Genomic DNA, 108,697 nt, shown 5'->3' on the forward strand with positions numbered 1-108,697 from the left:
CGGGGTTTGGCTTGGCGATGAAAGAGGCCGTGAGGAACGATCTCGCAACCCATCCACGCCGTCCGCGCGGAAGCGTTTGACCCACTTGGCGACTGTCTTCGCGGTGGTGTTGAACTGGCGCGCGGCGACCGCCTGGCTCAGCCTTCGCTCAACAACACTTCGCACCATCGCCTCTCGACCTTTCGGCGTCAGAGGCGCATTCTTGTGAACGTCCATTCGGTTCTCCGCGAATCGCTGGTGTTTGGCGACTTCAGAGTTCCCGGTCAGGGCCGAATGGACAACCTCCTGAAAGTTCACAGCTAGAGCATGATCCGGAAAAGCGCGAAGCGGTTTTCCGAAAAGATCGTACTCAACAAAGAGCTAAAGCGCGATGACGATTCAACCAAACCTCATCGCGCTTTAGGAGCGGATTTGCTGGTTCAGCTCAACGAAAATGGCCTCACCAACCGAGGCGGCCCGTCAAAGCTGCGCCGCCCGTTTGAAATCTTACGGACGGCGCCGCCTTCTAGCCCGAGAGGGTACTAACAAAATCCCGGTACTGATCCGTATTGCCGGGACGAAAAAAGGTTCAAGATCGCACGCGAGAATGTCCATCAACGTCCCGCCGGATCGGGGTGCCTTAGCCTTACCCACGGCACGGGCACCTGTTCAACCACGGAGATTCGGCGTTGACGCCGCCGATCGCGGCGACCTTCTCGTATGCTTCTTGGGTGCTGGCGACGGCAGGGTTGCTGCGAGTGCCGCATCCGCAACTTCCTTGGCCTCACGCAACTTGCGGAGCCGCTCCATATTTTTGCGAACCTCGATCGCCCGCCGTTCGATATCAGCGATTGCCCGCACGCCCTCTTCGGCGGCGATGCGCTGACGATCGGCGCGCGCGACCGCTGCAGGCGACGGTACTGCCGATTTCCTGACGTTCATCGTTCACCTCTTCCCAACGAGCAAAACCCGCTCAATCCGGAGATCGAGCGGGCGCCATGCCGTTCCAGTACGTCCGTGAAACGGCGCTGCGAGATCAGGCCAGCGAGAGGTTCTCTGCGCTAACTTTTCCCCGCATCTTGTCAGTCTTGAGCTCGTAATTGACCTTTTGGCCTTCGGCGAGACCCGAAAGACCGGCGCGTTCGACCGCACTGATGTGAACGAACACATCGCTGCTGCCGTCGTTCGGTTGGATGAATCCAAAGCCCTTTTGGCCGTTGAACCACTTCACGGTACCTGTCGTCATTTTTTCTTCTCCAAAGCGCACAAGCGCGAGCCGCGCAACAATCGCGCGAGCGTTTTTTCAACTTCGTCGATGTCTTTGGAAAAGGAGCCCGCGGGCACGTTCAACAAGGCACAGCGGCTAATCGAATGAAGTCAATATACACGATTTTTACGCCTTTGCAAGCAAGGCGGCCAATTTGTTCTCAGCGCGCCGATTTCGGTGCCGGCCGAAGAGCAATTCGCGACGATCCGCCGGCGCACACCAAGGCCTTATCGATTGACTCGGCTGCGCTGGGATGATCACCTCGCCCGAACTGAACCGCGCATCGCCATGACGAGCTAACCTGCTCGTTCGAGACCGGCGAAGACGTCCGCGGTTGCGCTCATTCTCCCATTCGCAACAAGTTTCCTGCGCAATCGGCTGCGTGCAGGATCGTTCCAGTCGCAGCCTATCGAGGAGTTTCAATGCAGGTCGTTGTTCGAGACAACAATGTCGACCAGGCGCTTCGCGTTCTGAAGAAGAAGATGCAGCGTGAAGGCGTCTTCCGGGAGATGAAGCAGCGACGCGCCTATGAGAAGCCCTCGGAGAGAAAGGCGCGCGAGAAGTCCGAAGCCATTCGCCGGGCCCGCAAGCTCGCCCGAAAGCAGGCAATCAGAGAAGGTTTGCTGCCTGCGCCTCCGAAGAAGAAGCTTCCGGAGCGCAAGCCGCCGCTACCGCAGATTTCCGGGCCGGCGGGCTAACCAGGGAACTCCGATCCAAGCGGCAGCAACACTGTCCCTATCGGCCCGGATTTAGCGGGCCTCTTTCGTCAGGAACGGTCAGTTGGTGCTGATGTTGAGAAAGAGTGTCCATCAGGAAGGCGCCGCAGTGACGCGCTATTATTTCGATATCAGGGACAACACCGGACTCTATCCCGACGAGGAGGGGCTGGAGTTTGGAACTCAGCGCGAAGCCGAGGTGGAGGCAGCCGAGGCGTTGGCAGGTCTTGCCCGCGATCTCGCGACCACGGACGAACCGCAAAACATATCCGTCGAGGTACGAACCGATACCCGGAGCGTGTTTCAAGCCGCACTCATTTTCACCGACAGCAAGTAGCGTAGTGACACGAAGCCTCACATGCCGGACCGTCGTGCAGCGTTGCATGCTCGCCAGAGCACGATCCGGAAAAGTGCGAAGCGGTTTTCGCGTAAGTAGCCCGCATGAGCGAAGCGATATGCGGGTTCACGAACTCCCGCATATCGCTTCGCTCATGCGGGCTACGCTTGCTGGAAGTCCCCGTCGTGACTAGAAATTCCCGCCGCGACCTTCGCCTTTCGGCTTCAGCGTCGTGGTAGGACTTCAGTTTTCAGTCTTCCTTCGCGAACGTGCAAGGTCGTTATAGCGTCGCCTCGCCGATCGAGGAGCGCCCAACTGGGATCGCCTTCGGCTGTCATGAATGAAGAGACGAAGTGATCTTTCTCGCGCACCAAAGATTGCTTCCGCGCGCGTCGCCTCGTCGGTACTACGGGAAGGCGGCGTCGCCGAAGACTTCACCGGCGATGTCCTCGGCGCGCCAGCATCGCACTGCGTGCCCGTCGGGCCGCGTGTCCAGCGGCGGCACGGGCGCGCGTTGGCACACCGCTTCGGCGAAGCGGCAGCGCGGAGCGAACGCGCATCCATCCGGCGGATTGAGCGGGTTCGGGAGTTCGCCCTTTGCCGTCGCCAGCGGCGCGCGGCGCAGCGGATCGGGAATCGCCGCGATCAGGGTTTGCGTATACGGGTGCGCCGGCCGTTCGAAGATGTCGCGCCAGCCCCCGGTCTCGACGATGCGGCCGAGATACATCACGGCGACCCGGTCGCTCATATGCTCGACGACGCCGAGGTCGTGGCTGATCATGATGTAGGAGAGGCCGAGTGTCTCCTTCAGTTCCAGCAGCAGATTGATGATCTGGGCGCGGATCGAGACATCGAGCGCCGAGACCGGCTCGTCGCAGATGACGATCTTCGGATTGAGAATCAGCGCGCGGGCGATGCCGATGCGCTGGCGCTGGCCGCCGGAGAATTCGTGCGGGTACCGGTCGGCCTGCTCGGGCCGCAGGCCGACATGCCTGAGCATCGCCGCGACACGGTCGTCGATCTCGCTCTTGGCGGTCACGCCGTGCAGGCGCAGCGGATCCTCGAGCGTGCGGCGAACGGTCTGGCGCGGATTGAGCGAGGCGTAGGGATCCTGAAACACCATCTGGACGATGCGGGCCAGTGCCTTGCGATCGCCCGATTGCCGGCCCGTCACGACCTTGCCGTCCAGCACGATGCGGCCGCGCGTCGGCGTCAACAGCCCGAGCAGCGACAGTGCCACCGTCGACTTGCCGCAACCGGATTCGCCGACCAGACCGAGGCATTCGCCGCGCTTCAATTCGAGATCGACGCCCTCGACCGCGCGTAGCAGCCGCTGCCCACCGCCGAAGAAGCCGCCGCCGATCGGAAAATGTACCGCGAGATCCTCGACGCGGAGGATGACATCGTCACCGGGGCTCGCCGCAGGGTCATGCATGGTGGTGGCACCTGACGAGGCCGCCTCCGCCGAGCCATGCCGTTTCGGGCGCCGTGGTCCGGCAGATCTCGGTCGCCTGTGCGCAGCGCGGATTGAACCGGCAACCGCTCGGGAAATCCGCGATCGCCGGCACCACGCCCGCGATCTCCCTGAGCCTGGTACGGCCGAGTGCGGCGCGCGTGCCAAGCCGCGGCAGCGAGTCGACCAGGCCTTGCGTATAGGGATGCGCGCAGGCGCGGAAGATCTCGTCGGAGCCGCGTACCTCGACGATGCGGCCGGCATACATCACGGCGACGCGGCGGCAGACATTGGCGACCAGGCCGAGATCGTGGCTGATCATCAGGATGGCCGTGCCGCGCTCGGCGCACAGGTTGCGCATCAGCTCGACGATCTCCGCCTGCACCGTGACGTCGAGTGCGGTGGTCGGCTCATCGGCGATCAGAAGATCCGGCCCGCACGCCAGCGCGATGGCGATCATCACGCGCTGGCGCATGCCGCCGGACAACTGGTGCGGATAATCCTTCGCCCGCCGCTCCGGCGCGGGGACGCGGACGCTGGCCAGCGCCTCGACGGCGAGCTGGTTGGCCTCGCGCCAGCTCTTGCCCTTGTGCAGCACGAACATCTCCGCGATCTGCCGGCCGACCGGCGAGACCGGATTGAGCGCCGTCATCGGCTCCTGGAAGATCATCGCGATGCGGTTGCCGCGGAGGTCGCGCTGCTCGGCCGCGGCCAGCCGCTGAATCTCGCGGCCCTCAAACCGGATGGCACCGGCGGCGACCGACAGCGGATGGCGCAACAGGCCGATCAGCGCGAGCGCCGTGATGCTCTTGCCGCAGCCGGATTCGCCGACCAGGCCGAACGTCTCGCCACGCTCGATGCGGAACGACACGCCTTCGACTGCCGCGACGCGGCGGGATCCTGCGTCGAGGTCGATGCGCAAATCCTCGACTTCGATCAGCGGAGGGCCCGTCATATGCGCCGGCTCCGCGATTGCGGATCGAGAATGTCGCGCAAGCCGTCGCCAAGCAGATTGAGGCCGAGCACCGTCAGGAAGATCGCAAGGCCGGGGAAGATCGACAGCCACGGCGCCGTCGTGATCTGGTCGCGCGCCTCCGACAGCATGCTGCCCCAGCTCGGAAACGGCGGACGGATGCCGAGGCCGAGGAACGACAGCGAGGCTTCGGCCAGCACCGCGCTGCCCATGCCGAGCGTGCCGATGACGATGATGGGGCCGAGCATGTTGGGCAGCAGCTGCGTGATCATGATGCGCAGATCGCCGTAGCCGAGCACTCTTGCGGCCTGCACATAGCCCTGGCTCTTGAGCGACAGCGTCGAGGCCCGCGCGATCCGGCAGGTGAACGACCAGTTGGTCAGCCCGAGCGCGATCAGGAGGCTGGTCAGGCCGGGCCCGAGCACCGCCATGATGGCGAGCGCGAAGATCAGCGAGGGGATCGCGAGCATGAGATTGGTCAGCCCATTGACGACGTCGTCCCACCAGCCGCCAAAATAGCCCGCACTCAGGCCGAGTGTCACGCCGATGATGCTGTTGACGAGCTGCGAGACGATGCCGACGGTCAGCGAGATGCGCGCGCCGTAGACCACCCGCGAGTAGATGTCGCGGCCCTGCGCGTCGGTGCCGAACCACCAGATCCAGCTCGGCGGCTCCTCCGCATTCATCAGATTGGCGTCCATCACCGGATCGGTGTGCGCCAGCCAGGGCGCCAGCACGCCGACGATGATCGCGAGCGCGAACAATACGGCGCCGATGATGAGGCTGGTTCCGAGCTTCATCGCGGCCGCTCCGCCGCGGCACGTGGTACGGTCGATGGTACGCAGACACAAGGAAGGCGATCACCGCTCATGTGTACCTGATCCTCGGATCGATCACGCCGTAGAGCACGTCGATCAGCGTGTTGATCGCCAGAAAGAACAGCACCACCACCAGGATGGAACCCTGAACCGCGGGAATGTCGCGCTGCAGCACACTGTCGACCAGGAGCGAGCCGATGCCCGGCCAGGAAAACAATTTCTCGACGACGACAGCCTGTCCCATCAACGCGCCGAATTGCAGGCCGATCGTCGTGAGAATAAGGACGAGCGCATTGCGCATCACGTGCCACTGCACCACCTTGGTCTCGCTCATGCCCTTCGAGCGCGCGGTCCGGACAAAATCCGCAGTCATGATCTCGAGAACCGCGGCCCGCGTCGTCCGTGCCAGCAGCGCCATTGGCGAGACCCCGAGTGTTGCCGCGGGCAAGATCAGATATTTCAGCCCGCCATCGCCATAACCGAAGCTCGGCATCCAGCCGAGTTTCAGCGCAAACACGTACATTAAGAGCAGCCCGAGCCAGAATTTGGCGATCGACAGCCCCGAGACCGCGATGACCATCGAGACAGTATCGACGATACTGCCAGGCCGGAGCGCCGCGAAGAAGCCGAGCGGGACGCCGATCGCGATTGCAAAGACGATCGCCGCGAAGATCAATTGCAGTGTCGGCCATGTCCGCTTGGCGATCATGGTCGCAACCGGCTCGCGGGTGCGGAACGAGGTCCCGAAATCGCCTTGCGCGAGGCTGGCAATGTATTTGCCGAAGCGAATGTAGACGGGATCGTCGAGGCCGAGCTGCTTCTTCATCCGTTCCACGACCTGCGGGTCGGTCGGGCCCCGGCCGTCGTCGGCGGTCGATGCGATGCTGCCCGGAACGACGCTGAACAGCACGAAGATCACCAGCACGACGGCCAGCACGATCGGAACGGTTTGCAGGATTCGACGGATCAGGAAGGAGAGCATTGGAACTGTTCCTCCCTCCCTCTATCGCCCGTTGCGATGCAGGGCGATCGCATATGAAGATTTTGGTCGTGCCGGGCATCGACGTTCGGCTCCCTCTCCCGCTTCCAGGGGAGGGCTGGGGTGGGGGTCTCTCCACGAGTCCTACCGTGGAAATACTTCCCACCCGGATCGCATCTTCGATGCGATCCGGCCTCCCCCGCAAGCGGGAGAGGCCAACCGAGCCAGCGCATAAGCCTCCGCCCTTCATATGCGATAGCCCCTGCGTTGCGACCGAGGGAGGGCAAGAGCGCGTCACTTCGCGGGCGAGGTCTCGTCGACCCAGAGGTCTTCGACGTTTTGATGGGTCAGCTCGGTCGCATTGAGCTGAATCCCCTTGAGCCAGGGCTGCACCGCCATCACGGCCTTGTTGTAGTTGAAGAACCAGACCGGCGCTTCTTCCTGCAGCAGCGCATTGGCCTTTTGCAGCAGCTCGATGCGTTTTTCGGGAGCGTCGGTTTGCCCGGCTTCGTCGAGCATCCTGTCGAAGTCGGCGTTCTTGAAGCTCATGTAGTTGCAGGCCGATTGCGGCGTCGCCGAATGGAAGCATTTGAGGGCAGCCTGCGGATCGGGGCCGGTCGCCTGGGAATAGATGTAGGCCTGGAATTCGCCCTTGCGGATGACCTCTGCGAGCACCGCGGTCTCGACCTGCTTGACCTTCACCTTGATGCCCACTCTGTCCAGCATCGGGATGATGGCCTCGACGATCGGCAGGCCCCAGCTTTCATTCTGGCTGGTGGTCCACTCGAACTCGAAGCCGCCAGGGTAGCCGGCGTCCGCCAGCAGTTGCTTCGCCTTGGCGGGATCAAAAACATAGGGCTTCATGGTCTTGTCGTAAGCCGGCGAGGTCAGCGGCAGCCAGCTTGTGGCGCGATAGGCCTTGCCCTTGACCAGCTTGCTGATGATCAGATCGGCGTCGATCGCATGGTTGATCGCCTGCCGGACCCGCTTGTCGGCGAACGGCTTAAACGCGGGGTTCATCCCCATATAGCGCGTGAAGACTTCGGCGACCTCGACGATGGTGCCCTTCAGCGCGGGGTCGGCCTGGTAGGCCAGATACTGCGCCGGTCCGAGCACCGAGGTGTCGATCTCCTTGTTGCGGAAGGCGACATCGCGCGCAGCGGCTTCGCTCATCAGCGAGATGACGAGCTTGTCGGCGTAGGGCTTGCCGGGCTTGTAGAATTTTTCCCATCGCTCCAGAACGACACGCGATCCCGGCACGTGCTCGACGAATTTGAACGGCCCGAGGCCTATCGGCTTCTGGATGAAGCCCTCCTTGGCGGCCTCGTCGGCGGGATAGATCGAGGTGATCGCGTTGAAGAAGTAGAAGCCCGGATCGACTTTCTCGGTCAGCTTCATCTCGAGCGTGAAGTCGTCGATTTTCCTCAGGCCGGAGATTTCCTTGGCCTGGCCCTTTTCGACGGCGGCGGCGCCCTCGACCACGCGGACGAAGCGCGCGCCGGGATACGCCTTGGTGCCGTCGATGATGCGATTGTAGGACCAGATGATGTCGTCGGCCGTCATCCTGCGGCCGTTGTGGAAATAGACGTCGTCGCGCAGCTTGAAGGTATGAATGAGACCGCCGCCGGAGACGATGTCCTCCTTGGCAAGCTCAAGGACCGGTTTGCCTTCGGCCGAGTTCCAGATGTAGAGCGACCGGTGCAGCGCCTTGGCGTAGATCTCGTCCTGGGCGCGCGGGGACGTATGAATGTCCATGCTGGTGAAGCTCGAGCCGTAGGGCGCCGTCATCCTGATGGTGCCGCCCTTGCGCGGGGTCTGGGCTTCCGCAGCGGCCGACAGTGCCAGCCCCAAACCAACCACCATCGCAATTGTCTTGAACATCATGCGTCTCCAACGGGGAGGTGTGATCAGCGAGTTGACCACTCGAAGCGTGTCGAGCGCAAGGCTGCACATATCGTGCCGGCGACGATCGCAACCAAACAGACGTGGAGGCGTCGTCGAGGGACGGCTATCGGAAGCAGCAGGTGGCGCGCGATCGGACTGACGAAGGTGGCTGGTCGATAAGGGCGTCACAGCGGCCGGAGTACGAAAAGCATACATCCGGAAGTTGCAGGGGGACAGCGTCCGGCGGACCTTGAACGGCTCCCGCTCCTCATCGGCAATGTCGTTCCGCCGATTAAGCATTTGCGACTGAATAGGTTTTCGTACTGTTCGCCGCCGAAGGCGTCGGCTTGGAGCGAGAGGTGGCGCGGTTTCGGAATAATGGAATAACACGGTCGAGTTGCCCGACGCGTCAAGGTTGCCGTTTCGAACGCCGGCAGCCGCCGGCTCCTTTGCATGGGGTTGTTTTCGCCATTTTGGTTGGGCGCCCCGCCGCGGCGGTCCTGACCTGCGCGCGGAGGATGTCGAGCGGCGATCTAGCGCTGCGCCGGCGTCGCCGGCAGCGGCGCGACCGGCTGCGAGATCACCTCGCCGACGGCGGTGTCGAGCTGCAGCACGCTGGCGGCCGCGGGCACTGCGGCATCGGCCATCGCGGCATGCCCTTCTGCGCTCGGATGCACGGCGCCGCCATAGACCGCCGACAGGATGCCCCAGGTCGCATCGTGGATATCGCTCGGTTGCATCGAGGACGGCAGCCCCTGCGGATAGGTCATCGCCGCGAAATAGCTGTCATTGGCATCGCGGATCCAGCGGGCGCGCGGCAGATAGGCGCGATATTCGCCGGCGCTGCGGCCGCATTTGAGCGGCTGGCTGGCCGCCGCGACGATATCGGATTCGAAGCTGTCGCCATTGGCGGCGAAGCAGTCGCGGTCGAACTGCGGATCGGTCGATGCCCGTGCGCAGAAGCCGTGGCTCGCGAACGCCTCCTGATGCGCATCGACGAACGTCATGCGGTCGGTCTGCGGATTGCGGCAGATGATGCCGGACTGGCACTGCGCGATGCCCTTGAGCTGCGGCAGGAACTCGTTCTGCACGAAGCTCGAGACGGCGGCGAGCCGCTTGGGATCGGCATTGAACGAGGGATGGATCTCGAAGCCGGCGCGGCCGCCGGGGCAGGGCGTACCGCCATTGCTCAGCGCCGGGTTGGCGTAGGCGGTATAGATCACGTGGGAGAGGTCGCCGCCGACCAGCGGCTTCAGCGCCTCGCGCAGCTTGGCAAACCCTGACGGCAGATCGCGGGTCAGCGCCGACCGCGCATCCTCGACGCTGGCCATCGAGCCGCCCTGGCTGAACAGCGTGCGCTCGGTCGGCGTATCGACGATCACGTTGGCGACGAGGCCGGAGAAATAGATGTCGTTGGCGCCGATCGACAGCAGCACGAGGTCGAGCGTGCGGTCCGGCTGACGGCGCTTGGCGGCCGCGAGCGCGGTGCGCAGCTCGGCCAACTGGCCGTTGACGGTCCCCGAGCAACTGCTGGCGCTCTTGGTCGGCAGGCACTCGCGCGCCTGCTGCGAGCCGAGCAGGCCGTCGGCGATGGTGGCGCCGGTGCAGGCCAGCGGCAGGTAGGTGACCGCGATGTGCGGGTACTGCACGGCGAGCGCCAGCGCGGTGCGGGTCTGGTAGCTGTACAGCGACCGGTGGCAGGCCGAGTTGAGCCACAGCGCGCTGTGGCGCTGCCAGTTCGCCAGAGTGTCCGGCGCTTCGCAGGCCCGTCCGCCCTTATAGCCGGCGCGGCTCGGCCGGTAATATTGCCCGCCGTCGAGATAGGCGCGGAAGCAGAACCCCTCGTCCGAGAGCCCGATCGCACGGTCGGGATTGCCCTCGCCGGAGGCGATGCTGTCGCCGAGGCCGGCGATGAAGAAATCGCGCACCGCGATCTCGGTCGACACGCGCTGGTTGGCTTCGGCGCCGCTCGCGACGTCGACGGTCGCGACCGTAGTGCGGCCATAACGGACCCGCAGGTTGACCGGTTCGGCGCAATCGAAGGTCGAGGTCTGCGGCCCGTCGCCGTCGTCGAACGACCAGGCGCAGGTCGCGCCGACCGGGACCGGGCCGGTGAGGCGGACCACGATCGGGTGGTCGGTCGGCGTCAGATAGCTTTCCTTGACGTTGTCGCGGGTGCAGGGCTCGTTGACGCGGCCCTGCAGGTCGATGCAGAGCCGGTTGACCATGTTGCGGGCCCAGCCGCGGCCGTCGCTCTGCAGCTCCAGCGCCTGCTCCGAGGCCAAGATGCTGCGGCCAAGGCCGCTTTCGACATGCAGGCGGAAGTCGCGTTCCTCGCGGAACAGGCGGAAGCGGTTGCGGACTTCCCAGGAGATTTGCAGCGGCTGGGCGTCCTGCGCCGCTGCGGCGGAGGCGAAAGCCGCCGCCAGCGCGCTGCCAAGCAGCACGGCTGCAACCGTCAAACGAAACGAGGATCGAGCCAAAAACCCAAGCATGGCGCGTTTGACGTCACGGGTGAGGCGAAAATAAGTACTCCGGGCGCCGAGGGCCGGGATCTGATCGATAACGTCGCTGTTACCGCTTCAGCTGCCTGACCCGCTGCGGCCGGCTTTCGATCGGTTGCCGCACGGTCGCCGAAGCCGTGCAGGCCTGGCTCAATCGCTTTCGTTCCTGCCAGGGCTGCACCACGTTCAGCCACAGCTCGCGCATACCCATGATCGAGATCGAAATCCCGAACGGGATCAGGAAATACAGGATGCGGAACACCACCAGGGTCGCCAGCAACTGTTCCTTGCTGAATTCGGGCAGCGCCACCAGCATTGCGGCGTCGAATACGCCGATCGAGCCGGGGGCATGGCTGGCGAAGCCGAGCAGGGTGGCCAGGATGAACACCACCGCCAGCGAGACGAAGTCGATATGCGGCTCGGTCGGCATCAACAGGTACATCGCGAGCGCGCAGAAGCCGAGATCGACCACGCCGATCAGGATCTGCAGCAGCGTCAGCCGGGCCGAAGGCAGGATGACCTTCCAGCCGTTCTGGCCGAGCTCGCGGCGCTTCTCGCCGGTCAGGAGCCAGACGAAATAGGCGCCGATGCCGGCGAGGCAGCCGATCGCGATCAGCCGGTTCATCGCCGGCGGCAGCAGGTCCATCGCCGACGCCGCGGCAGGATGCCAAGCCATGCCGATCCCGAGCACGAACAGATTGCCGAGCCAGAAGGTCAGCCCGGACAGGAAGCAGATCTTGGCGACGTCGATCGCGGAGAGGCCGTAGTCGGAATAGATCCGGAAGCGGATCGCGCCGCCGGTGAAGACGGTGGCGCCGATATTGTGGCCGATAGTGTAGCTGGTGAAGCTCGACAGCGCCGCGATACGGTAGGGGACGTGGATCTTGCCGATCGTGCGCAGCGCGAAGAAGTCATAGAAGGTCAGCGTGCAGAACGCTCCGACCACGCACAGCGCGGCGAGCGCGATCCGGTGCGGCGCGATGTCGGTCAGCGCGGTCAGAATGACTCCGGCGTCGACGCCCTTCAGCGTATGCACGAGCGACGTGATCGCCAGCACGATGATGAGCAGACTCGCGGCGATCCCGAGCCGTTTCCAGCCGATCTTTTCCTTGAAGCCACGCCCGAGCGTGGTCAGCAGCCGATGCATTCATCCTCCCGGCGGGACGGCAATTTCAATGGGACCCGGTCACGGACGACGACGGGCGACGGGCAAACGCACCGTGCGCGATGACCCATAAGGCAAAACCGGTGCCTTGTGCAGCCCTTGACAAGCCAAGCTGGGGTCCTCGTCGGTCGTCACTGTCATACGTCCTACATATGTTTCCGCCTCGCGGATTGTGAGTCGCCGCGCTTGCGTTCGCTGCGCGCGAAGTGCCGAACGTTCCACCGTTCCCGGCGGGTTTCGGCAGGTTTTCCGCGATTTCGCCACTTTATCCGCGCTGCAGCGCGCCGTCGGCCACCATGCGAATGGACGATATGCGCTCAGGTAAGGGCACCGGGCCCGCCGGCAGCGTTTACCAAGGTCTCAAGTCGATGCGCGATCATCCGCGATATGGGGGCGAAGTGCCGGCCGGGAAGGGGCGAAGCCGCATTTGACCGATCCGTAGGTCTATTGAGGCAAAACGCCGCGCGAGGCGTGTGCTGCCCGCGTGCCCCGACCGGCGCGGGATATGACACTTCGGTCTGAAGCGAAGTATCGCGCCGAACGAACGCCTATGTCTTGCATTGGTCAGCGAAGATCTGAGGTTCGCCGATGCAGCAGACATCCCAAAGCGTCCGGCCGAGGCCGGATCGATCCGCAGCGCTTGATCCGGCCTCGGCCGGACTTGCGACGACGTTGACGCTTGCCGCAATGAGTCTCGGCTATGGCGTGGTGCAGCTCGATGTCACCATCGTCAACACCGCACTCAATGCGATCGGTGCTGCGCTCGGCGGCGGCGTGGCCGAACTGCAATGGGTGGTCAGCGCCTACACCATCGCGTTTGCCGCCTTCATCCTGACCGCAGGTGCGCTTGGCGATCGCATCGGCGCCAAGCGCATCTTCATGGCCGGGTTCGCGCTGTTCACGGCCGCCTCGGCGGCGTGCGCGCTCGCGCCCGATGCCGTGACCTTGATCGCTGCGCGCTGCGTGCAGGGGCTCGCGGCGGCGATCCTGGTGCCGAACTCGCTCGCGCTGCTCCGTCATGCGTATGCCGACGACAAGGCGCGCGGCCGCGCGGTCGGCATCTGGGCCGCTGGCGCGAGCCTCGCGCTGACCGCCGGCCCGTTTGTCGGCGGCGCGCTGATCACATTGGTCGGCTGGCGCGCGATCTTTCTGGTCAATCTGCCGATTGGCATCGCCGGATTGTGGCTGGCCTGGCGCTATGCCGGCGAGACCACGCGTCATCAAAGCCACGAGCTCGATCTGCCGGGCCAGTTCGCCGCGATTGCCGCGCTCGGCACGCTGGCCGGCGCGCTGATCGAGGGCGGCGCGCTCGGCTGGAGCCATCCATTGGTGATTGCAGGTTTCGTCCTTGCGGCCGGCTTCGCCGCGCTGTTCGTCTGGCGCGAGGCGCGGGCGCCGCAGCCGATGTTGCCATTGTCGCTGTTCGGCGAGCGGTTGTTCGCGCTGAGCTCGCTGGTCGGCCTGCTGGTCAATGTCGCGTTCTACGGCCTGATCTTCGTGCTCAGCCTCTACTTCCAGCAGGTCAACGGCCTCTCGGCCTTCCAGACCGGTCTTGCCTTCGTGCCGATGCTGGGCGTGGTCCTGCCGGCCAATCTGATCGCGCCGCGCCTTGCGGAGCGGGTCGGCGCGCCGGCCACGATCGCGCTCGGTGCTGCGATCACGGCGGCCGGCTGCCTAGCGACGCTCGGCATCGATCGCGACACCAGCTATCCGGCGATCTGCCTGCAACTGATCGCGATGAGCGGCGGGCTCGGCCTGCTGGTCCCGCCGCTGACATCGACGCTGCTCGGCAGCGTCGAGCCGCAGCGCGCCGGGATCGCGGCCGGCGTGCTGAACGCGACGCGGCAGACCGGTAGCGTGCTCGGCGTCGCGCTGTTCGGCTCACTGGTCGGCCGGTCCGCGGCCTTCATCACCGGCCTGCACGCGGCGCTGGTGATTTCGGCCGGCGTGTTGCTTGCGGCAGGCGCGTTGATCTGGATCGGCGCGTCATCACAAGTTCGACAATGAACGATGGCGGCGGTTGTGGAATGGCAGGCCTGCATCTAACGTTGCGTAGGTCGGCGGTGACCGCCGACGGGGGCCAATCCCGATGCCTGCGCCGATTGACCGTCGCCGCTTCATCAGCCGCGCTGCGACGTTCGGCGTGACGCTGCCGTTTGCCAGCTTGCTCGCCGATCGGCTGGCTGCGGCCGCCGAGATGCTTCGATGATTTTGCGGGCTCGTCGCTGAAGGTCGAGACCGGCGGCGAACTGATCCCCGGGCTGCGCGGCTAGCTGTCGGGCCGCGAAACCCTTGGAGGATTGCCGTTTTCTTCGGCAATTTCGCCCTTCGTTCAAGGCTTCTTCACCATGCGCGGAACTGGATCCAGTCCCGTTACCGTTCATACACGAATGGCGTCGCTTTTATAGGTCCATAACGGGGGCCTATATGTATCGCGTTCTCACCTGTCTCACCCTGGAACACGACTGGCGATTGGTCGTCCTTGGTGGCGTGATCTGCCTGCTTGCTAGCGCGGTCGCGATCAGCCTGTTTCACCGCGCCCGCGCGGCGCATGGCCGCGCCCGGGACATCTGGATCGGTCTCGATGCGGCGGTCGGCGGCTGCGGGATCTGGGCCACCCACTTCGTCGCCATGCTTGCCTACGAGCCCGGCGTCGAGGCCGGATACAACATTCCGATCACGCTGCTGTCGCTGGTGCTCGCAGTTTCGATCCTGGCCATCGGACTGGCCGTCGCATCGCTCGACGAGCGCTGGTGGACGGTCGCGTCCGGCGGCGCGATCGTCGGCCTCGGTGTCGCCGCCATGCATTACACCGGCATGATGGGGCTGGAGCTGCCCGCGCGCATCGTCTGGTCGCCGGGCATCGTCGCGGCCTCGGTCGCATTCGGAAGTCTGTTCGGCGCGCTTGCGCTCCTCGTCGCCACGCATGGCGAGCGCTGGGGCTATACCGCGGCGGCAACCGGTCTGCTGACGGTTGCGATCGTCTCGCATCATTTCACCGCCATGGGCGCCGTCACGCTGGTGCCGGATCCGACCATTGTCTTTGACGGGCTTTCGGTCTCGCCGCGCGTCCTGTCGTTCATGACGGCGGTTGCGGCCTTCGCGATCCTCGGGCTGTCGCTGATCGCCTCCATCCTCGATCGTCGCGCCAAGACCGAGCTGCACAAGCAGAAGGTGGTGCTGGACACCGCGCTCGAGAACATGTCGCAGGGCCTGTGCATGTTCGATGCCGACGGCCGCATCATGCTGTTCAACGAGCGCTACAGCGAGCTGATGGGGCACAACACCATCGCGCTGCAGGGCCGCCTCTTGATCGACGTTCTGCAGGATCTGCGCGGCATCGGCGAATGGGAGGGCGATCCCGAGGAATTCTGCGCCGGCCTGATCGCCGAAGCGAAGGCAGGCAACACCGCGACGCGCATCGTCAGCCGCCAGGGCCGCGCGATCCGCGTCGTCGACCAGCCGATGAAGGGCGGCGGCTGGGTCGCCACCTTCGAGGACATCACCGAATGGCAGCAGGCCCAGGAGCAGATCTCGCACATGGCGCGGCATGACGCGCTGACCAATCTGCCGAACCGCACCCTGTTCCGCGAGCAGCTCGAAAAGGCGCTGCGGCTCGCCAAGCGCGCCGACCAGCTCGCGGTGCTCTGCCTCGACCTCGACCATTTCAAGGAGATCAACGACACGCTCGGGCATCCGATCGGCGATGCGCTGCTGCGCGAGGTGGCGCGCCGGCTCGTTGAATGCGTAACCGAGCACGACACCGTGGCGCGGCTCGGCGGCGACGAATTCGCGATCGTGCAGTTCTGCAGCAATTGCGAACCGTCGGTGGTGTCGGCGCTCGCCAGCCATGTCGTCGAGCGGCTCGCGGCGCCCTACGAGATCGGCGGGCATCAGCTCGTGATCGGCGTCAGCATCGGCCTCTCGCTCGCGCCGGAGGACGGGACGGATCCCGACGAGCTGTTGCAGAAGGCCGATCTCGCGCTGTACCGCGCCAAGGCCGACGGCCGCGGCACCTACCGGTTCTTCGAAACCGGCATGGACGCGCGCGCGCAGGCGCGCCGCATGCTGGAGCGCGACCTGCGGCTGGCGCTGCAGCGCGACGAGTTCGCGGTCTATTACCAGCCGATCCGTGATGTCGTGGGCGACCAGGTCGTCGCATTCGAGGCGCTAGTGCGCTGGAATCACGCGCAGCGCGGCCTGATCGCGCCGAACAATTTCATTCCCATCGCCGAGGAAACCGGGCTCATCGTTCCGCTCGGCGACATCGTGCTGCGCCAGGCCTGCATCGATGCCGCGGGCTGGCCGAAAGACATCGCGGTCGCCGTGAACCTGTCTCCGGTGCAGTTCAGGAATCCGAACCTGGTGACGTCGGTGAAGGCGGCGCTGGATGCATCCGGCCTGGCGGCCGATCGCCTCGAGCTCGAGATCACAGAGTCGGTGCTGCTGCAGAACAGCGAGGCGACGCTCGCCGTGCTGCACGAGCTGCGTGGCTTCGGGGTCCGGATCTCGCTCGACGATTTCGGCACCGGCTATTCGTCGCTGAGCTATCTGCGCAGCTTCCCATTCGACAAGATCAAGATCGACCGCTCCTTCGTCACCGACCTTGCGACCCGCGATGAATCGATGGCGATCGTCCGCGCGGTGACCGGCCTCGGCAAGAGCCTCGGCATCGTGACCACGGCCGAAGGTGTCGAGACCGACACCCAGTTCGACCTGCTGCGGCAGGAGGGTTGCACGCAGGCACAGGGCTACCTGTTCAGCCCGCCGCGGCCGGCCGCCGACGTTGCCAAGATGCTGTACAAGGCGCCGGAACGATCGGTGGCGTGACCGGAGCATGATGCGATCGGCTCGAGCCGGGTGGCGCCGGACACAAAACGGCGAAAACAACCCCATGCAAAGGAGCCGGCGGCCGGCAAGGCAGGGTGTCCGACAAGGCAAGCTTGACATGTCGGGCAACTCAGGGGTATTCTTCCAATATTCCGAAATCGGGACGGGCGCCCCTCGCGCCACGATCTAAGTCTTGCGCAGCGCGAAATAGGCGCCGCAAAACGCCATCGCCGCGCCGAGGCAGAGTGCGGCGAGGCCGGCGAGAACGGCTGATATGGTCGATACGCTGCTCGGTGCCGATGCGGCCTGACCGGCACCAGCCAGCATCAGGACGCCGATCACGATCAGCAGGTTCCGCATCCGCTGCGGGATCTGGCCGGCCACCGCGCTATGCATCAGATTGGCGGTGAAGTAGCCGCCGGAGAACCCGACGCTCGCGATGAGCCACCAGGCAATGGCGGCACCGGCCGGCATGAACTCGCGGCTGTCGGACCGCCACAGGCCGCCGAGATCGAGCCCGTAGCGCGCGCCGAGCATGTGCACGGCCAGCGCCAGCAGCACGCCTGTGATCATCGCGCCGCCGAGGATGAGGTAACGGGGAAAATAGGTCGTCTCGGGCATACCTCGCTTGTAGGATAGGCGCCGTGCGCCGCGCAAGCATGCGCCCGGGCGTTTGAACAGATGGAATGGCGGATTGCCGACAAATTTGCAGGATCGAGCGGGTGAGGGCGCAGCCGCTCGCTATGCGTACAAGGCCTCCCTGATCGGCTCCGCGCATCAGTTCGAGCTGACCGATGCCGGCCTGTCGTGGCGGATCGCCGGCCGGTCCGGCGTGTGGGACTATCGGGACATCTCCATCGTGAAACTGTCCTATCGTCCGGTGTCGATGCAGCAGCAGCGGTTTCGCGCCGACATCGACAACGCCAAGGGCGGCCGGATCGCGATCCTGTCGACGACTTGGCAGACCGCGACCCTGGTGGCGCCGCAGGGGCAGCTCTATCGCGACTTCATCGTCGAGCTGCATCGTCGGATGCAGGCGGCCGGCAGCAAGGCCGCGCTGGTCGGCGGCCTCGGGCCGACAACTTACACCGCGGCGCTGGCGCTGCTGGCCTGCCTTGCCGTCGCCATGGCGGGCTTGCTGCTGCGCGCGCTGCTCACGGCCGAATGGGCCGGCGCGCTGTTCCTGGTCGGCTTTGCCGCGCTGTTCGCCTGGCAGATCGGCGGCTTCATCACCCGCAACCGGCCGCGCCGCTACAGTTTTGACGATTTGCCCGAGGCGCTGCTTCCCGCCGCAACCAAGCGCAATGAAACGTGACTTCGCCGCCGCGGCTGCGCAGGGCATCGTCCAGAGCATGATCCGGAAAAGTGTGATGCGGTTTTCCGAAGAGAGCATGCCCAAACAAAGAACTAAAGCGCGATGATGATTCAACCTGATCTCATCGCGCGTTGGACGCGATGTCATGGCCGGAGCGGGGTATGGAAGACCGAAGTTTACGGATGCCGCCCGAGGCGGAGATCGCCGCGATCAATGCGCGGCATCTGATCGAGACACCGCTCAAGCCCGCCGATCTGCTGTTCGTGTTCGGTACCCGCGTCGATGTCGCCGAGCGGGTCGACGCGGCTGTGCGGCTCTGGCGCGAGGGTTTAGCCCGCTGGGCGATCGTGAGCGGCGGCCTGACGCCGGGCGATAACCTCACCGAATGCGCGGTCATCAAATCCGGGATGGTCGCGCGCGGCGTGCCCGCGATGCGGATCCTCGAAGAGCACCGCGCCCAAAACACCGGCGAGAACGTGATCTTCTCGCTGCCGGTCATCGACGCCGCGCTCGGCATCGTCAACATCAGGAGCGTGATCTGCCTCGGCAACACCTGGACCGCGCGGCGCTATCCGATGACCCTGCAGCGGCACTGGCCGGAGGTCGAGAAGATGCTGCTCACGGTCGACAGTTTTGCCACGCCCCGCGCGCGCTGGCACACCGACGCCGAATTCCGCCGCCGCGTACTGCACGAGTGGGACAAGATCGAGCCCTACAAGGCGAGGGGCTTTATCGCGGAGTGGCCGGTCGCCTAGCGTGTGTACTAATAGCCGCAGGCTCGCGAGCGCACTTCACCCATGTCCGCGATCAGGCGCTCTGTGGACTCAAACTGGACAGTGCTCAAGGTCCGAAAAGGCCAGGAGGCGACATCTGGAACGGGACTGTGCAAGGCCTATTTGAGATCAATTTGGCTTAGGTGCGTGATCGCAAATTCCATCGCATAGATTCGAATGACGCTACCTGTCGAAGAGGTCTCAAGTCGATAGCAGCGCAGCATATCCAACGACACGCCGAGCGGTATCCAACGGTCTCGAAGCGAAACCAGATATGGATCATCTTGGATCGTTGAAGCTACAGCAATTTGCTCATTGGCGATGACGCCGAAGTTCATCTCCGCCGCAAAGCCATAGCATTCGCGAAATAACAATGCTGCTCGACCACCATCAGGCCAGACTACTTGAAGGCGAACCTCATCACGCGCTCCGGGGTCACGCCGATTGATTAGCAATTCTTGCAGCACTGCATCGTGCCAAGATAACGAGTCGAAGCTGGTCATGATGGCATTGGTCGGACACCCCGTCATGAAGAGACCCTAGCGCAGGTGGCAGATGTCTCCAATGGGTCAGACGCAACCCATAAAACTCGGCGAGAACGTCCGCTTGTCGGCCCCGAGCAGATAAGAGACCACTGGCGAACGAATGTTCCGCGGCGTAAGCTGCCACACCAGCCCTCCAGAGGCCGGACATATATTTGGGGAGAACGCCGAGATGTCCCGTAGCCATGCCATAGGATTATCTGTTGCGGCCGCCATGCTGCTCAGTACCAGCTTCAGCACTGGGCACGCGAAGCCATTTATGATCGTGGGGCTTGACGAGAAGCTGCTGTGGGACGACGGCGGCAAGCCCGTTCTCTCTGCGGCCGGCAAGGATCAGGTTCTCGTCGTCGATCTCGCCTCTCCTGAAACCCCGAAGGTCGTTGCTGCCTTGCCGCTGAAGAACTCAGTGGTCGGACCGCCTGTGAACGTTGCGATCCATCCGAGCGGAACGATGGCGCTGGTCGCCGACTCCGTCGATGTCGTCAAGGACGGAGAGGCGCTGAAACAGGTGCTCGACAATAAGATCTACGTGGTGGATTTGCAGGCCGATCCGCCCAACCTGGCTGCGACGCTCACGGGCGGGAAGCAGCCATCCGGGCTCAGCTTCAGTCCAGACGGCAAGATGGCGCTCGTCGCCAATCGCGGGGACAATTCGATCAGCGTCCTCTCCGTGAATGGCACTGACGTGAAGATCACGGACACGATTGCGATGCCGGACAGTCCGTCGCACGTGACGTTCACACCGGATGGCAAGCGAGCCCTGGTCGCCCGCTTCCCTGCGCACAAGATCTCAATGCTGGATATCGCAGGCGACAAGGTAACGTACAACAAGGTTGACCTTCCGGCCGGCCAGTGGCCCTACAACGTCGAGGCCGCACCCGGCGGGAAAATCGCGCTGACCGCGGACAACGGCAACGCCGGTGCCTCCGATGGAAGCGTGGATACCACGAGCGTCATCGATCTGGAGAGCAATCCGCCGCGCATCATCGATCGCGTGGTGGTGGGCGACGGTCCGGAGGGTCTTGCAATCAGTCCCAAGGGCGACGTCGCGGTCGCCGTGATTCTGCGCGGCTCCAACATGAAGAATGCATACTTCCATGAAAAGAACGGCAGCATCACAGTGCTGAAGATTGATGGGAAGAAGGTGAGCAAGATCCAGGATATCGAGGTTGGCGGCTTGCCGGAGGCCGCGGTATTCACGCCTGACGGCAAATACCTTCTCGTCGGCAACTATTTGACGCAGGACTTCTCGATACTGAAGGTAGATGGCACGAACGTAACGGATACCGGCAAGCGCTTTCAGGTGCCGGGCCATCCCGCCTCGGCCAGGATGGGGCCGTAGCTTGTATTCATTCTGTTTGGGTTGAGATAGACCGACATCGCAGGTTCACCTCTCCCTTTGCGCTAGGGCATGCACACATCTCGCTCAGCCGATCTTGCTTTAGGCTGCACGGGAGGTGGAAGGGCTCTCTCCCCCCTTGCGGGGGAGAGGGGTAGGCCACAAACATCGCCCGCGCGGCTTACTCCTGTCCCTAACCCTCCCCCGCAAGGGGGGGGGGGGGGAGGGAACCCATCCGGTGGTGCCTTCCTGACCTGTAAGCCCTCGCGCCACCGGCATCGGCGTGGTTCGAGCTGCCGAACCGAAAACGCTACGTCACTCCGTCGTATCAAAATCCTCTTCGGTCGCGCTCAGCATGCCCGCCAGCGTGCGCAGGCCGATGTCGAGCTGCTCCATCGGCGGTGCGGCGAGCGCGAGCCGGACCGCGTTGGGCGCGTGTCCCGGCGTGGCGGCAAACGTCGTTGACGGCGTCAGCGCGATATCGCGGCGCGCCGCGGCGGCGACCAGCGTCTGCGAGCGCCAGTGCGGCGGCAGGGTCAGCCAGAGGTGATAGGATTTGGCATTGGTCTGGACCTCGAACCCTGACAGGTGCTTTGCCGCCATCTGCTGGCGGCGGCCGGCATCGATCCGCTTCAGCCGCGACAATTCGGCGGCGGTGCCGTCGGCCATCAGCCGCTGCCCCGCCGCAAAGGCGTAGCCCGACGCGATCCAGCCGCCGGAGCGCACCGCGGCCATGATGCTCTCGCGCAGCCGTGGCGGCGAGACGAGGAAGCCGAGCGCGAGCCCCGGCGCCACTTTCTTCGACAGGCTGTCGAGCACGATGCAGCGATCGGGCGCCAGCGCAGCCAGCGGCACCTCGTCGTCGAGGAAACCATAGACCGCATCCTCGATGACGGTGAGATCGAGCTTCTCGACGAGACGCAACAGCTCGCCGCGGCGCTCCGTTGGCATCGTGATGCTGAGCGGGTTCTGGATCGTCGGCTGGATGTAGATGGCCTTAAGGTGCGCCTCGCGGTGCGCCTTCTGCACCGCGTCGGGACGCACGCCATGCTCGTCCATCGCGAGCGGCACCAGCGTGACGCCGAGCCGTGCGGCGATGCCTTTGACGAAGGGATAGGTCAGCGCCTCGACGCCGCAGCGTCCGCCGGGCGGCACCACGGCGGCGAGCGCCGCGGCGATGCATTGCCGGCCGTTGGCGGTGAATACGATCTGGTCGGGGTTCGGCGTCCAGCTCTTGCGCGCGAGGAATTCGGCGGAGATGGTTCGCGCTGCGCGCGTGCCGAAACTCGTCGCCGGGCGCAGCGCGCCTTCGAGCACTTCGGGACGCTCGAGCCCTTCGAGGCTCTTGGCGATCATCGTCGCCTGGTGCGGCAGCAGCGGATAGTTGAATTCGAGATCGATGCGGGCGCCGCGCGGCTCGTTCGGCGCGGTGGCGCGGCGTGCCTCGCCGGATACGAACGTGCCGCGGCCGACTTCGCCGACCACGAGCCCGCGCCGCAGCAGCTCGGTATAGACCCGGCTCGCGGTCGAGACCGCGATCTTGCGCTCATAGGCGAAGTGGCGCTGCGGCGGCAGGCGGTCGCCGGCCTTCAGCGCGCCAGAGGCGATCTCGGCGGCAACGACGTCCGCCAGTTTCAGATATTCGAATCGCGACATTATTGCACCGAGAGCAATGTTTTCCTTGCTCCGAGCAATGTATCGGATCATTGCTACGGGAACAAGCCCGCGATTGCACTGAGGAGCGCACAGCAATCCTCAGCCGCCAAGGCGCAAATGCCGAAAGTGCATTTGTGACAATAGGATATCATACCCGCCGCGGGCACTGAAGGAGATGACGATGACCACGATGTCCTCAGCCGCGGTGCCGCCCGCGCGGTCCGGTATCTCGGGTGGATTGCTCCGATTGCTCCGAGGTTGCAGCGATGCCCTCGTCACCTATTGGATGCGCCGCGAGGCCATCAAGACGCTGCGCCAGCTCGACGATCGGGCGCTGCGCGATATCGGGCTCTCGCGCTGCCACATCGAAGCCGCCGTCACCGGCAACATCGATTTCGAGCTGGTGCGGATTCGCTGAGGCCGCTCGAAGGCGCGCCGCTGGCTGATGCTAAAGCGCGATGAGGTTTGGTTGAATCGTCATCGAGCCTTAGTGCCGCACCACCAGCACCGAGCATTTGGCATAGCGCACGACGTGCCCGGCATTGGAGCCGAGGAAGTAGGTGCGCATCGCCGGACGGTGCGATGTCATCACGATCAGGTCGGCCTTCATCGCGGCGGCCTCTTCCAGAATCTCGTGGTAGATGCCGCCTTGGCGGACGACGCCCGAGATGCGGCCCGGTTCGATGCCGGACTCGCGCGCCACGATGGACAGCGCCTCTTCGGAAGTTTCGCGCTGCTGGCTGTCGAAATCCGCGGGCACGTATTCGGCGAGCATCACCGGCGTCATCGGTAGCACGTTGAGCAGGCGGACCGAGCCGTTCCAGGTCTTCGACAGCGTCGCAGCGGTTGCGATCGCCGGCTTCGCCAGATCGGTATCGGCGAGGTCGATCGGCACGAGAATGGACTTGTACATCTGCGCCTCCTGTCCGCGATTGGTCTGGAGCCGTTTCGTCCCTGTGCCGGGAGCGCGCCCTCTTGTTTTACCGTTGACGCGAACCAGCCCCTGTCGCGCAACCGCAATATATCATGATGAAACGGTGATGTCCGCCCGTGTCAATTACGGGAGGCCTGCTTCAACAGTTTCGGACTGACGAACAGGACGAGCTTGCCGCGCCGGAACGACACCTCATTCCAGTCGTCGATCGCGAAATCGAAAATCGCCAGTCCCGAGGTCGGCAGATTGTCGTTGAGCGCGTGCCGCGAGGTCTCGTCGCCGCTGCCGGTCAGCGTCAACGCGAGCTCGTGCATGCCGGGGTTATGCCCGATCAGCATCAGCCGCTTCGGATCGGTGACCGATGCCATCCGGATCGTGGTCAGCAATTGCGTCGGGTCGGCGCCGTAGAGTTCCGGCACGAATTCGACCTTCGGCTGCGGTCCGGCCTCCTTCATCGCCTCGCGCACGATCTCCCAGGTCTGCGTGGTGCGGACCGCCGGCGACACCAGCGCGCGGTTGGGGAGAGGTGGATGGTCGGCGAGCCAGCCGCCGATCTCCGCCGCATCGCGGTGGCCGCGGTCGTCGAGACGGCGGTCCTGGTCGTGCCCCGAAGGCGAGTCGGTTTCGGTCTTGGCATGACGCAGCAGCAGCAAACGGCGCATGGATGTCGATCTCGATTCGGTCAGTTGGCATTAATTCTACAGGCTCATGCCTTGGACAAGGTGACAAGCGCCGCGGCGGTTCGTAAGAAACGCCATGAGCGAGACTTCCACAAGTGCGGCGGACGGCCCCAACGAGACCCCACCGTTCCGCGACCGTCTGGCGTTCGACCTCGATGTCGACATTTGTGTGGTCGGCGCAGGGCTTGCCGGCCTGACGGTGGCGCGCGAAGCGGCGCGGCTCGGTGCGAGCGTTGCCGTGCTGGAGGGGCGCCAGGTCGGCTGGAACGCGTCGGGCCATCATCTCGGCACCGTGATGCCGGGATTCGGCCTGCCGGTTGCCGATCTGATCGAGCGCGTCGGGCTTCAGGATGCGCGCGAATTGTGGGCCTTGTCGAAGGAGGGCGCCGACTATGTCCGCGCCACCGCCACCGAGGAGCTGATCCCGGGCATCAGCCCGAGCGACGGCGCGCTGGAAGTCTCCAATGTCGATATCGGCGAGGCTCTGATCAGCCGGCTGCAGGCCCTGACCGAGGACTTTGCGACCGATGTCGAGGGATGGCAGGTCGATCGCGTCCGCAGCGTGCTCCGGACCGGCCGCTACTTCCACGGCATCTATTATCCGAAGGCGCTCCAGATCGACGGCCGCAAATATGTCCATGGCCTCGCGGCGCTGGCGACCCGGGCTGGCGCGCGGATCTTCGAGGAAACGCCGGTGGTCAGCATCGACTTTTCCGGCATCCGCAAGCGCATCGTGACACCGTCGGCGCGGCTGCGCGCCACCCACATCGTGCTCGCCGGCAACGTCCATCTCGGCGCGCCGCTGAAGCGATTGTCGGACACGCTGCTGCCGGTGTGGCGCTACGCCGCGCTGACCGAGCCGCTCGGGGAGCGGCTCGCCGAAGCGATCGGTTTTCCCGGGTCGGTTGCCGACAGCGACGGCATCGACCATTTCCGCATCGTCGACGGCGATCGCCTGTTATGGGCCAGTCCGGAAACCACCTGGGACGCGCGGCCGAAGCGGTTTGGCGCCGCGGTGCAGCGCCGCATCGCCACGCTGTTTCCGCAGCTCGGCAAGGTGCCGATATCTGATACGTTCGGCGGCGCTGTCGGTGTGACCGTGCACGGCATGCCGCAGATCGGCCAGTTGCGCCGGGGCCTGTGGGTGGCGAGCGGCTTCGGCCGGCAGGGGCTCAACACCTCGGCGCTGGCCGGGCAGTTGATCGCGCGCAGCATCCTGTGGGGCGACGATCGCTGGCGGCTGTTCTCGCCGTTCGAACTGGTCTGGGCGGGCGGTACCACCGGCCGCGTCGCCGGTCATTTCATCGGCCTGTGGGCGAGGGGAGCCTCGGCCGCCGCGGGCGTGCTGGCGCGCTATCGCGAGGGGGCGCGTGCCAGGGAGCGGCTCCGCGAGGCGCGGCTCGCCGAAGCCAATTTGAAGGCCGGCACCAGGGGCCCGGCGCCTCGCCATCCGCCGCAGCCTGCTGCGCGGCCGATGCCGCCGCCTGCGCCGCGGCAGTCCGAGGAGGACGGGAAGGCGTATCCTCACGCCTCGCAAGAAAGTGAGCGGATCTCGGACGGGCGGATGTAACGTCTCGCAGCGGGGTTCGTATCTGCAGCATGACCCGGAACCGCGCGAAGTGGCTTTCCGGAAAGATTGCGCCTGAACAAAGACCTGAAGCACGATGATATCATCGTGCTTCAAGTCGCTAATCCTGGCTATCCGCTCCGGAGGAGATCATGTTCGATCGCCGTATCCTGCTCGCGTCCGCCGCCGGCCTGTTCGGCTTTGCCTCCCTGCGCTGGCTGCGCGCCTCGCCGGTCGAGGCCGCCGAGAAATTCGAGATCGAGAAGACCGACGCCGAATGGCGCGCGCAACTCACGCCGCAGCAATACGAGATCCTGCGCAAGCAGGGCACCGAGCGGCCGGGCTCGAGCCCGCTGCTCAAGGAGCATCGCAAGGGCATCTTCGCTTGCGCCGGCTGCGACCTGCCGCTGTTCTCGTCGGATACCAAGTTCGAGAGCGGCACCGGCTGGCCGAGCTTCTACCAGCCGCTCGAGAAGGCGGTCGGCACCACCTCGGATCGCACCTTCGGCATGGTCCGCACCGAGGTGCATTGCCGCCGCTGCGGCGGCCATCTCGGCCACGTCTTCGACGACGGTCCGAAGCCGACCGGCTTGCGCTACTGCATCGACGGCTTTGCGCTGGTGTTCCACCCGGCGGCGCCGTCGGCGACCTGACGTCCATAGCGGCGAAACAGCGTCAAAACAGAACTAGGTAGCGCGGTCAGACCTGCGCTGCCGGCCCGGCAATTGTTGCCGGCCCGGCAATTGTGCCCCGGTTAAACGGCCGGGGCCTTTTTTTCAAGCGCATGATTTTGTTGTGCTTTGCTTCCTGGCACGACCCTTGCGACATGCTCCGCCGATGCGGCCACATCTGATTGCCAGCCGCCGGGAATCGAATTGGAGAACATGTCATGGGTATCTTCGGCGCTCTTACGACGGCTGTCGGCGGCTTGCGCGCAGGGTCGTACGCACTGGAAAACATCTCCGGCAACATCGCCAACTCGCAGACCACGGCCTTCAAGCGGATCGATACCTCGTTCCTCGACCTCGTGCCGCAGACCGCGCTGACCGCGCAGCTCGCCGGCGGCGTCACCGCGCAGTCGCGCTCCACCAACTCGGTGCAGGGCGACGTGCAGTCGGCGTCGGTCGCGACGTTCATGGCGATCAACGGCAACGGCTTCTTCGCGGTGCAGAAGCCCGGCAGCTTCAGCGACGGCTCGCCTGTGTTCGACGGCGTCGACCGCTACACCCGCCGCGGCGACTTCCAGCTCAACAAGGACGGCTATCTCGTCAACGGCGCCGGCTACTATCTGGAGGGCGTGCCGATCGACCCGACCACCGGCAACCCGGCCGGCTCAGCACCGGAGGTGCTGCGCTTCAAGAACGACTTCCTGCCGGCGCAAGAGACCACCAAGATCGACTACCGCGCCAACCTCGCGTCCTATCCCCTGACCACGCAGCACGACACCTCGGTGCCCGGCTCCGAATTGCTGCGGCCGGGCTCGTTCAGCGCCGGACATAACCCGCTGGTGCTGGGCACGCCGGCCGCGCCCTATACCGACGCCGCGACCACCGGCTCCGCGCAAAGCAACAAGGCGACGCCGTCTGTCGCCAACAGCGCCAGCACCATGCTGAACGGTGCCGCCGGCACCGACTCGATTTCCGCCAATTTCGTCGCCGGCGACACCATCACGATCAACGGCACCGTCTTCACCTTCGTGGCGTCCGGTGCGACCGGCAACCAGCTCAACATTACCGACACCATCGGCACCCTGCTCGGCAAGATCAACGGCATCACCGGCTCCTCGCCCGCCTCCTCGATCGCCAGCAACGGCGCGATCACGCTGCATTCCGGCACCAACGCCGACCTCCTGGTGCAGAGCTCGAACACGGCGGCGCTACAGGCGCTCGGCTTCACCGGCTCGGCGGTTGCGAACCGCGGCGGCGGCGGCACGGTCGGCACCGGCCAAGTGATCGGCAACGACAGCACGACCTTCCGCGACGAATCCATCGCCGGCGGCTCGGTCACGGCCTACGACGTCTCGGGCGCGCCGGTGAACCTGCAGTTCCGCTGGGCCAAGACCGACAGCGCCTCGCTCGGCGGCGGCCATACCGATACCTGGAACCTGTTTTACCAGGTCGACCCCAATGCCACCGGCACCAACGTCGCCTGGCAGAACGTCAACATCAACTTCACCTTCGGCGCGAACGGGCAGATATCGCCGGCGATCTCCTCCGTGACGCTGAACAACGCCGTCGTCAACGGCGTGTCGCTGGGCAGCCCGGTGATCAATTTCGGCACCGGCGGCATCACCCAGTTCGCGGACTCCAACGGCAACGTGCAGGTCAACCAGATCCAGCAGGACGGCTTCCCCGCGGGCCAGCTGCAATCGGTCAGCGTCTCCACCAACGGCCGCATCGTCGGCAACTACACCAACGGCCGCAACATCGACCTCGCCGAGATCTCGGTGGCGACCTTCAACGGCACCAACTTCCTCAAGCGCATCGACGGCGGCGCGTTCGAGGCGACCGACGAGTCCGGCGGCGCGCTGTTCGGCAAGGGCGGCAGCACCATCGTCGGCTCGTCGCTGGAAAGCTCGAACACCGACATCGCCGACGAGTTCACCAAGCTGATCGTGACGCAGCAGGCCTATTCGGCGAACACCAAGGTGATCACCACCACCAACTCGATGGTGCAGGATCTCCTCAACGTGATGCGCTGATCTCCTCGGCGCGCGCAGGCAGTAAAGGCGAGTAACACAGCATGGGTTTGAGCCAAGCCCTCTCCAACGCGATGTCGGGCCTGCGCGCCACGCAGGCGTCGCTGTCGCTGGTGTCGTCGAACGTCGCCAATGCCGAGACGCCCGGCTACGTCAGGAAGACGCTGAACCAGGTCAGCGGCACCACCGGCAATTTCGGATCGAGCGTCCTGATCACCGGCGTCAACCGCCAGCTCGACGAATTCCTGCAGTCCCAGCTTCGCACCGAGATGTCGGGGGCAGCCTATGCCGGCGTCCGCTCGGATTTCCTGACCAATTTGCAGGGCGTCTACGGCAATCCCGACTCCACCGGCACGATCGAGGACGCCTACAACAAGTTCCTGACCGCGCTGCAGGGCCTGTCGACCAGCCCGGAATCGCAATCGGCCCGCATCGGCGCCGTCAATGCCGCACAGGCACTGGCGCAGCAGCTCAACGCGACGTCGCAGGGCATCCAGACCCTGCGCGCCAACGCCGAGGCCGGCCTCAGCGAGTCCGTCAGCACCGCCAACAACGCGATGCAGCAGATCGCGCGCATCAACGTTCAGCTCCAGGCCAGCACCGGCTCGACCGACGCGTCGACCGCGGCACTGCTCGATCAGCGCGACCAGTACATCTCGCAGCTGTCCCAGCTGATGGACATCCGCACCGTCACCAACAGCCAGAACCAGGTGACCGTGTTCACCAATTCCGGCGTGCAGCTGGTCGGCACCGAGGCGGCGACGCTCAGCTTCAACGCCCAGGGCACGATGACGCCCAACGCGTTGTACGACCCCGATCCGACCAAGAGCACCGTCGGCACCATCACCATCAACTTCCCGCATGGCGGCAGTTATGACATGGTGTCGACCAACTCGATCCGCTCCGGCAAGATCGCAGCCTATCTCGAGCTGCGCGACAACACGCTGGCGAAGGCGCAGGCGCAGATCGACCAGTTCGCGGCGTCGATGGCGAGCGCGCTGTCGGACAAGACCACCGCAGGCACCGCGGCGACGTCGGGCGCGCAGTCCGGCTACGACCTCGACCTGTCCGGGCTGCAGAGCGGCAACACCATCCATCTCACCTACAAGGACAACGCCACCGGCATCACGCACAATTTGTCGATCATCCGTGTCGACGATCCGAGCGTGCTGCCGCTGAGCAACAATGCGACCGTCGATCCGAACGACGAGGTGCTCGGGATCGATTTCTCCGGCGGCATGAGCTCGGTGCTGGCGCAGCTCAACGGCGCGCTGGGCACCACGGCGGGGTTGCAGTTCTCGAATCCATCGGGCTCGACGCTGCGCGTGCTCGACGACGGCGCCGCCAACCGCGCCGACATCACCGCTGCATCCGTCACCACTACGGTGTCCTCGCTCACCTCAGGCAATCCGCAATTGCCGCTGTTCACCGACAATGGCGGGCTCTACACCGGCGCGATCACCGCCAACGGCTCGCAGACCACCGGCCTTGCCGCGCGCATCAGCGTCAACACCAGCCTGATCGGCGATCCCTCGCGGATGGTGATCTCATCGACCAATCCGCAGACGCCGGCCGGCGACACCACGCGGTCCGATTTCATCCTGGACCAGCTGGCCAACGCCTCGCACACCTATTCGCCGCAGACCGGGCTCGGCACCCGCTCAGCTCCGCTGACCGGCACGCTGTTGAATTTCGCCAGGCAGTTCATCAGCGCGCAGGGCGAGGCGGCAACCGCCGCCAAGCAGCTGGCGGACGGTCAGGACGTCGTGCTGAACACGCTGCAGAGCAAGATGGACTCGGTCTCCGGCGTCAACATGGACGAGGAGATGGCGCATCTCCTGGCGCTGCAGAACGCCTATTCCGCCAATGCGCGCGTGATGTCGTCGATCAAGCAGATGTACGATACGCTGCTGCAGATCGCTGGAGGGTAAGTCACATGTCGATCGATGGCGTCAGCGGCCGCACTTCCTATATCGGCAGCACGATCCTCAACCTGCGCAATCAGCTCAACGACCTGACGACGCAGCTGGCGACCGGCAAGGTGTCGTCGACCTATGCGGGGCAGGGGCTGGATCGCGGCTTTGCGCTCAGCCTGCGGGCGCAGATCAGCAGCATCAACGCGTTTTCCGACACTGCGACCAACCTCAACACGCGCCTGAGCGTCGCCAATCTCGCGCTGCAGGGATTGTCCGACGTCAATGCCCAGGTGAAGAACGCGGCGACCACGGCGACGCTGACGCTCAACCAGAACGGCCAGACCTCGGGGCAGATCACGGCGCAGGCCGCGTTCTCGAACGCGGTGTCGATGCTCAACAGCCAGTCGGGCGACCGCTATCTGTTTTCCGGCCGCGGCATGGATACGCCGGCCACGGTCCCCGCCAACACCATGCTCAACGGCACCGCGACCCAGGCCGGCCTCACGCAGCTGATCAAGGAGCGCAAGCTGGCCGATCAGGGCACCGGCGGCATGGGCCGCCTCACCGTGTCGTCGCCGCCCGCGACCACGACGGTGACCAGCATCGCCGAGGACGGCTCGGCGTTCGGCCTCAAGCTGCTGTCGGTGCAGTCGTCGCTGACCGGCGCCACGGTGACCCAGCCGGCCGGCTCGCCGAAATCGGCATCGGTCGATCTCGGCGCGGTCAATCCGAGCGAGGGCGACACCGTCAAGTTCAACTTCACGCTGCCCGACGGCACCACGGAAGCGATCGAACTGACCGCGACCACGACGAACCCGCCGCCGGCAGGATCGTTCCTGATCGGCGCCGATACCGCGGCGACGACGGCGAACCTGCAGACGACGCTGACCTCGTCGATCAAGACCTCGAGCGACACCGCGCTGGTCGCAGCCTCCGCAATCGCCGCATCGAACAATTTCTTCAATCCGGTCGCGACCGTTTCGGGCGCCGCCGTCAACAACCAGAACACCCCGGCGGCGCCGATCACCGGCGCCACCGCGCTGTCGGGCGCGGCCGGCACCGACTCGCTGTCCGCAAGTTTCGCCGCCGGCGATACCATCACGGTGAATGGCACGCCGATCACCTTCGTGGCCTCGGGCGCGACCGGCAACCAGGTTAATATTACCGACAACGTGCAGACGCTGCTGGCGAAGATCGATGCGATCAGCGGCACCAACAATCCGTCGACCATCAGCAACGGCGCGATCACGCTGCACGGCGCCGACGGTGCCGACCTGTCGATCTCGAGCTCCAATCCGGCAGCGCTCGGCGCGCTCGGCATCGCCAACAATACGACCGCCAACCCGGCGCCGCTCAGGGTCGGCGGCCCGCCGTTCGATACCGCCACCGGCCTGGTGGCGGGCACGCCCGCCAACACGGTCTACTGGTACACCGGCGAGAACGGCGCGGGCTCGGCGCGCGGCACTGCGGTGGCGCAAGTCGACCAGTCGATCTCGGTGCAGTACGGCGCGCGCGCCAACGAGCAGGCGTTCCGCTATCTCCTGCAGAACGTCGCGGTGTATGCGGCTGTCACGACCGACGCCAGCAATCCCAATGCCAGTGCGCAGGTGACCGCTCTGGCGCAGCGCATCACGGCGAATCTCGCGCCGCAGAACGGCCAGCAGCAAATCCAGGACGTGCAGGCCGAATTCGCCGGCGCCCAGACCGCGACCAAGGCCGCCACCGACCGCCAGACCCAGCTGAAGGGAATGGCGGAAACCATGCTCGACTCGGTCGAGGGCATCAATCCGGACGAGGTCGCGACCAAGATCCTGGCGTTGCAGACCAGCCTGCAGGCGTCCTATCAGACCACCTCGATGCTGTATCAGACGACGCTGTTGAAATATCTGCCGATCTGACGCGCGATACCAGGCTGCGAATAAGAAAGGCCTCCTTGCGGAAGCCTTTTTGTGATCCGGACGCGAGAGAGGGCTCACGCGCTCTTGCGGGTGTCGTCCTGACCTGCCGCCTTCAAATTCCGCGCGCTCTCCAGCAGCTTGTCTTCGTGCGCGATCAGCTTCTTGGATTCCTTCAGCGCGTGATAGAGGTCGCCGTTGAGGATGAAGTTGTTGATGCTCTCGATAAACGGCCAGGCACTCGGCATCGCGGTGATGATGTCTCGCACCAGGCTGAAATAGGTCGGGTGGTGCGCCATCGGATCCGGCGACAGATACATCAGCTGCACGGCGAGATAGATCAGCTTCGCCGGCGTATCGGCAGTCTCCGGCGTCAGGATGTCCTTCTCGCGCAGGATCGGAATGCGGTCGCCGTCGATCAGGAGGCGGGCGCGCTGGTCGGTATTGGTGATCACGCAACTGCCGACGATGATGCGCTCGTTCGGTTTGAGTTCGACCTTCAAGGCCATGCCCGTTCTCCTTTGCCGGCAGTCGCGCGCGTCGTTGCTGCGGATCGACGTCGAGTTCGGCATGCTTAGCAGCCGCCGTCGCGGCAGGTCGCCGATGCGACAGCGATCCTTTCCCATGATGGTTAACGCTTGGTGAACGCAGGCGACGCGGCGTTCACGGCGGCCAGCGGGAATCGGCAGTCACGTCAGTGGCTTTGGAGGCGGACTTCGTCCAGTCGCGGCAATTTTATTCTTTTGCATTTGTCTCAAATACGGTTGCAGAGATTTCTTTTTCCTTCGCGGCTTGAACGCATCTTCGCGCTACCCGCCCGATCAGAAAGGATTGGAGCGGCTTTTTCCTTCAGTTTCACACCAGAAAGGTATGAAAATGTCCGGTATTGTTCTCTCCGCTTCGGTTCGTCAGAACCTCCTCTCCCTCCAGTCCACCGCCGATCTGCTCTCCACCACGCAGAACCGCCTTGCCACCGGCAAGAAGGTCAACACGGCTCTCGACAACCCGACCAACTTCTTCACCGCGCAAGCACTGGACAACCGCGCCAGCGACATCAACAACCTCTTGGACGGCATCAGCAACGGCGTGCAGGTGCTGCAGGCTGCCAACACCGGCATCACCTCGCTGCAGAAGCTGGTCGACAGCGCCAAGTCGGTCGCCAACCAGGCGCTGCAGGCCGCGGTCGGCTATTCGCAGAAGTCGCAGGTGACCACCACCGCGATCGCGGGTGCGACCGCCGACAATCTGCTCGGCACGGCAACCCCGACCAACGCGTCGCTCACCAGCACCGGCGCCTATTCCGGCATCGACCTCACCGCAGCCGGCGCCAATCTGACGTTCCAGGTGAACGGCCAGACCGTGACGCTGAACTCCGGCGCGAACTACTCCGCCGCGCAGGTCCGCGATGCCATCAACACCCAGGTCGGCACCAGCGCCAGCGTCAATGCCACGATCGACGGCACCGGCAGGCTGGTTCTGACCAGCACCGGCACTGCCGGCACTGCTGACACGTTGACGGTTGGCACGTTCAGCTCGGGCGACGCGACGCAGCTGGGTCTCCCGGCCGGCGCTTCGGCGACCGCAAACGGCACGGCTGGCGCCAGCCCGCTCAACAACCTGACGCTGACGATCGGTGCGACCGGCAACGGCACCGCCACCAACATCACCTTCGGCACCGGCGCCGGCCAGGTGAAGTCGCTGAACGATCTGAACGCCGCGCTCGCGGGCAACAACCTGCAGGCCTCGCTCAGCTCGACCGGTGCGATCACCATCAGCACCACCAACGATGCCGCGTCGGCGACGATCGGCGCCATCGGCGGTACTGCTGCCGGTGTCGGCGCTCCGTTCGCCGGCCTGACGGCGAGCGCGCCGGTGCAGGATCCGACCGCGCTGGCCAACCGCGCCAACCTTGTCAACCAGTACAACAACATCCTGGACCAGATCACCACGACCTCCCAGGACGCGTCCTACAACGGCATCAACCTGCTCAACGGCGATCAGCTCAAGCTGACCTTCAACGAGACGGGCACCTCGACGCTGAAGATCCAGGGCGTGACGTTCAACGCTGCCGGCCTCAACCTCTCCAAGCTGACTGCCGGCACCGACTTCCTGGACAACGCTTCGGCCAACACCACGCTCAAGGCGCTCAACGCGGCGAGCTCGAGCCTGCGCACACAGGCCTCGACGCTGGGTTCGAACCTGTCGATCGTGCAGACCCGTCAGGACTTCTCGAAGAACCTGATCAACGTGCTGCAGACTGGTTCGTCCAACCTGACGCTGGCCGACACCAACGAGGAAGCGGCCAACAGCCAGGCGCTGTCGACCCGCCAGTCGATCGCGGTGTCCGCGCTGGCGCTGGCCAACCAGTCGCAGCAGAGCGTGCTGCAGCTGCTCCGCTAAGCGTAGCCGCGACGGATATCGACTCGGAAACGGCGGGGTAGACCCGCCGTTTTCTTTTGCCCGGGATACTAGGGCCACGAGAAGGGCGCATTTCGTAACGGCCGCTAACCATATTTAAAGGCGCCGGCTGCATAAATATCGGGCGCTAGAATTGCGTCTCCGCGGCTCGAGAAATCCGCTTCCCATCGAGGTCATTGAATGTCGAATGCAGCCCAGGCCTACGCTCGCACGTCCACGGTGACGGCGTCCCCACGCGAAATCGAAGCGCAGGCGCTATTGAAGGCTGCCCGGCAGCTACAGGACGTCCAGAGCAACTGGAACGGTGCCGACAAGGCGCTTGATCAGGCGCTGCTATTCAATCGCCGCCTGTGGTCGATCTTCCTGAGCGCGGCGCAGGGCGACGACAATCCGCAGCCGCTCGAGGTCCGGCAGAAGATTGCCAATATCGGCGTGTTCGTGATGAAACAGACCGTCGAGATTCAGATGAATCCCGACCCGGCGAAGCTGAAGTCGCTGATCGACATCAACTGCAATCTCGCCGCCGGCCTCTCCGGCCGCGCCTGACCGATCCCGAGTTTTTCGGCGGAGCCCGGCATGGCCGACCTGATGAGCATCCTGTCGGCCAACTACAAGGCGGTCGGCCTGTCGGTTCCGTCAAAGACGCCCTATGTGGCGGTCGATCCGAACCTCTATGAGGGCAGCTGGAGCGGCAAGTACGCCAACAACAAGTCGTTCACGGTCGAGGTGTCGAACGTGTCGGGCTTCCGCGCTAAGGTGCACTATCAGAGCGAAGGCACCAGCAAGTACCAGGACGTCCTGATCAAGGACGGCGCGTTCCGGATCGGCGACACCAAGTTCTCGCTGATCAAGCAGGGCACGGCAATGATCAGCAATGTCGTCACCGATCCCGCCAGCGGCCAGACCTATCTGGATCAGGCTTACGCTTCCCAGAAGACGTGATGCCGCGCGCTGGTTTCGCTCAAGCGCGGCGGTCGGTTGCGCGCATCCGCGTCGGCGCATCCTTGCTGAGGTCGAGGGTGTGGAAATAGGCGCGGCGGCGCAGCACCGCTTCCTCCGGATATTGCCGCACCACGAGGTTGGTGCGGTTGTCGACCACCTGATAGACCACGGCGCGCGCGTCGCGGTCGATGATGACCTGGTTCTTGACCGAGGCGGCCTGATTGGAGAGCGATGCGTTGACGGCGTTCGGGTCGAGGGTGACGCGCACGATCGGCTCCGGAGCGGTGACGCTCTGGCTCGGCGGCAGCTCGGTCGGAACCGCCTTCTGCGCCGTCTGGCTGGCCGGAGAGACCATCGGCGCCGCAACCAGCGCCCCCGCCGGCTTGATGTTGAAATCTGCACTCATGAAAGCCTCGTAGTGCGCAGGCACTAGTTTGCTTGAGTCAAATCCCAACCCTCCTCGATCCGCAACTGTACGGGGAACCTATCAATAGCCTGTTAGGGAACTCGCTGAATGCCGCGCTGACGCCCGCGCGCCAAATTGACGAAAATTGTAGGCGAAGGCGCGCGCCTTGGGGCTAGAGCGAGCGGCTGACGGCGATCGGCCGCATGTTGCGCGGGCCCGGCGTCGCGCGCTGGCCGGTCGCGGTGTAGGTGTTGGGGATGTTGCGGCGCTGCACCTCGGCGTTGACGCCGCGCACGATTCCCTCGGAGACCGCGTGCGCGGTTGCCAGCACCGTCAAATTGACCTGAAGCATCGCGCGGAACGTGTCGTGATGGCGCCGCAGCGTCGCCAGCAGCTCGGGCTCGGTCTGCGACAGCAGCTTCTGCATCGCCTTCAGATGCTCCACCGCGAGCATGTAGCGGCGCGACAGCTCCGACTTCTGCGCCTCGAGCTGCATGCCGTCGCGGATCTTGCCGGCGCGGACGAACTCGGTCTCACGTTCGATCACGGCGAGCAGTCCGCTCATCACCTCGGTGAGCTCGTGGGCGAGCCGTGCGACGTCTGGATGCGTCGACGCCATCGGCCGTGCGGGGGCGGAGGCTGGCCGCTGCTGTGGACGCTGGTTCATCACGCTTCTCCTCTGAGCGAAGTCAGCTCTTGTTCGCCTGCTGCAGGATCAGCGAGCGGAACACGTCGCTGGAAATGCCGACGCCGCCGGCCTTGGCGAAGTTCTTGGCATACTGGTCGGTCAGCATCGATCGCCACACGCCGGTGCCGACGGTGTCGCCGAACGGGCCGTCGCCCTTCACGCCGGTCGTCATCTGCGAGAACATCGAGTTCAGGAACATCGATTCGAAATCGGTGGCGGTGGCTTTCGCCTTGGCCTGAGCCTGCGGCGACACCTTCTTCAGCGCGTCCTGCAGCACCGGATCGGGGCGGCCGTTGAACATCGGCATCATCGCGTTCTTCAGCATGCTGCCGGTGGTGCTGTTGACCAGGCTTCCCATCACATCACCTCGATGTCGGCTTCGATCGCGCCGGCGGCCTTGATCGCCTGCAGGATACTGATCAGGTCGCGCGGCCCGATGCCGAGGCCGTTGAGGCCGTCGACGAGCTGCTGCAGCGAGACGCCGCTCTTGACGACCGCGAATTTCTTGCCGTCCTCGGTGACCTGCACGCTGCTGCGCGGCGTCACCACGGTGCGGCCGCGCGACAGCGGATTGGGCTGGCTGACCTGCGGGCTCTCGGAGATCGTGACGGTGAGATTGCCCTGGGCGACCGCAACGGTGGCGACGCGGACGTCGCGGCCCATCACGATGATGCCGGAGCGTTCATCGATCACGATCTTGGCGGCGAGATCCGGATCGACCTGCAACTGCTCGATCTCGGTCAGGAAGGCGACGACGTTGCCCTTGAACTCCGGCGGGATCGAGAGCTGCACCGTGGAGGGATCGAGCGGCTCGGCGGTCTTGACGCCGAGATAGTCGTTGACCGCGGCGGCGATGCGCTTGGCGGTGGTGAAGTCCGCGTTGCGCAGCGCGAGGCGCACGTTCGGCAGCCGGTTCAGCGCGAACTCGATCTCGCGTTCGATGATGGCGCCGTTGGCGATGCGGCCGACCGTCGGCACGCCGCGCACCACCTTGGCGGCCTCGCCTTCGGCGTTGAAGCCGGAAATCGCGAGCGTGCCCTGCGCCACCGCATAGACGTTGCCGTCGGCGCCGAGCAGGGGAGTGACGAGCAGAGTGCCGCCGCGCAAATCCTTGGCATCACCGAGCGCGGACACCGTGACGTCCATGCGGGTGCCCTGAGTCCCGAACGGCGGCAAATTGCCGGTCACCATCACGGCGGCGACGTTGCCGGTACGGATGGTGGCGCCGCGGATGTTGACGCCCATGCGCTCGAGCATCGCCTGCAGCGACTGCTTGGTGAAGGGGATGTTGTTGAGCGTGTCGCCGGTGCCGTTGAGGCCGACCACGAGACCGTAGCCGATCAGCTGGTTCTGGCGTACGCCCTCGATATTGGCGAGGTCCTTGATCCGCGACGTCGCGCCAGCCGGCATGGCGGATGCCGCCAGCGTCAGCAGCGCTGCGCAGGCGATCGCGAACAGTCTTGCGGTGCGGATGCCGGGCATCCCGATGCTCCCCTCGAACTTCACTGGCGGATTGCGCGACACTCCCATGACGGCGATCCGCGATTAACCATGCGAGCCCCGTGCCATCACCCTTCTCTGGCGCAATATGTTGATAGCTTTATCGAAATTGTCGGTTCGCCGTTTTGCTGCGGTTTGACAGGGTGCGCGAAACTGCCGTGCGGCGGCAGAAATTGCCGGGTCGTTTACGCATCATTAACCATAAGGCGGCGATGCTCGCGGCAATCAGGCCTTACTGGATCAGCACGATGCGCATCTACGGACCGAACGGCACCATGGTGGGCGCGCCCAGCGGCCCGGCGCGCCGCGCCGCGTCGGGCGGCTTCGCGCTGCCGGACGCGACCTCGGCGCAAGAGGAAGTCCGCTCCGCCACCGCGCCGAAGGCCGCGGCGAGCATCGACGCGTTGCTCGCGCTGCAAGGCGTCGAAGATCCGACCGAACGCCGCAAGCGCTCGGTCGCGCGCGGCAAGGGCGCGCTCGACGTGCTCGACGAGCTCAAGCTCGGGCTGCTCTCCGGCAGCTTCGATGCCGGCACGGTGAACCGGCTGCGCGATGCCGCAGCCAGCCTGAAGGAATCCTCCGGCGATCGCGGCCTCGATGCGGTGCTCGGCGAGATCGAGCTGCGAGTCGAGGTCGAACTCGCCAAGGCCGGGCAATACTGATCCCTTAAGCCGCGAGCTGCTTCTGCTGCGCATCGTAGCGGCGCTGCGCCGCCAGCACCTCCTTCAGGTTCTGCTCGGCCCAGTCGCGCAGCGGATCGACCGCTTCGGCGAGCGTCAGCCCGAGCGGCGTGATCGAATACTCCACCGTCACCGGAACGGTGGCGATGGCGCGGCGGCGCAGCAGCCCGTCGCGTTCCAGGCTCTTCAGGACCTGCGACAGCATCTTCTGCGAGATTCCTTCAATTGCCCGTCGCAACTGGTTGAAGCGCATCGGCTCGCCGCGCAGCAGCAGCAGGATCAGCACCGCCCATTTGTCACCGACCCGGTCGAGGATCTGGCGCGTCGGGCATTTCGCCGAATAGGCATCCGGCTTCAGGCTTGCGGCTTTCATCGCGGTCACTCCGGCGTAATCAGGTGAGGCAAAAGTGCGTTCTTCACACCTACATCCGTTTCGCTATCTAGTCACCATCGGAAACCAAGTATTCGGAGCTATCTGATGAAGATCGCCATCGCCGGCGCATCCGGCCGCGCCGGCTCGCGCATCACGGCGGAACTCGCCCGCCGCGGCCACGCCGTCACCGCCATCGCCCGCAACCCGGAGAAGATCGCTGCCCTGCCCAACGTCACCGCCAAAAAAGCGACGTGTTCGACCAGGCCGGGCTCGCCGCGCTGTGGGCCGGCCATGACGCCGCGATCAGCTCGGTCCACTTCCTGGCCAGCGACCTGGCCAGGCTGATCGGGGCCGCCAAGGCGTCCGGCGTCGGCCGCTACCTCGTCGTCGGCGGCGCAGGCAGCCTCGAGGTCGCTCCCGGCGTCCGGCTGGTGACGACGCCCGACTTCCCGGCCCGGTACAAGGCCGAGGCCGAGAAGGGCGCGGCCTTCCTCGACCTGTTGCGGCAAGAAAAGGAGCTGAACTGGACCTTCCTGTCGCCCTCGGCCCTGTTCGTGGAGGGCGAGCGGACCGGCAAGTTCCGGCTCGGGACCGACCAGCTTCTGGCCGATCCGGCCGGAAAGAGCTGGATCTCGTTCGAGGACTTCGCAGTCGCACTCGCCGACGAAATCGAGCGGCCGGGCCACCTGCGCCAGCGTTTCACGGTCGGCTATTGAGGGGCCGGGCTGTCCCCGGTCGGGCCGGATAAGTTTGCCTGTGCAAGGCCTTGGGGGCGGCCCGCCTTTCCTGGTTGCAGATATTGTCTGTCACAAGACGTGGCTATATAAGGCGCCGCGCGGAGGGGGCCCGTTCCCTCCGCCTGATAGGGACATGGCTGCCTTTGGAAAAGCTGAAGAACTACCGGCCGACTGAAAAAGAGCCTTTCATGAATGAGCGGCAGCGCGAATATTTCCGCGCCAAGCTGCTGGCCTGGAAGGACGAGATCCTCCGCGAATCGAAGATCACGCTGCAGACGCTGCAGGAAGAGAACGTCAATCATCCTGACCTCGCCGACCGCGCGTCCTCGGAAACGGACCGTGCGATCGAGCTTCGTGCCCGTGACCGCCAGCGCAAGCTGATCTCCAAGATCGACGCGGCGCTGCAGCGGATCGAAGACAACACCTACGGCTATTGCGAAGAGACCGGCGAGCCGATTTCGCTGAAGCGGCTCGAAGCCCGTCCGATCGCAACGCTGTCGGTGGAGGCGCAGGAGCGTCACGAGAAGCGCGAGAAGGTGTATCGCGACGAATAGTGGCGGCGCAACGCCACGCATTGCCTCCGGCGCGCGCCGCTAGTAGGTTCGCGCCGCCATGATGACACGTACTCTCAGCATCGCCGCGGTCTTCTTCCTGGGCTGCTGATTCCGCTTCCTATTGGGAGCGCTGATTGGCCCCGCGGCTTCGCGCCCCGGGAAATTCCAGTGGAAACCGAAATGAGCCGGCCCAGGTTCCGCGCAGCGCGGGCCGACGGCTGGCGACAGCGTGAGAGATCATCATGACTGATCCAGACGACGCGCGTGCGCTTGATGCCGCGCAAATTCAGCAATTCATCGAACAGGGCTTTGTCAGGATCGACAACGCCTTTCCCCGTGAGCTTGCCGAGCAGGGCCGCGCCATCATGTGGAGCGACCTGCCGTGTCGCGAGCACGATCCCTCGACCTGGAGACAGCCCGTGATCCGGTTGCCCGGCTATGGCGGGGAGCCGTTCCGGCAGGCGATCAACACGCCGGTGCTGCTTCGGGCCTTCGACCAGATCGCGGGCCCCGGACGTTGGCGGCCACGGGAGAACATCGGAACCTTTCCGGTCAGGTTCCCGCATCCGGACGATCCCGGCGATGCCGGCTGGCATGTCGATGTCAGCTTCCCCGGCGACGATTGCGATCCGAACGAGCGGAGCGACTTCTCCGCCTGGCGGGTCAACATCGTCTCGCGCGGCCGGGCGCTGCTGATGCTGTTCCTGTTCTCCGACGTCGGTGAGGACGATGCGCCGACCCGGATCAGGATGGGCTCGCATCTGCCGATGGCCCGCTATCTGGCGCCGGCCGGCGAGGCGGGACGTTCGCGCATGGTGCTCGACGATGTCGGTGCCGATTGCGACGTCGCGGTGGCGACCGGCGCGGCGGGCACGGTCTATCTGTGCCATCCGTTCCTCGTGCACGCCGCGCAGCAGCACCGGGGCAAGACGCCGCGCTTCATGGCGCAGCCGGCTCTCGCTGCCGGCGAGCCGTACCGGCTCGTGCGGGGGGACGCAGCGTACTCGCCGGTGGAGATCGCGATCCGGCGGGCGCTCGGGATGGCGTGAAGGTGCCGTTGGCTGTTCTTCACCTCGCACCGCTTGCGGGGAGAGGTCGGATTCGAGCGTAGCTCGAATCCGGGTGAGGGGGACTCTCCCGAATCAAACTCTCACCGTCCTCGCGGAGATCCCCTCATCCCGACCTTCTCGCCGCACGCGGGGAGAAGGAGAGCGGCAGTCTACGCTGCCGCATCTCGACATCCCTCAGCTGATTCCGTTACCGAGCGCGGTCTCGCCGGTCACCGCGCTGTGGCGCACGCCGTGCTCTTTCGACCACAGCAGCAATTCCCGAAACGCCGGCGTCAGGCCCAGGCCGCATCAGTCAGCTCGTAGGCGACCTGCAGCGGCTTCTCGGCGAGCACTCGGCGCGATATCAGACCGTCGCGCTCGAGCTCGCGCAGTTGCGCGGTCAGCATGTGCTGGGTGATCGGCGCCAGCGCGCGGCGCAGCGCGCCGAAGCGGACGCCGCCATGCATCAGCGTAAACAGAATCTCGAGCTTCCATTTGCCGCCCAGCGCGTGGATGGCGTGCTTGAATTCGACGAGCGTCGCGGGATCGGCGCCACAACTCGCGCAGTCGCCGCCGTCACGCATATCGGTAGTATTGTTTTCCATACCGGTCTCGAAATTCATTCTACTTGCCCCGGCTCAGATAGTGACCAGATGCGGCCAGTGCAGGGTGGGCGGCGCGATTTCCGTGCCGCTCCTGAACCATGGAGAAGGGCGACGACATGAGCACGGTTTTGGTCACGGGCGGCTCCGGATTTATCGGTGTACACACCATCCTGCAGCTGCTTGCCGCCGGACACGCGGTGCGGACCACGGTGCGCAATCCCGTCCGCAATGCCGACGTGATCGCGATGCTGCGCGAGGGCGGCGCGGTTGCGCCCGAAAGCGTCGGCTTCGTCACCGCCGATCTGACGCGCGATGACGGCTGGCGCGAGGCGGCGGCCGGCTGCGACTACGTGCTGCATGTCGCTTCGCCGCTCGGCGCCCACATGCCCGCGGACGACAACGAGCTGATCATTCCGGCGCGCGAAGGCACCTTGCGCGTGCTGCGCGCGGCGCGCGAGGCGGGCGTCAGGCGCGTCGTGCTGACCTCGTCGTTCGCCGCGATCGGCTACGGCCATCCGCCGCGCACGACGCCGTTCGACGAGACGGTATGGAGCAATCTCGATAGCGGCGACGTGCAGGCCTATCCGAAGTCGAAGACGCTGGCCGAGCGGGCCGCCTGGGACTTTGTCGCGCGCGAGGGAGGCGGCCTCGAGCTCGCGGCGGTCAATCCTACCGCCGTGTTCGGGCCGGCGCTGGGTCCGGACTTCTCGGAATCGCTCGGCATCGTCAAGGCGCTGCTCGACGGTGCGATGCCGGCGGTGCCGCGCATCCATTTCGGTCTCGTCGACGTGCGCGACGTCGCCGACCTGCACCTGCGCGCGATGACCTCGCCCAAGGCCGCCGGCGAGCGGTTCCTCGCAGTGTCCGGGGAGCCCATGTCGATCCTCGAGATCGCCCGCGTGCTGCGGGCAACGCTCGGCGGCAAGGCGCGGCGTGTGCCGCGGTTCCAGGCGCCGGACTGGCTGATGCGGATCGCCGCCCGGCGCAACCCGATGGCCCGCGCGGCGCTGCCGTTGCTCGGCAAGGTCAGGCGCTCGACCAGCGCCAAGGCGCAGAAGCTGCTCGGCTGGCGTCCCCGCGGCAATGAGGAGATGATTGTGGCGACTGCGGAGAGCCTGATCCGGCTCGGCCTCGTCAAGGCGTGACGGCGCGGCGCGACCGGCGCGCTTGCCAGATGCCTCCGCGGGTGCTGAATTGCCGCCAGCAAACACAAGCAACAGGGAGGCTGCGGCCATGGACAGGGTCCTCGCGGCGGCAAAGGCGATCGCCGCCGCACGCCGCAGCAACGCGCCGCTGAAGGCGCTCACGAAGGACATCGTGCCGCGCGACGAAGCCGAAGGCTATCAGGTGCAGCGCGCGCTGCACGATCTGCTGCAAGGCCAGATCGGCAACCTCGTCGGCTACAAGATCGGCTGCACCAGCGCTGTCATGCAGGAGTACATCAACATTCCGCATCCGTGCGGCGGCGGCGTGTTCGAGAAGATGGTGCATGAGAGCGGCGTGAAGCTGCCGTTCGCCGATTTCGTCCATGTCGGCGTCGAGTGCGAGATCGCGGTGCGGCTGGCGCGCAATCTCGCCGCCAGCGAGGCGCCGTTCACCGCCGAATGGGTCGGCGAGGCGATCGAGGCCTATTATCCCGCGATCGAGATCGTCGACGACCGCTACGTCAAATGGGAGACGCTGGGCGCACCGACGCTGATCGCCGACGACTTCTTCGCCGCCGGCTGCGTGCTCGGCGAGGCGGTGCCGCGCATCACCGCGCCGGATCTGCGCGAGGTGACCGGACGCGCGCTGATCAACGGCAAGGAAGAGGGCCGCGGCACCGGCGCCGACGTGCTCGGCCATCCGCACAACGCGCTCGCCTGGCTCGCCAATCATCTCGCCGCCGAAGGCCGCGGCCTGCACGCCGGCCAGATCGTGCTGACCGGCAGCCTGGTCAAGACGGTGTGGCTGAAGGCCGGCGATGCGGTCGTGATGGAGCTCGAGGGCCTCGGCAAGGTGGAGGCGACGTTCACGTAGCGCTGCGGCCAGATGGATTCCGGGCTCGCCGCTCTGCGCCGCCCCGGGAATGACGGACGGATCGTGACTGCATAGCCGGAAAGCTATGTAAAGCGGCTGGCTATGGAGATCGCAGACGTCTGATGCTCATGATCCCCGCACCTCGATCTTGACCAGTTGACAAACCCATAGCTCTATGGCTATGAATTATCCATAGCCAACGGGTTATGGATTTCCGGATGCCTGCCGCCGCCCACGACATCCTGTTTCGAACGCTCGCCGACCCGACCCGCCGGGCGATCTTCGAGCGGCTGTGCCGCGACGGCGAGCAGACCGTCGGGGGGCTGACGGCACAGGCCGGGATTTCGCAGCCGGCGGTGTCGAAACATCTCGGCGTGCTGAAGCAGGCCGGGCTGGTGCGCGACCGCCACGAAGGCCGCCAGACGCATTACAGCGCCCAGCTCGGCGCGCTGTCGCCGCTGATCGACTGGACCAGCCGGATGGCCGGCTTCTGGCAGAACCGGTTCGACCACCTCGAAGATCTCCTCAAAAGGATGGACCAATGACCAAGACCGCGACTGAAACGCGCTCGGCGATCGTCGAGCGCGAGTTTCCCCATCCGCCGGAAAAGCTCTGGCGCGCACTGACACAACCGCACCTGATGGAGGAGTGGCTGATGAAGAACGACTTCAAGCCCGAGGTCGGGCACAGCTTCAATCTGCGCGGCGAGTGGGGCGGCGTGCTGGACTGCAAGGTGCTCGCCGTCGAGCCGCACCGGACGCTGTCCTACACCTGGAATTTCGCGCATGAGGATGCCGCCTACAATCTCGAGAGCGTGGTGACGTTCACGCTGACGCCGACCGCCACCGGTACCCATCTGCGCGTCGAGCAGAGCGGTTTTCAGCCGCACCAGAAGCAGGCCTATGGCGGTGCCCAGGCCGGATGGAAGCAGTTTTTCGAGAAGCTCGAGCAGGTCGTGGCGCGGGAAGCGTAGGATTGTCCGAACTCCATCCCGTCATTGCGAGGAGCGCAAGCGACGAAGCAATCCATGCCTCCGCGTGCGTGGATCGATGGATTGCTTCGCTTCGCTCGCAATGACGGTGTCTCACAGATTCACTGCACCAACAGGAGATCCCCATGAACTGGAACAAGTCTATTCGTCAGCTCCACCGCTGGCTCTCGATCGCCTTCACGCTGGCCGTGATCGCCAATATCGTCGCCATGATCCTGCAGCAGCCGGCGGTCTGGATCGGATTGCTCGCGCTGGTTCCGCTGATTCCCCTGCTGCTCACCGGCCTCTATATGTTCGCGCTGCCCTATCTGGCGCCACGGCGGATCGAGGGCTCGACCGCACCAGCACAAATGTGATTGCATCGGCCGCAGAAGCTAACGCGAGGCAGCAATGACGGCATCGGAACGGATCAACCGGATGATCGAGGAGATCGCGGACTGGCGCGGCAAGATGCTCGCCAGCCTGCGCAAGTGCATTCTCGCCGCCGACCCCGACATATCCGAGGAATGGAAGTGGATGGGCAGTCCGGTGTGGGAGCGCGACGGCATCATCGCGGTCGGCAATGCCCACAAGGGCAAGGTCAAGCTCACCTTCATGTACGGCGCGAACTTGCCGGACCCCGACAGGCTGTTCAACGCCGGCTTCGAGGGCAATGAGCGGCGCGCGATCGACCTGTTCGAGGGCGACAAGGTCAACGAGCGCGCGCTGAAAGCCATGATCCGCGCCGCGATCGCATTCAACCAGGCCAAAAAGAAGTCGGCGAAGAAGCCGGCCGCGAAAGGACGCACGACGGCGAAGACAGCGTGACTTGCACTCACGCCTCGGCGTCTGATCCGGCCGATCTGAATTGATCGTAACCAGCTCGCCGAACTGTCCGCAGTGCGCCGGCTAGGCCGAGATGTCGACTGCCTGGCCGGCCTTGCCGGCGTTCTTCTCGAACTGCTGCTCGATCAGATCCTTGATCTTCTGCTCGACCGCCTTCCGCTGCTCGGGCGACATGTTCTTCAAATCGTCTTCCGACAGGCCCATGCTCTTGAGGATGTTGGCGCGCATCCGGTCCATCGGGCTCATCTGCGCGTATTTGAGGAATTCCTGCTCGACGCTGCTGCCGCCAAGGCCGCCGGACGCGGATTGCGCCGAGGCTGTCGCATCAGCGTCCTGCGGCTTCTTCAGCGATCCGCTCCTCATGCTGGTCACCAGCGAGCCATAGGCCGAGATCGACGACGTCTGCATGCGCGTCCCCCAATGCAATGCGGCGCTTGCCGAGCAAATGCCGTGCCATGGCCCGCCGCCATGATTTCAACGGGATAGCGCCACGGCACGCACGCGCGCGCTGCGCGGCGGGCAGCTTCTGCCGGGCGAGGATTGCCGGGGGTGCGGCCGTCACGCCTTGGTATGCACGATCACCGGACCCGCAATCGCGGAGGCCTGGCCGACCAGCAGCGGGCCGAGATTGTCGTCGATCCAGGCCAGCGCGCGGCGGTTGGCCTCCTCGGCGCCGGCATGATTGTTGAAGACGCGGATCGCGGTGACGGTGTCGTCGCCGGCATAGACCACGTAATAGGCCATGAAGCCTTCGACGTCGCTGATGATCGGGATCGCGCCTTCCTTGATCCGGCGCGCGAGTTCTTCGGCGGTGCCGGTCTTTGCCTTGGCCTGACGGATGGCGGCATACATGGCTTGCTCCTTCCGGCTGGATCGATTGGCTTGCGCTGTGCGCGGGCTCGATCGTACGCCGGCTCGGGCGCGGATGCCACGAGGAATGGGATCAGGCGAAGCGCTTGGCCACCAGCGGCTTCACCGCGCGGCGCTGCGGCAATTTCGGCAGCCGCGCCAGATCGGCGCGCGCAGGGGTGCCCTTGGGACCCGGCGCGGGCTCGCTCTCCTGCTCCTGCAGGAACAGCGTCGCCTCGAAGCGCACGCCCGGGGCCTGCTTGGCCGTCCCCGAGCACACCGCGCGGGTGCCGTTGAAATGGCCGACGAGCTCTGCCTCGACCTCATCGCAGCCGAACACGGTGGTTGGCCCTTCGCCATACCTGCGCGTGGTCAGGACCGCCGTAAAGCGGTCGTCATCGAGCTGGTAGGAGCCGCCATAGGTGAACACGGCATCGCCGCCGGTGATGGTGCCGTTGGCGAGCTGGACTATTCCGGTGCCTTCGCCCCGTGGCGTCCGGAACCATGCCGCATATTGGCCGTCTCGTTGCATCGCTGTCATATGAAGCGAGAACCCTGCGTTGTCATCTTCCTATGTTGCAAGCGACGGGACTTCCACAGCGCGCTGCCGCGACGGTTAACGAAGCGAGAAGGCGATGGTGCAACTTGTGCGGAGAGGTAGCGGGCTCTCCGCTTTCATGGATCAGAGTGCCCTTTCTTCAGCGCCCGAATGTCATCTTGGTGCGCGGCAGAGTTGCAGGGAACGCCCAAATATTTCTGTGTTGAACTGGCGCATTAAAGAGCGCGGACCATGGAGGATGACTACGCAATTTTTCGCGATGCGGAGCTTTGATTGGCTGCGGTGGTCAGCTGCGGTCCAGCATTTCCGATTGCGGCCATGATGATAATTTCGGTGATCGAGCCGCGACTTCCGGAGTGATGCTACGCAACAGTCTTGTACGTGGGATCGATCGGGATTTGAGCTTCGTACTGTTTGGCTTTTTCAAGCAGCGCGTCACGAATCGGGCCTTCCGGTAGAAGTGCCGCCTGGTGACGTGCCTCTCTCGCACACTCCGCAGCCTTACTCGTCAATTCTTCAGCCTCATCGTCCATCGTGATTGCTCCACTCGATTCCCAACTCTTTGCGCACGGCGACGGCTGAATTGCCGACCTTTTCAACGACCCTTCGAAGTTCTTTCTCCGATATGCCGAGAGCGCGCGTCCAGTGTTTCAGGTCAGAGAGTTGATGCATGTTGATATGCAATCGGTCGGGTTGCTCCTTTCGGGTCAGCATGAAGACTTCCTCCCATCAAGAAAAAACGGCAGCGGACCCGCGATGTTCCAAGTTGCAGCGTGCGCGGGTCGCCAAGCGCGGCGGCATGCAATGCTGCCGGTAACGGCGGCCAGGTTTGAATTCTGCGCCCCAAAAAGAAGCGGCCCCAGCACCCTTGGAGGGCAATGCTGAGGCCAAGAATTCCCGCGCCGCAAAATAGCGGCTGGAAGGGCTGAAAAGAAACGGAATGAAAATACCTGCCCTTTAGTCGAATTATCCGACCGAACACGGGTTCCAAAAATATCGCGTGTGAATCTCTCCAAATAAATTCGCCTCATTCCCGGCTAGGAGAGTGCTGGAACGCTCGACGAGCAGGACGGAGCCCGGTCGATCGGGAATAAGTGGCATTGGAACCAAACGGGAGCTGAAACCATTTTTGGGGTGGGTGACGAATTTGTTGGTACGGCACCCACGACGACAGAAGCGACGACTTCGGCCCCACGCGTCCCCCAGCGTTGGGGCCGTTCTTCTTGATCCTTCCAGCCGTCGCAGAAGAGCGCCCGGATGACTTTGGCGCTGACGCGATCGACTCTCACCCGCGCAGCTTCCGCTAGTTTCGCAGCTCGACCGTCGTTTGGTTGACCCGTCTGGCGCCATCCCTGCGGCTGCAGTGAAGCAGCACTGCCGACCTAAGCGAGTGTCACTGACACGGACGATGCCGCCTGGAATGTCGCTCTAGAATCTAACTTCAAAAATGCCACGGCCCCCGCCAGGGGAGCTGGCGAGGGCCGTGTCGGTACATCGCGCCGCGCCTAGGTTCGCGACGAGATGTGGGAGCTCGTTAAAGTATCAGCTCAGCATGATCGAACCGGTTCGCACTTGTTCGGGATCATGCCGTCAGAACGGCAGCAGGACGTCCAGCACCTGCTGGCCGTAGCGCGGCTGTTGCACGTCGGTGATCTGGCCGCGGCCGCCATAGGCGATGCGGGCCTGGGCGATCTTCGACGAGTCGATGGTGTTGTCGCTCTGGATATCCTCCGGGCGGACGATACCGGCGACGATCAGTTCGCGGATCTCGAAGTTGACGCGGATCTCCTGCTTGCCCTCGACCACGAGGTTGCCGTTCGGCAGCACCTGGGTGACGACGGCGGCGACGTTGGTCTGCAACGCTTCCTGGCGGTTCACCGAGCCCTTGCCGTCGCTCGTGGCCGAGGAGTCCGCGGTGAGAATACGGCCGGGCAGGATCTTGTTGGGCTGCGTGATGGTCTGCGAGCCCAGGAAGTTGGTGATGCCGGAATCTTCCGAATTGGTGCGGCTGCGCTGGGTCTCGTTGGCGATCGCGGCCTTGTCGGTGAAGTTCACCGTGATGGTCAGGATATCGCCGACGCGGGCGGCGCGCTGGTCCTTGAAGAAGGCGCGCGAGCCGCTGCGCCACAGCGAGTTCGGGCTGTAGGAGGCGACCTCGGGCTTCGGCATCGGCATCTGCACCGGCTTGTAGCCGGGCTGCGTGGTCGGATTGTCGATCGCCGACAGCTTTGGCTGCTCGCCGATCTGCGACAGGCGGTCGATCGAGGAGCAGCCGCTGGCGACGGTGGCGAGCACGAGCAGCGCACCGGACAGGACGAGGCGGTTGATACGGTACTGGGACATGAACTTTACTCGGCGTTGGGTGCGACTGAACTCAGCTTGACGGGTGCGGAATTTTGTTCGGTGGCATCGGCGGCGGGCACGCCCTGCGGGGCCGCAACCGAGATCGAGACCTCGCCGCGGCCGGTGACGACGCCGGAGATCACGCGCTTGCTTTGCAGGTTCATCACGCTGACGACGTCGCCTTCGGCGCCGCCATCCATCGCCTTGCCGCGGATCGTCAGGTAAAGGCCGGCGGCGCGGTAGACCAGCGTGACGTTCTGGTCGCGAGTGACGAGATCGGGTTTTGCCAGATCGGCGACGCGCAGCGCCTGGCCAGCGCGGAGCTGGCGGCGGACCTGCATGCCGATCGTGCTGTCGCGCACCGCCGCGTCGTTGCCGACCTCGGCCTTCGGCCGCCGCTCGACCAGCACGTCGGAAGCCTTCAGCACGTCGCCGCGCTCGACGTTGCGCGCCAGCACGGCGGCCTCGATGGTCTCGATCGCAGTGCCGGTGAAGCGCAGCTTGATGGGCGCGGTACCCGCCTCGTTGGCGATCTCGAATGAGACGTCGAAGCGGGTCGAGCGCGGCTCGTAGCGCACGGTGACCGGCTGCATCACGCCGGAATTGGTGGCTTCGAGGCGGATGTCGCCGGGATCGCGGTCGAAGGTCACGTTGATATTGCCGGCCCGACCGAGGCCGTGGCGGTTTTCCAGCGCGCGCGCGACCTGCTGCTCGATCTCCTTGCTCTCGACGGTGCGCGCCAGCCGCGTCACCGTGATCACCTTGAGATCGCGGGTGTCGACGCCGATCACCTGGTGGGTGCGGAGTGCGTTCAGCACTTGCGCGACCGGCAGTGTGCCCGTGGTGCCGAGATATCCTCAGCGGAACAGGTTGGCGGTGGACTGCATCATCTGGTCGGCCGCGGAGACCACCTTGGAGTTCATCTCGTAGGCGCGCTGCGCGGCGATCAGGTCGGAGATTTCCGAGACCACCTCGACGTTGGCCTGTTCGAGACTGCTCTGCTGCATGTCGCCATAGCCGTCGGTGTTGGCGATGCCGTCCTGCGGCTGGCCGGAGGCCGGCGTCTCCTGGAACAGATTGTCGCCGATCGGCATCAGGCCGGCCTTGTTGATGAACCGCGTCAAGCCGATCTGGCCGATATTGGTCGATGCGGTCTGGCCGGGCAGCGTCACCGAGACCTGGCCCTGCGCGTTGATGGTGAGGCCCGAGGCGTTCTGCGGGATCGTGATCGTCGGCTGCAGCAAATTGCCCTGCGCGTTGACGATGCGGCCCTGGTTGTCCATCTGGAACGAGCCGTCGCGAGTGTAGGTGAAGGTGCCGTCCGGCATCAGGATCTTGAAGAAGCCTTCGCCGCGGATCGCGATGTCGAGATCGTTGCCGGTCGGCGACAGCGTGCCCTGCGTCATCATGCGCGGCGTGCCGACGGTCTTGACGCCGCCGCCGAGGTCGATGCCCATCGGCAGGATGGTGTTCTGGTCGGAGGCCTGCGCGCCGACCCGCCGCACATGGTCGTAGATCAGGTCCTGGAACGCGGCGCGCTGCTTCTTGTAACCGGTGGTTCTCAGGTTCGCGATGTTGTTGGAGATCACCTGAACGCTGAGTTCCTGTGCCGCCATTCCGGTCGCAGCGGTGTAGAGTGCGCGCATTGCTCAATCCCCGGGTCAGGCCGGCACATCGGCGAGCTTGTCGATCGCCGATTTGTGCAGGTCGCTTTGCTGCTGCAGCAGCGAGGCGATTTGGGTGTAGGTCCGCGTGATCTCGATCATGCGGCTCATCTCGACGACGGAATTGACGTTCGACTTCTCGATGAAGCCCTGGCGGATCTGCGACTTGGTCTCGGCGAGCGGCACCGCGCCTTCGCCGGCGGAGTACAGGTTGGAGCCTTCCTTCAGCAGGCGCTGGGCCTCCGCGAACGAGACGAGGCGCAGCTTGCCGCGGATCGAGTCGAGGCGGGACGTGCCCTCGAGCACGGTGATGTTGCCGTCCGGCGCGATGCTGACGTCGTGGTCGGTCTGCTGGAAGGTGATCGGGCCGGCGGTGCCGAGCACCTGGTAGCCGGAGGTCGTGACCAGCTGGCCGCGATTGTTGATCTGAAGATTGCCCTCGCGGGTATAGCGCTCGCCGGCGGGCGTCTGCACCACCAGAAAACCCTTGCCGTCGATCGCGACGTCGAGCGGGTTCTTGGTCTCCTCGGTCGGGCCCTGCGCGAAGTCGTGGAAGGTGGCGCGGTCCTGCACGAAGGAGATGCGGCGGTCCGAGGACATGAAATTGTCCTCGTGTGCGTTCGAGGCCAGATATTCCTGGAACAGCGACCGGTCGGCCTTGTAGCCGTTGGTGTTCATGTTCGCGATGTTGTTGGACACGACATCAAGCTGCCGCTCCAGCACCATCTGCTTCGATAGTCCGACCAGAAGCGCATTCTGCATCGGTGGTTCTCCCCTGTGAGGTGATCCGATGCGCCTGGCTCTCCCAAGCCGTCACGCCGGACCCGTCAGCGACCCCTTGGGCTCTCCCAAACCCTCGCGGTCACGCCGTCCTCTCAGCGAAAGCCGTGCCAACTCGAAATATGCTGATTATTGAAGTGGTTAGGTGTTTGACCGTACCAGGCGCAAGGCGGCAGAAAGGTCTTGTTGACCATGTTTGCTCGGCAGTTTTTTCCTAGTTGAAGCTAAATCCTAAGCTTCCGTTAACCATTGTTACCCTAGCGTTGACGGCAGTGGGGCGCGTGTGCGCCGGCGGCATTTGTATCGCGTCATCGGGCCAAGGCTGGGGCAATCGCGTTCGCATCCTTCCAAAACGAAGCGGGCGGGCGATGGCGGACGAGAAGACGGAAGGCGGGGAAGGCGCAGCCCCCGCGCCCAAGAAGGGCAAGCTCAAGCTGATCATCGCCGCCGTCGGCTTCCTCGTCGTAGTCGGCGCCGGCGCGGCGGGATGGTTCTTCTTCATGCGCGGACATGGCGAGGAGCAGCACGCGGAAGCGGCGCCGCCGCCGAAGCCGCCGTCCTTCGTCGACATGCCTGACATGCTGGTCAACCTGGTCGGCGCGCCCGGCGAGCGCGTGCAATATCTCAAGCTGAAGCTCGTGCTCGAGATCAAGGAAGAGAAGCAGGTCGAGCAGATCAAACCGGCGCTGCCGCGCGTCACCGACCTGTTCCAGACCTATATGCGCGAGCTGCGCCCTAGCGATCTCAACGGCTCGGCCGGCCTGTTCCGCCTCAAGGAGGAGCTGACCAAGCGCGTCAATCTCGCGCTGGCGCCCAACCAGGTGAACGCGGTGCTGTTCAAGGAAGTGGTCATCCAGTGACGGGACGGATGTAGCGCCATGGCCGGCAACGACCAGATGGACCAGGATGCCATTGCGGCACAGTGGGAGGCCTCGCTCGATTCCGAGGATCCCGTGGCCGCCGCGGAAGAGGCCGCCAAGAACGAACTCACCGAGAGCATGGCCCTGCAATGGGCGGCCATGGTCGAGGACGGCAGCCGCGATTTCGGCAGCAAGAGCACCAATGGCGAGCGCGTGCTGTCGCAGGAGGAGATCGACAATCTCCTCGGCTTCACCGTCGGCGACGTCAGCCTCGACGATCATTCCGGCATCCGCGCCATCATCGATTCCGCGATGGTGTCCTACGAGCGTCTGCCGATGCTCGAAATCGTGTTCGACCGCCTGGTCCGGTTGATGACGACCAGCCTGCGCAATTTCACCTCCGACAACGTCGAAGTTTCGCTCGACCGCATCACCTCCGTGCGTTTCGGCGACTATATGAACTCGATCCCGCTGCCGGCAGTGCTCTCGGTGTTCAAGGCGGAAGAGTGGGAGAATTTCGGCCTCGCCACCGTCGATTCAAGCCTGATCTATTCGATGATCGACGTGCTGCTCGGCGGCCGCCGCGGCCAGACCCAGCTGCGCATCGAGGGCCGGCCCTACACCACGATCGAGACCAATCTCGTCAAGCGGCTGGTCGAGGTGGTGCTGTCGGATGCCGAGCAGGCGTTCCGGCCGCTGTCGCCGGTGACGTTCTCGATCGACCGCCTGGAGACCAACCCGCGCTTTGCCGCGATCAGCCGTCCCGCCAATGCCGCGATCCTGGTGCGGCTGCGCATCGACATGGAAGACCGCGGCGGCAATATCGAATTGCTGCTGCCCTACGCCACCATCGAGCCGATCCGCAACGTGCTGTTGCAGATGTTCATGGGCGAGAAGTTCGGCCGCGACCCGATCTGGGAAGGCCACTTTGCGACTGAAGTGGCGCAGGCCGAGATCGCGGTCGAGGCGGTGCTCTACGAGGCCGAGATTCCGCTGAAGCAGCTGATGAAGCTCAAGGTCGGCGACACGCTGCCGCTCGAGATCGGCGCCGACGCCCAGGTCTCGGTGCGCTGCGGCAACGTTACCCTCACCGAGGGGCGGATGGGCCGGGTCGGCGACCGCGTCGCGATCCGCGTCACCAAGAATTTGCGTAAACCGCAAACCACCTTCGCGATGTTCGAGAAGGCGGACGAGCGAACCAAGATGATGGAGGCACCATGAGTCATGTGCTTGGACTTGCGATCGAGAGTCTGGTGGCCGTGCTGCTGATGCTGACGATCGGCTACTGCTGGCTGCTGAACAAGCGCCTGCAGCGGCTGAAAGCGGACGAGCATTCGCTGAAGGCGACGATCGCCGAACTGATCACCGCGACCGAGATCGCCGAGCGCGCGATCGGCGGGCTCAAGCATGCCGTGCGCGACGTCAACGAGGACTTGGGCAACCGGCTCGAGGCGGCGACGCAGATGTCGGTGCAGCTGAAGAACCAGCTCGCCGAGGGCGACAATGTGGTGCGCCGGCTGTCGAAGATCGCGCTGGCGGCACGGCCGGCGGAGCCGGCACCGGCCGCCGCGCCTGCGCCCGCAGCGGCCGCGCCGGCGCCCCGGCTCTCGGCCGCGCGCGCGGTTGCGGCGGCGGCTGAAGCCTTCACCGAGCGCAGGAGGGCCGGCGGCCTCGCTGCATGAAGTGGTTTCGTGACATCAGAGTGATGCCCGTCGTCCTGGTCGCGATCTTCGGCCTGATGGTGCTGAAGATCGCGGGCCTCGTGCTCGACGGCGGCTATGTGTTCGGCGACGTCGCGCAGGCGGCCGGGCCGCAGGCATCCTGGGCGCAGCAGAACTTCAACTTTCCGGGTGCGAGCAAGCCTGCCGCCGCCGATAGCAGGTTGAAGGGCGATCCCGCCGACATCACCGGCTCCGTGCACGGCAAGGAAGAAAAGAGAAAGGACGAGCCGCCGAAGCCGGCGGCTCCCGCGGCGGAGGCGTCCAAGCCTGACGGCGTGGTGATCAATCTCGATCAGCCCGCGCCGGTGCCGGCGTCCGAGCGCGCGATCCTGGAACGGCTGCAGGCGCGCCGCCAGGAGCTCGAGCAGCGCGCGCGCGAGGTCGAGATCCGCGAGAGCCTGCTGAAGGCCGCCGAGAAGCGCATCGAGGCCAAGGTCGAGGAGGCCAAGGCCAACGACGCCAAAGCCAGCGCCGACGCCGCGGCGAAGGCCGAGGCGGATGCCGCCCGCTTCAAGGGCATCGTCACGATGTACGAGAACATGAAGCCGAAGGATGCGGCAAAGGTGTTCGACCGCCTGGAGATGAACGTGCTCTACCAGATCGCCTCGCAGATCCAGCCGCGCAAGATGTCTGACATCCTTGGCCTGATGCAGCCGGAGGCTGCCGAGCGCCTCACCGTCGAGCTCGCCCGGCGGGCCAGTGGCGACAAGTCGGCCGCGGTCGAGGATCTTCCCAAGATCGAAGGCAAGCTGCTCGCGCCGAAGACGAACTGAGGGGCGGCGCGGTGCCGCAAGGCCGCAACAATCCATTGACGTTAACAGCTCCTTAACGCCGCCGATCCAAGATCGGACGGCGTTGAGCGAGGGCGCTTCGCGCTGATATGGCTGGGGTCCCGAGAAGACGTTTCGAGATGGCGCGAACGGCTGCCGCTGAAACATGGTCGCTAGGCCGCGCCTTGGCGCGGGCCGCGCGGCTGTGCCTGTTCGCGACCAGCCTTGCCGTTGCCCTCCCGGCCGCCGCGCATGCCGAGGATCCGGTGCCCGGCGTGGCGACGTTCTCCGCCGCCCACGGCTATGCCCGCCTGGTGCTGAAGCTGAAGGAAGATGTCGAGTCCGAGGTCACCACCGCCGGCTCGATCATCGTGATCCGCTTCAAGCGTCCGGTCGACATCCCCGTCGAGACGCTGATCGACGCCGTGCCCGATTATGTCGGCGGGGCACGGCGCGATCCCGACGGCTCGGCGATCCGCCTGTCGCTGGCGCGGCGCGTCACCATCAACACTATGACCGCAGGCGAGCGCATCTTCGTCGACTTCCTGCCCGACAGCTGGACCGGCCCGCCGCCGTCGCTGCCGCAGGAGGTGATCCGCGAGCTCGCCGAGCGCGCCCGTGCTGCCGAGCGGCTGCTGCGCGCCCAGCGCGCCGCCGATGCCGCCAAAAAGAAGCCGCCGCTGCGCGTGCGCGCTCTGGTGCAGCCGACCTTCGTCCGCTTCGTGTTCGAAGTGCCCGACGGCGTCGGCGTCTCGTCGGTGCTGAACGAGCAGAAGCTGACGTTGTCCTTCAATTCGGTGCTGACCTTCGACCTCGCCGACGCCAAGATCGCCGCGCCGCCGAACGTCGCCTCGATCAGCGCGCGCGCCGACACCGATACATCGGCGGTCGACATGACCTTGATCGGCGATGCCGACGTGCACTCGTTCCGCGACGAGAAGGACTACATCGTCGACGTCGCGATCCAGCAGAACGAGCCGCAGCCGCAGGCAAAGGCCACGGTCAACTCGCCGGCGCTGCGCGGCAAGAAAGGTGCGGCAATCGCGCCGGTAACGTCGGAAGCCATCGCGCGCGAGGCCAGGATCGAGATCAAGCCGGAACCGGCGAAGGCCGAGCCGCCGCAAGCCGAGCCCGCCGCCACCGAGCAGCCGGCCCAAGCGGCGCCTAAGGCGGAGCAGCCGCGATCGGAGCTGTCCAATCCGGAGTTGCCGAAGATCGCGGCCGCGCCGGCCATGCCGGTAGCGGACGACAAGGTGGCTCCCAGTGAGGCACCGAAGCCGTCAACTGCCGTTGCGGAGGCAGCCGCGACGGAGCCGCTGAAGCCGGTCGCCGCGCCGCCATCGCCTGCGAACGGCAAGCGCTCGATGGACAAGCCTTCGACGGACAAGGCTTCGGCCGACAAGCCTTCGGTCGAAGCCCAGCGTGACAGCGACGGGCTGCGCGTGTCTTTCTCATTCCCGGCGGCGACGCCGGCCGCGTTGTTCCGCCGCGCCGACACCGTATGGATGGTGTTCGACACGCCTGACGCGATCGACGTCGATCCGATCCGCGCCAAGGGCGGCTCGCTGATATCGGACGTGACGCGCGTGCCGCTGGAGATGGGGCAGGCGGTGCGCTTCCGCCTCAACCGGCCGCAGATGCCGGCGCTCGACAGCGACGACCGCTCGCGCGGCACCAGTTGGACGCTGACCTTCGCCGACCGCGTGCAGAAGCCGCCGCTGCCGCTCAACGTGCTGCGCAACATCAGCGATCCAGCCTTCGCCAATGTCAGCGTGCCGCTGGCCAATCCCGGCCAGTTGCACAAGCTCGTCGATCCCGACGCCGGCGACACGCTCTGGGTCGTCACGGCGCCGCCGCCGACCCGCGGCGTCATGAAGCGGCAGGATTTCGTCGAGCTGTCGCTGCTGGAATCGATCCACGGCGTCGTGGTTCACCCGAACGCCGACGACGTCAAGGCCGAGGTCGGCGCCGACAAGGTGACGCTCGGCCGGCCCGGCGGCCTGACGCTTTCGTCGGCCGACGTCGCCGCCGAGCGCGCCACCGCCGCGGTGAAGCCGCTGTTCGACATGGACGAGTGGCGCAAGAACCAGTCGGAGAACTTCCTCAAGCGGCTCGACAGCCTGATCGCGGCGGCGGCATCAGCCAATGCCGAGCAACTGCCGGAGGCGCGGCTCGACCTCGCCGATTTCTACATGGCGCACGGCCTGTATGACGAAGCCCACGGCGTCGCCAATCTGATCCTGTCCGAAAGCAAGCGCGGCAGCGAGGCGCCGTCGGTGGTGATGATACATGCGGTCGCCAGCATCCTGATCGGCCGTCCGGCGCAGGCCCTCAAGGACCTCGCCAATCCCGTGATCGGCAACGGCTACGACTCGCAATTGTGGAAGGGGCTGGCGTTCGCGCGCGAGGGCAAATGGGCCGAGGCACGGGAGAAGTTCAAGAACGCCGAGTTTGCGATCGCGACGCTACCGCCCGACCTGCAACGCATCATCACGATGGACTCGATGAAGGCCTCGCTCGAGGTCAAGGACTATGCCGGCGCGGCGCGGCGCAAGAGCGACCTCGACGTGGTCGGCGTCCCCGGCGAACTGAAGCCGGCGGCCGCCGTGCTGCGGGGCCGGTTGGCCGAGGCGCTCGGCCAGGAGAAGGACGCGCTCGACGCCTATAGGTTCGCCGCCAATTCGGCCGATCGCCAGGCCGCCGCCGAGGGCAAGCTGCTGGAAACCCTGCTGCGGCAGAAGCGCGGCGAGATCGGCCGCGACGACGTGCTCAAGGAACTCGAGCTGCTGTCGATGCTGTGGCGCGGCGACAGCATCGAGCTGAAGACGCTGTATGTGCTGTCTAAACTCTACGCCGAGACCGGGCGCTATGCCGATGCGTTCGCAGTGACGCGCGCCGCGACGCGGCTGCAGCCGAATGCGCCGGAATCGCGCCAGGCGCAGGACGCGGCCTCGACGCTGTTCATGCAGCTGTTCCTCGGCTCCAGAGGCGACGAGATGTCGCCGATCGACGCGCTCGGCACCTTCTACGAGTATCGCGAGCTGACCCCGATCGGCCGCCGCGGCGACGAGATGATCCGCCGTCTCGCCGACCGTCTCGTCGGCGTCGACCTGCTCGACCAGGCCGCCGATCTCCTGCAATACCAGGTCGACAAGCGGCTCGAGGGCGCGGCGCGCGCCCAGGTCGCCGCGCGCCTTGCGATGGTCTATCTGATGAACCGCAGGCCCGACCGCGCCATTGCCGCGCTGCGCTCGACAAGGATCGCCGATCTCTCCGGCGAGCTGCGCCAGCAGCGGCTGCTGCTGGAGGCGCGGGCGCAGAGCGACGTCGGCCGGCACGACCTCGCGCTCGACATCATCTCTAACATCACGGGACGCGAGGCGATCCGGCTGCGCGCCGACATCTACTGGGCGTCGCGGCACTGGCGCGAGGCCTCCGAGCAGATCGAGCTGTATTACGCCGACCGCTGGCGCGATTTCACCCCGCTCAATGCCGGCGAGAAGGCGGACGTCATCCGCGCCGTGGTCGGCTATGCCCTCGCCGAGGACGCCATCGGGCTGTCGCGGTTCCGCGAGAAATACGCGCCGCTGATGTCGGGCGATGCCGACAAGCTGGCGTTCGAAGCGGCCAGCAAGCCGGTTGCGACCTCGAGCGCCGAGTTCGCTCAGATCGCGCGGATGGCCGCCAGTGTCGACACGCTCGACGGCTTCATCCGCGAGATGAAGTCGCGCTTCGGCGACGCCACCGCCCGCGCGCCGCTGGCCGACCCGGTCACGACCGGATCGCTGCCGGACCAGCCGAAGGTCGAGCCCATCAGCGTGCTGCCGGCCATCAGGGGCGAGCGCCGCGCCAGCGCGTCACAGTAGTGCCCCCTCGACAGGCGGCTGCCAAATCGGCAACCTTGTCCTGGATTGCAAGCCGCCGGGGAGGATGCCGTCACCATGTCGAGACCGATCAAGACCGAAGCCGAACTCATCGCGATGGCGCGTGCCGAGTTGAAGGTGCATTCCGATTGCCCCGACGGCATCAACATCTCCGTGCTGCGCGACGGCGACAGCTGGGAATTCCGCGCCAGTGCCGACGAGGCCACGATCGCAAAACCCGGCTATCCCGAATGCGTCGCGATGCTGGTGCAGATCGGCGACCATCTCAGCAAGCAGTATGACGTGAAGGAGTAGCGGCGGCGCGGAGCGGGGGAGCGATGGACCGCATCGACGCCATGAAGGTCTTCGTCGCGGCGGTCGACGAGGGCAGCCTTGCGGGAGCCGGGCGGCGGTTGCGGCGGTCGCCGGCCGCGGTGAGCCGGGCGATCGCCTTCCTCGAGCATCATGTCGGCGCCGAGCTGCTTCATCGCACCACACGGTCGCTGAAGCTGAGCGAGGCCGGTCAGCGCTATGCGACGGCGTGCCGGCGCATCCTCAGCGAGCTCGAGGAGGCCGACATATCGGCCGGCGGCGAGCGCAGCGCGCCGCGCGGCACGCTGACCATCACAGCACCCGTGGTCGTGGGCGAAGATGTGTTGCGGCCGGTGCTCGACGCCTTCATGACCGACCATCCGGCGGTCACGGTGCGGCTCGTGATGCTCGACCGCACCGTCAACCTGATCGACGAGGGCATCGACGTCGCGCTGCGCATCGCCCATCTCGCCGATTCCAACTTCGTGGCGATCAAGCTCGGCGAAGTGCGCCGTGTGGTTGCCGCATCGCCGGGCTATCTCGCGCAGCATCCCGTGATCGGCGAGCCCGCGGACCTCGCCAAGCACCAGATCATCGCGATGACGCATTTCGGGCTGGATTCCTGGAGCTTTCCGCCGGCCGCGAAGTCGAAGGTCGCGCGCGCGGTCCAGTTCGCGCCGCGGCTGGTCGTCAATACCGTGCGCGCCGCGGTCGCCTCGGTTACCGAAGGGCACGGCGTGACGCGGCTGTTCTCCTATCACATCGCCGAGGAGATCCGCGACGGGCGGCTGCAGATCCTGCTCGCCAAGGACGAGCATCCGCCGCTGCCGGTACATCTCTTGGCGCCGCAGGGCCGCTTCGACGTGCCGAAGGTGCGCGCCTTCGTCGATTTTGCGGCGCCGCGGCTGAAGCGCTATTTCGAGCAGCTGTCGCGCGAGGCCAGCAAGGCCGGCGTCAGTCGTTCGCGGCGCGGAAGAGTGTCTGCCGAATAGCGGGCATTCGCGCGGAAAGCGGACGTATCTAGTTTGCTCTCCATCGAGGCGGTGCCGATGCCGCTTCAGCAACAGATGGAGAGAAATCATGGGTGCAGAGCAGAAGGTCGCCATCGTTACCGGCGCATCGCAGGGGCTCGGCGAAGCCATCGTCAGGGGCTATCGCGACCGCAACTATCGCGTCATTGCCAATTCCCGCAGCATCAAGCCGTCGACCGAAAGCGATGTGATGGCGATCGCCGGCGACATCTCCGACCCCGCGACCGCCGAGCGCATCGTGGCGCAGACGCTGGATCGTTTCGGCCGCATCGATACGCTGGTCAACAATGCCGGCATCTTCATCGCCAAGCCGTTCGCCGATTACACCGACCAGGACTACGCGCAGGTGCTGGCGACCAACCTCAACGGCTTCTTTTATATCACCCGCCGCGTCGCCAAGGAGATGGAGAAGCAGGGCTCCGGGCATATCGTCCAGATCACGACCAGCCTGGTCGATCACGCCAACAGCAGCGTGCCCTCGGTGCTGGCCTCGCTGACCAAGGGCGGCCTAAACGCCGCGACCAAGTCGCTCGCGATCGAATACGCCAGCAAGGGCATCCGCGTGAATGCGGTGTCGCCCGGCGTGATCAAGACCCCGATGCACGCGCCTGCGACGCATGACTTCCTCGCCAAGCTGCATCCTGTGCAGCGGATGGGCGAGGCGAAGGACATCGTCGATGCCGTGCTGTTCCTGGAGAACGCAGGCTTCGTCACCGGTGAGATCCTGCATGTCGACGGCGGCCAGAGCGCCGGTCACTGACCGAGGGGGCCGCCATGCCGATCGTCACCATTCAGGTCACGCGAGAGGGGACGGCGCCGGGCGCGTCGTCCACCACGCGCGAGCAGAAGGCCGCGCTGATCAAGGGCGTCAGCGAACTATTGCGCGACGTGCTCGGCAAGCCGACGGAATCGACCTTCGTCGTCATCGAGGAAGTCGACACCGACAATTGGGGCTGGGGCGGATTGCCCGCGCTCGATTACCGCAAGAAGCTCGCCGCGGCCGCCGCCTCGCCAACGCCTTCGACATGACGGTCTTCGTCAATTCGATCTGACGCCTCTCCCGACGGGAGAGGTTTTCTACCGCCATCGCTGCGAACGATCGCTGCGATCGGAACTAATCATTTTTCACGAACTGCCGAAGGGCCTATCGCCATGTCGATGTCCGCCAATGTCGACGATCACTGCCGTCAGCATGCCGCTCACCAGAACGCAGGCACGCCGCTGTGGCTCGCCGCGGCGGCTGGACTGTGCGCCTCGCTGGTCGGGCTCGGGCTGGCGCGTTTTGCCTACACGCCGCTGATCCCGGCGCTGATCGCGGCCAGGTGGTTCACGCCGGCGGAAGCGGTCTATCTCGGCGCCGCGAACCTCGCCGGCTATCTTGCCGGCGCGCTGATCGCGCGCGATCTCGGCGCGCGAATCGGACAAGTTTGGGCACTGCGCAGCATGATGGCGCTCGCCGCGGTCACCTGCTTCGCGTCTGCCGTGCCGATCTCGTTCATCTGGTTCTTCGGCATCCGCTTTCTCGCTGGTGTCAGCGGCGCCGTTATCATGGTCCTCGCGGCAACGACGATCCTGCCACACACTGCGGCAAGCAAGCGCGGCCTGGTCGGTGGCGTGATCTTCGCCGGTGTCGGGCTCGGCATCGCCGCGTCGGGCACGCTGGTGCCGCTGCTGCTGCAGCAGGGCGTCAAGCAGGCTTGGTATGGCCTTGGCGTGCTCTCGGCGGTGCTGACGCTGCTCAGCTGGAAGGCGTGGCCCACCGGGACGCCGGCCGCGCATGGCGGCGAAACGCATCATGCCGCGGCGCATGGCGTGCGCTCGCCGTTCCTGATCGCGCTGTGCGTCGAATACGGCCTCAATGCGCTGGCGCTGGTGCCGCACATGGTGTTCCTGGTGGATTTCGTGGCGCGCGGGCTCGGGCAGGGGATTTCTGCCGGCTCGCGTTACTGGGTGCTGTATGGCCTCGGCGCGGTTGTCGGCCCGCTCTTGACCGGGCATCTCGCCGACCGCGCAGGCTTTGCCGCGGCGCTACGTGTTGCCTTCCTGATCGAGGCCATTGCGGTCGCAATGCCCGCGGCAAGCGCGTCGCCGGCGGCGCTGATCGTCTCGAGCATCATCGTCGGCGGCTTCACGCCCGGCATCGTGCCGCTGGTGATCGGCCGCATCCACGAGCTGATCCCGCATTCCGCTGCAAGCCAGCGCGCCGCCTGGGCGCAGGCGACGACGACCTTCGCGCTGTTCCAGGCCGCGGGCGCCTACGGACTGTCCTATCTGTTTGCGCGCAGCGGCGGCGACTATGCGCTGCTGTTCGTGATCGGCGCCGTTGCGGTGGTCGCAGCGCTGGCAATCGAGCTGGTCGGCGTCGTCGCGACGCGGCGTTAGCGAAGTTTCTGTGCCAGCACCGCGACGAAGCGGTCGACATCCGCTTCGTCGTTGAAGACATGCGGCGAGATCCGCATCCGGCCGAGCCGCGGCGCGACATAGATGTTCTCGGCGGCAAGGCGTGCGATCAGATCCTTCGAGACGCCGCCGGCGACGCCGAGGCTGAGGATATGCGGCGCCCGTACGCGGCGGTCAAGCATGTCGAAGCCGAGCTCGCGCACCCCGTCGGCGATCCGCTGGGTGAGCATCGCGAGCCGTTGGCTGATCGCCGCAGTGCCCCATCCGGCCATCATCTCCATGCCGATCGAGGCCATCTCCAGCGAGATGAAGTAGTCGCGCTCGCCCATGTCGTAACGCTGCGCGTTGTCGACATAGCCGAGATCGCCGAAATAGACCGGGTTCTCGGAGTTGACGTTGCGGCGGCCGGAAGAGGTCTGCTCCAGCGGCACGCCGCCCTGGTGGCGCTTCGCCACGTAGAGGAAGGCACGGCCGTAGGGGCCGACCAGCCATTTGTAGGTCGGGAACAGCACCGCGTCGGGATCGAGCTGCTTCACATCCATCGCGATGACGCCCGCGCTCTGCGTCGCGTCGATCACGAACATCGCGCCGTGCCGCCGCAGCGCCGCCTGCACGCGGTCGACGTCGATCATGCCGCCGTCCGACCAGTGCACCGACGAGATCGAGGCGAGGCCGACCGGCGGCGCGCCGGGCCGCTCGATCGCGGCCGATACCGCCGATGTCCAGTCGCCGTCGGAAGGCTGGCGCACGGTCTCGACGACAAAGCCCTGCGCCTCGGCGCGGCCATACCATTCCAGCACCGGCGAGGAATGATCGTTCTCCAGCACGATGACGCGGGTGCCGCGCGGGATCGTCAGCACTTTCGCCATCGTCGCCACGCCATAGCTTATCGCCGGGATCAGCGCGATGTCGTCGCCGTCGGCATTGATCAACCGCGCCGCCGCGCTGCGCACACGCTCGTACTGGCGGTGCGCAAAGCCCGCATCCAGCGTCCACGGCCGGCCTTTGCGTCCGACCGCCGCGCGGCCGGCCTCCTGCGTTGTCAGCGGTAGCGGGCTGTACGACGCCGAATTCAGGTAGCAGACGTCGCGCGGGACATCGAACAGGTCGCGTTGTGAAGGAAGCATGTCGTCTCGTGGTGCTCGTTGTGCGGATGATGGCCTGCTGCGCGCCGTCACCCGTCGTACTGATCCGGTCCCATCGCCCATGGCGACTGCTCGTGGCCGTGGGCGAAGGTGCGGTTGGTCTGCGCCGGGTTGCGGTTGATCAGCGGCCGCAGATACATCGGGTGCGTCGCGCTACGCATCTCGTGCTCGACGGTGAACAGGTGCCTGCCGTCGGCGGGATCGACGATATCGCAGAAGCGGTACTGGTACTGATTGTCCTCGCGCGAGATGAGGCCGCGCTGGCGCAGCCGGTTGTAGGGGCCGGAGAAGTCGGTGATGTAGATCTGGACGTGGTGGCCGTCGAACTCCGGCTGCGCCTCGTCGCTCTCGCGGAATTGCAGATGCTGGTCCTTGCCGACCTTTGCACGCGCAACGACGCCGCCGCTGTTCGCAAGGCTCGCCGGGATGCCCAAAACTTCCGGATAGAACCGGCTGATCGCCTCGGCGGTGCCGCGCGGCACGTCGAACTCGACATAGGGAATGCCGAGCGTGATGCGGCCGAAGCGCGGGGCGTCGGGCTCGTAGCAACGCAGCCGGTTGCCCCAGGGACAGGTGACCTCGACATGGTCGTTGTGCGCGCGATAGGCGAACGCGCTGCCCTCGAGCCTGGGTGCGACCGACGCAAGCCGCGCCAGCAGCGCCTCCCGTCCGGCGATCACGATCCCCGTATGCCCGCGCAGCACCTGCGGCCGCCCCGTCGGCAGATGAAACTGGCTGCGGCCGACATTCACCCACATGTTGCTGTCGGACACCATCAGATAGGGATCGCGCGTCAGCCCGATCCCGGCGACATAGAACAGCGTGGCGAGGCGCTGGTCGGGCACCTGCACGTTAACGTGCTCGAGATGGATGGAATTGCCGAGATCTTCTGCGGCGCGGTCGAACGGCTGCTGCATGGACGCTCATCCCTCGGATGCGGTGCCGCGCATGATAGTGCAACGCCGCGCCCGATCCAGCGCGGAGTCCATGAGCGTTGCGCGGGGCTACCTTGTCACTCCGCCACGCGCGGCTACCCCCCGTAGCTCTGCACCAGGCTGCCGGCGACCAGCGACCAGCCGTCGACCAGCACGAAGAAGATCAGCTTGAACGGCAGCGAGACCACCACCGGCGGCAGCATCATCATGCCCATCGACATCAGCACCGAGGCGACCACGAGGTCGATGATCAGGAAGGGCAGAAACAGCAGGAAGCCGATCTCGAAGGCGCGCTTCAATTCGGAGATCATGAAGGCCGGCACCAGAATGCGCAGCGACATCTCCTCGGGCGTCGCCGGCGGCGGCTCGCCGGAGAGGTCCATGAACAGTTTCAGGTCCTTCTCGCGCACGGTCTTCTGCATGAAGCCGCGCAGCGGCACCGAGGCGCGTTGCAACGCCTCCTCGACGCCGATCTGGTTGGCGACCAATGGCTTGATGCCGTCGTCATAGGATTTCTGCAGCACCGGCCCCATCACGAAGGCGGTGAGGAACATCGCGAGCGCGATCATCACCGAGTTCGGCGGCGCGGTGGCGGTGCCGAGCGCGGTGCGCAAGAGCGACAGCACGACCACGATGCGCGTGAACGACGTCATCATGATCAGGATCGACGGCGCGATCGACAGCACCGTGAGCAGCGCGATCAACTGGATCGCGCGCTCGGTGACGCCGCCATTGCCGCCGCCGAGATTGATGCTGATGTCCTGCGCCATCGCCGGATCGAGGGATCCGGCGACGATTAGGACAGCGATGAAAAAAACTCTACGCGGGACTGCCCGGAACCTCACGAAGGGTTCTTCGGCCGGCCGAGCAGCGAGGCCATCTCGTCCTCGAGATTCTCGAACCCGGTCTTCTGCGGGGCGGGCGCCGCCGGTGGTGCAACCGGCTCAAGGCGTGCCGGACGCGCCGGCGGTGCTTCGGGGGCCACCGGCGGTGCGACGGGCTCGCCGCCACCGGACGGACGGCGCAACGCCGCCTCGAGCCGCTGCGCCATCTCGGCCAGATTGGCATCGGCGTTTGAGGCCGGCGGCGGAGGAGCCGGAGGCGTCGGCGCCGCGGCAGCCGGGGGAGGCGGGGGCGGCGGCGGTGGAACGGCACGGTCGGTCGAGCGCAGCGGCGGCGGCATCTTCGGCGGCTCGGCGGCGCGCGGCGGGCGCGGGATCAAAGCTTCACTGCGCGGCAGGCGCGGCGGGATCGGCGGCATCGGATCGGGCCGCGGCTCAGTGCGCTCAGGGCGGGCACCCACCGGCTCAGGCGAGAAGCCCCCGAGCGGATCCGGGCGGCGTTCCGCGGGACGGCGAGGCTCGTCGGCGAAAGCGGGACGCGGCGGGCGCGGCGGCAGCTCCGGCTCATCGAAACTCTCGGTGCGGGCGGCCTCTTCGTTCCACGCGGCGTCCGGAAGCGGAGCAACGCGCGGCGGCGCGGCGTCGGGCGCAACCGCAGGACGCGTCGACATCTGATCGCGGCCGGGCATCGCGCGAACGATGTTCGGTTCCACGACGATGTCGGTCGGGCCACCGATCATCAGCAGATGCTCGATATTGTCGCGGCGGACCAGCACCAGGCGGCGGCGGCCGTCGACGGCGGCGGCGTCGATCACGGCCAGGCGCGGCATCCGTCCGCGGTTAGCGTTGGCGCCGAGGCGACTGGTGCCGAAGCGGCGAAGCAGCCAGCCGGCGACCAAAATCAGCGCCAGCACGGCCACGAACGCCACGACGAATGTCACTGTCTGCATACTGGAATCCCCGGCCATGTGGCCTTCCTCAGCTTCCGCCTTCAGCGAGCGCGGACTGATGGTGCTGTTTGCGCAAAGCGAATCGCGCCCGAGATTCGCCTCAATTCTTAATCCCACGCGGCTGTGCCGCCGACCGTTCTATTAATAAACCAAGAATCGCTTGTCCCAAAACGACTTCTCAGCGCCCCACGCCGGCTTGGCGGGTGCTGGTTAACGCAGCCATCGTGGCGAAAATGCGCTCGTACGCCGGGATTAAGACGTTCTCCACGCATCAGTCCGACATTTTAACCAAGCGTTAACCATACACCGGGCAAATTCTGCCTACCTCGGGCGGCCCAAGGGGCATCCAAAGGTTAACGGAGCCGCGTCAATGTCCATCAACGATCTCCCGATCCTGTCGGCGCTGCGCACCAAGATGCAGTGGCACCAGGAACGCCAGCGCGTGCTTGCCGAGAACATCTCCAATTCCGACACGCCGAACTTCCGGCCGCGCGATCTGATCGAGCCAAAGTTCGACAAGGCCGGCACCACGGTCGGCGGCGGCGTCGGGACGCTGCCGATGATGCAGACCAGCGCCACCCACATGGCGGCGGCGGGAGCCCCCGAGACCTTCGATAATGACCGCGGCAGGAGCGGCTTCCAGACCCGGCCGGCCGGCAACGCGGTCAATCTGGAGGAGCAGATGATGAAGGTCTCCGCCAACCAGATGGACTACGCGGCGGTGACCTCGCTCTACACCCGCAGCCTCGGGATGCTGAAGACCGCGATCGGCAAGCGCTGAAGCGCCGGAAGGACCAGACCATGGCAGACGGACCAGGTGATTTCGCCCGCTCGATGATGATCGCGACCTCCGGCTTGCGCGCGCAGGCGGGGCGGATGCGGGTGATCTCGGAGAACATCGCGAATGCCGATTCGACCGCGCAGGGCGCCGGCGGCGATCCCTACCGCCGCAAGGTGCCGACCTTCTCCTCCACGCTCGACCGCACGCTCGATGCGCAGGTGGTGACGCTCGGCAAGATCCGGCCCGACCAGTCGTCGTTCCGCGTCAAGCACGAGCCGGGCAATCCGGCCGCGGACGCCTCCGGCAACGTCAAATATCCCAACGTCAATCCGCTGATCGAAATGACCGACATGCGGGATGCCCAGCGCTCCTATGAGGCGAACCTCAACATCATCAGCGCGACGCGGCGGATGATCCAGCGCACGCTCGACATCCTCAAGTCCTGACGACGACAAGAACGATAGGGATCGCAGATCATGGCTTCACCGACAGTCGCCGCCAACGCCTACGCCAACCTCGCCAAGATGATGGAGCGGGGCGGTGCCGAGAAGGCGGGCAATGCGGTCGCCGGCCCGTCGTTCAGCGCGCTGCTGAAGGACTCGGTCGGCAGCGTGCTGGAAGCGGGCAGGAAATCCGATGCGCAGACCGTGGCGATGGCCTCCGGCAAGGCGAATGTGATGGATGTGGTGACCGCGATCGCAGAGACCGACGTCGCGGTGTCGACGCTGGTCTCGGTCCGCGACCGGGTGATCCAGGCGTACGAAGACATCATGAAGATGCCGATCTGACCAAGCGAATAGCGAGTGGCGAATAGCGAATAGGGACTGCGCCGATGCGGATCTACCCTATTCGCCATTCGCCATTCGCTACTCGCCATTCGCGAATGCACGCAGCAGAACAGCGAGAAACGAAATGACCGGCCCTGAAACCCTCGATGTGGCGCGCGATGCGATCTGGACCATCGTCATCGTGTCGTCGCCCTTGATGGTGGTCGGCCTCGTCGTCGGCGTCGTGGTGTCACTGTTCCAGGCGTTGACGCAGATCCAGGAGCAGACCCTGATCTTCGTGCCGAAGATCCTCGCGATCTTCGTCACATTACTGCTGGCGCTGCCGTTCATGGCGGACTCGCTGCACAGCCACATGATGCGGATTTCATCGCGAATCATCGGCGGTTGAGGCACTACAGCATGATCCGGAAAAGTGCGAAGCGGTTTTCCGAAAGGATCATGCTCAAACAAGGAGCTGGAACGCGACGCTTCGACCGAATCGTTTCCCGCTTTAGTGTGCCCGGGTCATGCGCATCGATGTCTCCGTACTGCCGGCGCTGGCCGCCATCTTCGTGCTGGTCTTCGCGCGCGTGGGCGCGATGGTGATGCTGCTGCCCGGTTTCGGCGAGACCAACATCCCGGCGCGGGTAAAGCTGTCGATCGCGCTGCTGCTGACGCTGATCATCCTGCCGCTGCATCGGGGCGCCTATCATGTCGACGTCACCTCGATCAGCTCGCTCGGCGTGCTGATGGTGCATGAACTGATCATCGGCGTCGTGCTCGGCGCCACCGCGCGGGTGACGCTGTCGGCGCTCAACGTCGCCGGCTCGATCATCGCCCAGCAGCTCGGGCTCGGCTTCGTCACCGCTGTTGATCCGACCCAGGGCCAGCAGGGCCAGATCATCGGCAACTTCCTCACCATCCTGGGCCTGACGCTGCTGTTCGCGACCGACAGCCACTATCTCGTCATCGCGGCGCTGAGCGAGAGCTACCGGATCTTCTCGCCGGGCGAACTGATGCCGACCGGCGACGTCGCCGCGCTCGCGACCAACGCCTTTGCCGCCGCCTTCAAGATCGGCCTGCAGCTCTCGGCGCCGTTCCTGGTGTTCGGTGTCGTCTTCAACATCGGGCTCGGCATCCTGGCGCGCCTGATGCCGCAGATGCAGGTCTACTTCGTCGGCGTGCCGCTCTCGATCATGATCGGCTTTTTGATCTTCGCCGTGGTCCTCGCTGCGATGATGGGCACCTATCTCGACTACTTCCTCGGCGTCATGCGCCAGGTCGCACCCATGAGATAGAGGGCGCGATGGCCGACGATACCGAAGACAAAACAGAAGACCCTACGCAGAAAAAGCTCGATGAGGCGCTCGAGAAGGGTGACGTCGTCAAGAGCCAGGAGGTCAACACCTGGTTCATCATCGCCGGCGCCACCCTGGTGCTGTCGACGTTCTCCGGCTCGGTCGGCGGCGGCATCATGATGCCGATGCGCAACCTGATCGCCAATTCCTGGATGATCCGCACCGACGGCCCGGGCCTGATGCAGCTGACCCAGTCGATCGGCTATGCCGTGGTCGCCGCGGTCGCCGTGCCGTTCCTGATGCTGGCGCTGGCCGCGATCGCCGGCAACATGATCCAGCACCGCCTGGTGTGGTCGGGCGAGCAGCTCAAGCCGAAACTCTCCAAGATCTCGCCGGGCGCCGGCCTCAAGCGGCTGTTCGGCAAGCAGGCGGTGGCGAACTTCCTGAAGGGCCTGTTCAAGCTGGTCGCGCTCGGCGCCGTCATGGTGGTGGTGCTGTGGCCGGAGCGGATGCGCATGGAAGCGTTCCTGCGCGTCGATCCCGCGGAGCTGCTGCCCGCCATCACCAGCATGACGGTGCATCTGATGGCCGCGGTGGTGGCGATCCTCGCTGCGGTGGCGATCGGCGATTATTTCTTCCAGTACCGGACCTGGTACGAGCGGCACAAGATGTCGCTGCAGGAGATGAAAGAGGAGTTCAAGCAGTCGGAAGGCGATCCTCACGTCAAGGGCAGGATCAAGCAGCTCAGGGTGCAGCGCGCCAAGAAGCGCATGATGGCGCAGGTTCCGAAGGCTTCAGTGATCATCACCAACCCGACCCACTTCTCGGTGGCGCTGGCCTACGACCGCAGCATGACGGCGCCGGTCTGCGTCGCCAAGGGCGCCGACGCCATCGCCTTCAAGATCAGGGAAATCGCCAAGGAGCACGACATTCCGATCGTCGAGAATGTGGCGCTGGCCCGGGCGCTCTACGCCACCGTCGAAGTCGACCAGGAAATCCCGGTCGAGCACTATCATGCGGTTGCCGAAATCATCGGCTATGTGATGCGGCTGCGGCGGGGGCTGTCGGGGGCCCGACAGTGAGGGGCGGAAAACCGCTTGAAATGGGCGTAACTTGCGAAATAGCGGCCTGATGGACTTGCGTTTTCGGGTCCGATTCAGGCACTCAGGGGCGAGGCGGCCGGACCCGGCGCCTTCGTGATGCAGACGAGCCATGTCTCTCCAGATGACCGCCGACAGCAACGATCATTCCGCGACTGAGCCCTTTGTGGCTCACGGGCCGGTGCGGAGGGGCGGCAGCATCCTGCTGGTGCTGCTGATTGCGGCCGGCATCGTCGCGGTGGCGGTCTGGCTGATGACCATCGGCCGCAGCCAGGCGCAGCCCTATATCCTCGGTGTGCTGGCGCTGCTCGCCACCGTCGGGCTGTTCAACCTGTTCGCCTTTGCCGCCGGCATCATCCGCTTCTCCGACCGCGCCACCGACGATCCCGTGATGGGGCGAATCGCCGATCACGCCCAGGAGGGGCTGGTCGTCACCGATTCGCGCGGCCATGTGGTCTATTCCAATGCCGCCTATCTGGCGCTGACCGGCGCGGCCTCGCCGCAGGAGGTCCGCCCGGTCGAGCGCGTCTTCATCGGCAATCCCGACGTCTCAGAGGCGGTGTTCCGCCTGCTGAAGGCCGCGCGCGAGGGCAAGCGGCAGCAGGAGGAGGTCCGCATCGCCGGCCAGGATGGCAGCCAGGGCCGCTGGCTGCGGTTGCGGGTCCGTCCGCTCGGTGAGAGCAAGCGCGACGCAAGATATGCGGTGTGGTCGATCGCCGACGTCACCCGCGACCGCGAACGCCAGGAGGACGTGTTTCAGGAGCTGCGGCACGCGATCGAATATCTCGACCACGCGCCGTGCGGCTTCTTCTCCGTCAATCCGGCCGGCGAGATCGCCTATGTCAACGCGACCTTGGCGAACTGGCTGGACTACGACCTCGCCGAGATCGGCTCGGGCGGCCTGAAGCTGTCCGACATCGTCTCCGGCGACGGCGCGGCGCTGCTCGCCGCGATCCAGCCGGTGCCGGGCGAGGTCAAGACCGAGGTGTTCGACATCGACCTGCGCATGCGCGGCGGCAAGACCGTGCCGGTGCGGCTCTATCACAAGCTCGCCTTCGGCGCCGACGGCGCGGCGGGCGCCTCGCGCACGCTGGTGATCAGCCGCGCCCGCGACGAGCATGCCGATCCGGAGCGCGCCGCCGAGGTCCGCTTCATGCGCTTCTTCGACCACACGCCGATGGCGATCGCGACCGTCGATCGCGGCGGCAACGTGGTCGGCGCCAATGCCCGCTACGTCAAGCTGGCGCAAGGCCTGAACCAAGGCCTGAACGGCGAAGGCGGTGCCGCGAAGTCGATCTTCCGCGCGGTCAATCCGCGCGACCGGGGCCTCTTGATCGCCGCGATCAACCAGGCCGCCGAAGGGCAGGGCGATATCCAGCCGGTCGAGGTGATGCTGGACAGCGCCAAGGAACGCTTCGCCCAGTTCTTCGTCACCACCGTCGGCAAGGACGAGCGCGACGCCGAGACCGCGATCGTCTACATGCTCGAGACCACCGAGCGGCGCGCGCTGGAGAACCAGATCAACCAGTCGCAGAAGATGGAGATGGTCGGCCAGCTCGCCGGCGGCATCGCGCACGACTTCAACAACGTGCTGTCGGCCATCATGATGGCGAACGACTTCCTGCTCAACGCGCACAAGCCGACCGATCCGTCGTTCCAGGACATCATGCAGATCAAGCAGAACGCGACCCGCGCGGCGACGCTGGTGCGTCAGCTGCTCGCGTTCTCGCGCCGCCAGACGCTGCGGCCGCAGGTGCTCGACCTCGGCGATGCCTTGAGCGACCTCACCATGCTGCTGCGCCGGCTGATCGGCGAGAAGGTCAAGCTCGACCTCGTGCACGGCCGCGACCTGTGGCCGGTGAAGGTCGACGTCTCGCAGTTCGAGCAGGTGGTGGTCAACCTCGCGGTCAACGCGCGCGATGCGATGCCCGACGGCGGCAAGCTGATCATCCGCACCGGCAACGTGCCGACCGAGGAAGCGGCGCAGCTCGCCAACAAGGGCATGCCAGCGGCGGACTATGTGAAGATCGAGATCTCCGACACCGGCACCGGCATTCCCGCCGAGATCATCGACAAGATCTTCGAGCCGTTCTTCTCGACCAAGGAAGTCGGCAAGGGCACCGGCCTCGGCCTCTCCACGGTCTACGGCATCGTCAAGCAGACCGGCGGCTTCGTCTATGTCGATTCGGTGCCCGGTGAAGGCACCACGTTCCGCATCTTCCTGCCGCGGCATCACGCCGAGCAGGAGGTTGTGGCCGAGGCGCTGGCCGGCAACGGCGCGGCCAAGGACGCCGCCGCGGTCGCCGAAGCTGCCAAGCCAAAGCCGGATCTTACCGGACAGGGCACTATCCTCCTGGTGGAGGACGAGGAAGGCCTGCGTGCGCTGAACGCGCGCGGCCTGCGCTCGCGCGGCTACAGCGTGATCGAGGCCGCTAACGGCATCGAGGCGCTGGAGGCGTTCGAGGAGAAGGACGGCGCCGTCGATCTCGTCGTCTCCGACGTCGTGATGCCGGAGATGGACGGACCGACGCTGCTCAAGGAAATGCGCGGCCGCAATCCGGAGCTGAAGATCATCTTCGTCTCCGGCTATGCCGAGGACGCGTTCGAGAAGAGCCTGCCCGAGAACCAGCAGTTCGCGTTCCTGCCGAAACCGTTCACGCTGACCCAGCTGGTCGCCGCGGTGAAGGAAACCATGGTCGCGAAGTAGGCGCAGGGAAGCTGCGGCCGCATCTTTGCGGATCAACGGATCGTCCACGGGCAACATTCACGGTGTCGTCCCGGCGAAGGCCAGGACCCATACTCCGCAGCGGTTGTTGTGAGGGGACTCGTCGTTCCACCTTCGCGGAGCAATCAACATTTGTGGTTATGGGTCCCGGCCTTCGCCGGGACGACACTGAACATGTGGCGCGGCCAAGGTTCCATGCCGTCATTGCGACGGGGCCGAGCAGCTTGCCTTCCCGAACAACGCTGATAGGACACGCTGTCGCAGCCACAAGGACCATAGTGTCACATCTCCGCGACCGAGGGCCGCAGCCATGGTTCCGGTTTCCTGCTTCACTTTTGACCGGCCCTGCCCATCTTAGGGGCGCTTCCCCATGGCGGGGAATCCTTTGAGGAAACCGATATGAATTTCTCGCAACGCACGCGTGGAATGGTTCGGGCGATCGCCGTCGCGATGGCGCTGGCGCTGCCCGTGGTGATGACCGTTTCGGCGGCCGATGCACGCGTCGGTGGCGGCGGCTCGCGCGGCTCGCGCACCTTCTCCGCACCGCCCTCGACCAACACCGCGCCGGGCACGGCCGCGCCGATGAACCGTACCTTCAGCCAGCCCGGCAGCCCCAACATGGGCGCGCCGGCCGCAGCCAACTCCGGCGGCCTGTTCGGCCGTGGCGGCATGGGCCGCGGTCTGCTCGGCGGCCTCGCCGCCGGCTTCCTCGGCGCCGGCCTGTTCGGCATGCTGTTCGGCGGCGGTCTGTTCTCCGGCCTCGGCGGCCTGTCGTCGATCCTCGGCCTGCTGCTGCAGATCGGCCTGATCGTGCTGGTGGTCCGGCTTGCGATGTCGTGGTGGCAGCGCCGCAACGCGCCGGCCCCGGCCTATGCCGGCGGCCCTGACGTCGGCCCGGGCGCGCAGCCGAACTATCGTTCCGGCTTCGGGTTCGGTCTCGGCGGCGGCGCCAATGCGCCGGTCGAGATCGCGCCCGCCGACTATGAGGCGTTCGAGCGGCTGCTCGGCGAAATCCAGACCGCGTGGTCGAACGAGGACATCGCGAAGCTGCACACGCTCGCGACGCCGGAGATGGTGTCGTACTTCTCGAAGGATCTCGAGGAGAACAAGGCGCGCAACGTCACCAACAAGGTGACCTCGGTGAAGCTGCTGCAGGGCGACCTCGCGGAAGCCTGGCGCGAAGGCGAGAGCGAATATGCCACGGTCGCGATGCGCTTCTCGCTGGTCGACACCATGCTCGAGCGCGGCACCGGCCGGCTGGTCGGCGGTGGCGAGCAGCCGCAGGAAGTCACGGAGGTCTGGACGTTCGTGCGCCGGCGCGGCGGCAATTGGGAACTTTCGGCGATCCAGCAGACCAACTGATCGATTGCCGATCACCGAACATGCAAGGCGCCGCGGCTCACCCCGCGGCGCTTTTGTTTTGGAGGTTTCATTGGTACAGCGCGGCAAGGGAATATCCGCCGAAGCCGTGGGTTGATCTCAGCGGACTTATACAGCCATCGGGAGGATGACATGAAGATCGAGGCTCTGATTGCGGTTCCTGCATGTCTTGCGTTTGTCATCGCGGCCGCGCCGCCTGCGGTGGCGCAGACCGCCGACACCAGCTTCTTCCTCACCAGCACCGGCATCGGCAATGGCGGCAATCTCGGCGGGCTCGCCGGCGCCGACAATCACTGCCAGACACTGGCGCAGGCCGCAGGGTTCGGCGCGCCGAAGACTTGGCGGGCCTATCTGTCGACGCAAGCCGCCGACGGCAAGCCCGCGGTGAATGCCCGCGATCGCATCGGCAACGGTCCCTGGAAGAACGTGAAGGGCGTCGTGATCGCCAAGGACGTCGCCGATCTGCACAGCGCCGGCAACAATCTCACCAAGCAAACCGCGCTGTCCGAGAAAGGCGACGTCATCAACGGCGCCGGCGACACGCCGAACCGCCACGACGTGCTGACGGGATCGCAGGCGGACGGCACCGCGTTTGCGGCCGGCGAGGACCGCACCTGCAAGAACTGGACAAGCAGCACGCAGGGCGCCGCCATGGTCGGGCACTTCGACCGCAAGGGCTTGCGCGACGACGAGCCGTCAAAATCCTGGAACACGTCGCACCCATCGCGCGGTCCTGACGGCGGCTGCTCGCAGGCGGATCTGAAAAGCACCGGCGGCGACGGCCTGATGTACTGCTTCGCGGCGAATTGAGGCGAGCGCGGGACGTCGTCCGAGCGTGCGCGAGCCTATGAACTTCGTCATTGCGACGAGCGCAGCGACGAAGCAATCCATCCATCCTCATATGCGGTGCAATGGATTGCTTCCACCTTCGCCAAGGCTTCGGCGGACAAGTCGCTTCGCTTGCAACCACGGGGATAGGCTAATGGCCGTCTCTGAACGGCGCCGTTTGTTTGCAGCGGTCGCTCAAGCCATTCGCTTCGTCTTGCTATCCGCCATGAGATGATTTCCTGTCGAAGGATTCGACATTGGAACCTTAGCGGCCCCTGTGCGGTTCGCGCAGATGGCCCGTGTGCGCTGGACGGCGTGATGACGGCACGGCTACGATCGCTGCGAAATCGCAGGCGGCGCGGGACGCCGTGGAGGTGAATGGATGCGCTATCAGCTTTACTACTGGCCGATGATCCAGGGCCGCGGCGAATATGTCAGGCTCGCGCTGGAGGATGCCGGTGCCGCTTACGATGATGTTGCGCGCGGCAAGGCCGGCATGGACGCGATGACGAAGATGATGGAGACGCACGAGGGCACGCCGCCATTCGCGCCGCCGTTCCTGAAGTCCGGCAAGCTGGTGATCGGGCAGACCGCCAACATCCTGCTCTATCTCGGCGCCCGCCACGGTCTCGCACCGAAGACGGAAGGCGGCAGACTGTGGGTGCACCAGCTGCAGCTCACGATCGCCGATCTCGTGCTGGAGATTCACGACACCCATCATCCGCTCGGGCCGTCGCTTTACTACGAGGACCAGAAGGCGCCGGCGAAGAAGCGCACCGCGGAATTCTGGGACTCGCGCGTGCCGAAATATCTCGGCTATTTCGAGGACCTGGTTGAGGCGGGTGGTGGCGCCTTCGTCACCGGCCGCCCTGTCACCTACGCCGACCTGTCGCTGTTCCAGATCGTCGAGGGCCTGCGCTACGCGTTCCCCAGGCGCATGGCGGCATTCGAGAAGAAAATTCCGCGCCTGATCGCGTTGCGCGACCGCGTCGCCGAGCGGCCGAACATCAAGGCGTATCTCGCCAGCGAGCGGCGGATCCCGTTCAACGAGGAGGGGATTTTCCGGCGCTACAAGGCGCTGGACGTCTAGATACTGTCATTCCGGGGCGCCGCGAAGGCGGCGAACCCGGAATCCATTTCTCAGCACGGACTCGCGGCATGATGGATTCCCCGATGCGCAATTGCGCATCTGAGGTCTGCGCCTCCGGCGCATCCCGGAATGACGGAGATCGTTGCATTTAATGGCTCCTTCCGTCCACCGGCGTCATCGCGATCTTCGACAGGTCGATTCCGTCGATGCAGCTGACATTCAGCGCGACCATGTCGGTGCCGTCGGGCTTCTTGCCGCGGGCGAACACCTCCACGCCGCAATCGATGCAGAGCTGGTGGTGGATGGCGTGCCGGTTGAACAGATATTCCTTCAGGTTCTCGGCTCCGGCACGAAGCTGGAAACTCGCGGGCGGCAGGAAGGCGAAGTGCAGGCCCTTCTTGGTGCAGATCGAGCAGTTGCAGGCCGTCACCATCGCCAGGTCGGTGGTGCATTCGAAGCGCACCTGGCCGCAATGGCAGCCGCCGGTGTAGGTCTTGCTTTCTGACATCGTCACCTCACTACAGCGCTTTCACCAGAGTCCCGGCACGAGGCGATAGCGCACCCGCGCCGTGTAATCGGCATAGCCGTTGAGCCCGGCGACCAGTGCGCGCTCCTCGATCCGCGTGCGGACCGCGAACATGGCGAAGAACAGCGGCACGAAGGCGAGGCCCCACCAGGATCCGAGCATGAGCGGCACGCCGATAAAGAACAGCATGACGCTCGTGTACATCGGGTGGCGCACCAGCGCATAGGGGCCGCTCGAGATCACCTGATGGTCGCGCTCGGTCTGCACCTTCACGACCGGGGCGGCGAAGGAGTTGGTGTGGAACACCCAGAGGATGAGCACGGTCGAGAGCGCATAGAGCGCGAGGCCAAGCAGCATGACCGGCGCGCCGGCGTTACCGCCCTCAAAACGCCGATCGAGCCCCATGACGATGAGCCAGAGGACGATCGCAACCATGATCGCTGCCACGAAATACTTGTCCGCGGTGGGCTGGCCTTCGCGCGCGGTGAACCGCATGCGCTCGGCGAGCAGGGCGGGATCGGTCCTGGCAAGCCACAGCCCGCAGGCCGGACCGATCACCGCGGAGGCGATCAGGTAGATCCACGCGCCAAGCCAATCCAGCGTGCCGGCGGCGGCGAACAGCAGCGCGCCCATGCCGATGACGAAGCAGGTGTTTTGCAGGAGGAGCTTTGCGATCATTGGCGGCTCCGCGCGATTCCGTCTGCGACTATCGCACTCTTTTCCCGGCGAACATGCGAGCGCCGATATCAACTTTCGGAGCGCATAAGGCGTTCCCGCATCGTCTCGGCGTTGACATTCATATAAGCTGTTGCTTATATATTTTCATGACCACAACCACGCAACTGACCAATGTGCTGAAGACCCTCGCGGACCCGACGCGTCGCGCGGTGTTCGAGCGGATCGCGCGGGAAGGCGAGGTCGCCGCGACCTGGCTGGTGCAGGGATCGAAGGTCTCGCAGCCGGCGGTATCGCAGCATCTGCGCGCGCTGCGCGATGCCGGGCTGGTCGCCGAGCGGCGCGAGGGCCGGCACATCCACTATCGCGTCGCGCCGAAGGGGCTCGGACCGCTGATCGACTGGCTCGGCCACTACCAGACGTTCTGGCAGGAGCGCTTCGAAAATCTCGAGAAGCTGCTGAAGGGGAGTGAGTGATGAGCGAGACGCACGCGATCACGGTCGAGAAGGTGCTGCCCTACGCCGTCGACAGGATCTGGCGCACGCTGACCACGAGCGAGCTATTGGTGAAATGGCTGATGCCGAACGATTTCCAGCCGACCGTCGGCCACAAATTCAACTTCCGCACGCGGCCGATCGGCGATTGGGATGGTGTCGTGCACTGCGAGGTGCTCGCCTGCGAGCCGCCGCGCTTGCTGCGCTATTCCTGGAAGGGCGGTGCCGACACCAATCCGGAATACGGCTCGAAGCTCGACACGGTCGTGACCTGGACGCTGACACCGGTCGAGGGCGGCACGAAAGTGCGCATGGTGCATGACGGCTTCGTCTTCCCCGGCAACCGCTACGCGTTCGACATGATGAGCCCGGGCTGGGGCAAGATCGTCGATGCGATCGGGCGGGTCGCCGCGGAGACCTGACGGCTCACTCGTCCTTGCCGCGGCGGACCGTGATCGAGGCCTCCGTCCTGGTGCGCGTGCATTCGAGGTTGAGACGGCGATAGCGCATCGTGATGGTGTTGCCGCGCAGGATGCCCATCCGCTTCAGGCAGCGCGAGGTGCCGGTCGTGGCATCGTCCTTTGGCACGGTGAAGATCAGCGCGGTGGCCGCGCCGACCAGGTTGAAGAACTCCGGCTTCATCTTGCGGTCGGTCTTGGCGTAGAGCTCGGTCGAATAGTCCTTTCCGCGGCAGCCGATCGACAGCTCCCTGGCCGCCGGGTGCTTCAGATAGGTGATGTTGGCCGCGGTGAAATTGACCTTCAGCCCGTCGATCTGGCTGGCGAGCTGCTTGGCGATATCGGCACAGGCATCGGCGTGCGCCGGCGCGGCGGCGAAGCTCGCGGCCAGCGCCAGCAGCGCGGCCGGCAGAAGGGAGCCGGTGCTCCCCGGCAAATGTCGGCGCAACGATCCCGTCATGAAGTCCCCCGCGGCATGAAATGCGCGAAGGTTCATGCAGGCTCCGGCGCAGCGCGTCAATATGTGCCGTGACTGCGTGACGCAGTCACGCAGCCTAAAGCGCGATGAGATTTGATCGAACCGTCATCACGCTTTAGCTGTCTGTTTGAGCATGATCTTTTCGGAAAACCGCTTCGCACTTTTCCGGATTATGCTTTAGTAGGCCGGATTCTTGCACTGCCGTTGTGCAGCTTGGAGACGCCGGCGGCCTGGCGCTCGCAATCATTGCCGTAGGTCTTGCCGTCACAGCCGCACACCGGCTTGAAGATCCTGGTGCAGACCGTCGGCTTGTGCGCGCAGATGCCCATCAGGTCGGCGCGGCCGCATGTGCCCGGCTTGAACTGGCAGAACTCGTCGGACCCGCACTGCAGCGGAACGATGCCGCCGCACTGCTGGCCGGCGGCATTGGCGGCGGAGGGGATCGCGATCAGCAACGCCAGCGCCGCGACCGACGCGAAAAGCCCGGTCTTCATGATGGCCTCTCTTGATCGGTGCATTGGAAGTCTGTCATAGCACGACCTTAGATTGTATAGATGTGATAAATCGCACATGGATTGCTGCGCGAGGCGACCGGGAGCCATGAGCGTTCCGTGGGCGTTTCAGGAGCCTTGTTCCTTCCCTTTGTCGGCAAAAGGCTTAGAACGGCTCTATATTGCCGCCGGCCCTACTGTGGCCGATACGGCCTATCGAATCGAACGAAGTAGCCAAAGAGAAGCCCATGAACGCCCCCACCGCCTTCCCCGACCAGCAGAAGCCCGTTCCGCCCTACAAGCACACGCCGCTGTTCCCGCTTGGCGCGGATACCACGCCCTACAAGAAGGTCACCAGCGAGGGCGTCCGGGTCGAGAAGGTGCTGGGCAAGGACATGCTGGTGGTGTCGCGCGAGGCGCTGCGGGCGCTGTCCGAGGCCGCGTTCGGCGACATCAACCACTATCTGCGGCCGGGGCACCTGAAGCAGCTCCGCAGCATCCTCGAGGACAAGGAAGCCAGCGACAACGACAAGTTCGTCGCCTTCGACTTCCTGAAGAATGCCAACATCGCGGCAGGCGGCGTGCTGCCGATGTGCCAGGACACCGGTACCGCGATCATCATGGGCAAGAAGGGCTGCAACGTCATCACCGACGGCGACGACGAGGCCGCGCTGTCCGAAGGTGCGCGCGACGCCTATCTGCGCCGCAATCTGCGCTATTCGCAGGTGGCGCCGCTGTCGATGTATGAGGAAAAGAACACCGCCAACAACATGCCGGCGCAGTGCGAGATCTACGCCGAGGGTGATGACGCCTACAAGTTCATGTTCATGGCCAAGGGCGGCGGCAGCGCCAACAAGAGCTTCCTGTTCCAGGCGACGCCGTCCGTCCTGACCAGGGACCGTCTGCTGGCGTTCCTGAAGGAGAAGGTGCTGACGCTCGGCACCGCGGCGTGTCCGCCGTACCACCTTGCGATCGTGATCGGCGGCACCTCGGCCGAGCTCTGCATGAAGACCGTGAAGCTCGCGTCCGCGCGCTATCTCGACGCGCTGCCGACCCACGGTTCGCCGGACGGCAATGCGTTCCGCGATCTCGAGATGGAGCAGGAAATTTTGAAGATGACGCAGTCGCTCGGCGTCGGCGCGCAGTTCGGCGGCAAATACTTCTGCCACGACGTGCGCGTGATCCGGATGCCACGCCACGGCGCCTCGCTGCCGATCGGGCTCGGCGTCTCCTGCTCGGCCGACCGCCAGGTGCTCGGCAAGATCACCAGGGACGGCGTCTATCTCGAGGAGCTCGAGCACAATCCGGCGCAGTATCTGCCCGCGGTCGAGCAGTCGCTCGGCGGCGAGGTCGTCAAGATCGACCTCAACAAGCCGATGAAGGAGATCCTCGCGACGCTGTCGCAGTACCCGATCAAGACCCGCGTCTCGATGACCGGCACCATGATCGTGGCGCGCGACTCCGCGCACGCAAAACTGCGCGAGCGGCTGGAGAGGGGCGAGCCGCTGCCGGATTACTTCAAGAACCATCCGGTCTACTACGCCGGTCCCGCCAAGACGCCCGATGGCTACGCCTCCGGCGCGTTCGGCCCGACCACAGCGGGACGCATGGACTCCTTCGTCGACCAGTTCCAGGCCGCCGGCGGCTCGATGGTGATGGTCGCCAAGGGCAACCGCGCAGTCGCGGTGCGCGAGGCCTGCAAGAAGCACGGCGGCTTCTATCTCGGCTCGATCGGCGGCGCCGCGGCGAACCTCGCCGAGCACTGCATCAAGAAGGTCGAGGTGGTCGAGTATCCCGAACTCGGCATGGAAGCGATCTGGCGCATCGAGGTGGTCGACTTCCCCGCCTTCATCATCATCGATGACAAGGGCAACGACTTCTTCAAGGAACTGAACCTCGGTTGAGGACGGTCGGCCTCGACGGATTTTTCAAAGGCTGGGTCGCCGTCTCGATCGACGGCGACCGGCGGACAATCTCCTTCCACACCGACATTGCGGACGCGCTGGCGCATCCGTTCGACCGCGCCGGGATCGACATCCCGATCGGCATGACCGACGACGGCGAGCGCTGCTGCGATCGTCTCGCCCGTCAACGCCTGCGCCCGCACACGTCGCGCGTCTTCACCGGCGCGCGGCGCTGGCTGTGGCAGGAGTTTTCCGATCCCGACAAGGCGAATGCGGCAGCAGGGCGCCGCGGTCAGACGAAGGTCTCGCGCCAGCTCTGGCATCTCGGCAACAAGATCATGGAAGTGGATGCGTTCCTCCGCGCCAATGCCGGGCGCGACCTCCGCGAGGTGCATCCCGAACTGGTGTTCCTGCGGCTGAACGGCGGCAAGCCGCTGGCGCCGAAAAAGTCGGAGGAGGGTGATGCCCTCCGCTGCAGCCTGCTCAAGTGCGCCGGCTTTCGCACGCTCGATCGCTGGCTCACCGAGGCGAGGATCGGCACCGGCGCCAAGCGCGACGACGTGCTGGATGCTTGCGCCGTGGCGATTGCCGCGCGCGAACCGTTCGGCTGCGTTCCCGTGGGGACGCCGCCGATGGACGCGCACGGCCTGCCGATGCAGATCTGGTTCTGACAGCGCCCTCAGGCCATATCCCTTGTATTAACCACGATGCGGCTGCGACGTTTTGGCGCGTGCCAGGTTGCAGCTCGCAAAGAAAGCAACTGAATTCCGCGAAGGAGCCTTAATCTTTCTCGCCGACCCTGCGCGCCATCCTGCCGAAGGAATGAGCAGGGGGGCGGCATGACACAATCGACGATGCAGCGGATCGGATCGGTGGCGCTTGTCTTCAGCGCGCTCCTTGCAGCGCTTGGCCTTGCCGGCTGCAAGGAAGAGCGGCCGCCGGGCGTCTATGACATCAGCGTCAGCGAAGCCTATCAGCGCCTGTTCGCCGACAAGCTTGCCGACATGGTCTACGCCAAGCAATGCGGCATTCTCATTCATGTGACGCCGGTCGGCGTCCCCGACCGCCAGGTCACCTGGAAGGTACACAGCAGCGGCCGCGAGGTGGTGCAATTCACCGCCGTGCTGACGCCGTTCAAGGAGAAGCAGACCAAGGTCGAGATCCGGATTCCTCCGGCCGGCAACGGCGAGATGTATGACGGCTCGCAATTCTACAAGCGGCCCGCTTTCAACCAGCCGCTGCGTCCGGCGGTGCAGGAGCAGGTCGCCGCAATTCTCGAAGGCCGCAAGTTCGACGTCCAGCGCGTCGGTCCGGGCAAGGACACGGTCTGCAACGTGCAGCGTGGCGGCCTCGGGTCGGGCCTCGTATTCCGCGTCGACGATTGATCGACATGCAGGGAGATTGATGATGAAGGCGTTGTTTGGTGGATTTCTCGTCGCCTGCGTGGCGGCCTATCTGTACTACATCTATCCCGGCGAGGGTAACGCGGTCTATCGCGTGCCGATCGGCCAGGCGCGGCAGGACCTCGCGAAGGCCCAGCTCCCGCCGCAGGTGTTCGGCAGCCAGCCGCTGGATACGACGGTCCGCGCGAGCGACACCGAGGTCGTGTGGATCGTGCGCAGGAAGAACGAGGAGCTATTCCGCTACACCGCCCAGCTCACGCCGGAAGACAAGGGCGCCGCGACCCGCGTCCAGCTGAAGCTGGAGGGCGCCAGGGGGAAGACCGAAGACTACGCCAGGAACCTGGCTGACAACCCCGGGATCCGCGACCTGTACCTGGTGGCGATGCAGGAACGCATCTCTTCCACGCTCGAGCGGCGGCCGTTCGAAATGTCGCGCATCCATCCGGCGATGGCCGCAGCCGCGGTGGCGAACATGGGCAACATCCAGAAGTCGGCCGACGCCGCCGCGGCAGCGTCCATGGAGCTCGAGCGCAGCAACATGCAGAAGGCCTATCGCAACGAGTCCAACGGCCGTCGCTGAGCGATCGTCCGTCGGACAAGCGATCAGATCATGATGCGATTGAAATTGAATCGCATCTGATCGAGGCCTACGCCCGCGTGCCGGTGAACGGAAAGCTTCCCATCGGGCCGATGCCCATTTCGCCCGAAATGCTGTCGCCGGCCACCGCGCCGGTGAATTCGAGGGTCAGCGGCATCGGGTTGGTGATCGACACCTTCCAGGCGACGCTGTCGCCGTTCACGGTGCCGTCGAAAATGTCGGTGGAATTGCCGTCGGCGCCCTGCGTGCCCGTGAGCGTGCCACCCGAGCTTTGCAGCGACAGCGTCGCCTTGCGCTCGCCCATCGGCGTTGTCAGCACAAGATTCCAGTTTCCGTCCACTGCCATTGAGTTCTCCCCTCGAGGTAAGGCGTTTTCAAGCGAAGTGGCTACCGGTTCGCGTGAAGAAAACGCGTCAAACAAGAACTTGGCGTATCGGTTCGCAGAACCGATACGCCAAGGCGTGCGGTATAACCTATCTTGCAATCCAAGCCTAGTTTACCGCTGCGGCGATCAGGCGCGGGCGGCGGCGCGCAGCCGGTTGCCGATCAGGACGCGGAAGGCGACGTACTGGATCGCGAAGGCGGCGATCTTGGCGCCAAGCAGCACGACCGAGACGTAGAACGCCCACAGCTTCATGTCGCCGGTCGCGGCGATCGCGATGGTGCCGCCGGCGAGCATGAACATCAGGACGGCCCAGGCGTAGCCTGCGAAGGTGGCGTAGTCCGGAATGGTCTCGGTCACGATCGGCGGCAGATAGCGCAGCATCCAGCCGCGCTTGAGCATGATCAGGCCGATCGCGATATGGCCGATCGCGGGCTTGGCCAGCACGAAGCGCGGATCATGGGTCAGCAGCGTCGCGCCGCCGAGCACGATCACCAGCGCAAGGCTCGCCCAGGTCATGTAGCCGAGCGTCTCGCTTTTGATGCGCGCATAGATCACCTGCGCGATCGCCCCGGCGACGGCAACGCCGGTCGCGATCAGGACGTTGTCGGTGGCGAAATAGACCACCAGGAACACGATGGTGGAGAGGAAGTCACTCGCGAGCCTGGCAAATACGCTCTTCATCGTCGTGCTTTCCGTTTCCTCGGGGTGACGATTGTCTAACGATTGGCGTCTCAGTGCGAGGGCAGCGCGCGGGCCGGCGGCGCGCTGTCCTTGGCCGTGCGATAGTGCGGATACCATCGCGTGAAGTAAACCGCCGCATTGCGTGCGGCGAAGGCGACCAGCAGGCCGGCCCACAGCGGCATCGAGGGCACGTAGAGCACCGCGATGTTGCTGATCATCATCAGCAGCACGGCGCCGGCCCAGGCCCAGGTGATCAGGTAGTTGGCCTTGGCGAAACCGGGCAGCTTCGCGGTTTCGGCGTCGACCTCCTCGATCGCATATTGCCGCGTAAAGGGATGGCCGGCCAGGATCGACCCGAGCGACACCGCCAGGATGCCGGCATCGACCGCGATTTTCACCGCGGTGGCGCTCAGCGTCGCGTCGACGAAGATCAGGTAGAGGCCGATCGCAGCGAACACGATCACCGAGCCGACGCCGAGGATCTTGATGCTGCGGCCGCGCGCGATATCGAGCGCGATCACGCCGAAGCAGATCAGCGCAGCAGCGAGCAGGCTTACGGTGGCTGATGTCACCAGCATCAACATGGCGAAGGCACCGTAGGGAGCGAGGATCAGGAAGATCGTCATCGGAAGCCTCATGGGTGATCTTTACACCGTAAAGATAGCCTAGGGGCAAACGGTGGGGGCGTCAAGCGAAATCTTTACAGTGTAAAAATCGTAAGGCGAAGAGAAAGATGCAAGTAATTACATTTGCTTGGTTTGGGGGGAGGGTCATGGCCGGGCTTGTCCCGGCCATCCACGTCTTTCCTGCAACGGGCTGCAAAGACGTGGATGCCCGGCACGAGGCCGGGCATGACGATGAGAAGCATCCGCGCCCTGACGCCAGAATTGGCGCCGCTACTCCGCGCCGACCCAATTGCCGTGGAAGCCGTCCGGCACACGGTGGCCGAGATGCACCAGCGCGGTCGGGCCCGACTCGACATTCTGCGCGTTGAAGACGGCGAGGTCGCTGCGGTTCTCGCGGGCGCGCCAGACCACGGCGAGCAGCCAGCCGTCGCCCTCGGCGGCATCAGCGCTGCGTTCGACGAAGACCGGCTCCGAGATGGTGTCGCTGGCGGGCAGCAGATAATGGCCGAGCCGCTTGCCCTTGCCGTCGACATGGACGATGCCCGCCAGCGCGAACATCGGCAGATCCGGATTGGCGCAGGCGTACCAGCCGTGGTTGCTCGAAAGCCCCGCCCGGCGGTCGTCGACGCGCGGGAATTCGCCGGTGAGATCGTCGAGATAGGTTTGCGTGAAGCGGTCGGTATTGCCCGAGAGGTCGAAGGTCCAGCGGCAATAGCGCGCGCGGCTCTTCTTCGGATCGGTCGGCGAGCCGTCGGGATGGTTGAACAGCGGCGCTTCCTCGAACTGCATCACGTCGGCGATGATGCGGTGGCCGTCTTCCCAGGCGTTCATGACGTGGAAGACGTAGCAGCTCTCGGCGCGGAACCAGACGATGTCTTTTGCAGCGCCGCTGCGCTTCATCACGCCGACATAGGCGCCTTTCTCCGGCTCCCAGGCGTACGGCGCCTGGCCGCGCATCGCGCGCTGCATGCTGCCGGTGATCGGCAGCACCGGAAACAGCACATGATTCTCGGTGACGATGAAGTCGTGCACCATGCTCGCATAGGGCGCCTCGAAGCGCTCGAACCGCGTCACCAAGCCGGACGAATTGACCGCGCCGAACGACAGCGCAGGGGTCAGCGGGCCGGCGGCGTTATAGCCGAAGAACACCAGTTCGCCGGTGACGGGATCGATCTTGGGATGCGCGGTGAACGGGCCTGATATCGCGCCCTGGTAGTCGCAATAGCCAAGGCGGTTGAGCGTGCCCGGTTCGATCTCGGTCGGCAGATGGCCTTCCTCGAGCGCGAGCAGGCGGCCGGCATGGAAGATGATGTTGGTGTTGGCGACGCCGCCATCGGTGATGATCGTATCAGGCGCGTCGGGCAGCTTGCGACCGAAGCCGCCGAACAGCGCGCGGCCGGCGTCGTGCTCGGCCTGCCATTTCGGGGTGCGGACCCAGCGGTTGCGATAGCTGGCGCGGCCGTTCTCGAGATGGAAGGCGTGCAGCATACCGTCGCCGACGAACCAGTGCGCGCCGGGCGCCTCGAACTGCGGGTTGGGCCCATTGCGATAGAGCGTGCCGTTCAGCTCGCGCGGCAATTCGCCGGAAATCTTCAGGAAGGGCGCATCGGCTTCAAACGGAATCGGCGCCAGGTTGGGTCGCACCGTGTCGAGCGTCGCCTTGTCGAGCATTCGCGTCTCCTCCAGTTATCTTTACATCGTAAAGATATCAGTAGAGGCGACATGCCCGATCGTCAAGCAAAATCTTTACAGTGTAAAAATTGCGTCATATAAGGTGACCCGTACCAGGTGACCGATGGCAAGATTATCCAGAGAACACAAAGCGAGCCGCCCGGCGCCGGCGCGGACTCGCCGTCTCGTGCGAACCGCATCCGATCGTACGGCATCGAAGCGGCGCGCCAGCGACGCGCCGTATCACCATGGCGATCTGCACGAGGCGCTGCTGAAGGCGGCCGAGCAGGTGCTCGAGCGCGACGGACTGCCGGGGCTGACATTGCGCGCCGTGGCGCGCGAGGCCGGCGTGTCGCACGCCGCCCCAACGCATCATTTCGGCGATCTCACCGGCTTGCTGAGCGAACTCGCCGCGATCGGTTTCCGGCAATTCGGCATGGCGATGGCGGCTGCGAACGCGTCGGCGGCCACGCCGGGCGAGAAGGGCATGGCGAGCGCCAAGGCCTATGTCGCCTATGCGCAGGAACATCCCGGCATGTACGGGCTGATGTTCCGCAGCGAGAAGCTCGACTATGCGCGGCCGTCGCTGCACGAGGCGTCCGAAGCCTCATTCGCAGGGCTGGCGCGCGGCGTCGGCGCCAGCCGGCAGGAGCAGATTGCAAGCGACGCACTGTCGCTGGAGCAGGCTGCCGCGATCGCATCGGCCTGGTCGCTGGTGCACGGTTTCACCATGCTGCTGCTCGACGGGCGGCTCTCCAAGATCTTGAACCTGGCGCCGGAGGGGACCACGGCCGAAATGCTGTTGACCGCGATGCTGCGGCGAACTACCCCCATCCGCCACGCATCTCACGACGCACGTCGGCCTCCCCCGCAAGCGGGAGAGGCGAAGTGAACCAGCTTATAAGCTCATGCGCCTCATATGCGTTCGTCCTGGTAAGAACGGGGAGAGGGGAAGGGCCTATCGCTTCACCAGCGACGTCGTCCGGCCGCTCTGGCCGATCGTCTTCACCTTGTCCTCGCCGCATTTGAAATCGCGGGCGAAGTCGTCGGCGGCTTGCCGGGCCAGTTCATTGGCATTGGGATTGGCCGCGACATCGACATAGGCGACGTGACACACCGCGCCCGGCGGCAGCCGGGTCACCGCGAGCATCGGTCGCGACTTCGGGCTGCTGCTCCTGTCCTCGTCGCTGTTATCGGCGATCAACCAGCGCTGGATGATGGCGAAGGGCTTGCGGCCGGCGGCGCGCCATTCGACGGTATCGCCGGTCGAGCTGAACGGGCCGAACCAGGCCTGCGCCGCTGGTTCCCGGGCGGCGGCCTGCCTGTTCGGACCCACCGAGACGACCTCGCGCAGGTCACCCTCGCTGACCAGCACCACGAGGCCGGATTTTCCCGGGCAAACACGGGTGGTGCTGCCGTCCTCCTCGTCGGGCTTGCCGATCATGCGGCAGGCCTTCGGCGCCGTCGATGTGTAGCTGCTGCTGATCGTCTCCGCGCCAGCCCGATCGGGACATGCGGCAAGCGCCATCATGGTTGTTGCAAATGCAAGGTATTTCATCGGGGAAACCTGCAATCCGGACGTTACTTTGTCTCTGACTTATGCAATCTGGGGAAGGTTCAACAGACATGCGGGAAACACCTGACAGGCGCGCGGAATCGTCCTAGAAGGGCGGCTTCGCAACTTTATCGCGTGCGCTTCCGCGTGCCGTAACCTCGATCATCATGCCCACGATATCACCCAACAAGCCCTACCGCGTCGGCCGCTCCCGTACCGGCCTCGGCCTTTTCGCCACCAAGCCGATCAAGAAGGGCGACAAGATCATCCGTTATTTCGGGCCGCTTCTCGATTCGAAAAAGAAGGATGAGGACGCGATCGAGAACAAGTATCTGTTCGAGCTCACCAACCGCTGGACCATCGACGGCTCGATCCGCGAGAACATCGCCCGCTACATCAATCATTCCTGCCGGCCGAACGCCGAGTCCGACGTCCGCCCACGCAAGCGCAAGGTGTTCATCCGCGCCATCAAGAACATCGAGCCGGGCGACGAAATCAACTACGACTACGGCACCGATTATTTCAAAGCCTATCTGAAGCCAATCGGCTGCAAGTGCGATTCCTGCGAGCGGAAGCGCAAGAAGCGGCGCGCCGAGGCGCGCGCGGAACGGCAGCGGCTGAAGGAAAAGGCCGAGCGCAAGGAAAAGCGCAAGGCCGAGAAGCTCGCCAAAGAGCGGGCAAAAGCGAGGACCAAGGTCAAAGCGAAGTCGAACGGCGTGAAAGCCAACGGCAAGGCGCTGAACGGCAAGCACCTGAACGGCCACGGCCCGACCAAGCCGGCGGGCAAGAAGACTGCTTCCTCAAAGCGAGCGTCGGCGCGAGCGCTGTACGCCTAGCTCATCTCGATGCCCGCGCCGAACGGCGCGGCAGGTACGCGCATTCCGCCAGCGTGGTTCCATCGAGCTCGCGCATGAAGGCCTCGCGCGCCGCCGCGAGTTTTGCTTTCAGCCGACAGCGCGGCAGCAGCACGCAGTCGCCGCCACCAACCCTGAAGCACTCGGCCAGCGCGCTGCCGCCCTCCAGTGCGCACTACCTCGCCCAGCGTGACCGTCTCCGGCGGCCGCGCCAGCACAAATCCGCCGCCGGCGCCGCGCTGGGTGGCGATGAAGCCGGCCTCGGCGAGGTCGCGCACCACCTTGGCGAGATGATTGCGAGAAATGCCGAACTCGGCCGCGATCTCGCCGGTGGCAAACGAGCGGCCGGGCTCGCCGGCCAGCCGCATCAGGGCGCGCAGGGCGAAGTCCGTGAACGACGTCAGGCGCATGGAAGCTCCTCGCAATCGGAACTTGGCAAATCTGCTATAGCGCTCTAAATCGGTCTTTGAAATACCTATTTAATGGAGACCGCGATGACGGAGGCAGAGCGCCGCGATCAGATCACGGCCGGCATTGTCGAGCGCACCGGCATCACCGAGACGATGATCGAGCAGCTGGTGCACGGCTTCTATGCCAGGGTGCGCAGCGATCCGATGCTGGCGCCGGTGTTCGAGGCCAGGATCGCTGACTGGGAGCCGCATCTGGTGCAGATGTGCGCATTCTGGTCCTCGGTCGCGCTGACGACCGGGCGCTATCACGGCACGCCGATGGTCAAGCACATGAAGCTGCCGGTCGACGCTGCACATTTCGACCGCTGGCTCGAACTGTTCGAGGCGGCCGCGCATGAACTGTGCCCGCCGGTCGCGGCCACGCATTTCGTCGAACGTGCCCGGCGCATCGCCGCAAGCCTCGAAATGGGCGTCGCCAGCGGGCAGGGCGTGATGCTGGGGGTTGGAGAGCGGTTTCGAAGCTCGTCATCGCCAACGAGTCCGCGCGAAGCGCGGCCCGATGACAGGCTCCGCGAGAGCCGGGAATCGATCGGGCCATAGATTCCGTGGCGCAATGGATTCCGGGCTCGCGCCAAGTGGCGCGCCCCGGAATGACAGTTCATCGTCTAGGCCGCCACCACACCCTCACTCCGGCGCATGCCGACATATTGCAGCTCGGCGAAAACGCCGGTCGCGATCGCCTGCGCCACCACCACGATCGCGCCGAGTAGGTTCGGCGACACCGCGCCCGAGAACAGCAGCGCGATGCTGGCGAGCGTCCAGGCCGCGTTGCCGACGATCACGAGCATCACCAGCGGCCTCGGCACATCCGTGCGCGTGCCGAGCCAGCCGACCAGCGCGGTGTAGGCGATCAGGAACAGCCCGGTTTCGCGCAGCAGCGCCTCCGGCAGATTGAGCCACGAGGCCAGCGCGCCGGCATCGAGCACCATCGCGACCGCCGATACGCCGCTGAAGACGGCGTCGGCGATGAACGCGCGGCGCAGCAACTGGGATGAATGGATCATGGCAGTATCTCCTCTCGTTGGGGCTGGGGTTAGCGGAACCAGGACTGGAGCTGGCGCCACAGGCGAAGCGGACACAGTGCCCTGCCGACCCGCATCTCCACCGCAGTGACCTGCGCGACCACGAACAAACCGGTGTGGTGCACCAGCGGCTGCGGCATGTTCAGGGAACGTGCGACCAGCCAGCTGGCCAGATGGGCCAGCCAGGGAATCGCAACGGCAACGACGCGGACAAGGGACAGCATCAGCATGGGTCATCTCCTGTGTTCGGGAAGATGACCGGCCGTGCGCGCCAATTCGATTACCTCAGGCGTAATGGAACGGGCGAAATTCGCATGGTAGGTTTTGCGCCATGAACGCACATGCATCCACGGCGCGGGCAGAGTCCGCGCGACCCGTCCATATCGGAGAACACCTGCGCGAATGGCGGCAGCGCCGCCATCTCAGCCAGCTCGACCTTGCGGTCGATGCCGAGATCTCGGCGCGGCATTTGAGCTTTGTCGAGACCGGCCGCTCGGCGCCGTCGCGCGACATGGTCCTCAAACTGGCGGAGCGTCTCGACGTGCCCTTGCGCGAACGCAATGTGCTGCTGGTCGCCGCGGGTTTTGCGCCCGCATTTCCGCAACGCCCGCTCGACGATCCCGCGCTGACATCGGCGCGCGAGGCGATCAACCTGGTGCTGAAGGCGCATGAGCCCAATCCGGCCCTAGCCTATGACCGGCACTACAATCTGGTCTCGGCCAACCGCATGGTGGCGCCGCTGCTCGATGGCGTGCCGCAGCGGCTGCTCGGCCAGCCCTTCAATATTCTGCGGCTCGCCTTCCATCCCGAGGGACTGGCGCCGCGCACCGTCAACCTGTCCGAATGGGCCGCGCATCTGCTGGAGCGGCTGCATCGCCAGTGCGAGGCGACTGCCGATCCGGAACTGCTGAAGCTGTATCAGGACCTGAAGTCCTATCCGATCCCGGCGCGATCGGCCCCGATCACGTCAGACAACAATGTCGCGCTGCCGTTCAAGCTGCGGCTCAACGGCGAGGTGCTGAGCTTCATCTCGACCACGATGGTGTTCGGCACGCCGGTCGACATCACGCTGCAGGAGCTGGCGCTGGAAACCTTCTTTCCCGCCGACGAGCTGACCGCGGAGCGGATGCGGCAGATGGCTGCCAGTATGAAATAGCGGCTTGTGTCGGGGCGCTTTCCGCCTAACTTTGGGGTTCCATTTTGCCGGAGCCCCGCAATGAGCACCCTGAAACCGCTTCGCCTCGACATCGTCTCCGACGTCGTCTGTCCCTGGTGCTACATCGGCAAGCATCGGATCGAGGATGCGCTCAAGCTGGTCCCCGACGTGCCGGTCGAGGTGCACTGGCGACCGTTCTTCCTCAACAACTGGATCCCGCGCGAAGGCATCAGCCGGGAGGAATACCTCACCGCCAAGTTCGGCTCGATCGAAGCCTACAAGGGCATCGCCGGCCGCGTGGTTGCGGCCGCAAGCGAGGAGGGGCTGAGCTATCATCCTGACATGGTCAGGCGCCAGCCCAACACGATCGACTGCCACCGCCTGATCCACTGGGCCGGCGCGCAGGGCAAGGCGGCCGAGATGAAGCAGCGGCTGATGGAGCTCTATTTCCGCGACGGCGGCGATCTCACCGACACCAACGTGCTGGTGCAGGCGGCGGCCGATGTTGGCCTCGACGCTGATGAGGTGCGAGCGCGCCTTGCCACCGACGAGGATGTCGCCCGCATCTCGGCGGACGCCCAGGAGGCTGCGGACAAGGGCATCTCCGGCGTGCCGACCTTCGTGTTCGCGCAGAAATACGCGGTCTCGGGCGCCCAGCCGGCCGAACAGCTCGCCCGCGCCATCCGCCAGGTCTCGGCCGAGATCAACGCAGAGGCCGCGGAGTAGGCAGCTTGAAATTCGTGGACGCTCGCGCAACTATCCGTTTCGGAGAGATCGATGAAGATCAAGATCGTCGTGCATGAGGCTGAGGAGGGGGGCTTCTGGGCCGAAGTCCCTGCGATTCCCGGCTGTGCCAGTCACGGCGAGAGCATGGAAGAGCTCATGCAAAATCTGCAAGAGGCGATCGAGGGCTGCCTGTCCATCGAGGTCGCCGCGCCCGAGCCGGGTGGTGTCGAGCGGATGCTGGAATTGCCAGCGTGAAAGCCCTATCCGGCCGAGAGTTCGCTCGTATCATCGAGCGTCACGGCTGGACGTTGCTGCGCATGAGCGGGAGCCACCACATCTACGGAAACCCGGCAGCATTGTGAGGCTTTCGGTCCCGATCCACGGCAACAGGCCGCTGAAGACGGGCCTGCTGCGACATCTCGCCAAGCTTGCCGAAATCCCAGATGAGGATCCTTAAAGCGTCGTCTTCTCCATCCATTCTCCGATAGTTTCAACGTCAAGCAAGAAGATTGGAAAGCGTCATGATCTATGAGCTGCGAACCTACACTGCCCGTCCGGGCACGGTCGGCGAGGTGGTCAAGGCGGCGAGCACGCTGTCGCGTGACATCCGCGGCGACAATTTCGGTAAGCTGGAAGGCTACTGGATCACCGAGATCGGCCCGCTGAACCAGGTCATGCACATGTGGAGCTACGCCGATCTCAACGAGCGGACGCGGCTGCGCGGCGAGCTCGGCAAGAACCCGCGCTGGACGGGGGAGTATATTCCGGCGATCCGTCCGTTCCTGGTGCGGCAGGAGGTCCGGTTGCTCAACGCGATCATCCCGCCGGTCGCGCCGGCCACCTCGGGCAACGTCTACGAATTCCGCAACTACCGCGCCAAGCCGCTCGGCGCCTCCAGGCAATGGCAGGACTTGTTCACCGGCGTGATGCCAACGCGCGAGAAATATTCGAAGATCGTCGGCCTCTGGTACACCGACGCCGGCCAGCCGAACGAGGTCTGCCACATCTGGGCCTATCCCGATCTCAACGCCCGCGCCGAGGCGCGCGGCAATGCGATGAAGGATCCGGCCTGGCAGGAATTTCTCGGCAAGGGCACCCAGCTGCTGGAAGAGATGCACTCGACCATCATGCTGCCGGCGCCGCATTCGCCCCTGAAGTAACGGCTGCGGTGTCCGCGCGCCGCGTCACGAAAGCCGGGTCACAAAAGCCATGGCCGCATCATGTTGCGTGACGCCGCTCCTTCCAGCGCGGCTATTGCGCCGGTGCAGACTTGCGCCGGTCGCGGACGAGGTGGATTGCGCTGCGCGCCGCGTCCCAGGCGAAGCCATGCAATCTGAGCGCGGCAACGATCGCCGGGACCAGCGGATCGCGGCGCCGCAGCGGCAGCAGCACGTCGCCGATCGCGAACCGGCCGCGCCAGATCGGATCGATCATGGGATGGCCGGGCGCCGCAGTGGAATCGGCCGAGGTGATCGCGGGATCGGCGCACAGGTGCCGCGTCAGCTCCAGCGTCAATTGCGTGCCGGGCGAATATTTCGCGAAACGCTCGTCGATGCCGATCTTGAAGAAGTAGGCGCGGTGCCGGTCCCGCACCACGATGCCGCCCGCGACCGGCGTCTCGCCGGCATACAGCGTGATGATCTCGCAGCGGCCGGACTCGGCCATCGCGGCCGTCGCTCGGCGGATGAAGGTTGCGTCGCCGGCATGCTGGCCGAGCGCGGTGCCGCGCTGGCCCTTCCAGCCGCCGGCTTCGAGCGCGAGGAAGGTTTCGAGCGCGGCGGCGACCTCGCGCGGCGTGCGTGCGACGTCGAAGCGCACGGCGCCGTGCTCGGCGAGGCGCTTGCCCTGCCGGCGCAGCTCCTTCGCTTTCTTCGTGCCGAGCGCATCGCGCAGCAGATCGTCGGCATCGCGCGTCGCGTCGAGCTCGGCGCGCTGATAGGCGCTCAAGATGCGCGGCTGCAGGCCGTCGCGCGCCAGCACTGCGCGGATCGCGGCCATCGCCGGACCCTCGAGCGACATCGTGCGCAGGATCAGCGCATGCGCGCCCGCATGGCGCGCCTGCCGGAACATTCTGGTGACCGCATCCTCGGCCGCGTCGCGATCGAGCAGCGGCGTGCAGAGCGTGCCGTAGGGCTCGGCGCCGACCAGTGCGGGCAGGGGGATCTTGTAAATCCGTTGCATCGGGACGACCGGCAGCACGCCGATCAACTCCCCGGCATCGTTGCTGGCGGTCAGCACCGAGGCATCGGTGCGGCCGCGCGCGGAGGCGTCGACCGCCAATTCCCAATCGGGCTGATAGTAACCGTTGGGCTCGATGGCGCGATCGGCGAGCGCACGCCACGGGCCCGCGGGCGTTGCAGCCAGCGGCGGCAGCGCACGCACATCCTTCGCATCCCTGGCATCCCCATCGGATGCGCGGCGGATCATCGCCCGGTCAGCAATATCGGCCACGTCGCTATTCCCCATGCCAGGCCGTCCCTGTCGGCCTGCATTCGTCAGCGGTCACGCTAGCGGAAAGAAATGGATAATGCCGTTGAGGCTGTCCGGCAATTTGAGCGGTAGCATTAACGGGCCGTTCAGCATGCAGAGGCCGGGCATGACGAGGCCGCCGGAGCACCGGCGGCCTCATCGTGCCGCAAGCGGGTTACCAGCGATCGTGGTCGACGCCGACACCGACACTGACGCCGGGCGCGCGGATGCCGACACCAGCGCGCGGGCCATCATCCCAATCGCGATCGCGATAGACGCGGCGTTCGATGTAGCGTTCGCGCGGCTGATAGCCGTAGGATTCGCGCACGATGGTGCGGCTGCCGCGGCTGCGGTAACAGCGTCCGTCCTCGTCGCAGACCGTGCGGACCTGCTGCACCAGACCGGGGTTCGCGTATTCCGTGCTGCTGACCATATCCGATGCCTTGGCCGCGCTGCCAACCGACAATGCGCCGACGCCGGCAAGTAGTGCGATCGCAATATTCCTCATGGTTCCACCTCCTCGTACCGGTACTGCCCTCCGCGAGACAAACAAGGGCGAAGGCATTCGTTCCGAGGGTTCCCCGAGTTTCGTGCGGTGCCATGCAAGCTACGCTCATGCGGGCCACACGCTGCGCCTAGATCGGCGTGTATGTCTCCGTCAGGCAATTGTCATCCTCGCCAACGAGCCGGCGGTCGAGGATCACGCTGTCGTTGATGAAGACGCGATAGGTCTGTGTGCCGAGCGGCTTGCCGATCACCGAGGTCAGCTCGGCGCGCACGCAGGCCGTCCAGCCGGTGCCGCGCGGATCGTGCAGCGGCGCCGAGACCCGGACATGGGTCGGCTGCGAGCCGGCGGTGAACACCGAATCCAGCTTGGTGCCGACCAGTTTCTTGACGTCAGGCGGCGACTCGAGCGGCGCGGGCTCGGAGGCCTTGACCTTCAAGGCCTCCGGCCACACCGCGTGGCTGTCCGCGAGGCCGCAGCCGCCCAGCATGAGCGCCGTGGCCGCGAGCAGCGCTGCGATTGAAAGCTGTCCCTGTCCCATGGAACTGATTTAATATGCGGCCACCAAGATTGCGCCCCCTGACGGGATTGAATTTGTCTCAGGCGGGCGCTTTGTCGATCAACAAATGTCGAGAGACAAGTTATGTTTGGCGCGGCGGTATTGCGGGATGTTTCCAGGGGCCGCAGGGGAGAAGGACTGACATGAAGCGCATTTCGGTGGCGGCCGTCATTCTCGCGCTGATCGCGACTCCGGTCCTGGCGCAGGGGCGGCGCGGCGGGGGAGGGCAGGACAAGGCGGCGGACACCAAGCCCAAGGTCGACGAGAAGGCCTACAAGGCCGCGCTCGAGCGCATCCCCGAGCCCAAGGAGAAATACGATCCCTGGGGCATCACCAAGCCGGCCGAGCCCGCCAAGAAGCCGAAATAGGTTTGCCCTCGCGCGGCTCGTACCCTGCGACAAATTCGACCGTCGGCCGGCTGTGAGCGCCGTCACAGATCGGCGTGAACCTTCGTCCGATACTTCCGACCCATTGTTGATTCCGTTGTCGGGAGATCGCCATGCTTCGTCGCGCGCTGTTCAGCCTGATCCTTCCGGCTGCGATTCTCTTCGGTGGCGGTCCGGCGCGCGCGGAGAGCCGTCTCGCGCTGGTGATCGGGCAGTCGGCCTACAAGTCGGTGCCGGCGCTGCTCAATCCGGCCAACGATGCAAAAGCCATGACGCAGATGCTGACCGATGCCGGCTTTGCCGTGACCTCGGCCTCGGACCTCTCGCAGGACGAGATGCGCGCCACGATCAGCGACTTCGCCGGCCAGGTGTCGGCAAAGGGCGCCGACACGGTGGCGCTGGTGTTCTATGCCGGCCACGGCTTGCAGATCGACGGCGAGAACTACCTGGTGCCGGTCGATGTCGATCCGAAGCGCGAGGCCGACATTCCGCTGCAGGCGGTCCGCCTCAACGATATCCTGAACACGCTGACCTGGGTGCCGAGCCGGATGCGGATCGTGCTGCTCGATGCCTGCCGCAACAATCCATTCCCTGAACTTGGCAAGAGCACCGGCCACGGGCTCGCCATCGTCGATGCCAGGATCGGCGCGCCCGGCACCTTCGTGTCGTTCTCGACCTCGCCGGGCGCGGAAGCCGAGGACGGCAGCGGCGCCAACAGCCCGTACACGACCGCGCTGCTGGCGACCGCCAGGGAGCCCGGCATTGCCATTGAAGACACCTTCAAGCGGGTGCGCCTTGCGGTGAACAAGGCCACCGACGGCCGCCAGACGCCGTGGGACTCCTCGTCCCTCACCGAGGATTTCCGCTTCATCGCCGGACCGGCATCGGCGCCGGCGCAGGCCCAGGCATCCGCGGATATGCCGAAGCCCGAGGCGGCCAAGCGCTCGGTCGACCAATGGAAGCAAGAATTGCAGGGCAAGCCGATCGAGGTCGCCAACGAGATGATGGTGGTCGACGGCACCGATGAGGCCTACGAGGCCTTCGCCGCGCTCTATGCCGGCACGCCGCGCGGCCTGCAAGCGCGCGACTGGCTCGACCGGCATCGCCGCATGGTGGCGTGGAACAAGGCCGTCATCACCAACACCGCGGCCGCCTATCGCGCCTTCCTCGTGCTGTATCCCGACAGTGATCTCACCGCGACCGCGCGCAAGATGATCGAGCGGCTGCGCTACCGTCCCGACACCGCGCCGGTCGCGGTCAGCGCGCCGGCGACCAATGTCGCGCTGGCCGGGCCGACGTGTCCGTGCAACGCGGTGCCGCCGCCGCAGCCGCAACTGCTGCCGCAGCAGAAGAAGGCCGATGCGCCGGCGAAGAAGAAGCGCGCCGAGCCCGAGCCGCCGCGCCGCGCCGGCACGCGTCCGCCGCGCGTCGTGGTCGAGGAGGATGTCGTGGTGGTGCGCCGTCCGCCGCCGCGCGTGGTGTACGAGCCGGTGGCGCCGCCGATCGGCATCGGGATCGGCATTGGCCTCGGCGGCGGCGGTTTTCGCGGCGGCCATGGCGGCGACGGTTATCGCCGGGGTGGCTACTGAGGCGCCGATCGCGTAAATGCTTTCTCCGCTCAGGATGCGGCAGTGCTGGAGTGATCGCATCGGGCGGAGGGCGCGATGCGATTGCTGTTTCGTCTCGTTGCGGTGTTGCTGCTCGGCAATATGCCAGCGTTCGCCTGGGAATATTGGGGCGGCGATTGCGGCGGACAGCGCTTTTCCGAGCTGACGCAGATCACGCCCGAAAATGTCGGCACGCTGCTGCGCGCGTGGGAATTCCGCACCGGCGATCTCGAGACGCGCCCGCCCGAGGTGATGAAGCGGACCAAGTTCGAGACGACGCCGCTGTTCGTCGAGGACAGCCTGATCTTCTGTACGGCGTTCAACGAGGTGATTGCGCTCGATCCCGGCACCGGCGCGCAGAAATGGCGCTACGATCCGAAGATCTCGATCGCGCAGCGACCGGCCAATCGTTACGTCTGCCGCGGCGTCGCCTATTGGGTCGACGATCGCGCACCAGAGGGCGCGGCCTGCCGGTCGCGGATCTTCACCGGCACCAACGACGTGCGCGTGGTCGCGCTCGACGCCAGGACCGGCAAGCCCTGCGCCGATTTCGGCACTGGCGGCGAGATCAGGATCGACGCGGGGATGAAGCTGGAATGGCCCGGCGAATTCCAGATCACGTCGGCGCCGGTGACCGGCCGCGGCGTCGTGGTGGTGGGATCGGCGATCGCCGACAACCGCCGGGTCGATGCCCCGCTCGGCGCGGTGCGCGCCTTCGATGCGCGCACCGGCGCGCCGCGCTGGAGTTTTGATCCGCTGCTGCATGACGGCGTCGCCGCCGGCCACAGCAATGTCTGGGCGCCGATGTCGGTGGACGAGGCGCGCGGCCTCGTGTTCCTGCCGACGACATCGCCGAGCCCGGATTTCTGGGGCGGCAACCGGCCCGGCAACGACGAGCACGGCAACTCGGTGGTAGCGCTGCGGATCGAGACCGGCGAACTGGCCTGGGCGTTCCAGACCGTGCATCACGACGTCTGGGACTACGACCTGCCGGCGCAGCCGACGCTGGCGCGGATCGACACCGGCGACGGCCAGCGCGACGTCGTGATCCAGCCGACCAAGCAGGGCTTTGTGTTCGTGCTCGATCGCGATACCGGCAAGCCGGTGTGGCCGGTCGAGGAGCGCGCGGTGCCGCAGGACGGCGCCGAGGGCGAAATGCTGTCGCCGACGCAGCCGTTTCCGACCCATGTGCCGCCGCTGCTGCCGCAACGGATCACGTCGGATGATGCGTTCGGCCTGGTGCCCGGCTACGAGCGCGCGGCTTGTGAGAAGCTGCTTGGTCAATTGCGCAATGAGGGTCTCTACACGCCGCCATCGACCCAGGGCACGGTGGTCTATCCGATGACCGGCGGCGGCGTGAACTGGGGCGGCGCGGCGTTCGACCCGGTCAACCAGATCCTCTACGCCAATGTCAGCCACGCCGTGCACATCGTCACGCTGATCCCGCGTGAGCAGGCCAGGGGCTTCAATCCGCCGCCGGGCCACGATTTCGGCCGGCAGGACGGGTCGCCCTTTGCAATGTCGCGGGCGGTCGCCAAGTCGCCGCTGGGCACGCTCTGCAACAAGCCACCATGGGGCGAGACGGTCGCGGTCGACCTCAAGGCCGGCAAGATCCTCTGGCATGCGACGGTCGGCACCAGCGAGGATCTCGCGCCGCTCGGCATCGCGCTCCGCACCGGCACGCCGTTGGTCAACGGCGTCGCCATCACCGCGGGCGGGCTGGTGTTCACCGGCGCGATGGATGCCTATCTGCGCGCGTTCGATGCCAAGTCTGGCCGCGAGCTGTGGCTCGGCCGGCTGCCGGTGCCGGGCGTCGCCAATCCCATGACCTATCTCTGGAAGGGCGAGCAGTATGTCGCGATCGGCGCCGGCGGGCACTCCGAGGCCGGCACCTCGATCGGCGACAGCGTGGTCGCGTTCCGCCTGCCGCGCGCCGGCGAGGGCGCTTCATGGTGGTCGCGCATCATCGACCGTCCCGGCGGGCGATTTGCGGCCAAGGCGGTCGTGGCCGGCGTCGTGCTCGTCGTCCTCGTCGGATTGCCGTGGCGCTGGCGCAGGCGGCGTCGCACACGATCCGGCTAGCAAAACCCCCGCCGCAGGCGCGCCACCAAAAACATGGAAAACAACCCCATGCAAAGGAGCAGGTGGGCTGCCGGCAAGGCAATTGACATGTCGGGCAACTCAGGGGTATTCTTCCAATATTCCGAAATTGTCCCGTGGGTCACTCCTCACACGTCGCCCGATCAAGCCAGGCGACGACAGCGGTGGGTGGGGGACGCAGCTTCACATCATCGCAGGATGAGGAGATGCAACTATCCTATCCGGGCAGCATCGCGAAGGCGCTCGATACCATTGCCACCGGCTTGTTGTCGGTGGAGGAGAGCAGTGTGACGCGGCCGAAGCTCATGGTGCGGCCGAGCCGGACCACGCGCGCGTCCGCGAGCACGTCGGAGGCGGTCACCGCGCGCATGAAATGCGTGGTCTGGTCAACGGTCGTCATCGGCCGGTAGCCCTTGTTGGCGGCGAGGTTGGCGATCACCATCGCGGTGTCGGCGAACGCCATCAGCGCCTGGCCGCTGACGGTGCCGCCGCTGCGGCAGAGCCGCTCGGAGAACGGCAGGCGCAGCACGGCGCCGGGCTGCCAGTCGGCGCCGCCATCGGGCGGCGGGGCAAACTCGAACTGCTCGACCGACAGATTGAGGTCCTGTACCCACGGCGCAAAAATGTCGCCGAGCGCGCGCCGCGCGTCCTCGATCCCAAATTCACCCACCCCCTGCTGCATGATGTTCCGTTTCCTCTAAATGTTGCGCATGATCTATTTGGCGCGGGATAGTTTCTACTCCGAATTGAGCACCGGGCTCCGTTTACCTCGCTCAGCTTGCGGGGAGAGGTCGAAATTCAAGCGCAGCTTGAATTTCGGGTGAGGGGGAGGCTCCACGTGTCCGGCTGTCACCGTCTATGTGGAAGCAGCCCCTCACCCCAACCCTCTCCCCGTAAGAACGGGGCGAGGGAGCGCAGCGCCGTCGCCATTCAACCCAATCCCATTGCACTCTAGTTCCGCGTGACATGCACGCGCGGCGTCTCGCCGTTGTTCCACTTGCCGTCGATGGCGCGCTCGATCTGCGCCGCGAGCTGCAGCAGCAGGCCGTCATTGGCCTGCCTTGCAATCGCCTGGATGCCGAGCGGCAGGCCGTGCTCGTTGGTCGCGAGCGGCAGCGAGATCGCGGGGATGCCGCACAGATTGGCGAGCGGCGTGAAGGCGAAATTGCGCCAGAGATTGCCGAACCAGTCGAGCACCGACGGATTGTCCGAGATGGTGAGATATTCGGTGGTGCCGACCTTCGGCGTCGGCAGCGCGGTGATCGGCGTCAGGATGATGTCCCACTCCTCGAAAAAGGCGCCGAAGCCGCGCGAAGTGGTGTTGAACACCGCCTGCATGCGGGCGCGATCGGCGAAGCTGGTGTCCTTGCCGTGCTCCCAGATCCGGATGTTGATCGGCTCGATCAATTCGGCCGGCGGCCGCTCGAGAGCGCGCGCGGCCAGCAGGTTGCCGATCACGACAGCGAAATTGCTGATGTAGCAGGTGGTCTGCGCCGCGAATGCCGCCGCGTAGTCGATCGCGGGCAGGGCGTGGTCGACGTGATGGCCGAGTCCTTCGAGAAAGCGGCCGACCCGTTCGAGCTCGGCGGCGATGTGCGGTGTCGCACGATAGTCGCCCCATTGGTGCGACAGCGCGATTTTGAGCGGGCCGGGATCGCGCGCGATCATTTTGGTGTACGGCTCCGGCGCGCTCCAGTACGGCATGAACTCGCCCGGCGCGCCGCCGCGGCACGCATCGACGAAGGCCGCGGTGTCGCGCACCGAGCGCGACTGGCAGCCCTGGATCGAGACGAGGCCGGTGAGATCGGACAGATGCGGCGCGATCGAGAACACGCCGCGTGAGACCTTCAATCCGATATTGCCGTTGACCCCTGCGGGAATCCGGATCGAGCCGCCGCCGTCGGTGGCGTGCGCGATCGGTACCGCGCCGGCCGCGACCATCGCCGCGCTGCCGGCCGACGAGCCGCAGGTGGTGTAGTCGGTATTCCAGGGGTTGCGCGTGACATAGACCGCGGGATTTTCCGCCGAGCTGCAGACGCCGAACTCCGGCGTCGTGGTGCGGCCGATCAAATTGAGGCCGGCCTTGCGCATCTGCGTGGTCAGGAAGGTGTCGGCGGTGGCGCGATTGCCGCGCATCATCAGCGAGCCCATCTCCTGCAGGCGGCCCTTCAGCGTCGGGCCGAGGTCTTTCATCAGGAAGGGCAGGCCGGCGAACGGACCATTGAGATTGGCGCCATCGCGTGGCGGGTCGGCGATCACATCGTCGAACAGCTCGACGACGGCGGAGAGCGGGGGATCGACCTTGGCGACCGCGGCGGCGGCCTGGGCGGCCAATTCGCGCGGCGTCAATTCGCCCGCTCTGACGCGCCCGGCGAGTGCCGTCCCGTCATGCCGCGCCCACTCGTCCCAGCTCATCGCCAAAGTCATGCCTTCGATTCCTTTTCTGCTTTGTGTCGCACTGTAATTTGCGCCGGCGCCGGGTCAAACCATCACGGAAGGTTGCGGCGCGCGGCCACCTGCCACGGCTTGAAAATGCCCCAGTTTTGACGCCCCATGGCGCCTTCCTCAGGGGGTGGGGCTATTCATGTTCCGCAGATTGATCATGCTCGGCGGCGTCATCGCGATCGGGTTTGCGCTCAGTGGCTGCACCAAGTGCGGCCCGATCTGGGACGACTGGATGCAATCGCCGAAATCCTGCAAATCGGACAACCTCTAGGCCGCAGCCAGCGCGCTTGGCGCCGGCTTTTCTGCGGTGATATACCCGCAGCGGATATGGAAGGGAGCGCCTTGATGAGAATTCTGAGCGCGGTTGCGGTCGTGATGCTGCTGTCGGCGCCGGCCTATGCGCAAGTGCCGAACATCAACCTGATGCCCGAGGTCAAGAGCAAGACCCCGGAGGAGAAGGAACAGGACGCCATCAACCAGAAGGCCTACAAGGAATCGCTCAGCAAGATTCCCGACGCCAAGGTCTCGAACGATCCCTGGGGACAGGTGCGCAGCGACGCGCCGAAGGCGTCAGCCAATCCGGCCAAGCCGAAGGCCAAATCCGGCAGCACCGCGCAGCGCAACCAGTAACGCTCGCCGCGCCCGCGCCGAACCAGGTTCCCGCCGACTCGGATTCCGCTGCCGCCGGCCCTATATTGGGGCCGGTGTCGTCAGTTGGTCCGGAGTTGCGACAATGGTGTTTCGCCCGCGCGATCTCGCCAGCCGAATGGCCGGACGGCGCAAGGCCGGCGACGGCTATCTGCGCGAAACCTTCACCCTGCCGCGCGAGCAGGCCCGGGCGCGGGCGCGCGACTTTTTCGCGCGCTACCCGAAGGCGGCCTATATGAGCTCGGTCGAGAGTTGGCGCGAACTGCCCGGCGGCGACATCGAGTTCACGATGCGGCGGCTCGCGAGCGCGGACTGACGGCGCGCGACGATCGCGATTCCCCGGTGTCCTGTGCACCGGTCATTTCCAAGGCCGTTGCTGTGCGTCAGTCGCGGCGTTCGCGGGTCCGGTCGAGACCGAGCTTCTTCAGCTCGCGGTCGATGCGCAACTGCACCCGGCGGATCGCCAGCAAATCGAGCTTTGCCTCGGTCTTGCCGGCGAACACCCGGTCGCCGATCTGGAAGCGCCATGTCCAGATCCCCGCCATCGTCTGCGTGACGCTGTATTCGATGCCCCTGTGGATCATCAACAAAGGTTCCGTGACGACTCAAACGACCTAAACTTAAACCATAGGTTGTGTTAATTAACTAAGCCCGTCAAATGATATGCAGCGCCGCGAACTCCCATAGAGGTGGCGCTTACCGCGACGGATCCCCGCTGGAGTCGGCATGTTCCCCTGAAGATTACGCAGTCTTTTCGCGGCTCATCAGTGTACCAAGGTACTAGGCGCCGACACCCGCCGCTGCACTCTGTACCCCCTTGATTTCCTTGCAAGAAGTTGAGTTCGCGCGATGCGGTTTGCCGCGCTTTGGAACTTTGTTCTATGCCGGAGAACTACGGACTACGGCCCACCGCGGGTCGCTTTCGCGCGTTGCAGCCCGGCAGGCCATGACGTGTCGCGTTGCTGGCCGATCCGTCCCAGTGCATCCGGATATTGCGGCGTCGCCGTGGGATGCTCCACGACAATTTTGCCCGGCGAACGCCCACTAAGCGATGGTTTCTGCTGGGTTAATGTGAGCAGGAGATCGGAAGCGCAGGCGGATCGAGAGCTTGGACACGGATTCAGACGCCATGCAGCGGTGCTGTCCTAGTTAGGACACTCGACAGGGCAAATTAGGACAGAAAGCAATAGGCCCATGCACGGCGAGGCGGCCTTAGTGCTTCGGATCAAAGCTGGCGATCCGGCGGTCGCCTTGCCACAGCTCTACGACGTGGCCGTCAACGAGCTGCTTTGCGCGCTCGCGGGCATCGTTCTCTGTCTCGCAAACCAAGTCGATCCGTCGAGCAACGCGCCCGTCGGGACCGATGATGTAGGCCTTGTACTCATGCTGCACGGAAGTTCGTCCGAACACCCCTTACCCGTGCGAATTTTAGAACTGGTCTAGAGCCGGAACAAGTCAAAGATGGAACTCCGTTCACCCACGGAGACAGGATTACTAGGGCCAGCACGCCAAACGCAATCGAGCTGTAAGCAGCAATTGTGATGAGGGTATCGCGGCTTATACCGATATTCGGCATTCCGTATCCGTTCCAGCCGTTGATCTAAAGAACGGGACGCAGGTGCCCCTTGGTAGTCCTACCGAGAACAACGGCTAAGAATTGGTTACGATTAGCTCAATCGGAATTAGGACACTCTCAAATTCAAATTCGGACACTAGGGCTTAAATACAGACAGCACCCCATGCAGCGAAAAGAACATATTGCGAACGGAGAACAAACATGGTACGGTGTTTCCATCAACAGCGCATTCCGCCCGGTCGCATCCGCCCCGTTTGTCCTGCTAGCGAATCCTCGCCATAAGGAGCACATCCCAAATGTCCGTCACCGCACTGCGTATTGTCGAAGGATCCTCTATGGACAAGTCCAAGGCGCTCTCAGCCGCGCTCTCCCAGATCGAACGCCAGTTCGGCAAGGGCTCGGTGATGAAGCTCGGCAAGAACGACCGCTCGATGGATGTCGAGACGGTGTCCTCGGGATCGCTCGGGCTCGATATCGCGCTCGGTGTCGGCGGTCTGCCGAAGGGCCGCATCGTCGAGATCTACGGGCCGGAATCCTCGGGGAAAACCACGCTGGCGCTGCACACGGTGGCGGAAGGCCAGAAGAAGGGCGGCATCTGCGCCTTCATCGACGCGGAGCATGCGCTCGATCCGGTCTATGCGCGCAAGCTCGGCGTCAATATCGATGAACTCCTGATCTCGCAGCCCGACACCGGCGAGCAGGCGCTCGAGATTGCCGACACTCTGGTGCGTTCCGGCGCGGTCGACGTGCTGGTGATCGATTCGGTCGCGGCGCTGGTGCCGAAGGCCGAGCTCGAGGGCGAGATGGGCGATGCGCTGCCGGGCCTGCAAGCCAGGCTGATGAGCCAGGCGCTGCGCAAGCTCACCGCCTCGATCAACAAGTCCAACACCATGGTGATCTTCATCAACCAGATCCGCATGAAGATCGGTGTGATGTACGGCTCGCCGGAGACCACCACCGGCGGCAACGCGCTGAAGTTCTATGCCTCGGTCCGTCTCGACATCCGCCGCATCGGCGCGATCAAGGAGCGCGACGAGGTGGTCGGCAACACCACCCGCGTCAAGGTGGTGAAGAACAAGCTGGCGCCCCCCTTCAAGCAGGTCGAGTTCGACATCATGTACGGCGAGGGCGTCTCCAAGATGGGCGAGATCCTCGACCTCGGCGTCAAGGCCGGCCTGGTCGAGAAGTCCGGCGCCTGGTTCTCCTATGACAGCCAGCGGCTCGGCCAGGGCCGCGAGAATTCCAAGGCGTTCCTGCGGGCCAACCCCGACATCACCGCGAAGATCGAGGCCGCGATCCGGCAGAACTCGGGCCTGATCTCCGAGCAGATCCTCGCCGGCACGCCCGAGCGCGACGCCGAGGGCGAGGAGCCGACCGAGGAGTAGGCCTCCGGGCGACATAAGTTCGCTGCAAGCGGGCGCTGAGGACGTTGAGTTGCCGACGTCTTCGGCGCCCGTTTCGTTTGTGTGTAGCGCTCAATGAGCGGACCGGTGAAGCGTTTGATTTTGACCAGCTCGTCCGGCTCCCGATCAAGTCGTCGTTGCCCCTCGCAACGTGAACTCACATGACACGCCTCGTTCTCACCTTTACCGATAGTGGCGCGGGCGGCCTGAAGGCGGCAGAACTCGCCGATTGCGTGATTGCCGTCGAGCTGCGGTTTGTCTGGGGAAGATTGCAGCCGCCGAGTGAGCTCGATTCTTTCCTCTTGCCGCGCTCGGCATCGAACAGTGCGCCAAGGTCGCATTGGCTCGACAATCTTACCAGCAGACCATTCGACGAAGCGCGTCGTCAAGGACTTGGATTGATCGAATTCTGCGAACATTTCGACGCGATCGATCTGTGGGTCGATCCGGATCCGAACTCACAGTTGCAGCTGATCTGGCTGTTGGACTATCTGCGTCGGCATGCGAATGTGGTGTCGAAGGCTGCCATCCTGCATGCGGACAGCGCGATCGGCCGTCAGCAGCCCAATCAATTGGCCGCGTCACAACTGCGGCTTGTCCCACTTGGCGACCATCATCTCAAAACCGCCAGCGCGGCGTGGACGGCCTGGCGCGCGCCGACGCCCGAGGCCTGGTTCGATCTATTGCCGCAGGACTTGCGTGCGCTTCCGCAGCTACGAAATTCGGTCACTGCGCTCCTTGAAGAGCTGCCCTTGCGCCAGTGTGGACTTGGCGCGACGGAAATGCGGATGCTCGAATTGCTATCGGCCGGACATGTCCATCCTTACGACCTGTTCCCGGGCACGAGAAAGCCAATGACCGCCAGACGTTCGGCTACTGGGAGGTCGGCGCCCTGCTGGACGGATTGGCTCGTTGCCCTGTGCCCGCCATATCCGGCCTCGACGAGGGGCCTTTCGATCTAGCATGCACGATCAGCCCGACCGTCACAAGCGCTACAAGCAGAGCTGGCTTGCGCTGACCGAACTCGGCAAGGCGATTGTCGCACGCACCGACGATTTCAGCCGGCACAATCCGATTGATCGCTGGTGGGGCGGTACCGAGTTAACCAATGACAGGTTGTGGCGCTGGGATGCCGAGACCCGCGCGCTGGTGGCGCCGTAACTTGACTGAAGTCTGTCGGGTCGTCGCATCTATCCCTTAAGCCAGCGCCTTCTCCCGGCTCGCGATCAGCGCCCGCAGGTCTTCCGTCACGGCGACGGACTGATGGGTCTTCTGGTCGGCGGCGACCCAGATGATCTCGCCGGTGGCGCGGAGGTCCTCGGAACCCGTCCCGGAGCCTTTGGCGAAGATCGCGAGCGCAAGGTTGATCGAGGAGCGGCCGATCCGCGCGACGCGCACGCAGACGTCGATGTCCTCGTCGAAGCGGATCGGCGCCTTGTACTCGACCACCGACTTCACGGTGTGGAAGTCGATGCCGGTGCGCGCGACCTCGCCGAGATAGTCGTAGCCGAGCGCGCGGAAATATTCCGTGATCGCGGTGTCGAAATAGGTCAGATAGTGGGCGTTGAAGACCACGGCCTGCGCATCGACCTCGGAATAGCGGACGCGAAACGGGAAATGAAACCAGAATTCCTCGCGCATGAATCCTCCTGCCGCGCGCAGCTTCGGACCGCGGGATGGGGAAAGCCGCTGGCTCTGCCCATCCTGCAATAACGTCTATTCCGCCGCCTGTGCGTAATCCTCGACCGGCGGGCACGAGCACACCAGGTTGCGGTCGCCATAGACATTGTCGACGCGGCCGACCGGGCTCCAGTATTTGTCGGAGC

The 108,697-nt window shown here is 65.2% G+C and carries 123 protein-coding genes and 2 pseudogenes (1 of these 125 cut by a window edge); 70 read left to right on the forward strand and 55 right to left on the reverse strand.

All coding sequences use genetic code 11. The features are described 5' to 3' along the window. The 3 genes from J6500_RS19430 to J6500_RS19440 form a co-directional block, all read right to left on the reverse strand. Window positions 1-216 (reverse strand): leucine zipper domain-containing protein (locus J6500_RS19430; protein WP_225714301.1); only part of this gene is annotated, 216 nt, incomplete at its 3' end. 432 nt (window positions 217-648) lie between these two features. Next, window positions 649-921 (reverse strand): transcriptional regulator, encoded by a 273-nt coding sequence (locus J6500_RS19435; RefSeq protein ID WP_225714302.1) that lies wholly within the window; start codon window positions 919-921, stop codon window positions 649-651. 94 nt (window positions 922-1,015) lie between these two features. Further along, window positions 1,016-1,225 carry a cold-shock protein gene (locus J6500_RS19440; protein ID WP_195804097.1) on the reverse strand — a complete coding sequence of 70 codons (210 nt, stop codon included), beginning with the start codon at window positions 1,223-1,225 and terminating at the stop codon, window positions 1,016-1,018. A gap of 443 nt (window positions 1,226-1,668) precedes the next feature. Between J6500_RS19440 and rpsU the strand changes: the two genes are divergently transcribed. Then, window positions 1,669-1,944, forward strand: a complete 276-nt coding sequence (rpsU, locus tag J6500_RS19445) for a 30S ribosomal protein S21 (protein ID WP_225714303.1) — start codon at window positions 1,669-1,671, stop codon at window positions 1,942-1,944. A 91-nt stretch (window positions 1,945-2,035) separates the two neighbouring features. Beyond that, window positions 2,036-2,299 carry a DUF6894 family protein gene (locus tag J6500_RS19450; protein WP_249781572.1) on the forward strand — a complete coding sequence of 88 codons (264 nt, stop codon included), beginning with the start codon at window positions 2,036-2,038 and terminating at the stop codon, window positions 2,297-2,299. 406 nt (window positions 2,300-2,705) lie between these two features. On the opposite strand, the gene J6500_RS19455 is transcribed toward J6500_RS19450, so the two are convergent. From J6500_RS19455 to J6500_RS19485, 7 genes are all read right to left on the reverse strand, one after another. After that, window positions 2,706-3,734 carry an ABC transporter ATP-binding protein gene (locus J6500_RS19455; protein WP_225714304.1) on the reverse strand — a complete coding sequence of 343 codons (1,029 nt, stop codon included), beginning with the start codon at window positions 3,732-3,734 and terminating at the stop codon, window positions 2,706-2,708. Further along, window positions 3,727-4,707, reverse strand: a complete 981-nt coding sequence (locus J6500_RS19460; RefSeq protein ID WP_225714305.1) for an ABC transporter ATP-binding protein — start codon at window positions 4,705-4,707, stop codon at window positions 3,727-3,729. Before J6500_RS19460 ends, J6500_RS19455 begins: the two co-directional genes overlap by 8 nt. Then, entirely contained in the window at window positions 4,704-5,525 is an 822-nt protein-coding gene (locus J6500_RS19465) for an ABC transporter permease (RefSeq protein ID WP_225714306.1), read from the reverse strand. The genes J6500_RS19460 and J6500_RS19465 overlap by 4 nt, the downstream gene beginning before the upstream one ends. A gap of 67 nt (window positions 5,526-5,592) precedes the next feature. After that, window positions 5,593-6,525 carry an ABC transporter permease gene (locus J6500_RS19470; RefSeq protein ID WP_225714307.1) on the reverse strand — a complete coding sequence of 311 codons (933 nt, stop codon included), beginning with the start codon at window positions 6,523-6,525 and terminating at the stop codon, window positions 5,593-5,595. A 291-nt stretch (window positions 6,526-6,816) separates the two neighbouring features. Beyond that, the gene (locus J6500_RS19475; RefSeq protein ID WP_376707830.1) at window positions 6,817-8,403 is read right to left on the reverse strand and encodes an ABC transporter substrate-binding protein; all 1,587 of its coding nucleotides are present in this window, start codon (window positions 8,401-8,403) and stop codon (window positions 6,817-6,819) included. 536 nt (window positions 8,404-8,939) lie between these two features. Next, the gene (locus J6500_RS19480) at window positions 8,940-10,901 is read right to left on the reverse strand and encodes an SGNH/GDSL hydrolase family protein (RefSeq protein ID WP_225714309.1); all 1,962 of its coding nucleotides are present in this window, start codon (window positions 10,899-10,901) and stop codon (window positions 8,940-8,942) included. Window positions 10,902-10,980: 79 nt separating this feature from the next. After that, window positions 10,981-12,057, reverse strand: coding sequence for a lysylphosphatidylglycerol synthase transmembrane domain-containing protein (locus J6500_RS19485; protein ID WP_225714310.1), 1,077 nt, complete (start codon window positions 12,055-12,057; stop codon window positions 10,981-10,983). A 606-nt stretch (window positions 12,058-12,663) separates the two neighbouring features. Here J6500_RS19485 and J6500_RS19490 point away from each other — a divergent pair. After that, on the forward strand, window positions 12,664-14,082 hold the full coding sequence (locus tag J6500_RS19490) for an MFS transporter (protein ID WP_225714311.1): 1,419 nt from the start codon (window positions 12,664-12,666) through the stop codon (window positions 14,080-14,082). A 420-nt stretch (window positions 14,083-14,502) separates the two neighbouring features. Continuing rightward, window positions 14,503-16,905, forward strand: coding sequence for an EAL domain-containing protein (locus J6500_RS19495; protein ID WP_225714312.1), 2,403 nt, complete (start codon window positions 14,503-14,505; stop codon window positions 16,903-16,905). Window positions 16,906-17,091: 186 nt separating this feature from the next. On the opposite strand, the gene J6500_RS19500 is transcribed toward J6500_RS19495, so the two are convergent. Continuing rightward, window positions 17,092-17,526 carry a hypothetical protein gene (locus J6500_RS19500; protein WP_225714313.1) on the reverse strand — a complete coding sequence of 145 codons (435 nt, stop codon included), beginning with the start codon at window positions 17,524-17,526 and terminating at the stop codon, window positions 17,092-17,094. Window positions 17,527-17,599: 73 nt separating this feature from the next. On the opposite strand from J6500_RS19500, the gene J6500_RS19505 reads away from it, so the two are divergent. Then, on the forward strand, window positions 17,600-18,220 hold the full coding sequence (locus J6500_RS19505) for a hypothetical protein (protein WP_225714314.1): 621 nt from the start codon (window positions 17,600-17,602) through the stop codon (window positions 18,218-18,220). A gap of 161 nt (window positions 18,221-18,381) precedes the next feature. Further along, window positions 18,382-18,975, forward strand: coding sequence for a YdcF family protein (locus tag J6500_RS19510; RefSeq protein ID WP_225714315.1), 594 nt, complete (start codon window positions 18,382-18,384; stop codon window positions 18,973-18,975). A gap of 137 nt (window positions 18,976-19,112) precedes the next feature. Here J6500_RS19510 and J6500_RS19515 read toward each other — a convergent pair whose 3' ends face one another. Then, window positions 19,113-19,496, reverse strand: coding sequence for a hypothetical protein (locus J6500_RS19515; RefSeq protein WP_225714316.1), 384 nt, complete (start codon window positions 19,494-19,496; stop codon window positions 19,113-19,115). 211 nt (window positions 19,497-19,707) lie between these two features. Between J6500_RS19515 and J6500_RS19520 the strand changes: the two genes are divergently transcribed. Beyond that, window positions 19,708-20,877, forward strand: a complete 1,170-nt coding sequence (locus J6500_RS19520) for a lactonase family protein (protein ID WP_225714317.1) — start codon at window positions 19,708-19,710, stop codon at window positions 20,875-20,877. A gap of 312 nt (window positions 20,878-21,189) precedes the next feature. Here the strand turns inward: J6500_RS19520 and J6500_RS19525 are convergent, their stop codons facing one another. Next, window positions 21,190-22,530, reverse strand: coding sequence for an aminotransferase-like domain-containing protein (locus tag J6500_RS19525; protein ID WP_225714318.1), 1,341 nt, complete (start codon window positions 22,528-22,530; stop codon window positions 21,190-21,192). 181 nt (window positions 22,531-22,711) lie between these two features. Between J6500_RS19525 and J6500_RS19530 the strand changes: the two genes are divergently transcribed. Continuing rightward, window positions 22,712-22,948: a DUF1127 domain-containing protein gene (locus J6500_RS19530; protein ID WP_225714319.1), complete on the forward strand. Its 237-nt coding sequence runs from the start codon at window positions 22,712-22,714 to the stop codon at window positions 22,946-22,948. 69 nt (window positions 22,949-23,017) lie between these two features. On the opposite strand, the gene J6500_RS19535 is transcribed toward J6500_RS19530, so the two are convergent. Together J6500_RS19535 and J6500_RS19540 are read right to left on the reverse strand one after the other, a co-directional pair. Then, a complete protein-coding gene (locus J6500_RS19535) occupies window positions 23,018-23,443 on the reverse strand; it encodes a universal stress protein (RefSeq protein WP_225714320.1) in 426 nt (141 codons plus the stop codon). 140 nt (window positions 23,444-23,583) lie between these two features. After that, window positions 23,584-24,126: a SixA phosphatase family protein gene (locus J6500_RS19540; RefSeq protein WP_225714321.1), complete on the reverse strand. Its 543-nt coding sequence runs from the start codon at window positions 24,124-24,126 to the stop codon at window positions 23,584-23,586. Window positions 24,127-24,220: 94 nt separating this feature from the next. Here J6500_RS19540 and J6500_RS19545 point away from each other — a divergent pair, with 94 nt between their 5' ends. From J6500_RS19545 to J6500_RS19565, 5 genes are all read left to right on the forward strand, one after another. Continuing rightward, entirely contained in the window at window positions 24,221-25,714 is a 1,494-nt protein-coding gene (locus J6500_RS19545; RefSeq protein ID WP_225714322.1) for an NAD(P)/FAD-dependent oxidoreductase, read from the forward strand. 149 nt (window positions 25,715-25,863) lie between these two features. Then, entirely contained in the window at window positions 25,864-26,364 is a 501-nt protein-coding gene (gene msrB, locus J6500_RS19550; protein ID WP_225714323.1) for a peptide-methionine (R)-S-oxide reductase MsrB, read from the forward strand. A gap of 236 nt (window positions 26,365-26,600) precedes the next feature. Continuing rightward, window positions 26,601-28,412: a flagellar hook-basal body complex protein gene (locus J6500_RS19555; protein WP_225714324.1), complete on the forward strand. Its 1,812-nt coding sequence runs from the start codon at window positions 26,601-26,603 to the stop codon at window positions 28,410-28,412. Between the two features lie 41 nt (window positions 28,413-28,453). Beyond that, window positions 28,454-30,340 (forward strand): flagellar hook-associated protein FlgK, encoded by a 1,887-nt coding sequence (gene flgK, locus J6500_RS19560; protein ID WP_225714325.1) that lies wholly within the window; start codon window positions 28,454-28,456, stop codon window positions 30,338-30,340. A gap of 5 nt (window positions 30,341-30,345) precedes the next feature. After that, window positions 30,346-32,223 (forward strand): flagellar protein, encoded by a 1,878-nt coding sequence (locus tag J6500_RS19565; RefSeq protein ID WP_225714326.1) that lies wholly within the window; start codon window positions 30,346-30,348, stop codon window positions 32,221-32,223. 74 nt (window positions 32,224-32,297) lie between these two features. Here the strand turns inward: J6500_RS19565 and flbT are convergent, their stop codons facing one another. Then, on the reverse strand, window positions 32,298-32,729 hold the full coding sequence (gene flbT / locus J6500_RS19570; RefSeq protein WP_225714327.1) for a flagellar biosynthesis repressor FlbT: 432 nt from the start codon (window positions 32,727-32,729) through the stop codon (window positions 32,298-32,300). A gap of 367 nt (window positions 32,730-33,096) precedes the next feature. Between flbT and J6500_RS19575 the strand changes: the two genes are divergently transcribed. The 3 genes from J6500_RS19575 to J6500_RS19585 all read left to right on the forward strand — a co-directional run bounded on the left by J6500_RS19575 (window position 33,097) and on the right by J6500_RS19585 (window position 35,580). Then, complete coding sequence (locus J6500_RS19575; protein ID WP_225714328.1) at window positions 33,097-34,620, forward strand: flagellin N-terminal helical domain-containing protein; 1,524 nt, start codon at window positions 33,097-33,099, stop codon at window positions 34,618-34,620. Window positions 34,621-34,818: 198 nt separating this feature from the next. Continuing rightward, window positions 34,819-35,184: a flagellar biosynthesis regulator FlaF gene (gene flaF, locus J6500_RS19580; RefSeq protein ID WP_225714329.1), complete on the forward strand. Its 366-nt coding sequence runs from the start codon at window positions 34,819-34,821 to the stop codon at window positions 35,182-35,184. Between the two features lie 30 nt (window positions 35,185-35,214). Further along, entirely contained in the window at window positions 35,215-35,580 is a 366-nt protein-coding gene (locus J6500_RS19585) for a hypothetical protein (RefSeq protein ID WP_225714330.1), read from the forward strand. Between the two features lie 19 nt (window positions 35,581-35,599). Here J6500_RS19585 and J6500_RS19590 read toward each other — a convergent pair whose 3' ends face one another. The 4 genes from J6500_RS19590 to J6500_RS19605 form a co-directional block, all read right to left on the reverse strand. Beyond that, complete coding sequence (locus J6500_RS19590; protein WP_225714331.1) at window positions 35,600-35,986, reverse strand: hypothetical protein; 387 nt, start codon at window positions 35,984-35,986, stop codon at window positions 35,600-35,602. A 172-nt stretch (window positions 35,987-36,158) separates the two neighbouring features. Continuing rightward, window positions 36,159-36,653: a hypothetical protein gene (locus J6500_RS19595; RefSeq protein ID WP_225714332.1), complete on the reverse strand. Its 495-nt coding sequence runs from the start codon at window positions 36,651-36,653 to the stop codon at window positions 36,159-36,161. Between the two features lie 22 nt (window positions 36,654-36,675). Next, window positions 36,676-37,032, reverse strand: a complete 357-nt coding sequence (gene flgJ / locus J6500_RS19600) for a flagellar assembly peptidoglycan hydrolase FlgJ (protein WP_376707831.1) — start codon at window positions 37,030-37,032, stop codon at window positions 36,676-36,678. Then, a complete protein-coding gene (locus J6500_RS19605) occupies window positions 37,032-38,156 on the reverse strand; it encodes a flagellar basal body P-ring protein FlgI (protein ID WP_225714464.1) in 1,125 nt (374 codons plus the stop codon). Before J6500_RS19605 ends, flgJ begins: the two co-directional genes overlap by 1 nt. A gap of 266 nt (window positions 38,157-38,422) precedes the next feature. Between J6500_RS19605 and J6500_RS19610 the strand changes: the two genes are divergently transcribed. Then, window positions 38,423-38,836: a flagellar assembly protein FliX gene (locus J6500_RS19610; RefSeq protein ID WP_225714333.1), complete on the forward strand. Its 414-nt coding sequence runs from the start codon at window positions 38,423-38,425 to the stop codon at window positions 38,834-38,836. A gap of 4 nt (window positions 38,837-38,840) precedes the next feature. Here the strand turns inward: J6500_RS19610 and J6500_RS19615 are convergent, their stop codons facing one another. Beyond that, window positions 38,841-39,227, reverse strand: a complete 387-nt coding sequence (locus J6500_RS19615) for a winged helix-turn-helix transcriptional regulator (protein ID WP_225714334.1) — start codon at window positions 39,225-39,227, stop codon at window positions 38,841-38,843. 105 nt (window positions 39,228-39,332) lie between these two features. Here J6500_RS19615 and J6500_RS19620 point away from each other — a divergent pair. The 3 genes and pseudogenes from J6500_RS19620 to J6500_RS19630 all read left to right on the forward strand — a co-directional run bounded on the left by J6500_RS19620 (window position 39,333) and on the right by J6500_RS19630 (window position 41,567). Further along, window positions 39,333-39,943 (forward strand): annotated as a pseudogene (locus tag J6500_RS19620) (NAD(P)-dependent oxidoreductase). Between the two features lie 209 nt (window positions 39,944-40,152). Then, window positions 40,153-40,518 (forward strand): RNA polymerase-binding protein DksA, encoded by a 366-nt coding sequence (gene dksA, locus J6500_RS19625; protein WP_197082755.1) that lies wholly within the window; start codon window positions 40,153-40,155, stop codon window positions 40,516-40,518. Window positions 40,519-40,760: 242 nt separating this feature from the next. Then, window positions 40,761-41,567, forward strand: coding sequence for a phytanoyl-CoA dioxygenase family protein (locus J6500_RS19630; RefSeq protein ID WP_225714335.1), 807 nt, complete (start codon window positions 40,761-40,763; stop codon window positions 41,565-41,567). A 195-nt stretch (window positions 41,568-41,762) separates the two neighbouring features. Here the strand turns inward: J6500_RS19630 and J6500_RS19635 are convergent. After that, window positions 41,763-42,190: pseudogene (locus J6500_RS19635) on the reverse strand (winged helix-turn-helix transcriptional regulator). Between the two features lie 98 nt (window positions 42,191-42,288). Here J6500_RS19635 and J6500_RS19640 point away from each other — a divergent pair. From J6500_RS19640 to J6500_RS19665, 6 genes are all read left to right on the forward strand, one after another. Further along, complete coding sequence (locus J6500_RS19640) at window positions 42,289-43,317, forward strand: SDR family oxidoreductase (RefSeq protein ID WP_225714336.1); 1,029 nt, start codon at window positions 42,289-42,291, stop codon at window positions 43,315-43,317. A gap of 88 nt (window positions 43,318-43,405) precedes the next feature. Beyond that, window positions 43,406-44,191: a 2-keto-4-pentenoate hydratase gene (locus tag J6500_RS19645; protein WP_225714337.1), complete on the forward strand. Its 786-nt coding sequence runs from the start codon at window positions 43,406-43,408 to the stop codon at window positions 44,189-44,191. Between the two features lie 218 nt (window positions 44,192-44,409). Next, a complete protein-coding gene (locus tag J6500_RS19650) occupies window positions 44,410-44,736 on the forward strand; it encodes an ArsR/SmtB family transcription factor (protein WP_225714338.1) in 327 nt (108 codons plus the stop codon). Next, window positions 44,733-45,164, forward strand: coding sequence for an SRPBCC family protein (locus J6500_RS19655; protein ID WP_225714339.1), 432 nt, complete (start codon window positions 44,733-44,735; stop codon window positions 45,162-45,164). The genes J6500_RS19650 and J6500_RS19655 overlap by 4 nt, the downstream gene beginning before the upstream one ends. Window positions 45,165-45,307: 143 nt before the next feature. Further along, window positions 45,308-45,538: a hypothetical protein gene (locus J6500_RS19660; protein ID WP_225714340.1), complete on the forward strand. Its 231-nt coding sequence runs from the start codon at window positions 45,308-45,310 to the stop codon at window positions 45,536-45,538. Between the two features lie 34 nt (window positions 45,539-45,572). After that, entirely contained in the window at window positions 45,573-45,989 is a 417-nt protein-coding gene (locus J6500_RS19665; RefSeq protein WP_225714341.1) for a DUF1801 domain-containing protein, read from the forward strand. 81 nt (window positions 45,990-46,070) lie between these two features. Here the strand turns inward: J6500_RS19665 and J6500_RS19670 are convergent, their stop codons facing one another. The 9 genes from J6500_RS19670 to flgF all read right to left on the reverse strand — a co-directional run bounded on the left by J6500_RS19670 (window position 46,071) and on the right by flgF (window position 52,184). After that, the gene (locus J6500_RS19670; RefSeq protein ID WP_225714342.1) at window positions 46,071-46,415 is read right to left on the reverse strand and encodes a hypothetical protein; all 345 of its coding nucleotides are present in this window, start codon (window positions 46,413-46,415) and stop codon (window positions 46,071-46,073) included. A 150-nt stretch (window positions 46,416-46,565) separates the two neighbouring features. Beyond that, window positions 46,566-46,859, reverse strand: coding sequence for an antibiotic biosynthesis monooxygenase (locus J6500_RS19675; protein ID WP_225714343.1), 294 nt, complete (start codon window positions 46,857-46,859; stop codon window positions 46,566-46,568). Window positions 46,860-46,950: 91 nt separating this feature from the next. Next, window positions 46,951-47,388 carry a hypothetical protein gene (locus J6500_RS19680; protein ID WP_225714344.1) on the reverse strand — a complete coding sequence of 146 codons (438 nt, stop codon included), beginning with the start codon at window positions 47,386-47,388 and terminating at the stop codon, window positions 46,951-46,953. A 389-nt stretch (window positions 47,389-47,777) separates the two neighbouring features. Beyond that, window positions 47,778-47,948 (reverse strand): hypothetical protein, encoded by a 171-nt coding sequence (locus J6500_RS19685; RefSeq protein ID WP_225714345.1) that lies wholly within the window; start codon window positions 47,946-47,948, stop codon window positions 47,778-47,780. Beyond that, entirely contained in the window at window positions 47,938-48,129 is a 192-nt protein-coding gene (locus tag J6500_RS19690) for a DUF3606 domain-containing protein (RefSeq protein ID WP_225714346.1), read from the reverse strand. The genes J6500_RS19685 and J6500_RS19690 overlap by 11 nt, the downstream gene beginning before the upstream one ends. A gap of 876 nt (window positions 48,130-49,005) precedes the next feature. Next, entirely contained in the window at window positions 49,006-49,758 is a 753-nt protein-coding gene (flgH, locus tag J6500_RS19695) for a flagellar basal body L-ring protein FlgH (protein WP_225714347.1), read from the reverse strand. A 5-nt stretch (window positions 49,759-49,763) separates the two neighbouring features. Continuing rightward, window positions 49,764-50,576 (reverse strand): flagellar basal body P-ring formation chaperone FlgA, encoded by an 813-nt coding sequence (flgA, locus tag J6500_RS19700; RefSeq protein ID WP_312018228.1) that lies wholly within the window; start codon window positions 50,574-50,576, stop codon window positions 49,764-49,766. Between the two features lie 39 nt (window positions 50,577-50,615). Next, window positions 50,616-51,404 (reverse strand): flagellar basal-body rod protein FlgG, encoded by a 789-nt coding sequence (gene flgG, locus J6500_RS19705; RefSeq protein ID WP_225714348.1) that lies wholly within the window; start codon window positions 51,402-51,404, stop codon window positions 50,616-50,618. Window positions 51,405-51,419: 15 nt separating this feature from the next. Continuing rightward, window positions 51,420-52,184, reverse strand: a complete 765-nt coding sequence (gene flgF / locus J6500_RS19710) for a flagellar basal-body rod protein FlgF (protein ID WP_225714349.1) — start codon at window positions 52,182-52,184, stop codon at window positions 51,420-51,422. A gap of 386 nt (window positions 52,185-52,570) precedes the next feature. On the opposite strand from flgF, the gene fliL reads away from it, so the two are divergent. The 10 genes from fliL (at window position 52,571) to J6500_RS19760 (ending at window position 63,141) form a co-directional block, all read left to right on the forward strand. Further along, window positions 52,571-53,062 carry a flagellar basal body-associated protein FliL gene (fliL, locus tag J6500_RS19715; protein ID WP_225714350.1) on the forward strand — a complete coding sequence of 164 codons (492 nt, stop codon included), beginning with the start codon at window positions 52,571-52,573 and terminating at the stop codon, window positions 53,060-53,062. An 18-nt stretch (window positions 53,063-53,080) separates the two neighbouring features. Then, a complete protein-coding gene (fliM, locus tag J6500_RS19720) occupies window positions 53,081-54,283 on the forward strand; it encodes a flagellar motor switch protein FliM (RefSeq protein WP_225714351.1) in 1,203 nt (400 codons plus the stop codon). Then, the gene (locus tag J6500_RS19725; protein WP_225714352.1) at window positions 54,280-54,744 is read left to right on the forward strand and encodes a DUF6468 domain-containing protein; all 465 of its coding nucleotides are present in this window, start codon (window positions 54,280-54,282) and stop codon (window positions 54,742-54,744) included. Before fliM ends, J6500_RS19725 begins: the two co-directional genes overlap by 4 nt. Further along, window positions 54,741-55,556: a MotE family protein gene (locus tag J6500_RS19730; protein WP_225714353.1), complete on the forward strand. Its 816-nt coding sequence runs from the start codon at window positions 54,741-54,743 to the stop codon at window positions 55,554-55,556. Before J6500_RS19725 ends, J6500_RS19730 begins: the two co-directional genes overlap by 4 nt. Before the next feature lie 137 nt (window positions 55,557-55,693). Further along, the gene (locus J6500_RS19735) at window positions 55,694-59,419 is read left to right on the forward strand and encodes a tetratricopeptide repeat protein (RefSeq protein ID WP_225714354.1); all 3,726 of its coding nucleotides are present in this window, start codon (window positions 55,694-55,696) and stop codon (window positions 59,417-59,419) included. 75 nt (window positions 59,420-59,494) lie between these two features. Continuing rightward, entirely contained in the window at window positions 59,495-59,731 is a 237-nt protein-coding gene (locus J6500_RS19740) for a hypothetical protein (RefSeq protein ID WP_225714355.1), read from the forward strand. A gap of 23 nt (window positions 59,732-59,754) precedes the next feature. After that, complete coding sequence (locus J6500_RS19745) at window positions 59,755-60,720, forward strand: LysR family transcriptional regulator (protein ID WP_225714356.1); 966 nt, start codon at window positions 59,755-59,757, stop codon at window positions 60,718-60,720. A gap of 88 nt (window positions 60,721-60,808) precedes the next feature. Further along, entirely contained in the window at window positions 60,809-61,519 is a 711-nt protein-coding gene (locus J6500_RS19750) for an SDR family NAD(P)-dependent oxidoreductase (RefSeq protein ID WP_225714357.1), read from the forward strand. Between the two features lie 14 nt (window positions 61,520-61,533). Then, window positions 61,534-61,788, forward strand: a complete 255-nt coding sequence (locus J6500_RS19755) for a tautomerase family protein (RefSeq protein ID WP_225714358.1) — start codon at window positions 61,534-61,536, stop codon at window positions 61,786-61,788. 123 nt (window positions 61,789-61,911) lie between these two features. Next, the gene (locus J6500_RS19760; RefSeq protein ID WP_225714359.1) at window positions 61,912-63,141 is read left to right on the forward strand and encodes a YbfB/YjiJ family MFS transporter; all 1,230 of its coding nucleotides are present in this window, start codon (window positions 61,912-61,914) and stop codon (window positions 63,139-63,141) included. Here the strand turns inward: J6500_RS19760 and J6500_RS19765 are convergent. The 4 genes from J6500_RS19765 to J6500_RS19780 form a co-directional block, all read right to left on the reverse strand. Continuing rightward, a complete protein-coding gene (locus J6500_RS19765; protein ID WP_225714360.1) occupies window positions 63,138-64,286 on the reverse strand; it encodes an aminotransferase class V-fold PLP-dependent enzyme in 1,149 nt (382 codons plus the stop codon). The genes J6500_RS19760 and J6500_RS19765 overlap by 4 nt on opposite strands. Window positions 64,287-64,333: 47 nt before the next feature. Then, window positions 64,334-65,221 (reverse strand): hypothetical protein, encoded by an 888-nt coding sequence (locus J6500_RS19770; protein WP_225714361.1) that lies wholly within the window; start codon window positions 65,219-65,221, stop codon window positions 64,334-64,336. Window positions 65,222-65,334: 113 nt separating this feature from the next. Further along, window positions 65,335-66,084: a flagellar type III secretion system pore protein FliP gene (fliP, locus tag J6500_RS19775; RefSeq protein WP_225714362.1), complete on the reverse strand. Its 750-nt coding sequence runs from the start codon at window positions 66,082-66,084 to the stop codon at window positions 65,335-65,337. Then, the gene (locus J6500_RS19780) at window positions 66,081-67,031 is read right to left on the reverse strand and encodes a flagellar biosynthetic protein FliO (protein ID WP_225714363.1); all 951 of its coding nucleotides are present in this window, start codon (window positions 67,029-67,031) and stop codon (window positions 66,081-66,083) included. Before J6500_RS19780 ends, fliP begins: the two co-directional genes overlap by 4 nt. A gap of 370 nt (window positions 67,032-67,401) precedes the next feature. On the opposite strand from J6500_RS19780, the gene flgB reads away from it, so the two are divergent. The 10 genes from flgB (at window position 67,402) to J6500_RS19830 (ending at window position 77,000) form a co-directional block, all read left to right on the forward strand. Then, complete coding sequence (gene flgB / locus J6500_RS19785; protein WP_225714364.1) at window positions 67,402-67,812, forward strand: flagellar basal body rod protein FlgB; 411 nt, start codon at window positions 67,402-67,404, stop codon at window positions 67,810-67,812. 20 nt (window positions 67,813-67,832) lie between these two features. Next, a complete protein-coding gene (gene flgC / locus J6500_RS19790) occupies window positions 67,833-68,258 on the forward strand; it encodes a flagellar basal body rod protein FlgC (protein WP_225714365.1) in 426 nt (141 codons plus the stop codon). A 30-nt stretch (window positions 68,259-68,288) separates the two neighbouring features. Then, window positions 68,289-68,600: a flagellar hook-basal body complex protein FliE gene (gene fliE / locus J6500_RS19795; protein ID WP_225714366.1), complete on the forward strand. Its 312-nt coding sequence runs from the start codon at window positions 68,289-68,291 to the stop codon at window positions 68,598-68,600. Window positions 68,601-68,724: 124 nt separating this feature from the next. Beyond that, window positions 68,725-68,988 (forward strand): flagellar biosynthesis protein FliQ, encoded by a 264-nt coding sequence (fliQ, locus tag J6500_RS19800; RefSeq protein ID WP_225714367.1) that lies wholly within the window; start codon window positions 68,725-68,727, stop codon window positions 68,986-68,988. Window positions 68,989-69,106: 118 nt separating this feature from the next. Beyond that, complete coding sequence (gene fliR / locus J6500_RS19805; RefSeq protein ID WP_225714368.1) at window positions 69,107-69,877, forward strand: flagellar biosynthetic protein FliR; 771 nt, start codon at window positions 69,107-69,109, stop codon at window positions 69,875-69,877. An 8-nt stretch (window positions 69,878-69,885) separates the two neighbouring features. Next, entirely contained in the window at window positions 69,886-70,959 is a 1,074-nt protein-coding gene (flhB, locus tag J6500_RS19810) for a flagellar biosynthesis protein FlhB (RefSeq protein ID WP_225714369.1), read from the forward strand. Between the two features lie 142 nt (window positions 70,960-71,101). Next, window positions 71,102-73,684, forward strand: coding sequence for a cell cycle histidine kinase CckA (cckA, locus tag J6500_RS19815; protein WP_225714466.1), 2,583 nt, complete (start codon window positions 71,102-71,104; stop codon window positions 73,682-73,684). 417 nt (window positions 73,685-74,101) lie between these two features. Continuing rightward, on the forward strand, window positions 74,102-75,064 hold the full coding sequence (locus tag J6500_RS19820; protein WP_225714370.1) for a Tim44 domain-containing protein: 963 nt from the start codon (window positions 74,102-74,104) through the stop codon (window positions 75,062-75,064). 150 nt (window positions 75,065-75,214) lie between these two features. Further along, on the forward strand, window positions 75,215-75,892 hold the full coding sequence (locus J6500_RS19825; RefSeq protein WP_225714371.1) for a lectin: 678 nt from the start codon (window positions 75,215-75,217) through the stop codon (window positions 75,890-75,892). Window positions 75,893-76,292: 400 nt separating this feature from the next. Then, entirely contained in the window at window positions 76,293-77,000 is a 708-nt protein-coding gene (locus J6500_RS19830) for a glutathione S-transferase (RefSeq protein WP_225714372.1), read from the forward strand. 148 nt (window positions 77,001-77,148) lie between these two features. Here J6500_RS19830 and J6500_RS19835 read toward each other — a convergent pair whose 3' ends face one another. Further along, window positions 77,149-77,508, reverse strand: a complete 360-nt coding sequence (locus tag J6500_RS19835; RefSeq protein WP_225714373.1) for a GFA family protein — start codon at window positions 77,506-77,508, stop codon at window positions 77,149-77,151. A gap of 21 nt (window positions 77,509-77,529) precedes the next feature. After that, a complete protein-coding gene (locus J6500_RS19840) occupies window positions 77,530-78,204 on the reverse strand; it encodes a methyltransferase family protein (RefSeq protein WP_225714374.1) in 675 nt (224 codons plus the stop codon). Window positions 78,205-78,350: 146 nt separating this feature from the next. Between J6500_RS19840 and J6500_RS19845 the strand changes: the two genes are divergently transcribed. Next, window positions 78,351-78,677 (forward strand): ArsR/SmtB family transcription factor, encoded by a 327-nt coding sequence (locus J6500_RS19845; protein ID WP_225714375.1) that lies wholly within the window; start codon window positions 78,351-78,353, stop codon window positions 78,675-78,677. Beyond that, window positions 78,677-79,117, forward strand: coding sequence for an SRPBCC family protein (locus J6500_RS19850; RefSeq protein WP_225714376.1), 441 nt, complete (start codon window positions 78,677-78,679; stop codon window positions 79,115-79,117). The genes J6500_RS19845 and J6500_RS19850 overlap by 1 nt, the downstream gene beginning before the upstream one ends. A gap of 4 nt (window positions 79,118-79,121) precedes the next feature. Here the strand turns inward: J6500_RS19850 and J6500_RS19855 are convergent, their stop codons facing one another. After that, a complete protein-coding gene (locus J6500_RS19855; RefSeq protein WP_225714467.1) occupies window positions 79,122-79,613 on the reverse strand; it encodes a hypothetical protein in 492 nt (163 codons plus the stop codon). A 188-nt stretch (window positions 79,614-79,801) separates the two neighbouring features. Beyond that, the gene (locus J6500_RS19860) at window positions 79,802-80,125 is read right to left on the reverse strand and encodes a Kazal-type serine protease inhibitor family protein (protein WP_225714377.1); all 324 of its coding nucleotides are present in this window, start codon (window positions 80,123-80,125) and stop codon (window positions 79,802-79,804) included. A 245-nt stretch (window positions 80,126-80,370) separates the two neighbouring features. Between J6500_RS19860 and J6500_RS19865 the strand changes: the two genes are divergently transcribed. The 4 genes from J6500_RS19865 (at window position 80,371) to J6500_RS19880 (ending at window position 84,009) form a co-directional block, all read left to right on the forward strand. Further along, on the forward strand, window positions 80,371-82,026 hold the full coding sequence (locus tag J6500_RS19865) for a fumarate hydratase (protein ID WP_225714378.1): 1,656 nt from the start codon (window positions 80,371-80,373) through the stop codon (window positions 82,024-82,026). Continuing rightward, complete coding sequence (locus J6500_RS19870; RefSeq protein WP_225714379.1) at window positions 82,023-82,697, forward strand: DUF429 domain-containing protein; 675 nt, start codon at window positions 82,023-82,025, stop codon at window positions 82,695-82,697. Before J6500_RS19865 ends, J6500_RS19870 begins: the two co-directional genes overlap by 4 nt. A 168-nt stretch (window positions 82,698-82,865) precedes the next feature. Continuing rightward, on the forward strand, window positions 82,866-83,411 hold the full coding sequence (locus tag J6500_RS19875) for a hypothetical protein (RefSeq protein WP_225714380.1): 546 nt from the start codon (window positions 82,866-82,868) through the stop codon (window positions 83,409-83,411). Between the two features lie 22 nt (window positions 83,412-83,433). Continuing rightward, window positions 83,434-84,009, forward strand: coding sequence for a hypothetical protein (locus J6500_RS19880; protein ID WP_225714381.1), 576 nt, complete (start codon window positions 83,434-83,436; stop codon window positions 84,007-84,009). A gap of 67 nt (window positions 84,010-84,076) precedes the next feature. On the opposite strand, the gene J6500_RS19885 is transcribed toward J6500_RS19880, so the two are convergent. The 4 genes from J6500_RS19885 to J6500_RS19900 form a co-directional block, all read right to left on the reverse strand. Then, window positions 84,077-84,373 (reverse strand): hypothetical protein, encoded by a 297-nt coding sequence (locus J6500_RS19885; protein ID WP_225714382.1) that lies wholly within the window; start codon window positions 84,371-84,373, stop codon window positions 84,077-84,079. Between the two features lie 165 nt (window positions 84,374-84,538). Next, window positions 84,539-85,093, reverse strand: a complete 555-nt coding sequence (locus J6500_RS19890) for an inner membrane-spanning protein YciB (RefSeq protein WP_225714383.1) — start codon at window positions 85,091-85,093, stop codon at window positions 84,539-84,541. A gap of 50 nt (window positions 85,094-85,143) precedes the next feature. Next, entirely contained in the window at window positions 85,144-85,719 is a 576-nt protein-coding gene (locus J6500_RS19895; protein WP_225714384.1) for a hypothetical protein, read from the reverse strand. A gap of 270 nt (window positions 85,720-85,989) precedes the next feature. Continuing rightward, the gene (locus J6500_RS19900; RefSeq protein WP_225714385.1) at window positions 85,990-87,390 is read right to left on the reverse strand and encodes a carotenoid oxygenase family protein; all 1,401 of its coding nucleotides are present in this window, start codon (window positions 87,388-87,390) and stop codon (window positions 85,990-85,992) included. Between the two features lie 124 nt (window positions 87,391-87,514). Between J6500_RS19900 and J6500_RS19905 the strand changes: the two genes are divergently transcribed. After that, the gene (locus J6500_RS19905; RefSeq protein ID WP_225714386.1) at window positions 87,515-88,282 is read left to right on the forward strand and encodes a TetR/AcrR family transcriptional regulator; all 768 of its coding nucleotides are present in this window, start codon (window positions 87,515-87,517) and stop codon (window positions 88,280-88,282) included. Between the two features lie 66 nt (window positions 88,283-88,348). Here J6500_RS19905 and J6500_RS19910 read toward each other — a convergent pair whose 3' ends face one another. Further along, window positions 88,349-88,948: a hypothetical protein gene (locus J6500_RS19910; protein ID WP_225714387.1), complete on the reverse strand. Its 600-nt coding sequence runs from the start codon at window positions 88,946-88,948 to the stop codon at window positions 88,349-88,351. A gap of 164 nt (window positions 88,949-89,112) precedes the next feature. Here J6500_RS19910 and J6500_RS19915 point away from each other — a divergent pair, with 164 nt between their 5' ends. Beyond that, entirely contained in the window at window positions 89,113-89,781 is a 669-nt protein-coding gene (locus tag J6500_RS19915; RefSeq protein WP_225714388.1) for an SET domain-containing protein, read from the forward strand. Here the strand turns inward: J6500_RS19915 and J6500_RS19920 are convergent. After that, window positions 89,778-90,209 carry an RrF2 family transcriptional regulator gene (locus tag J6500_RS19920; RefSeq protein WP_225714389.1) on the reverse strand — a complete coding sequence of 144 codons (432 nt, stop codon included), beginning with the start codon at window positions 90,207-90,209 and terminating at the stop codon, window positions 89,778-89,780. The genes J6500_RS19915 and J6500_RS19920 overlap by 4 nt on opposite strands. 84 nt (window positions 90,210-90,293) lie before the next feature. On the opposite strand from J6500_RS19920, the gene J6500_RS19925 reads away from it, so the two are divergent. Continuing rightward, window positions 90,294-90,809 carry a group III truncated hemoglobin gene (locus J6500_RS19925; RefSeq protein ID WP_225714390.1) on the forward strand — a complete coding sequence of 172 codons (516 nt, stop codon included), beginning with the start codon at window positions 90,294-90,296 and terminating at the stop codon, window positions 90,807-90,809. Window positions 90,810-90,874: 65 nt separating this feature from the next. Here the strand turns inward: J6500_RS19925 and J6500_RS19930 are convergent, their stop codons facing one another. Next, window positions 90,875-91,273, reverse strand: a complete 399-nt coding sequence (locus J6500_RS19930; RefSeq protein WP_225714391.1) for a hypothetical protein — start codon at window positions 91,271-91,273, stop codon at window positions 90,875-90,877. Between the two features lie 29 nt (window positions 91,274-91,302). Further along, window positions 91,303-91,521: a hypothetical protein gene (locus tag J6500_RS19935; RefSeq protein WP_225714392.1), complete on the reverse strand. Its 219-nt coding sequence runs from the start codon at window positions 91,519-91,521 to the stop codon at window positions 91,303-91,305. Between the two features lie 101 nt (window positions 91,522-91,622). On the opposite strand from J6500_RS19935, the gene J6500_RS19940 reads away from it, so the two are divergent. The 5 genes from J6500_RS19940 (at window position 91,623) to J6500_RS19955 (ending at window position 94,333) form a co-directional block, all read left to right on the forward strand. Beyond that, window positions 91,623-92,447 carry a helix-turn-helix domain-containing protein gene (locus J6500_RS19940; RefSeq protein ID WP_225714393.1) on the forward strand — a complete coding sequence of 275 codons (825 nt, stop codon included), beginning with the start codon at window positions 91,623-91,625 and terminating at the stop codon, window positions 92,445-92,447. Between the two features lie 60 nt (window positions 92,448-92,507). Further along, a complete protein-coding gene (locus tag J6500_RS19945) occupies window positions 92,508-93,173 on the forward strand; it encodes a DsbA family oxidoreductase (RefSeq protein WP_225714394.1) in 666 nt (221 codons plus the stop codon). Between the two features lie 51 nt (window positions 93,174-93,224). Further along, window positions 93,225-93,428: a type II toxin-antitoxin system HicB family antitoxin gene (locus J6500_RS19950; protein WP_225714395.1), complete on the forward strand. Its 204-nt coding sequence runs from the start codon at window positions 93,225-93,227 to the stop codon at window positions 93,426-93,428. Further along, a complete protein-coding gene (locus J6500_RS32335) occupies window positions 93,425-93,535 on the forward strand; it encodes a type II toxin-antitoxin system HicA family toxin (protein WP_512699712.1) in 111 nt (36 codons plus the stop codon). Before J6500_RS19950 ends, J6500_RS32335 begins: the two co-directional genes overlap by 4 nt. Window positions 93,536-93,694: 159 nt before the next feature. Beyond that, complete coding sequence (locus J6500_RS19955) at window positions 93,695-94,333, forward strand: NIPSNAP family protein (RefSeq protein WP_225714396.1); 639 nt, start codon at window positions 93,695-93,697, stop codon at window positions 94,331-94,333. 91 nt (window positions 94,334-94,424) lie between these two features. Here J6500_RS19955 and J6500_RS19960 read toward each other — a convergent pair whose 3' ends face one another. The 3 genes from J6500_RS19960 to J6500_RS19970 form a co-directional block, all read right to left on the reverse strand. Beyond that, window positions 94,425-95,624 (reverse strand): GNAT family N-acetyltransferase, encoded by a 1,200-nt coding sequence (locus J6500_RS19960; RefSeq protein WP_225714397.1) that lies wholly within the window; start codon window positions 95,622-95,624, stop codon window positions 94,425-94,427. A gap of 193 nt (window positions 95,625-95,817) precedes the next feature. After that, on the reverse strand, window positions 95,818-96,150 hold the full coding sequence (locus tag J6500_RS19965) for a hypothetical protein (RefSeq protein WP_225714398.1): 333 nt from the start codon (window positions 96,148-96,150) through the stop codon (window positions 95,818-95,820). Between the two features lie 127 nt (window positions 96,151-96,277). Then, window positions 96,278-96,688: a hypothetical protein gene (locus J6500_RS19970; RefSeq protein WP_225714399.1), complete on the reverse strand. Its 411-nt coding sequence runs from the start codon at window positions 96,686-96,688 to the stop codon at window positions 96,278-96,280. Window positions 96,689-96,849: 161 nt separating this feature from the next. Between J6500_RS19970 and J6500_RS19975 the strand changes: the two genes are divergently transcribed. From J6500_RS19975 to J6500_RS19985, 3 genes are all read left to right on the forward strand, one after another. Further along, window positions 96,850-97,074, forward strand: a complete 225-nt coding sequence (locus J6500_RS19975) for a hypothetical protein (protein WP_225714400.1) — start codon at window positions 96,850-96,852, stop codon at window positions 97,072-97,074. Between the two features lie 131 nt (window positions 97,075-97,205). Then, a complete protein-coding gene (locus J6500_RS19980) occupies window positions 97,206-98,681 on the forward strand; it encodes a caspase family protein (RefSeq protein ID WP_225714401.1) in 1,476 nt (491 codons plus the stop codon). 75 nt (window positions 98,682-98,756) lie between these two features. Further along, window positions 98,757-100,781 carry a pyrroloquinoline quinone-dependent dehydrogenase gene (locus tag J6500_RS19985; protein WP_225714402.1) on the forward strand — a complete coding sequence of 675 codons (2,025 nt, stop codon included), beginning with the start codon at window positions 98,757-98,759 and terminating at the stop codon, window positions 100,779-100,781. 235 nt (window positions 100,782-101,016) lie between these two features. Here J6500_RS19985 and J6500_RS19990 read toward each other — a convergent pair whose 3' ends face one another. Together J6500_RS19990 and J6500_RS19995 are read right to left on the reverse strand one after the other, a co-directional pair. Continuing rightward, the gene (locus J6500_RS19990; RefSeq protein ID WP_225714403.1) at window positions 101,017-101,481 is read right to left on the reverse strand and encodes a PaaI family thioesterase; all 465 of its coding nucleotides are present in this window, start codon (window positions 101,479-101,481) and stop codon (window positions 101,017-101,019) included. 269 nt (window positions 101,482-101,750) lie between these two features. After that, on the reverse strand, window positions 101,751-103,226 hold the full coding sequence (locus tag J6500_RS19995) for an amidase (protein WP_225714404.1): 1,476 nt from the start codon (window positions 103,224-103,226) through the stop codon (window positions 101,751-101,753). Window positions 103,227-103,383: 157 nt separating this feature from the next. On the opposite strand from J6500_RS19995, the gene J6500_RS20000 reads away from it, so the two are divergent. From J6500_RS20000 to J6500_RS20010, 3 genes are all read left to right on the forward strand, one after another. Continuing rightward, window positions 103,384-103,515 carry a peptidylprolyl isomerase gene (locus J6500_RS20000; protein ID WP_225714405.1) on the forward strand — a complete coding sequence of 44 codons (132 nt, stop codon included), beginning with the start codon at window positions 103,384-103,386 and terminating at the stop codon, window positions 103,513-103,515. A gap of 74 nt (window positions 103,516-103,589) precedes the next feature. Next, complete coding sequence (locus J6500_RS20005) at window positions 103,590-103,874, forward strand: hypothetical protein (RefSeq protein WP_225714406.1); 285 nt, start codon at window positions 103,590-103,592, stop codon at window positions 103,872-103,874. A gap of 103 nt (window positions 103,875-103,977) precedes the next feature. Next, window positions 103,978-104,208, forward strand: a complete 231-nt coding sequence (locus J6500_RS20010) for a hypothetical protein (RefSeq protein WP_225714407.1) — start codon at window positions 103,978-103,980, stop codon at window positions 104,206-104,208. 67 nt (window positions 104,209-104,275) lie between these two features. Here J6500_RS20010 and J6500_RS20015 read toward each other — a convergent pair whose 3' ends face one another. Then, on the reverse strand, window positions 104,276-104,476 hold the full coding sequence (locus tag J6500_RS20015; protein ID WP_225714408.1) for a hypothetical protein: 201 nt from the start codon (window positions 104,474-104,476) through the stop codon (window positions 104,276-104,278). 610 nt (window positions 104,477-105,086) lie between these two features. Here J6500_RS20015 and J6500_RS20020 point away from each other — a divergent pair. The 4 genes from J6500_RS20020 to J6500_RS20035 all read left to right on the forward strand — a co-directional run bounded on the left by J6500_RS20020 (window position 105,087) and on the right by J6500_RS20035 (window position 108,032). Further along, entirely contained in the window at window positions 105,087-105,335 is a 249-nt protein-coding gene (locus tag J6500_RS20020; RefSeq protein WP_225714409.1) for a hypothetical protein, read from the forward strand. Between the two features lie 429 nt (window positions 105,336-105,764). After that, window positions 105,765-106,853, forward strand: coding sequence for a recombinase RecA (recA, locus tag J6500_RS20025; protein ID WP_225714410.1), 1,089 nt, complete (start codon window positions 105,765-105,767; stop codon window positions 106,851-106,853). A 179-nt stretch (window positions 106,854-107,032) separates the two neighbouring features. After that, window positions 107,033-107,833: a hypothetical protein gene (locus tag J6500_RS20030; RefSeq protein WP_225714411.1), complete on the forward strand. Its 801-nt coding sequence runs from the start codon at window positions 107,033-107,035 to the stop codon at window positions 107,831-107,833. Window position 107,834: 1 nt separating this feature from the next. After that, window positions 107,835-108,032, forward strand: a complete 198-nt coding sequence (locus tag J6500_RS20035; RefSeq protein WP_225714412.1) for a hypothetical protein — start codon at window positions 107,835-107,837, stop codon at window positions 108,030-108,032. 36 nt (window positions 108,033-108,068) lie between these two features. Here J6500_RS20035 and J6500_RS20040 read toward each other — a convergent pair whose 3' ends face one another. Both J6500_RS20040 and gcvP read right to left on the reverse strand, forming a co-directional pair. Then, window positions 108,069-108,512: an acyl-CoA thioesterase gene (locus J6500_RS20040; protein ID WP_225714413.1), complete on the reverse strand. Its 444-nt coding sequence runs from the start codon at window positions 108,510-108,512 to the stop codon at window positions 108,069-108,071. A 75-nt stretch (window positions 108,513-108,587) separates the two neighbouring features. Beyond that, window positions 108,588-108,697: the end of an aminomethyl-transferring glycine dehydrogenase gene (gcvP, locus tag J6500_RS20045; protein WP_225714414.1), read on the reverse strand. It continues 2,764 nt past the right edge of the window; only the last 110 of its 2,874 coding nucleotides appear in the window; its start codon lies off the right edge, out of view; it ends in the stop codon at window positions 108,588-108,590.

The organism is Bradyrhizobium semiaridum (assembly GCF_020329505.1).
Taxonomy (GTDB): Bacteria; Pseudomonadota; Alphaproteobacteria; order Rhizobiales; family Xanthobacteraceae; genus Bradyrhizobium; species Bradyrhizobium semiaridum.

Excerpts from the sequence above, each read along its gene's own strand:
- J6500_RS19435 (WP_225714302.1), bottom strand. The coding sequence starts at position 921 with ATGAACGTCAGGAAATCGGCAGTACCGTCGCCTGCAGCGGTCGCGCGC.
- J6500_RS19440 (WP_195804097.1), bottom strand. The coding sequence starts at position 1,225 with ATGACGACAGGTACCGTGAAGTGGTTCAACGGCCAAAAGGGCTTTGGA.
- rpsU (WP_225714303.1), top strand. The coding sequence starts at position 1,669 with ATGCAGGTCGTTGTTCGAGACAACAATGTCGACCAGGCGCTTCGCGTT.
- J6500_RS19450 (WP_249781572.1), top strand. The coding sequence starts at position 2,036 with ATGTTGAGAAAGAGTGTCCATCAGGAAGGCGCCGCAGTGACGCGCTAT.
- J6500_RS19455 (WP_225714304.1), bottom strand. The coding sequence starts at position 3,734 with ATGCATGACCCTGCGGCGAGCCCCGGTGACGATGTCATCCTCCGCGTC.
- J6500_RS19460 (WP_225714305.1), bottom strand. The coding sequence starts at position 4,707 with ATGACGGGCCCTCCGCTGATCGAAGTCGAGGATTTGCGCATCGACCTC.
- J6500_RS19465 (WP_225714306.1), bottom strand. The coding sequence starts at position 5,525 with ATGAAGCTCGGAACCAGCCTCATCATCGGCGCCGTATTGTTCGCGCTC.
- J6500_RS19470 (WP_225714307.1), bottom strand. The coding sequence starts at position 6,525 with ATGCTCTCCTTCCTGATCCGTCGAATCCTGCAAACCGTTCCGATCGTG.
- J6500_RS19475 (WP_376707830.1), bottom strand. The coding sequence starts at position 8,403 with ATGTTCAAGACAATTGCGATGGTGGTTGGTTTGGGGCTGGCACTGTCG.
- J6500_RS19480 (WP_225714309.1), bottom strand. The coding sequence starts at position 10,901 with ATGCTTGGGTTTTTGGCTCGATCCTCGTTTCGTTTGACGGTTGCAGCC.
- J6500_RS19485 (WP_225714310.1), bottom strand. The coding sequence starts at position 12,057 with ATGCATCGGCTGCTGACCACGCTCGGGCGTGGCTTCAAGGAAAAGATC.
- J6500_RS19490 (WP_225714311.1), top strand. The coding sequence starts at position 12,664 with ATGCAGCAGACATCCCAAAGCGTCCGGCCGAGGCCGGATCGATCCGCA.
- J6500_RS19495 (WP_225714312.1), top strand. The coding sequence starts at position 14,503 with ATGTATCGCGTTCTCACCTGTCTCACCCTGGAACACGACTGGCGATTG.
- J6500_RS19500 (WP_225714313.1), bottom strand. The coding sequence starts at position 17,526 with ATGCCCGAGACGACCTATTTTCCCCGTTACCTCATCCTCGGCGGCGCG.
- J6500_RS19510 (WP_225714315.1), top strand. The coding sequence starts at position 18,382 with ATGGAAGACCGAAGTTTACGGATGCCGCCCGAGGCGGAGATCGCCGCG.
- J6500_RS19515 (WP_225714316.1), bottom strand. The coding sequence starts at position 19,496 with ATGACCAGCTTCGACTCGTTATCTTGGCACGATGCAGTGCTGCAAGAA.
- J6500_RS19520 (WP_225714317.1), top strand. The coding sequence starts at position 19,708 with ATGTCCCGTAGCCATGCCATAGGATTATCTGTTGCGGCCGCCATGCTG.
- J6500_RS19525 (WP_225714318.1), bottom strand. The coding sequence starts at position 22,530 with ATGTCGCGATTCGAATATCTGAAACTGGCGGACGTCGTTGCCGCCGAG.
- J6500_RS19530 (WP_225714319.1), top strand. The coding sequence starts at position 22,712 with ATGACCACGATGTCCTCAGCCGCGGTGCCGCCCGCGCGGTCCGGTATC.
- J6500_RS19535 (WP_225714320.1), bottom strand. The coding sequence starts at position 23,443 with ATGTACAAGTCCATTCTCGTGCCGATCGACCTCGCCGATACCGATCTG.
- J6500_RS19540 (WP_225714321.1), bottom strand. The coding sequence starts at position 24,126 with ATGCGCCGTTTGCTGCTGCTGCGTCATGCCAAGACCGAAACCGACTCG.
- J6500_RS19545 (WP_225714322.1), top strand. The coding sequence starts at position 24,221 with ATGAGCGAGACTTCCACAAGTGCGGCGGACGGCCCCAACGAGACCCCA.
- msrB (WP_225714323.1), top strand. The coding sequence starts at position 25,864 with ATGTTCGATCGCCGTATCCTGCTCGCGTCCGCCGCCGGCCTGTTCGGC.
- J6500_RS19555 (WP_225714324.1), top strand. The coding sequence starts at position 26,601 with ATGGGTATCTTCGGCGCTCTTACGACGGCTGTCGGCGGCTTGCGCGCA.
- flgK (WP_225714325.1), top strand. The coding sequence starts at position 28,454 with ATGGGTTTGAGCCAAGCCCTCTCCAACGCGATGTCGGGCCTGCGCGCC.
- J6500_RS19565 (WP_225714326.1), top strand. The coding sequence starts at position 30,346 with ATGTCGATCGATGGCGTCAGCGGCCGCACTTCCTATATCGGCAGCACG.
- flbT (WP_225714327.1), bottom strand. The coding sequence starts at position 32,729 with ATGGCCTTGAAGGTCGAACTCAAACCGAACGAGCGCATCATCGTCGGC.
- J6500_RS19575 (WP_225714328.1), top strand. The coding sequence starts at position 33,097 with ATGTCCGGTATTGTTCTCTCCGCTTCGGTTCGTCAGAACCTCCTCTCC.
- flaF (WP_225714329.1), top strand. The coding sequence starts at position 34,819 with ATGTCGAATGCAGCCCAGGCCTACGCTCGCACGTCCACGGTGACGGCG.
- J6500_RS19585 (WP_225714330.1), top strand. The coding sequence starts at position 35,215 with ATGGCCGACCTGATGAGCATCCTGTCGGCCAACTACAAGGCGGTCGGC.
- J6500_RS19590 (WP_225714331.1), bottom strand. The coding sequence starts at position 35,986 with ATGAGTGCAGATTTCAACATCAAGCCGGCGGGGGCGCTGGTTGCGGCG.
- J6500_RS19595 (WP_225714332.1), bottom strand. The coding sequence starts at position 36,653 with ATGAACCAGCGTCCACAGCAGCGGCCAGCCTCCGCCCCCGCACGGCCG.
- flgJ (WP_376707831.1), bottom strand. The coding sequence starts at position 37,032 with ATGGGAAGCCTGGTCAACAGCACCACCGGCAGCATGCTGAAGAACGCG.
- J6500_RS19605 (WP_225714464.1), bottom strand. The coding sequence starts at position 38,156 with ATGCCCGGCATCCGCACCGCAAGACTGTTCGCGATCGCCTGCGCAGCG.
- J6500_RS19610 (WP_225714333.1), top strand. The coding sequence starts at position 38,423 with ATGCGCATCTACGGACCGAACGGCACCATGGTGGGCGCGCCCAGCGGC.
- J6500_RS19615 (WP_225714334.1), bottom strand. The coding sequence starts at position 39,227 with ATGAAAGCCGCAAGCCTGAAGCCGGATGCCTATTCGGCGAAATGCCCG.
- dksA (WP_197082755.1), top strand. The coding sequence starts at position 40,153 with ATGAATGAGCGGCAGCGCGAATATTTCCGCGCCAAGCTGCTGGCCTGG.
- J6500_RS19630 (WP_225714335.1), top strand. The coding sequence starts at position 40,761 with ATGACTGATCCAGACGACGCGCGTGCGCTTGATGCCGCGCAAATTCAG.
- J6500_RS19640 (WP_225714336.1), top strand. The coding sequence starts at position 42,289 with ATGAGCACGGTTTTGGTCACGGGCGGCTCCGGATTTATCGGTGTACAC.
- J6500_RS19645 (WP_225714337.1), top strand. The coding sequence starts at position 43,406 with ATGGACAGGGTCCTCGCGGCGGCAAAGGCGATCGCCGCCGCACGCCGC.
- J6500_RS19650 (WP_225714338.1), top strand. The coding sequence starts at position 44,410 with ATGCCTGCCGCCGCCCACGACATCCTGTTTCGAACGCTCGCCGACCCG.
- J6500_RS19655 (WP_225714339.1), top strand. The coding sequence starts at position 44,733 with ATGACCAAGACCGCGACTGAAACGCGCTCGGCGATCGTCGAGCGCGAG.
- J6500_RS19660 (WP_225714340.1), top strand. The coding sequence starts at position 45,308 with ATGAACTGGAACAAGTCTATTCGTCAGCTCCACCGCTGGCTCTCGATC.
- J6500_RS19665 (WP_225714341.1), top strand. The coding sequence starts at position 45,573 with ATGACGGCATCGGAACGGATCAACCGGATGATCGAGGAGATCGCGGAC.
- J6500_RS19670 (WP_225714342.1), bottom strand. The coding sequence starts at position 46,415 with ATGCAGACGTCGTCGATCTCGGCCTATGGCTCGCTGGTGACCAGCATG.
- J6500_RS19675 (WP_225714343.1), bottom strand. The coding sequence starts at position 46,859 with ATGTATGCCGCCATCCGTCAGGCCAAGGCAAAGACCGGCACCGCCGAA.
- J6500_RS19680 (WP_225714344.1), bottom strand. The coding sequence starts at position 47,388 with ATGCAACGAGACGGCCAATATGCGGCATGGTTCCGGACGCCACGGGGC.
- J6500_RS19685 (WP_225714345.1), bottom strand. The coding sequence starts at position 47,948 with ATGGACGATGAGGCTGAAGAATTGACGAGTAAGGCTGCGGAGTGTGCG.
- J6500_RS19690 (WP_225714346.1), bottom strand. The coding sequence starts at position 48,129 with ATGCTGACCCGAAAGGAGCAACCCGACCGATTGCATATCAACATGCAT.
- flgH (WP_225714347.1), bottom strand. The coding sequence starts at position 49,758 with ATGTCCCAGTACCGTATCAACCGCCTCGTCCTGTCCGGTGCGCTGCTC.
- flgG (WP_225714348.1), bottom strand. The coding sequence starts at position 51,404 with ATGCGCGCACTCTACACCGCTGCGACCGGAATGGCGGCACAGGAACTC.
- flgF (WP_225714349.1), bottom strand. The coding sequence starts at position 52,184 with ATGCAGAATGCGCTTCTGGTCGGACTATCGAAGCAGATGGTGCTGGAG.
- fliL (WP_225714350.1), top strand. The coding sequence starts at position 52,571 with ATGGCGGACGAGAAGACGGAAGGCGGGGAAGGCGCAGCCCCCGCGCCC.
- fliM (WP_225714351.1), top strand. The coding sequence starts at position 53,081 with ATGGCCGGCAACGACCAGATGGACCAGGATGCCATTGCGGCACAGTGG.
- J6500_RS19725 (WP_225714352.1), top strand. The coding sequence starts at position 54,280 with ATGAGTCATGTGCTTGGACTTGCGATCGAGAGTCTGGTGGCCGTGCTG.
- J6500_RS19730 (WP_225714353.1), top strand. The coding sequence starts at position 54,741 with ATGAAGTGGTTTCGTGACATCAGAGTGATGCCCGTCGTCCTGGTCGCG.
- J6500_RS19735 (WP_225714354.1), top strand. The coding sequence starts at position 55,694 with ATGGCGCGAACGGCTGCCGCTGAAACATGGTCGCTAGGCCGCGCCTTG.
- J6500_RS19740 (WP_225714355.1), top strand. The coding sequence starts at position 59,495 with ATGTCGAGACCGATCAAGACCGAAGCCGAACTCATCGCGATGGCGCGT.
- J6500_RS19745 (WP_225714356.1), top strand. The coding sequence starts at position 59,755 with ATGGACCGCATCGACGCCATGAAGGTCTTCGTCGCGGCGGTCGACGAG.
- J6500_RS19750 (WP_225714357.1), top strand. The coding sequence starts at position 60,809 with ATGGGTGCAGAGCAGAAGGTCGCCATCGTTACCGGCGCATCGCAGGGG.
- J6500_RS19755 (WP_225714358.1), top strand. The coding sequence starts at position 61,534 with ATGCCGATCGTCACCATTCAGGTCACGCGAGAGGGGACGGCGCCGGGC.
- J6500_RS19760 (WP_225714359.1), top strand. The coding sequence starts at position 61,912 with ATGTCGATGTCCGCCAATGTCGACGATCACTGCCGTCAGCATGCCGCT.
- J6500_RS19765 (WP_225714360.1), bottom strand. The coding sequence starts at position 64,286 with ATGCTTCCTTCACAACGCGACCTGTTCGATGTCCCGCGCGACGTCTGC.
- J6500_RS19770 (WP_225714361.1), bottom strand. The coding sequence starts at position 65,221 with ATGCAGCAGCCGTTCGACCGCGCCGCAGAAGATCTCGGCAATTCCATC.
- J6500_RS19780 (WP_225714363.1), bottom strand. The coding sequence starts at position 67,031 with ATGCAGACAGTGACATTCGTCGTGGCGTTCGTGGCCGTGCTGGCGCTG.
- flgB (WP_225714364.1), top strand. The coding sequence starts at position 67,402 with ATGTCCATCAACGATCTCCCGATCCTGTCGGCGCTGCGCACCAAGATG.
- flgC (WP_225714365.1), top strand. The coding sequence starts at position 67,833 with ATGGCAGACGGACCAGGTGATTTCGCCCGCTCGATGATGATCGCGACC.
- fliE (WP_225714366.1), top strand. The coding sequence starts at position 68,289 with ATGGCTTCACCGACAGTCGCCGCCAACGCCTACGCCAACCTCGCCAAG.
- fliQ (WP_225714367.1), top strand. The coding sequence starts at position 68,725 with ATGACCGGCCCTGAAACCCTCGATGTGGCGCGCGATGCGATCTGGACC.
- fliR (WP_225714368.1), top strand. The coding sequence starts at position 69,107 with ATGCGCATCGATGTCTCCGTACTGCCGGCGCTGGCCGCCATCTTCGTG.
- flhB (WP_225714369.1), top strand. The coding sequence starts at position 69,886 with ATGGCCGACGATACCGAAGACAAAACAGAAGACCCTACGCAGAAAAAG.
- cckA (WP_225714466.1), top strand. The coding sequence starts at position 71,102 with ATGACCGCCGACAGCAACGATCATTCCGCGACTGAGCCCTTTGTGGCT.
- J6500_RS19820 (WP_225714370.1), top strand. The coding sequence starts at position 74,102 with ATGAATTTCTCGCAACGCACGCGTGGAATGGTTCGGGCGATCGCCGTC.
- J6500_RS19825 (WP_225714371.1), top strand. The coding sequence starts at position 75,215 with ATGAAGATCGAGGCTCTGATTGCGGTTCCTGCATGTCTTGCGTTTGTC.
- J6500_RS19830 (WP_225714372.1), top strand. The coding sequence starts at position 76,293 with ATGCGCTATCAGCTTTACTACTGGCCGATGATCCAGGGCCGCGGCGAA.
- J6500_RS19835 (WP_225714373.1), bottom strand. The coding sequence starts at position 77,508 with ATGTCAGAAAGCAAGACCTACACCGGCGGCTGCCATTGCGGCCAGGTG.
- J6500_RS19840 (WP_225714374.1), bottom strand. The coding sequence starts at position 78,204 with ATGATCGCAAAGCTCCTCCTGCAAAACACCTGCTTCGTCATCGGCATG.
- J6500_RS19845 (WP_225714375.1), top strand. The coding sequence starts at position 78,351 with ATGACCACAACCACGCAACTGACCAATGTGCTGAAGACCCTCGCGGAC.
- J6500_RS19850 (WP_225714376.1), top strand. The coding sequence starts at position 78,677 with ATGAGCGAGACGCACGCGATCACGGTCGAGAAGGTGCTGCCCTACGCC.
- J6500_RS19855 (WP_225714467.1), bottom strand. The coding sequence starts at position 79,613 with ATGACGGGATCGTTGCGCCGACATTTGCCGGGGAGCACCGGCTCCCTT.
- J6500_RS19860 (WP_225714377.1), bottom strand. The coding sequence starts at position 80,125 with ATGAAGACCGGGCTTTTCGCGTCGGTCGCGGCGCTGGCGTTGCTGATC.
- J6500_RS19865 (WP_225714378.1), top strand. The coding sequence starts at position 80,371 with ATGAACGCCCCCACCGCCTTCCCCGACCAGCAGAAGCCCGTTCCGCCC.
- J6500_RS19875 (WP_225714380.1), top strand. The coding sequence starts at position 82,866 with ATGACACAATCGACGATGCAGCGGATCGGATCGGTGGCGCTTGTCTTC.
- J6500_RS19880 (WP_225714381.1), top strand. The coding sequence starts at position 83,434 with ATGAAGGCGTTGTTTGGTGGATTTCTCGTCGCCTGCGTGGCGGCCTAT.
- J6500_RS19885 (WP_225714382.1), bottom strand. The coding sequence starts at position 84,373 with ATGGCAGTGGACGGAAACTGGAATCTTGTGCTGACAACGCCGATGGGC.
- J6500_RS19890 (WP_225714383.1), bottom strand. The coding sequence starts at position 85,093 with ATGAAGAGCGTATTTGCCAGGCTCGCGAGTGACTTCCTCTCCACCATC.
- J6500_RS19895 (WP_225714384.1), bottom strand. The coding sequence starts at position 85,719 with ATGACGATCTTCCTGATCCTCGCTCCCTACGGTGCCTTCGCCATGTTG.
- J6500_RS19900 (WP_225714385.1), bottom strand. The coding sequence starts at position 87,390 with ATGCTCGACAAGGCGACGCTCGACACGGTGCGACCCAACCTGGCGCCG.
- J6500_RS19905 (WP_225714386.1), top strand. The coding sequence starts at position 87,515 with ATGGCAAGATTATCCAGAGAACACAAAGCGAGCCGCCCGGCGCCGGCG.
- J6500_RS19910 (WP_225714387.1), bottom strand. The coding sequence starts at position 88,948 with ATGAAATACCTTGCATTTGCAACAACCATGATGGCGCTTGCCGCATGT.
- J6500_RS19915 (WP_225714388.1), top strand. The coding sequence starts at position 89,113 with ATGCCCACGATATCACCCAACAAGCCCTACCGCGTCGGCCGCTCCCGT.
- J6500_RS19920 (WP_225714389.1), bottom strand. The coding sequence starts at position 90,209 with ATGCGCCTGACGTCGTTCACGGACTTCGCCCTGCGCGCCCTGATGCGG.
- J6500_RS19925 (WP_225714390.1), top strand. The coding sequence starts at position 90,294 with ATGACGGAGGCAGAGCGCCGCGATCAGATCACGGCCGGCATTGTCGAG.
- J6500_RS19930 (WP_225714391.1), bottom strand. The coding sequence starts at position 91,273 with ATGATCCATTCATCCCAGTTGCTGCGCCGCGCGTTCATCGCCGACGCC.
- J6500_RS19935 (WP_225714392.1), bottom strand. The coding sequence starts at position 91,521 with ATGCTGATGCTGTCCCTTGTCCGCGTCGTTGCCGTTGCGATTCCCTGG.
- J6500_RS19940 (WP_225714393.1), top strand. The coding sequence starts at position 91,623 with ATGAACGCACATGCATCCACGGCGCGGGCAGAGTCCGCGCGACCCGTC.
- J6500_RS19945 (WP_225714394.1), top strand. The coding sequence starts at position 92,508 with ATGAGCACCCTGAAACCGCTTCGCCTCGACATCGTCTCCGACGTCGTC.
- J6500_RS19950 (WP_225714395.1), top strand. The coding sequence starts at position 93,225 with ATGAAGATCAAGATCGTCGTGCATGAGGCTGAGGAGGGGGGCTTCTGG.
- J6500_RS19955 (WP_225714396.1), top strand. The coding sequence starts at position 93,695 with ATGATCTATGAGCTGCGAACCTACACTGCCCGTCCGGGCACGGTCGGC.
- J6500_RS19965 (WP_225714398.1), bottom strand. The coding sequence starts at position 96,150 with ATGAGGAATATTGCGATCGCACTACTTGCCGGCGTCGGCGCATTGTCG.
- J6500_RS19970 (WP_225714399.1), bottom strand. The coding sequence starts at position 96,688 with ATGGGACAGGGACAGCTTTCAATCGCAGCGCTGCTCGCGGCCACGGCG.
- J6500_RS19975 (WP_225714400.1), top strand. The coding sequence starts at position 96,850 with ATGAAGCGCATTTCGGTGGCGGCCGTCATTCTCGCGCTGATCGCGACT.
- J6500_RS19980 (WP_225714401.1), top strand. The coding sequence starts at position 97,206 with ATGCTTCGTCGCGCGCTGTTCAGCCTGATCCTTCCGGCTGCGATTCTC.
- J6500_RS19985 (WP_225714402.1), top strand. The coding sequence starts at position 98,757 with ATGCGATTGCTGTTTCGTCTCGTTGCGGTGTTGCTGCTCGGCAATATG.
- J6500_RS19990 (WP_225714403.1), bottom strand. The coding sequence starts at position 101,481 with ATGCAGCAGGGGGTGGGTGAATTTGGGATCGAGGACGCGCGGCGCGCG.
- J6500_RS19995 (WP_225714404.1), bottom strand. The coding sequence starts at position 103,226 with ATGACTTTGGCGATGAGCTGGGACGAGTGGGCGCGGCATGACGGGACG.
- J6500_RS20000 (WP_225714405.1), top strand. The coding sequence starts at position 103,384 with ATGTTCCGCAGATTGATCATGCTCGGCGGCGTCATCGCGATCGGGTTT.
- J6500_RS20005 (WP_225714406.1), top strand. The coding sequence starts at position 103,590 with ATGAGAATTCTGAGCGCGGTTGCGGTCGTGATGCTGCTGTCGGCGCCG.
- J6500_RS20010 (WP_225714407.1), top strand. The coding sequence starts at position 103,978 with ATGGTGTTTCGCCCGCGCGATCTCGCCAGCCGAATGGCCGGACGGCGC.
- J6500_RS20015 (WP_225714408.1), bottom strand. The coding sequence starts at position 104,476 with ATGATCCACAGGGGCATCGAATACAGCGTCACGCAGACGATGGCGGGG.
- J6500_RS20020 (WP_225714409.1), top strand. The coding sequence starts at position 105,087 with ATGCACGGCGAGGCGGCCTTAGTGCTTCGGATCAAAGCTGGCGATCCG.
- recA (WP_225714410.1), top strand. The coding sequence starts at position 105,765 with ATGTCCGTCACCGCACTGCGTATTGTCGAAGGATCCTCTATGGACAAG.
- J6500_RS20030 (WP_225714411.1), top strand. The coding sequence starts at position 107,033 with ATGACACGCCTCGTTCTCACCTTTACCGATAGTGGCGCGGGCGGCCTG.
- J6500_RS20035 (WP_225714412.1), top strand. The coding sequence starts at position 107,835 with ATGCACGATCAGCCCGACCGTCACAAGCGCTACAAGCAGAGCTGGCTT.
- J6500_RS20040 (WP_225714413.1), bottom strand. The coding sequence starts at position 108,512 with ATGCGCGAGGAATTCTGGTTTCATTTCCCGTTTCGCGTCCGCTATTCC.